The 114,799-nt window shown below is 59.3% G+C and carries 102 protein-coding genes and 1 tRNA gene (1 of these 103 cut by a window edge); 47 read left to right on the top strand and 56 right to left on the bottom strand.

Annotated elements, in window-relative coordinates:
- The 5 genes from NTD87_RS07380 to fdhA form a co-directional block, all read left to right on the top strand.
- A protein-coding gene (locus NTD87_RS07380; protein ID WP_123426519.1) for a sarcosine oxidase subunit delta crosses the window boundary here: on the top strand, positions 1 to 97 show its 3' portion. The gene continues 233 nt to the left of window position 1, outside the view; only the last 97 of its 330 coding nucleotides appear in the window; its start codon lies off the left edge, out of view; it ends in the stop codon at positions 95 to 97.
- Entirely contained in the window at positions 94 to 3,111 is a 3,018-nt protein-coding gene (locus tag NTD87_RS07375; protein WP_262112934.1) for a sarcosine oxidase subunit alpha, read from the top strand. The genes NTD87_RS07380 and NTD87_RS07375 overlap by 4 nt, the downstream gene beginning before the upstream one ends.
- A 166-nt stretch (positions 3,112 to 3,277) precedes the next feature.
- Entirely contained in the window at positions 3,278 to 3,910 is a 633-nt protein-coding gene (locus NTD87_RS07370; RefSeq protein WP_262112932.1) for a sarcosine oxidase subunit gamma, read from the top strand.
- Positions 3,911 to 4,101: 191 nt separating this feature from the next.
- Positions 4,102 to 4,959 (top strand): formyltetrahydrofolate deformylase, encoded by an 858-nt coding sequence (purU, locus tag NTD87_RS07365; RefSeq protein ID WP_262112929.1) that lies wholly within the window; start codon positions 4,102 to 4,104, stop codon positions 4,957 to 4,959.
- A 206-nt stretch (positions 4,960 to 5,165) separates the two neighbouring features.
- Positions 5,166 to 6,365, top strand: coding sequence for a formaldehyde dehydrogenase, glutathione-independent (gene fdhA, locus NTD87_RS07360; protein WP_262112927.1), 1,200 nt, complete (start codon positions 5,166 to 5,168; stop codon positions 6,363 to 6,365).
- Positions 6,366 to 6,474: 109 nt separating this feature from the next.
- Here the strand turns inward: fdhA and NTD87_RS07355 are convergent, their stop codons facing one another.
- The 6 genes from NTD87_RS07355 to NTD87_RS07330 form a co-directional block, all read right to left on the bottom strand.
- Entirely contained in the window at positions 6,475 to 6,699 is a 225-nt protein-coding gene (locus tag NTD87_RS07355) for a hypothetical protein (protein ID WP_123426523.1), read from the bottom strand.
- Positions 6,700 to 6,784: 85 nt separating this feature from the next.
- A complete protein-coding gene (locus NTD87_RS07350) occupies positions 6,785 to 6,997 on the bottom strand; it encodes a cold-shock protein (RefSeq protein WP_123426563.1) in 213 nt (70 codons plus the stop codon).
- A gap of 336 nt (positions 6,998 to 7,333) precedes the next feature.
- Positions 7,334 to 7,606, bottom strand: a complete 273-nt coding sequence (locus NTD87_RS07345; protein ID WP_123426524.1) for a hypothetical protein — start codon at positions 7,604 to 7,606, stop codon at positions 7,334 to 7,336.
- 465 nt (positions 7,607 to 8,071) lie between these two features.
- Positions 8,072 to 8,746, bottom strand: a complete 675-nt coding sequence (locus NTD87_RS07340) for an anti-sigma factor domain-containing protein (protein ID WP_262112926.1) — start codon at positions 8,744 to 8,746, stop codon at positions 8,072 to 8,074.
- Positions 8,743 to 9,375 carry a sigma-70 family RNA polymerase sigma factor gene (locus NTD87_RS07335; protein WP_410017475.1) on the bottom strand — a complete coding sequence of 211 codons (633 nt, stop codon included), beginning with the start codon at positions 9,373 to 9,375 and terminating at the stop codon, positions 8,743 to 8,745. The genes NTD87_RS07340 and NTD87_RS07335 overlap by 4 nt, the downstream gene beginning before the upstream one ends.
- 54 nt (positions 9,376 to 9,429) lie before the next feature.
- Positions 9,430 to 10,023: a fasciclin domain-containing protein gene (locus tag NTD87_RS07330; protein ID WP_262112924.1), complete on the bottom strand. Its 594-nt coding sequence runs from the start codon at positions 10,021 to 10,023 to the stop codon at positions 9,430 to 9,432.
- 224 nt (positions 10,024 to 10,247) lie between these two features.
- Here NTD87_RS07330 and NTD87_RS07325 point away from each other — a divergent pair, with 224 nt between their 5' ends.
- A complete protein-coding gene (locus tag NTD87_RS07325) occupies positions 10,248 to 10,811 on the top strand; it encodes a DUF2780 domain-containing protein (RefSeq protein WP_262112923.1) in 564 nt (187 codons plus the stop codon).
- Here the strand turns inward: NTD87_RS07325 and NTD87_RS07320 are convergent.
- Complete coding sequence (locus NTD87_RS07320) at positions 10,770 to 11,699, bottom strand: acyltransferase (protein ID WP_262112922.1); 930 nt, start codon at positions 11,697 to 11,699, stop codon at positions 10,770 to 10,772. The two genes, NTD87_RS07325 and NTD87_RS07320, sit on opposite strands and share 42 nt — an antisense overlap.
- Positions 11,700 to 12,031: 332 nt before the next feature.
- Between NTD87_RS07320 and NTD87_RS07315 the strand changes: the two genes are divergently transcribed.
- Positions 12,032 to 12,535, top strand: a complete 504-nt coding sequence (locus tag NTD87_RS07315; RefSeq protein ID WP_262112921.1) for an ATP-dependent zinc protease — start codon at positions 12,032 to 12,034, stop codon at positions 12,533 to 12,535.
- A gap of 13 nt (positions 12,536 to 12,548) precedes the next feature.
- On the opposite strand, the gene NTD87_RS07310 is transcribed toward NTD87_RS07315, so the two are convergent.
- From NTD87_RS07310 to NTD87_RS07300, 3 genes are all read right to left on the bottom strand, one after another.
- Positions 12,549 to 13,178 (bottom strand): glutathione S-transferase, encoded by a 630-nt coding sequence (locus NTD87_RS07310; protein WP_262112920.1) that lies wholly within the window; start codon positions 13,176 to 13,178, stop codon positions 12,549 to 12,551.
- An 86-nt stretch (positions 13,179 to 13,264) separates the two neighbouring features.
- A complete protein-coding gene (locus tag NTD87_RS07305; protein WP_262112919.1) occupies positions 13,265 to 13,975 on the bottom strand; it encodes a PolC-type DNA polymerase III in 711 nt (236 codons plus the stop codon).
- On the bottom strand, positions 13,972 to 15,912 hold the full coding sequence (locus NTD87_RS07300; protein WP_262112917.1) for a putative nucleotidyltransferase substrate binding domain-containing protein: 1,941 nt from the start codon (positions 15,910 to 15,912) through the stop codon (positions 13,972 to 13,974). Before NTD87_RS07300 ends, NTD87_RS07305 begins: the two co-directional genes overlap by 4 nt.
- 253 nt (positions 15,913 to 16,165) lie before the next feature.
- Between NTD87_RS07300 and NTD87_RS07295 the strand changes: the two genes are divergently transcribed.
- Entirely contained in the window at positions 16,166 to 16,612 is a 447-nt protein-coding gene (locus tag NTD87_RS07295) for a response regulator (RefSeq protein ID WP_262112915.1), read from the top strand.
- 132 nt (positions 16,613 to 16,744) lie between these two features.
- On the opposite strand, the gene NTD87_RS07290 is transcribed toward NTD87_RS07295, so the two are convergent.
- Positions 16,745 to 18,922: a malate synthase G gene (locus NTD87_RS07290; protein WP_262112913.1), complete on the bottom strand. Its 2,178-nt coding sequence runs from the start codon at positions 18,920 to 18,922 to the stop codon at positions 16,745 to 16,747.
- A gap of 485 nt (positions 18,923 to 19,407) precedes the next feature.
- Between NTD87_RS07290 and NTD87_RS07285 the strand changes: the two genes are divergently transcribed.
- On the top strand, positions 19,408 to 19,926 hold the full coding sequence (locus tag NTD87_RS07285; RefSeq protein WP_019693970.1) for a glycine cleavage system protein R: 519 nt from the start codon (positions 19,408 to 19,410) through the stop codon (positions 19,924 to 19,926).
- Between the two features lie 222 nt (positions 19,927 to 20,148).
- Here NTD87_RS07285 and rarD read toward each other — a convergent pair whose 3' ends face one another.
- The 5 genes from rarD to NTD87_RS07260 form a co-directional block, all read right to left on the bottom strand.
- The gene (rarD, locus tag NTD87_RS07280) at positions 20,149 to 21,036 is read right to left on the bottom strand and encodes an EamA family transporter RarD (protein WP_262112911.1); all 888 of its coding nucleotides are present in this window, start codon (positions 21,034 to 21,036) and stop codon (positions 20,149 to 20,151) included.
- Positions 21,037 to 21,242: 206 nt separating this feature from the next.
- Complete coding sequence (locus NTD87_RS07275) at positions 21,243 to 22,217, bottom strand: serine/threonine protein kinase (protein WP_262112910.1); 975 nt, start codon at positions 22,215 to 22,217, stop codon at positions 21,243 to 21,245.
- Between the two features lie 167 nt (positions 22,218 to 22,384).
- On the bottom strand, positions 22,385 to 24,286 hold the full coding sequence (locus tag NTD87_RS07270) for a PhoX family protein (RefSeq protein WP_262112909.1): 1,902 nt from the start codon (positions 24,284 to 24,286) through the stop codon (positions 22,385 to 22,387).
- A gap of 106 nt (positions 24,287 to 24,392) precedes the next feature.
- On the bottom strand, positions 24,393 to 25,157 hold the full coding sequence (locus NTD87_RS07265) for a TOBE domain-containing protein (protein ID WP_262112908.1): 765 nt from the start codon (positions 25,155 to 25,157) through the stop codon (positions 24,393 to 24,395).
- Positions 25,158 to 25,217: 60 nt separating this feature from the next.
- Positions 25,218 to 25,958 carry a ComF family protein gene (locus tag NTD87_RS07260; RefSeq protein WP_262112906.1) on the bottom strand — a complete coding sequence of 247 codons (741 nt, stop codon included), beginning with the start codon at positions 25,956 to 25,958 and terminating at the stop codon, positions 25,218 to 25,220.
- Between the two features lie 90 nt (positions 25,959 to 26,048).
- On the opposite strand from NTD87_RS07260, the gene bioB reads away from it, so the two are divergent.
- The 10 genes from bioB to NTD87_RS07210 all read left to right on the top strand — a co-directional run bounded on the left by bioB (position 26,049) and on the right by NTD87_RS07210 (position 38,541).
- Positions 26,049 to 27,104, top strand: a complete 1,056-nt coding sequence (gene bioB, locus NTD87_RS07255) for a biotin synthase BioB (RefSeq protein ID WP_262112904.1) — start codon at positions 26,049 to 26,051, stop codon at positions 27,102 to 27,104.
- Between the two features lie 172 nt (positions 27,105 to 27,276).
- A complete protein-coding gene (bioF, locus tag NTD87_RS07250; protein WP_262112903.1) occupies positions 27,277 to 28,455 on the top strand; it encodes an 8-amino-7-oxononanoate synthase in 1,179 nt (392 codons plus the stop codon).
- Positions 28,448 to 29,179: an alpha/beta fold hydrolase gene (locus NTD87_RS07245; RefSeq protein ID WP_262112902.1), complete on the top strand. Its 732-nt coding sequence runs from the start codon at positions 28,448 to 28,450 to the stop codon at positions 29,177 to 29,179. Before bioF ends, NTD87_RS07245 begins: the two co-directional genes overlap by 8 nt.
- On the top strand, positions 29,172 to 29,984 hold the full coding sequence (gene bioC, locus NTD87_RS07240; RefSeq protein WP_262112901.1) for a malonyl-ACP O-methyltransferase BioC: 813 nt from the start codon (positions 29,172 to 29,174) through the stop codon (positions 29,982 to 29,984). The genes NTD87_RS07245 and bioC overlap by 8 nt, the downstream gene beginning before the upstream one ends.
- Positions 29,981 to 30,661, top strand: coding sequence for a dethiobiotin synthase (bioD, locus tag NTD87_RS07235; protein WP_262112900.1), 681 nt, complete (start codon positions 29,981 to 29,983; stop codon positions 30,659 to 30,661). Before bioC ends, bioD begins: the two co-directional genes overlap by 4 nt.
- 107 nt (positions 30,662 to 30,768) lie before the next feature.
- Positions 30,769 to 31,065, top strand: coding sequence for a pyrroloquinoline quinone biosynthesis protein PqqE (locus NTD87_RS07230; RefSeq protein WP_262112899.1), 297 nt, complete (start codon positions 30,769 to 30,771; stop codon positions 31,063 to 31,065).
- Between the two features lie 276 nt (positions 31,066 to 31,341).
- Positions 31,342 to 33,147, top strand: coding sequence for a phenylacyl-CoA dehydrogenase (locus tag NTD87_RS07225; protein ID WP_262112898.1), 1,806 nt, complete (start codon positions 31,342 to 31,344; stop codon positions 33,145 to 33,147).
- Between the two features lie 221 nt (positions 33,148 to 33,368).
- Positions 33,369 to 34,658: a GGDEF domain-containing protein gene (locus NTD87_RS07220; RefSeq protein WP_262112896.1), complete on the top strand. Its 1,290-nt coding sequence runs from the start codon at positions 33,369 to 33,371 to the stop codon at positions 34,656 to 34,658.
- Between the two features lie 90 nt (positions 34,659 to 34,748).
- On the top strand, positions 34,749 to 36,545 hold the full coding sequence (locus NTD87_RS07215) for an acyl-CoA dehydrogenase C-terminal domain-containing protein (RefSeq protein WP_262112895.1): 1,797 nt from the start codon (positions 34,749 to 34,751) through the stop codon (positions 36,543 to 36,545).
- Between the two features lie 217 nt (positions 36,546 to 36,762).
- Complete coding sequence (locus tag NTD87_RS07210; RefSeq protein WP_262112893.1) at positions 36,763 to 38,541, top strand: acyl-CoA dehydrogenase C-terminal domain-containing protein; 1,779 nt, start codon at positions 36,763 to 36,765, stop codon at positions 38,539 to 38,541.
- A 268-nt stretch (positions 38,542 to 38,809) separates the two neighbouring features.
- On the opposite strand, the gene NTD87_RS07205 is transcribed toward NTD87_RS07210, so the two are convergent.
- Positions 38,810 to 39,739: a LysR family transcriptional regulator gene (locus NTD87_RS07205; protein ID WP_262112891.1), complete on the bottom strand. Its 930-nt coding sequence runs from the start codon at positions 39,737 to 39,739 to the stop codon at positions 38,810 to 38,812.
- Positions 39,740 to 39,840: 101 nt separating this feature from the next.
- Here NTD87_RS07205 and NTD87_RS07200 point away from each other — a divergent pair, with 101 nt between their 5' ends.
- Both NTD87_RS07200 and NTD87_RS07195 read left to right on the top strand, forming a co-directional pair.
- Positions 39,841 to 40,539 (top strand): MOSC domain-containing protein, encoded by a 699-nt coding sequence (locus tag NTD87_RS07200; protein WP_262112889.1) that lies wholly within the window; start codon positions 39,841 to 39,843, stop codon positions 40,537 to 40,539.
- Entirely contained in the window at positions 40,536 to 41,813 is a 1,278-nt protein-coding gene (locus NTD87_RS07195; protein WP_262112887.1) for an aspartate aminotransferase family protein, read from the top strand. The genes NTD87_RS07200 and NTD87_RS07195 overlap by 4 nt, the downstream gene beginning before the upstream one ends.
- A gap of 91 nt (positions 41,814 to 41,904) precedes the next feature.
- Here the strand turns inward: NTD87_RS07195 and NTD87_RS07190 are convergent, their stop codons facing one another.
- From NTD87_RS07190 to NTD87_RS07140, 11 genes are all read right to left on the bottom strand, one after another.
- On the bottom strand, positions 41,905 to 43,737 hold the full coding sequence (locus tag NTD87_RS07190; protein WP_262112886.1) for a S9 family peptidase: 1,833 nt from the start codon (positions 43,735 to 43,737) through the stop codon (positions 41,905 to 41,907).
- Positions 43,703 to 44,833, bottom strand: a complete 1,131-nt coding sequence (gene pqqE / locus NTD87_RS07185) for a pyrroloquinoline quinone biosynthesis protein PqqE (RefSeq protein WP_262113015.1) — start codon at positions 44,831 to 44,833, stop codon at positions 43,703 to 43,705. The genes NTD87_RS07190 and pqqE overlap by 35 nt, the downstream gene beginning before the upstream one ends.
- Positions 44,834 to 44,843: 10 nt before the next feature.
- Positions 44,844 to 45,119, bottom strand: a complete 276-nt coding sequence (gene pqqD, locus NTD87_RS07180) for a pyrroloquinoline quinone biosynthesis peptide chaperone PqqD (protein ID WP_262112884.1) — start codon at positions 45,117 to 45,119, stop codon at positions 44,844 to 44,846.
- Positions 45,116 to 45,868, bottom strand: coding sequence for a pyrroloquinoline-quinone synthase PqqC (gene pqqC / locus NTD87_RS07175; protein ID WP_262112883.1), 753 nt, complete (start codon positions 45,866 to 45,868; stop codon positions 45,116 to 45,118). Before pqqC ends, pqqD begins: the two co-directional genes overlap by 4 nt.
- Positions 45,869 to 46,032: 164 nt before the next feature.
- Complete coding sequence (gene pqqB / locus NTD87_RS07170; protein ID WP_262112882.1) at positions 46,033 to 46,944, bottom strand: pyrroloquinoline quinone biosynthesis protein PqqB; 912 nt, start codon at positions 46,942 to 46,944, stop codon at positions 46,033 to 46,035.
- An 85-nt stretch (positions 46,945 to 47,029) separates the two neighbouring features.
- Positions 47,030 to 47,104 carry a pyrroloquinoline quinone precursor peptide PqqA gene (gene pqqA, locus NTD87_RS07165; RefSeq protein WP_003194766.1) on the bottom strand — a complete coding sequence of 25 codons (75 nt, stop codon included), beginning with the start codon at positions 47,102 to 47,104 and terminating at the stop codon, positions 47,030 to 47,032.
- A gap of 126 nt (positions 47,105 to 47,230) precedes the next feature.
- Positions 47,231 to 49,711: a pyrroloquinoline quinone biosynthesis protein PqqF gene (gene pqqF, locus NTD87_RS07160; protein WP_262112880.1), complete on the bottom strand. Its 2,481-nt coding sequence runs from the start codon at positions 49,709 to 49,711 to the stop codon at positions 47,231 to 47,233.
- Positions 49,712 to 49,759: 48 nt separating this feature from the next.
- Positions 49,760 to 50,554, bottom strand: coding sequence for a carbon-nitrogen hydrolase family protein (locus NTD87_RS07155; RefSeq protein WP_262112879.1), 795 nt, complete (start codon positions 50,552 to 50,554; stop codon positions 49,760 to 49,762).
- Positions 50,555 to 50,566: 12 nt separating this feature from the next.
- A complete protein-coding gene (locus NTD87_RS07150) occupies positions 50,567 to 52,249 on the bottom strand; it encodes a flavin monoamine oxidase family protein (protein WP_262112877.1) in 1,683 nt (560 codons plus the stop codon).
- A gap of 140 nt (positions 52,250 to 52,389) precedes the next feature.
- Positions 52,390 to 52,851, bottom strand: coding sequence for an Lrp/AsnC family transcriptional regulator (locus NTD87_RS07145; RefSeq protein WP_262112876.1), 462 nt, complete (start codon positions 52,849 to 52,851; stop codon positions 52,390 to 52,392).
- 108 nt (positions 52,852 to 52,959) lie between these two features.
- Positions 52,960 to 53,730, bottom strand: a complete 771-nt coding sequence (locus NTD87_RS07140) for a lipopolysaccharide biosynthesis protein (RefSeq protein WP_262112875.1) — start codon at positions 53,728 to 53,730, stop codon at positions 52,960 to 52,962.
- A gap of 519 nt (positions 53,731 to 54,249) precedes the next feature.
- On the opposite strand from NTD87_RS07140, the gene NTD87_RS07135 reads away from it, so the two are divergent.
- Positions 54,250 to 54,573, top strand: a complete 324-nt coding sequence (locus NTD87_RS07135; protein WP_262112873.1) for a hypothetical protein — start codon at positions 54,250 to 54,252, stop codon at positions 54,571 to 54,573.
- A 211-nt stretch (positions 54,574 to 54,784) separates the two neighbouring features.
- Here the strand turns inward: NTD87_RS07135 and NTD87_RS07130 are convergent.
- The 5 genes from NTD87_RS07130 to rpsU form a co-directional block, all read right to left on the bottom strand.
- Positions 54,785 to 54,861: transfer RNA gene (locus NTD87_RS07130), tRNA-Ile, on the bottom strand.
- 15 nt (positions 54,862 to 54,876) lie between these two features.
- Positions 54,877 to 58,620 carry a bifunctional diguanylate cyclase/phosphodiesterase gene (locus tag NTD87_RS07125; protein WP_262112871.1) on the bottom strand — a complete coding sequence of 1,248 codons (3,744 nt, stop codon included), beginning with the start codon at positions 58,618 to 58,620 and terminating at the stop codon, positions 54,877 to 54,879.
- A gap of 122 nt (positions 58,621 to 58,742) precedes the next feature.
- Entirely contained in the window at positions 58,743 to 60,590 is a 1,848-nt protein-coding gene (gene rpoD, locus NTD87_RS07120; protein ID WP_262112869.1) for an RNA polymerase sigma factor RpoD, read from the bottom strand.
- A gap of 67 nt (positions 60,591 to 60,657) precedes the next feature.
- Positions 60,658 to 62,619, bottom strand: coding sequence for a DNA primase (dnaG, locus tag NTD87_RS07115; protein ID WP_262112868.1), 1,962 nt, complete (start codon positions 62,617 to 62,619; stop codon positions 60,658 to 60,660).
- Between the two features lie 488 nt (positions 62,620 to 63,107).
- Complete coding sequence (gene rpsU / locus NTD87_RS07110; RefSeq protein ID WP_002551877.1) at positions 63,108 to 63,323, bottom strand: 30S ribosomal protein S21; 216 nt, start codon at positions 63,321 to 63,323, stop codon at positions 63,108 to 63,110.
- Between the two features lie 199 nt (positions 63,324 to 63,522).
- Here rpsU and tsaD point away from each other — a divergent pair, with 199 nt between their 5' ends.
- Positions 63,523 to 64,548: a tRNA (adenosine(37)-N6)-threonylcarbamoyltransferase complex transferase subunit TsaD gene (gene tsaD / locus NTD87_RS07105; RefSeq protein WP_262112867.1), complete on the top strand. Its 1,026-nt coding sequence runs from the start codon at positions 63,523 to 63,525 to the stop codon at positions 64,546 to 64,548.
- 36 nt (positions 64,549 to 64,584) lie between these two features.
- On the opposite strand, the gene plsY is transcribed toward tsaD, so the two are convergent.
- On the bottom strand, positions 64,585 to 65,154 hold the full coding sequence (gene plsY / locus NTD87_RS07100; protein ID WP_262112865.1) for a glycerol-3-phosphate 1-O-acyltransferase PlsY: 570 nt from the start codon (positions 65,152 to 65,154) through the stop codon (positions 64,585 to 64,587).
- A 74-nt stretch (positions 65,155 to 65,228) separates the two neighbouring features.
- Here plsY and folB point away from each other — a divergent pair, with 74 nt between their 5' ends.
- Both folB and folK read left to right on the top strand, forming a co-directional pair.
- Positions 65,229 to 65,582: a dihydroneopterin aldolase gene (gene folB / locus NTD87_RS07095; protein ID WP_123424087.1), complete on the top strand. Its 354-nt coding sequence runs from the start codon at positions 65,229 to 65,231 to the stop codon at positions 65,580 to 65,582.
- Positions 65,573 to 66,091, top strand: a complete 519-nt coding sequence (gene folK, locus NTD87_RS07090; RefSeq protein WP_262112862.1) for a 2-amino-4-hydroxy-6-hydroxymethyldihydropteridine diphosphokinase — start codon at positions 65,573 to 65,575, stop codon at positions 66,089 to 66,091. The genes folB and folK overlap by 10 nt, the downstream gene beginning before the upstream one ends.
- 9 nt (positions 66,092 to 66,100) lie before the next feature.
- Here folK and NTD87_RS07085 read toward each other — a convergent pair whose 3' ends face one another.
- The 11 genes from NTD87_RS07085 to NTD87_RS07035 all read right to left on the bottom strand — a co-directional run bounded on the left by NTD87_RS07085 (position 66,101) and on the right by NTD87_RS07035 (position 80,251).
- Positions 66,101 to 67,330 carry a multifunctional CCA addition/repair protein gene (locus NTD87_RS07085; protein ID WP_262112861.1) on the bottom strand — a complete coding sequence of 410 codons (1,230 nt, stop codon included), beginning with the start codon at positions 67,328 to 67,330 and terminating at the stop codon, positions 66,101 to 66,103.
- 63 nt (positions 67,331 to 67,393) lie between these two features.
- A complete protein-coding gene (locus NTD87_RS07080; protein ID WP_262112859.1) occupies positions 67,394 to 68,956 on the bottom strand; it encodes a SpoVR family protein in 1,563 nt (520 codons plus the stop codon).
- Complete coding sequence (locus NTD87_RS07075; protein WP_262112858.1) at positions 68,953 to 70,224, bottom strand: YeaH/YhbH family protein; 1,272 nt, start codon at positions 70,222 to 70,224, stop codon at positions 68,953 to 68,955. Before NTD87_RS07075 ends, NTD87_RS07080 begins: the two co-directional genes overlap by 4 nt.
- Positions 70,225 to 70,351: 127 nt before the next feature.
- On the bottom strand, positions 70,352 to 72,274 hold the full coding sequence (locus tag NTD87_RS07070) for a PrkA family serine protein kinase (RefSeq protein ID WP_145014440.1): 1,923 nt from the start codon (positions 72,272 to 72,274) through the stop codon (positions 70,352 to 70,354).
- Between the two features lie 287 nt (positions 72,275 to 72,561).
- The gene (gene glpE, locus NTD87_RS07065; protein ID WP_262112857.1) at positions 72,562 to 72,891 is read right to left on the bottom strand and encodes a thiosulfate sulfurtransferase GlpE; all 330 of its coding nucleotides are present in this window, start codon (positions 72,889 to 72,891) and stop codon (positions 72,562 to 72,564) included.
- Positions 72,892 to 72,924: 33 nt separating this feature from the next.
- Complete coding sequence (locus NTD87_RS07060; protein WP_262112855.1) at positions 72,925 to 73,806, bottom strand: symmetrical bis(5'-nucleosyl)-tetraphosphatase; 882 nt, start codon at positions 73,804 to 73,806, stop codon at positions 72,925 to 72,927.
- Entirely contained in the window at positions 73,806 to 74,186 is a 381-nt protein-coding gene (gene apaG, locus NTD87_RS07055) for a Co2+/Mg2+ efflux protein ApaG (RefSeq protein ID WP_262112854.1), read from the bottom strand. Before apaG ends, NTD87_RS07060 begins: the two co-directional genes overlap by 1 nt.
- Positions 74,187 to 74,309: 123 nt before the next feature.
- On the bottom strand, positions 74,310 to 75,128 hold the full coding sequence (gene rsmA, locus NTD87_RS07050) for a 16S rRNA (adenine(1518)-N(6)/adenine(1519)-N(6))-dimethyltransferase RsmA (protein WP_262112852.1): 819 nt from the start codon (positions 75,126 to 75,128) through the stop codon (positions 74,310 to 74,312).
- Positions 75,125 to 76,114, bottom strand: a complete 990-nt coding sequence (gene pdxA / locus NTD87_RS07045) for a 4-hydroxythreonine-4-phosphate dehydrogenase PdxA (RefSeq protein ID WP_262112850.1) — start codon at positions 76,112 to 76,114, stop codon at positions 75,125 to 75,127. Before pdxA ends, rsmA begins: the two co-directional genes overlap by 4 nt.
- The gene (locus NTD87_RS07040) at positions 76,111 to 77,427 is read right to left on the bottom strand and encodes a peptidylprolyl isomerase (protein ID WP_262112848.1); all 1,317 of its coding nucleotides are present in this window, start codon (positions 77,425 to 77,427) and stop codon (positions 76,111 to 76,113) included. Before NTD87_RS07040 ends, pdxA begins: the two co-directional genes overlap by 4 nt.
- Entirely contained in the window at positions 77,408 to 80,251 is a 2,844-nt protein-coding gene (locus tag NTD87_RS07035) for an LPS-assembly protein LptD (protein ID WP_262112847.1), read from the bottom strand. The genes NTD87_RS07040 and NTD87_RS07035 overlap by 20 nt, the downstream gene beginning before the upstream one ends.
- Before the next feature lie 130 nt (positions 80,252 to 80,381).
- On the opposite strand from NTD87_RS07035, the gene NTD87_RS07030 reads away from it, so the two are divergent.
- From NTD87_RS07030 to NTD87_RS07020, 3 genes are read left to right on the top strand one after another with little or no spacing between them, the layout of a single operon-like run.
- Positions 80,382 to 81,407, top strand: coding sequence for an aminoglycoside phosphotransferase family protein (locus NTD87_RS07030; RefSeq protein ID WP_262112846.1), 1,026 nt, complete (start codon positions 80,382 to 80,384; stop codon positions 81,405 to 81,407).
- Positions 81,404 to 82,075, top strand: a complete 672-nt coding sequence (gene murU / locus NTD87_RS07025) for an N-acetylmuramate alpha-1-phosphate uridylyltransferase MurU (protein ID WP_262112844.1) — start codon at positions 81,404 to 81,406, stop codon at positions 82,073 to 82,075. The genes NTD87_RS07030 and murU overlap by 4 nt, the downstream gene beginning before the upstream one ends.
- A 1-nt stretch (position 82,076) precedes the next feature.
- Positions 82,077 to 82,844, top strand: a complete 768-nt coding sequence (locus NTD87_RS07020) for a DnaJ domain-containing protein (RefSeq protein WP_262112843.1) — start codon at positions 82,077 to 82,079, stop codon at positions 82,842 to 82,844.
- A 190-nt stretch (positions 82,845 to 83,034) separates the two neighbouring features.
- Here NTD87_RS07020 and NTD87_RS07015 read toward each other — a convergent pair whose 3' ends face one another.
- Positions 83,035 to 84,027: an alpha/beta hydrolase family protein gene (locus tag NTD87_RS07015; protein WP_262112842.1), complete on the bottom strand. Its 993-nt coding sequence runs from the start codon at positions 84,025 to 84,027 to the stop codon at positions 83,035 to 83,037.
- Positions 84,028 to 84,104: 77 nt separating this feature from the next.
- On the opposite strand from NTD87_RS07015, the gene NTD87_RS07010 reads away from it, so the two are divergent.
- The 10 genes from NTD87_RS07010 to trpE all read left to right on the top strand — a co-directional run bounded on the left by NTD87_RS07010 (position 84,105) and on the right by trpE (position 96,161).
- Positions 84,105 to 86,117, top strand: coding sequence for a transporter substrate-binding domain-containing protein (locus NTD87_RS07010; protein ID WP_410017476.1), 2,013 nt, complete (start codon positions 84,105 to 84,107; stop codon positions 86,115 to 86,117).
- A gap of 33 nt (positions 86,118 to 86,150) precedes the next feature.
- On the top strand, positions 86,151 to 86,780 hold the full coding sequence (locus tag NTD87_RS07005) for a response regulator transcription factor (RefSeq protein WP_123424104.1): 630 nt from the start codon (positions 86,151 to 86,153) through the stop codon (positions 86,778 to 86,780).
- Between the two features lie 414 nt (positions 86,781 to 87,194).
- On the top strand, positions 87,195 to 88,319 hold the full coding sequence (locus NTD87_RS07000; protein WP_262112839.1) for an ABC transporter ATP-binding protein: 1,125 nt from the start codon (positions 87,195 to 87,197) through the stop codon (positions 88,317 to 88,319).
- Positions 88,320 to 88,367: 48 nt separating this feature from the next.
- Positions 88,368 to 89,408: an ABC transporter substrate-binding protein gene (locus NTD87_RS06995; RefSeq protein ID WP_262112838.1), complete on the top strand. Its 1,041-nt coding sequence runs from the start codon at positions 88,368 to 88,370 to the stop codon at positions 89,406 to 89,408.
- 194 nt (positions 89,409 to 89,602) lie between these two features.
- A complete protein-coding gene (locus NTD87_RS06990; protein ID WP_262112836.1) occupies positions 89,603 to 90,850 on the top strand; it encodes an ABC transporter permease in 1,248 nt (415 codons plus the stop codon).
- 13 nt (positions 90,851 to 90,863) lie between these two features.
- The gene (locus tag NTD87_RS06985; protein WP_123424107.1) at positions 90,864 to 91,688 is read left to right on the top strand and encodes an ABC transporter permease; all 825 of its coding nucleotides are present in this window, start codon (positions 90,864 to 90,866) and stop codon (positions 91,686 to 91,688) included.
- Between the two features lie 203 nt (positions 91,689 to 91,891).
- Positions 91,892 to 93,040 (top strand): iron-containing alcohol dehydrogenase, encoded by a 1,149-nt coding sequence (locus NTD87_RS06980; RefSeq protein ID WP_262112833.1) that lies wholly within the window; start codon positions 91,892 to 91,894, stop codon positions 93,038 to 93,040.
- Positions 93,041 to 93,119: 79 nt separating this feature from the next.
- A complete protein-coding gene (rpe, locus tag NTD87_RS06975; protein WP_071553123.1) occupies positions 93,120 to 93,794 on the top strand; it encodes a ribulose-phosphate 3-epimerase in 675 nt (224 codons plus the stop codon).
- Entirely contained in the window at positions 93,791 to 94,609 is an 819-nt protein-coding gene (locus NTD87_RS06970) for a phosphoglycolate phosphatase (RefSeq protein WP_262112830.1), read from the top strand. Before rpe ends, NTD87_RS06970 begins: the two co-directional genes overlap by 4 nt.
- A 70-nt stretch (positions 94,610 to 94,679) precedes the next feature.
- Complete coding sequence (gene trpE, locus NTD87_RS06965) at positions 94,680 to 96,161, top strand: anthranilate synthase component I (RefSeq protein ID WP_262112829.1); 1,482 nt, start codon at positions 94,680 to 94,682, stop codon at positions 96,159 to 96,161.
- Between the two features lie 171 nt (positions 96,162 to 96,332).
- On the opposite strand, the gene estP is transcribed toward trpE, so the two are convergent.
- Positions 96,333 to 98,243, bottom strand: a complete 1,911-nt coding sequence (estP, locus tag NTD87_RS06960; RefSeq protein ID WP_262112828.1) for an esterase EstP — start codon at positions 98,241 to 98,243, stop codon at positions 96,333 to 96,335.
- 400 nt (positions 98,244 to 98,643) lie between these two features.
- On the opposite strand from estP, the gene NTD87_RS06955 reads away from it, so the two are divergent.
- From NTD87_RS06955 to NTD87_RS06940, 4 genes are all read left to right on the top strand, one after another.
- Positions 98,644 to 99,237: an aminodeoxychorismate/anthranilate synthase component II gene (locus tag NTD87_RS06955; protein WP_018928869.1), complete on the top strand. Its 594-nt coding sequence runs from the start codon at positions 98,644 to 98,646 to the stop codon at positions 99,235 to 99,237.
- 9 nt (positions 99,238 to 99,246) lie between these two features.
- Positions 99,247 to 100,296 (top strand): anthranilate phosphoribosyltransferase, encoded by a 1,050-nt coding sequence (gene trpD / locus NTD87_RS06950; RefSeq protein WP_123424112.1) that lies wholly within the window; start codon positions 99,247 to 99,249, stop codon positions 100,294 to 100,296.
- Positions 100,293 to 101,129 (top strand): indole-3-glycerol phosphate synthase TrpC, encoded by an 837-nt coding sequence (gene trpC / locus NTD87_RS06945; RefSeq protein WP_262112825.1) that lies wholly within the window; start codon positions 100,293 to 100,295, stop codon positions 101,127 to 101,129. The genes trpD and trpC overlap by 4 nt, the downstream gene beginning before the upstream one ends.
- A gap of 144 nt (positions 101,130 to 101,273) precedes the next feature.
- Entirely contained in the window at positions 101,274 to 101,972 is a 699-nt protein-coding gene (locus NTD87_RS06940) for a biotin/lipoate A/B protein ligase family protein (RefSeq protein WP_262112824.1), read from the top strand.
- 2 nt (positions 101,973 to 101,974) lie between these two features.
- Here NTD87_RS06940 and crp read toward each other — a convergent pair whose 3' ends face one another.
- A complete protein-coding gene (gene crp, locus NTD87_RS06935) occupies positions 101,975 to 102,619 on the bottom strand; it encodes a cAMP-activated global transcriptional regulator CRP (protein ID WP_262112823.1) in 645 nt (214 codons plus the stop codon).
- Positions 102,620 to 102,869: 250 nt separating this feature from the next.
- On the opposite strand from crp, the gene NTD87_RS06930 reads away from it, so the two are divergent.
- Together NTD87_RS06930 and speD are read left to right on the top strand one after the other, a co-directional pair.
- Positions 102,870 to 103,292 carry an OsmC family protein gene (locus NTD87_RS06930; protein ID WP_056857866.1) on the top strand — a complete coding sequence of 141 codons (423 nt, stop codon included), beginning with the start codon at positions 102,870 to 102,872 and terminating at the stop codon, positions 103,290 to 103,292.
- 238 nt (positions 103,293 to 103,530) lie between these two features.
- Positions 103,531 to 104,325 carry an adenosylmethionine decarboxylase gene (speD, locus tag NTD87_RS06925; protein ID WP_262112822.1) on the top strand — a complete coding sequence of 265 codons (795 nt, stop codon included), beginning with the start codon at positions 103,531 to 103,533 and terminating at the stop codon, positions 104,323 to 104,325.
- Between the two features lie 77 nt (positions 104,326 to 104,402).
- Here speD and coq7 read toward each other — a convergent pair whose 3' ends face one another.
- The 6 genes from coq7 to hemJ all read right to left on the bottom strand — a co-directional run bounded on the left by coq7 (position 104,403) and on the right by hemJ (position 108,986).
- Positions 104,403 to 105,050: a 2-polyprenyl-3-methyl-6-methoxy-1,4-benzoquinone monooxygenase gene (gene coq7, locus NTD87_RS06920; protein WP_262112821.1), complete on the bottom strand. Its 648-nt coding sequence runs from the start codon at positions 105,048 to 105,050 to the stop codon at positions 104,403 to 104,405.
- A gap of 224 nt (positions 105,051 to 105,274) precedes the next feature.
- Positions 105,275 to 105,613 (bottom strand): histidine triad nucleotide-binding protein, encoded by a 339-nt coding sequence (locus NTD87_RS06915; protein WP_007906873.1) that lies wholly within the window; start codon positions 105,611 to 105,613, stop codon positions 105,275 to 105,277.
- A gap of 85 nt (positions 105,614 to 105,698) precedes the next feature.
- The gene (locus tag NTD87_RS06910; protein ID WP_262112819.1) at positions 105,699 to 106,487 is read right to left on the bottom strand and encodes an SDR family NAD(P)-dependent oxidoreductase; all 789 of its coding nucleotides are present in this window, start codon (positions 106,485 to 106,487) and stop codon (positions 105,699 to 105,701) included.
- Positions 106,488 to 106,549: 62 nt separating this feature from the next.
- Entirely contained in the window at positions 106,550 to 107,470 is a 921-nt protein-coding gene (locus NTD87_RS06905; protein WP_262112817.1) for a DUF805 domain-containing protein, read from the bottom strand.
- 81 nt (positions 107,471 to 107,551) lie between these two features.
- Positions 107,552 to 108,520 (bottom strand): NAD(P)H-dependent flavin oxidoreductase, encoded by a 969-nt coding sequence (locus NTD87_RS06900; RefSeq protein ID WP_262112816.1) that lies wholly within the window; start codon positions 108,518 to 108,520, stop codon positions 107,552 to 107,554.
- A 34-nt stretch (positions 108,521 to 108,554) separates the two neighbouring features.
- The gene (gene hemJ, locus NTD87_RS06895; protein WP_262112814.1) at positions 108,555 to 108,986 is read right to left on the bottom strand and encodes a protoporphyrinogen oxidase HemJ; all 432 of its coding nucleotides are present in this window, start codon (positions 108,984 to 108,986) and stop codon (positions 108,555 to 108,557) included.
- A gap of 135 nt (positions 108,987 to 109,121) precedes the next feature.
- On the opposite strand from hemJ, the gene argC reads away from it, so the two are divergent.
- Together argC and erpA are read left to right on the top strand one after the other, a co-directional pair.
- Positions 109,122 to 110,156 carry an N-acetyl-gamma-glutamyl-phosphate reductase gene (gene argC / locus NTD87_RS06890; protein WP_262112812.1) on the top strand — a complete coding sequence of 345 codons (1,035 nt, stop codon included), beginning with the start codon at positions 109,122 to 109,124 and terminating at the stop codon, positions 110,154 to 110,156.
- Positions 110,157 to 110,323: 167 nt separating this feature from the next.
- Complete coding sequence (gene erpA, locus NTD87_RS06885) at positions 110,324 to 110,674, top strand: iron-sulfur cluster insertion protein ErpA (protein ID WP_007906865.1); 351 nt, start codon at positions 110,324 to 110,326, stop codon at positions 110,672 to 110,674.
- Between the two features lie 73 nt (positions 110,675 to 110,747).
- On the opposite strand, the gene NTD87_RS06880 is transcribed toward erpA, so the two are convergent.
- The gene (locus NTD87_RS06880) at positions 110,748 to 111,839 is read right to left on the bottom strand and encodes an anhydro-N-acetylmuramic acid kinase (protein ID WP_262112810.1); all 1,092 of its coding nucleotides are present in this window, start codon (positions 111,837 to 111,839) and stop codon (positions 110,748 to 110,750) included.
- Between the two features lie 3 nt (positions 111,840 to 111,842).
- The gene (locus NTD87_RS06875; RefSeq protein WP_262112808.1) at positions 111,843 to 113,261 is read right to left on the bottom strand and encodes a peptidoglycan DD-metalloendopeptidase family protein; all 1,419 of its coding nucleotides are present in this window, start codon (positions 113,259 to 113,261) and stop codon (positions 111,843 to 111,845) included.
- Between the two features lie 209 nt (positions 113,262 to 113,470).
- Here NTD87_RS06875 and tyrS point away from each other — a divergent pair, with 209 nt between their 5' ends.
- On the top strand, positions 113,471 to 114,670 hold the full coding sequence (gene tyrS / locus NTD87_RS06870; RefSeq protein WP_262112807.1) for a tyrosine--tRNA ligase: 1,200 nt from the start codon (positions 113,471 to 113,473) through the stop codon (positions 114,668 to 114,670).
- The last annotated feature ends 129 nt before the right edge of the window (positions 114,671 to 114,799 follow it).

The following is a 114,799-nucleotide window of genomic DNA, read 5'->3' as shown; positions in this document are numbered from 1 at the left end:
GATTCTCGAAACCTACAAGATCGGCACCAAGCCACAGTTCACCGACAAGACTGAAAGTCCGAAAGCGGCCGCGCAGGCTCTGGGAGCGAAGGTATGAGCCAGATCAATCGCCTGTCCAACGGTGGACGGATCGACCGCAACAAAGTCCTGAGCTTCAGCTTCAACGGCCAGATCTACAAAGGCTTTGAAGGCGACTCCCTGGCCGCTGCATTGCTGGCCAACGGCGTCGACATCATCGGCCGCAGCTTCAAGTATTCGCGTCCTCGCGGGATCTTCGCCGCCGGTGCCGAAGAGCCGAACGCCGTGTTGCAGATCGGTGCCACCGAAGCCACGCAAATTCCTAACGTGCGCGCCACTCAACAGGCGCTGTACCAGGGCCTCGTCGCCACCAGCACCAACGGCTGGCCGAGCGTGAACAACGACATGATGGGGATTCTCGGCAAGGTCGGGGGCAAGCTGATGCCACCGGGTTTCTACTACAAAACCTTCATGTACCCGCAATCGTTCTGGATGACCTACGAGAAGTACATTCGTAAGGCCGCAGGTCTCGGTCGTTCGCCGACCGAAAACGATCCGGACACCTACGACTACATGAACCAGCACTGCGACGTGCTGATCGTCGGCGGTGGCCCGGCCGGTCTGGCGGCTGCCCTGGCGGCTGCGCGCAGCGGTGCCCGAGTGATTCTGGCCGACGAGCAGGAAGAGTTCGGCGGTAGCCTGCTCGACTCCCGTGAAAGCCTCGACGGCAAACCGGCGACCGAATGGGTGGCCAGCGTGATCGCTGAGCTCAAAGGCTTGCCGGACGTGCTGCTGTTGCCACGGGCGACCGTCAACGGTTACCACGACCACAACTTCCTGACCATTCACGAACGCCTCACCGATCACCTCGGCGACCGCGCACCGATTGGCCAGGTTCGTCAGCGTATCCACCGGGTTCGCGCCAAGCGCGTGGTGCTGGCCACCGGCGCATGTGAGCGCCCGCTGGTCTACGGCAACAACGACGTGCCGGGCAACATGCTGGCCGGTGCGATTTCGACCTATGTGCGTCGTTATGGCGTAGCACCGGGCAAAAAACTCGTGCTGTCGACCAACAACGATCACGCCTACCGCGTTGCATTGGACTGGCTCGACGCCGGCCTGCAAGTGGTGGCCGTCGCTGATGCGCGGAGCAATCCTCGCGGTGCACTGGTAGAAGAAGCACGGGCCAAAGGTATCCGTATTCTGACCGGCAGCGCGGTGATCGAAGCACGCGGCAGCAAGCGCGTGACCGCCGCTCGTGTTGCGGCCATCGACGTCAAAGCGCACACCGTTACCAGCCCTGGCGAATGGCTTGAATGCGACCTGGTTGCCAGTTCCGGCGGCTACAGCCCGGTGGTTCACCTGGCGTCGCACTTGGGCGGCAAACCGATCTGGCGTGAAGATATCCTCGGTTTCGTACCGGGCGAAGCACCGCAGAAGCGCGTGTGTGTCGGCGGTATCAACGGTGTCTATGGCCTCGGTGATTCCCTTGCTGATGGTTTTGAAGGCGGCGTGCGCGCCGCCAGCGAAGCCGGCTTCAAAGCGGTCGAAGGCGTCCTGCCAAAAGTCCTGAGCCGTGTGGAAGAGCCGACTCTGGCGCTGTTCCAGGTGCCACACGAAAAGAACACCGCACGTGCGCCGAAGCAATTCGTCGACCTGCAAAACGACGTCACCGCTGCCGCCATCGAACTGGCGACCCGCGAAGGCTTCGAGTCGGTCGAGCACGTCAAACGCTACACCGCGCTGGGCTTCGGCACCGATCAGGGCAAGCTCGGCAACGTCAACGGTCTGGCCATTGCCGCCCGTTCGCTGAACGTGACCATCCCGCAGATGGGCACCACCATGTTCCGCCCGAACTACACGCCGGTGACCTTCGGCGCGGTAGCCGGTCGTCACTGTGGGCATATCTTCGAGCCGGTGCGTTACACCGCGTTGCACGCCTGGCACGTGAAGAACGGCGCCGAGTTTGAAGACGTCGGTCAGTGGAAACGTCCTTGGTACTTCCCGAAAAACGGTGAAGACCTGCATGCCGCGGTGAAACGCGAATGCCTGGCCGTGCGCGAGAGCGTCGGCCTGCTCGATGCCTCCACCCTCGGCAAGATCGACATTCAAGGCCCGGATGCGCGTGAGTTCCTCAACCGCGTCTACACCAACGCCTGGACCAAGCTCGACGTGGGCAAGGCGCGCTACGGCCTGATGTGCAAAGAAGACGGCATGGTTTTCGATGACGGCGTCACTGCATGCCTGGCCGACAACCACTTCGTGATGACCACCACCACCGGCGGCGCTGCACGCGTGCTGCAATGGCTGGAAATCTATCACCAGACCGAATGGCCAGACCTGAAGGTGTACTTCACCTCGGTTACCGACCACTGGGCAACCATGACTCTGTCGGGGCCGAACAGCCGCAAGCTGCTCAGCGAAGTGACCGATATCGACCTGGACAAGGACGGCTTCCCGTTCATGACCTGGAAAGAAGGCCTGGTGGGTGGTGTGCCGGCGCGGGTGTTCCGGATCTCGTTTACCGGTGAGCTGTCGTACGAAGTCAACGTACAGGCCGACTACGCCATGGGCGTACTGGAAAAAATCGTCGAGGCTGGCAAGAAGTACAACCTGACGCCGTACGGCACTGAAACCATGCACGTCCTGCGGGCCGAGAAGGGTTTCATCATCGTCGGCCAGGACACTGACAGCTCGATGACCCCGGACGACCTGAACATGGGCTGGTGCGTGGGTCGCACCAAACCGTTCTCGTGGATCGGCTGGCGTGGCATGAATCGCGAAGACTGCGTGCGTGATCAACGCAAACAGTTGGTCGGCCTCAAGCCGATCGACCCGACCAAATGGCTGCCGGAAGGCGCGCAACTGGTGTTCAACACCAAGCAAGCGATCCCGATGAGCATGGTCGGTCACGTGACCTCCAGTTACGCCCACAACTCCCTCGGCTATTCGTTTGCCATGGGTGTGGTCAAAGGCGGCTTGAAGCGCCTCGGCGAGCGCGTGTTTGCGCCGCTGGCCGACGGCAGCGTGATCGAAGCGGAAATCGTTTCTTCGGTGTTCTTCGATCCGAAAGGCGATCGCCAGAACATTTGATGGCCTCGGGTCCTGTGGGGTGGCAGCTGAACCGCGTTGACTGCATCGCGAGCAAGCTCGCTCCCACAGGAGATCGCGTGACCCTTGTGGGAGCGAGCTTGCTCGCGAAGACGGCAGAACAGTCACTACAAGGGCCGGAACCAACAGAATTCAAGACAGGTGCTTTATGACCACAGCCAACGTTTACCAACAGCGCCCAACCACTGGGGCAAAGGCCGAGTCGTCGCTGCATCACGCCGACCTCGCCAGCCTGGTGGGCAAGGGCCGTAAAAACGCCGGTGTTACCGTGCGTGAGAAAAAACTCCTGGGCCACCTGACCATTCGTGGCGATGCCCACAACCCGGCATTCGCCGCTGGCGTGCACAAGGCCCTGGGCCTGGAACTGCCAGTAGCGCTGACCGTGGTCGCCAAAGGCGAAACCAGCTTGCAATGGATGGGCCCGGACGAGTGGCTGCTGATCGTGCCGAGCGGTGAAGAATTCGCTGCCGAGAAAAAACTGCGTGAGGCCTTGGGTGATCTGCATATCTCCATCGTCAACGTCAGCGGTGGCCAGCAGATTCTTGAACTGAGCGGCCCGAAAGTCCGCGAAGTGCTGATGAAGTCCACCAGCTACGACGTACATCCCAACAATTTCCCGGTGGGCAAAGCGGTCGGCACGGTGTTCGCCAAGTCGCAACTGGTGATCCGTCATACCGCTGAAGACACTTGGGAACTGCTGATCCGCCGCAGCTTCTCGGATTACTGGTGGTTGTGGTTGCAGGATGCGGCGGCGGAATACGGCCTTAGCGTTCAGGCTTGATTTTTTGAGGCTTGCACATGTCCTGTAGCAGCTGCCGAAGGCTGCGTTCGGCGGCGCAGCCGTCGCAATTCGGGCACCCCGGTTTTGATTCGGAATCGGGGATTCAGGCTTTACGACGGCTTCGCCGCCGGACGTAGCCTTCGGCAACTGCTACGAGAGCTGCGTCACTCACGAACAGGAGTCACCGCACTATGAGCCGCGCCCCAGACACATGGATTTTGACCGCCGATTGCCCGAGCGTCTTGGGCACGGTGGATGCGGTGACCCGTTTTCTGTTCGAACAGGGTTGCTACGTCACCGAGCACCACTCTTTCGATGATCGGCTTTCCGGCCGCTTCTTCATTCGGGTGGAGTTCCGTCAGCCCGACGCCTTCGACGAACAGGCGTTCCGCGCAGGTCTGGCCGAACGGACCGACGCGTTCGGCATGATTTTCGAACTGACGCCGCCGCACCACCGGCCAAAAGTGGTGATCATGGTCTCCAAGGCCGATCACTGCCTCAACGACTTGCTCTATCGCCAACGCATTGGCCAATTGTCGATGGACGTGGTTGCCGTGGTGTCCAACCACCCGGACCTCAAACCGCTGGCCGACTGGCATGGGATTCCCTATTACCACTTCCCGCTCGACCCTAACGACAAGCCCGCGCAAGAGCGGCAGGTCTGGCAGGTGATCGAAGAGTCCGGGGCTGAACTGGTGGTGCTTGCGCGCTATATGCAAGTGCTGTCGCCGGAGCTGTGCCGCAAGCTCGATGGCAAAGCGATCAATATCCATCACTCGTTGCTGCCCGGTTTCAAAGGCGCCAAGCCGTATCACCAGGCCTACAACAAAGGCGTGAAACTGGTGGGCGCTACGGCGCATTACATCAACAACGACCTTGATGAAGGCCCGATCATCGCCCAAGGCGTGGAAGCGGTGGATCACAGCCATTACCCCGAAGACCTGATTGCCAAAGGTCGGGATATCGAAGGGCTGACGTTGGCCCGAGCGGTGGGTTATCACATTGAACGACGAGTGTTCCTTAACGCCAATCGCACCGTCGTTCTTTAAATCGTCATCGCGAGCAGGCTCGCTCCCACAGGGATTTGTGTCAGCACACAGATCTCAGTCACACCAAAGATCCAATGTGGGAGCGAGCCTGCTCGCGATGAGGCCCTTACAAACAACACAAGACACAAGCAATAACCCGAGCAATCAACGCGCCGCCGATCCAGGGCGACGCGACCGCTACATAAAAACAACAGCGAGGTGAAAGCATGTCTGGTAATCGTGGTGTGGTGTATCTCGGCAACGGCAAGGTCGAAGTACAGAAAATCGACTATCCCAAAATGCAGGACCCACGCGGCAGGAAGATCGAACACGGTGTCATCCTGCGTGTGGTTTCCACCAACATCTGTGGTTCCGACCAGCACATGGTGCGCGGCCGTACCACCGCCCAGACCGGTCTGGTGCTGGGGCACGAGATCACCGGTGAAGTGATCGAGAAGGGCAGCGATGTCGAGAACCTGAAAATCGGCGACCTGGTATCCGTGCCGTTCAACGTTGCTTGCGGGCGCTGCCGTTCCTGCAAAGAGATGCACACCGGTGTCTGCCTGAGCGTTAACCCGGCCCGTCCGGGTGGTGCCTATGGTTATGTCGACATGGGTGACTGGACCGGCGGCCAGGCCGAATACGCGATGGTGCCGTATGCCGACTTCAACCTGCTGAAACTGCCGGATCGCGACCGGGCCATGGAAAAAATCCGTGACCTGACCTGCCTCTCGGACATTCTGCCGACCGGTTACCACGGCGCTGTCACGGCGGGTGTTGGCCCAGGCAGTACCGTTTACATCGCCGGCGCAGGTCCGGTCGGTCTGGCGGCTGCCGCTTCCGCTCGCCTGTTGGGCGCGGCGGTGGTGATCATCGGCGACGTCAACCCGATCCGTCTGGCTCACGCCAAGGCCCAGGGTTTCGAAATCGCCGACCTGTCGACAGACACCCCACTGCACGAACAGATCGCTGCACTGTTGGGTGAGCCGGAAGTCGACTGTGCCGTCGACGCCGTGGGCTTTGAAGCCCGTGGTCACGGCCATGACGGGGTGAAACACGAAGCACCGGCCACCGTGCTCAACTCGCTGATGGGCGTGGTTCGCGTTGCTGGCAAAATCGGTATCCCTGGCCTGTACGTCACCGAAGATCCGGGCGCAGTCGATGCCGCCGCGAAAATGGGCAGCCTGAGCATCCGCTTCGGTCTGGGCTGGGCCAAATCCCACAGCTTCCACACCGGCCAGACCCCGGTGATGAAGTACAACCGCCAACTGATGCAGGCGATCATGTGGGACCGCATCAAGATTGCCGACATCGTGGGTGTTGAGGTCATCAGCCTCGATGATGCACCACGTGGTTACGGCGAATTCGATGCCGGTGTACCGAAGAAGTTTGTGATTGATCCGCATAAGTTGTTTAGTGCGGCGTAAGTTATTGAGTTGATATAAAAAAGCGATCTTTTCAGGTGTGTAGGTAGCGCTCTGTCAAGGTCGCTTTTTATTGCGGCGGATTATCATCATTCATGATGGGGAATAGCCGCTAATGCCATTGTTCTGGATCATCGACCACTTCAATGTTGACCGCGAAGTACTGGCCGTCCTTTTCTTCGAGGTCATAAGTTACCGTTTGCCCGACTTTTATTACCGGTCCGCCGTCTTCGACTGAGTTGATCCGAAAAAAAATTTCCCGGCCATCCACGTGGGCAGAAATCATGCCGATGCAGCCTTTGGACGAGTCATTGCGCTCTATCGGTTGCTTCTTCATCGCCCATCTCCCATAAAAATGGCCCACGCTCACTATCAGGCAGCGCAGGCCTTGTCGAACATTCAGGAACCCGGAGGGTGCCGTTTCATTCGGGTCGTACCTTTGCTGCCTGCATCCCCTTTTGTCCTTTCTCTGATTCGAAGGACACTTTCTGGCCCTCTTTCAGAGATTTGAAACCATCACCTTCTATCGATTTGAAGTGCACGAAAAGGTCGTCACCTCCACCATTCGGTGTGATGAACCCAAAGCCCTTTTCATCGTTGAACCACTTGACCGTACCGTCCTGTCTATCTGCCATTTTCATACTTCCCACGTGCTCAATAACCGATGGGGTGTGAGCATTTGTTTGCCTGCTCACTCCCCGTTCCCGATGTTACGAAAAACATCGTGAGCGCATCACGGGCGGGCGCCAACTGTCAGATCTGACAGTTGTTTATACGAATTAGAAATGAGTGTTTCATTTGAGCGGATGGAGGGGAATAAAGCCTGAAAGACGACGGATTCATTGGAGTGTTTTATGGCCATGAAAAGATTGCAGGTTACGCCAGCCCGTCGGCGGCGGGATGTGACGCAGAGCGTCACAGGCGGCATTCCCACGCGGGAGCGTGGGAATGATCAGGGTAGGGCGGTGGGTTTAGGGGGTGGGGTTGGCGCGCAAGCGGCGGCCGATCACGTCGAGCAGGTCGCAGCCGTCGCGCAGCGGAATGGCCAGCAGTTGGGCGAAGTCGTGGAGCACCACGGCATCGCTGCTGATCTCATCGCGAAAGGCGATGTTCTCCAGCAACTGGGTGACGGTACGGATGCGGTAGGCGGCAGTTTCGTGGAGCACGTCCAGCGGGGCTTCGGTGTCGATGAGCAGGGATGCGCGATTGCAGTCGACGCCGGTGATGGGCATGTAGCGGTTCATAGGTAAAACTCCATCCAGATTGAAGAGGGCTACCACTCGATCGTCGCCAAACGAACGGGTGACAGCTGTACGCAGGTTGGCGAACCGGGGATGGATACCGGCAGACCCGAAGGTCTCCCGCGCACAGCTGCCATAACGCAGCCTTGCGGGTGCAAAAACGTCTGCAAGCAAGCACAGAGCTTTTGCATCACATCCTCCGGGTCGCCAAACCCGAATCGCCATGTGGGCGACGGGCGGACTATAAGCGCCATTCTCTTGAGCGGCAAGGTTCGGCTTGGCAAGTACTTTCCCAAAGTGGTGTCGGACTAAACTTGGTCGTCCTGCAGCTTGGTGGGGCCTTTCAACTGAACACAGCCCATGTGGGAGCGAGCCTGCTCGCGATGGCTTCCTAACAGCCAACATCAACTTTGAATGTAAGGCTGTCATCGCGAGCAGGCTCGCTCCCACCGGGTTTTGTGTGTTGATTTAGAGCCCCGCCAACGCCCCCTGATACAACACCGGCCCGGTCGGTTGTCCGGTCGGCGAACCGCCTTCGGGTTCAAGGCTGACCGCCAGCGCTATCGGTTTACCCAGCAGCACCTGTTGTTCATCGCTTAGCTCAACCCGACCTTTACCGCCGGCCGGGATCACGCCCAGGGAAATCGGTTTGCCATCTGCTGGAATCGCCCACAATTCGAGGCTGTGTCCGGGGTCGACAGCGGCCAGGGTCAACGGCTCGATTTGCAGGTAGTCGTCATGCGCCTTGATCCGCAACGCAGGCTGCGCGCTGGCGCTGAGCAATGTTGCGCTGTACTGGGCAGTGTCGCGGTTGTAGAGAATGCCCAGCGTCATCGCCACCAGCAGCGAGCAGACCGCCACCGTTACGCGCAGCCAGTTCCAGAAGGGGCGTTTGGCCGGCACATGCAGTTCTTGCGGCTCGATGCGGGCATTGATGGCCGTCCACACCCGATCGGGTACGGGCACTTCGACCAATGGTTCGTTGAGACGGGTCAGGCTTTCCTGCCACTTGGCCAGCTCAAGGCGCAGTTCGGCGTCGTCCAGCAGCAGCTGTTCGAAGCGACGGCGTGCGGCGGCGGGCATCAGGCCAATGGCGTAGTCGGCGGCGAGGGCACGGCGCAGGCGTCTGTTTTGATAGTTCATGATTCAAGGCACCTGCGCAGGCGCTCCATACCGCGGCGGATCCAGGACTTGACCGAGCCCAGGGGCGCAGCCAGATGTTCGGCCAGTTCAGAACAGGACAAGCCCTGAAAGTAGGCCACGGTAATCGATTGGCGCTGCATGCCCTCAAGGGTCTCCAGGCAGCGCTTCAGCGCGCTGGCTTCACGGTCGCTGCTGAGTAACTCATGGGCCGAGGGCGCTTCGTCGACCAGCGACTGTTCTTCCAGTTCGCTGAGGCGCCGGTCGCGGTGTTTGCGCAATTGGTCGATGGCCTGGTTGCGGGTGATATTGATCATCCAGGTCATCGGTGCCGACAAATGCGCCTGGTAGCGCGAGGCGTTGTTCCAGATGCGCACGAAGCTTTCCTGCAGTACTTCTTCGGCCAGGTCGCTGCGCCCCATGAAGCGCAGCGCCACGCCATGCAGTCGCGGTGCAACGCTGCGGTAGAGCGTCTCGAAAGCACGGCGGTCACCCAGTGAACATTGGGCGAGTAGCTGTCTGAGCGGATCGGCGTCGGCGGTGGAAATGACCGTTCTCCAGGCAATCTCGGTTGGCATGCGCTGTCGGTTGCAGCCAGAGGTTAGTTCACAGTGCGCAGTTGTTCCATTCACGGCGACAGGCCTCAAGGTAACGCCGGCCCCGATGCGCAGGGCCGGCGTCAGTGCTTAGCTTTTAGGCATCAGCACTTTGTCGATGACCTGAATCACGCCGTTGGATTGGTACACGTCGTAGGTAGTGATATCGGCAGTGGCGCCTTTTTCGTCCTTGAGGGTGATGTTGTGCGGGCCGTTCATCGTCACCCACAGCTTGCCGCCGCTGACGGTGGTGAGTTCGGCTTTACCGCCGCCGGCCTTGATCTGCTGGGCCAGCGTCGCCATGTCGAGTTTGCCGGCGACCACATGGTAGGTGAGGATGTGGGTCAGCGTAGCCTTGTTGGCGGGTTTGAGCAGGCTATCGACGGTGCCGGCGGGCAAGGCGGCGAACGCCGAGTTGACCGGTGCGAACACGGTGAACGGGCCTTTACCTTTGAGGGTATCGACCAGGCCAGCGGCTTTCACGGCGGCGACCAGGGTGGTGTGATCCGCCGAGTTCACGGCGTTATCGATGATGTCCTTGCTCGGCATCATGGCTTGTCCGCCGACCATCACAGTGTCGTGGCTCATGTCGGCCGCTTGCACGGTATTGAGGGCCAAACCGCAGGTCACGGCCAGGCTCAGCAGGCTGGCGATCAACGGGGCTTTAATCGAAGTGCGCTTCATGGTGATTGTCCTTGGTGAGGAATCGGCCAGGAATGTCTGTCCGTGCTTGATATACGCAGCCGGGCAAACAGTGGATGCAGCGCAGGAAAAATATTTCTGGACTAGATTTCAGGCGGCCCGGTGCGGTGCACAATGACCGGGAACAATTGGTGTCACGACCAGTCCAACGGCTGGTTTCCACCACCTGATTTCGGGTGGCTTTCAGGGTTCAGGAGTTCGTCTCGATGAAAATTTCACGCGGTTTTGCTTTGGCTTCGCTCATGACTCTGGCGACCAGCCCGGTCTTCGCCGCAGGCTTCAGCCTGAACGATGTAGCCGGTGCCGTGTCCAGCATGCAGGGCGGCGATCAGGCGGCTGCCGCAGCGCCGACCCCGCAAGCAGCAGGTCTTTTGAGTGCGCTGAGTTCGCTGAACGTGACCCCGGAGCAGGCGATTGGCGGCACCGGCGCCATGTTGGGGTTGGCAAAGAATCAGCTGGGCTCGGCCGATTATTCGCAGTTGAGCAAGAGCGTGCCGGGTCTGGATCAGCTATCGGGCAGCAATGCATTGGGCAGCCTGGGTGGCTTGAGCGGCCTGCTCGGCAGTTCGCCTGGCCAGGCGGCAGGCCTGAACAGCGCTCTGGGCAATGTCAAGAACACCAGTGACCTGAACAACGCCTTCACCGCGCTTGGCATGGACAGCGGCATGGTCGGCCAGTTTGCCCCGATCCTGCTGCAATACCTCGGTCAGCAGGGGGTTGGCGGTTCGCTACTCAATAGCCTCGGCGGAATCTGGGGTGCCGGCGGCTGATTCAGCCCGCTCGGCGCGCAAGGCGTCGATGCGTGAGTCCTTCTCGGTCCAGAGCTGGTTGACCCAGTTCTGGACGCTCTGGCGAAACGCCGGATCGTTTTCGTAATCGCCCTGCCACAATGTCGGATCCAGCTCACGGGTCTTGATGTCGATGATCACCCGCGGCACCGCGCCGCTGATCAACGCCCAGAAACCCGGAATCTTCGCCTGTGGATAAACCACGCTCACATCGAGCACCGCATCCAGCTGTTCACCCAGCGCTGCCAGGACAAACGCCACGCCGCCCGCCTTGGGCTTGAGCAAATGCTTGAAGGGCGATTGCTGTTCGGTGCGTTTGGCGGGAGTGAAGCGAGTGCCTTCCAGGTAATTGACCACGCTCACCGGTTGGCGCTTGAACAGCTCGCAGGCGGCTTTGGTGATGTCCAGATCCTTGCCTTGCAACTCCGGGTGCCGGGCCAGAAAGGCTTTGCTGTAGCGCTTCATGAACGGGTAATCCAGTGCCCACCAGGCCAGGCCCAGAAACGGCACCCAGATCAGCTCTTTCTTCAGGAAGAACTTGAAGAACGGCGTGCGCCGGTTGAGGGTCTGGATCAGCGCCGGGATATCGACCCAGGACAGATGATTGCTGATCACCAGATAAGAAGTGTCGACCCGCAGGCCTTCGCCGCCGCGAATATCCCATTGTGTGGGGATGCACAGGGCGAAAATCAGCTTGTCGATCTCGGCCCAGGTCTCGGCGATCCACATTACCGCCGTGCTGGCGTAATCACGAAAACGTCCGGGCAAGAGCAGTTTGAGCAGGGCAAACACCATCAGTGGCCCGAACAGGACCAGGGTGTTGAGTAACAGCAGCAAGGTGACAAAACAGCCGGTGAGCAGGCGGCGCATAAATAACTCTTGGAAGCATTTGGGCGCGCAATGATAAGCAGCTTCGGCCCGTAGGCCAAATCGGTGACGACGAATGTTTCACCTTTGCAGCGTTATTCTTCCGGCGTATTGAGGTCACTTGTGGCGAGGGAGCTTGCTCCCGTTGGGCTGCGAAGCGGCCCCAAAACCATGCACCGAGATTTCTCAGGTAGATCGCATTAACCGGTTTTACGACTGCTGCGCAGTCGAACGGGAGCAAGCTCCCTCGCCACAGAGGCAGTGTTCCAACTTACTGTGCTTTTCACGGTCTAGAATTCGGCATCAACGCCTTTTTTCTCAAGGAAATCCATTACGTGAAATCCGTCCTCGCCTTGTTATCCCTTCTGGCCCTGCCGGTCATGGCTGCCGAGCCGACCCTGTATGGCCGTTACGAATACATCAAGCTGCCGGAGATCGGTGGTCAGGTCCTCAAGGCCAAGATGGACACCGGTGCGCTGACCGCGTCGCTGTCGGCCAAGGATATCGAAACCTTCACCCGCGATGGCGAAGACTGGGTGCGCTTCCGTCTGGGTACCAAGGATGCAAGCAACAAGGTCTTCGAGCACAAAGTCTCGCGGATCAGCAAAATCAAAAGCCGCGCCGACGAAGACGATGAGAAGAACGTGGCCGACGTTGCCAAGCGTCCGGTGATTGATCTGGAACTGTGCCTGGGCAGCATCAAGCGCACGGTCGAGGTCAACCTGACCGACCGCAGCAGTTTCAATTACCCGCTGCTGATCGGTGCCAAGGCATTACGTGAATTTGGCGCGGCGGTGAACCCGGCCAGACGCTTTGTCGCGGATAAGCCCGACTGCTGATTTCACCACGGATTCATACCGGCGGCTGAGTCTCGCGCATCGACGGTCGCAGGCTTACCTCGGTAAACCAGGCGCTGAGTTGCGGGTTGGTCTTGCGCCATTCCAGGTCCGGGTGACGGAAATCCAGATAACCCAGGGCGCAGGCAACGCTGATGGCCGCGACGTCGAAATGGCTGCTCAGCTCAGCGATGGCGTCGGCTTCCAGCACCGCCAAGGAACGGCGGATCTTGTCGCGCTGGGCGTCGAGCCACTGATCCCAGTGTTTCTCCGGGGCGCGCAGGGCGAGTTCGTAACGGATCATCACCGAGGCGTCCATGATCCCGTCGGCCAGCGCGGCCAGGGTCAGGCGCCGCCAGCGTGCCGAGCCTTCGCGAGGGATCAGCGGGTTGCCGACGTGCTGCTGATCGAGGTAATCGAGGATCACCCGGCTGTCGTACAACACATTGCCGTCGGCCAGGCGCAGCGCCGGGATCTTGCCCAGTGGGTTGTCCTGGTTCAACGCGGCGTCGGGGCTGATCGGGGTCAGTTGGCTGTGTTGCAGTGCCACGCGGTCCAGTTGACCGGTTTCATGCAGTAGCACCATCACTTTGCGCACGTAAGGCGAGGCAGGGTTGTGGAACAGGATCATGTTGGGGGCGGACATGGACATTCCTCAGCGGTATTCAAGGAGCAGGGGCACAGACTAGCCTAGTAAGTTGTGGCACGGCTGGCGAGGGGTTTGCAGCGCTCTTAAAAGGAATGGCTCTGTTGCCGGCGTTTCCACTGGCTCAACCGCTGTTGCAGATTCAACGGGCTGTGAATCTGCTGTGCCCGCGCACGGTTGAACAGGATCAATGCCAACTCGGCGGTGGCCATGGCGTCGGCACTGGCGTTGTGGCGCTCGAAGACCTGCAACTTGAACCAGTCGATCCAGTCGTCCAGCCCGGCTTCGCGGATGTTCGCCTGTGGACAAAGCAACGGCGCCATGTCGGCAACGTCGAAGAACGGATGGTGCAAGCGATAACCCAGGCTTTCCTTCAGGGCGCGACCGAGCATGTGCTGGTCGAACGGCGCATGAAACGCCAGCAACGGACTGTCACCGACGAACGCCATGAAATCCAGCAACGCCTCCCGGGGATCACAGCCAGCAGCAATCGCACTCGGGGCGAGGCCGTGAAGCAACACGCTCGGCGCAAGTTTACGGTCGCTGCGCTGCAAGGTCCGCTCGAACTGCTGACTGAAGTCGATCGCGCCGTCTTCGATCACCACGGCACCAATCGACAGCACCACGTCCTTGTTCAGGTTCAGCCCGGTGGTTTCCAGATCGACCACCACCCAGCGCTGTTCACGCAGGCTGCATTCGCGCAGCGTCGGGGCACTCGTCGGCAGTTGCTCCAGGCGCTGTTGTTGCTCGGCCGTTAACGTCGGACCTGTGGGGCGCAACCAGGAAAACAGCTTCATAGCTGATACCGCAGGGTCAGGCTGCTTTGCAGGCGTTGGGCCTGGCGCAGGGATTCACGCAGGATTCGCCGGTCCAGTTGATTCAGGCTGTCCGGATCGACCCGGTTGGAGTAGGGCAAGTTCTCGCGGGTCTGTCGCTGATGTTGCTGCATGCGAGTTTGCTGAATGAAGTGATAGGCCTCTTCATAGGCTGCACCGTCCAGCGGTTCAATGACCTTTTTGGCCACCAGTTGGCGAAAGCGCTCCAGGGTATTGTTGGCCCCGATTCCATTGGCCAGCGCCAATAGCCGGGCGCCGTCGACAAAGGGTGCCAGCCCCTGGACTTTCAGGTCGAGGGTGGCTTTCTCACCGTTCTTTTTCGCCAGCACGAACTCGCGCAAGCGCCCAACGGGCGGACGTTGGCGCAGGGCATTGTCGGCCAGCATGCGCTGAAACAGCCGATTGTCCGCCACCTGATCGAGAATCGCGCGGCGCAATTGCTCACAGCCTTGTTCATCGCCCCAGACCACCCGCAGGTCGAAGTAGATGCTCGATCCCAGCAGATTTTGCGGCGTTGCTTCGCGAATAAACGCGGCAAAACGACGCGCCCATTCGGCACGGGACAAACACAGCTCCGGGTTGCCGGCCATTATGTTGCCCTTGCACAACGTAAAGCCGCAGAGCGCCAGGCTCTGGTTAATCTGCTGGGCGATCGGCAGTAACTTGCTGCGAATCTCGGCTGCGTGCGCCGCATCACGCGCTTGGAAGAGAATGCCGTTGTCCTGGTCGGTGTGCAGCGTCTGCTCGCGGCGGCCTTCGCTGCCGAAACACAACCAGCTGAACGGTATGCCGGGATCGCCCTTGTCGGCCAGGGTCAGTTCAATGACCCGGCAAACGGTGTGATCGTTGAGCAAGGTAATGATGTGGGTGATTTGCGTCGAGGACGCACCATGGGCAAGCATGCGTTCGACCAGTTGGCCGATTTCACCGCGCATTGCCACCAGGTTTTCTACCCGTGGCGCATTGCGGATAGTACGTGCCAAGTGCACCAGATCGACGCGTTGCAGGGAAAACAGGTCGCGTTCAGAGACCACGCCGCACAGCCGTTGATCCTTCACCAGGCAGACGTGGGCGATGTGCCGTTCGGTCATGGCGATGGCTGCATCGAACGCGCTGTGGTCCGGCGTCAGGAAAAACGGCGCCTGGATCATGTGCCGCTCGATGGACTGGTTGAAGTCGCTGTTACCGTCGGCGACCACCTGACGCAAGTCGCGCAAGGTAAAGATCCCCAGCGGGGCTTTCTGCTCATCGACCACCACGATGCTGCCGACCTGTTGCTCGTGCATCAGGGTCACGGCTTCGCGCAGCGGGGTTGCCGGACTGCAGGTCACGGGATGGCGCATGGCCAATTCACCGAGGCGGGTATTGAGCGAGTACTGGGTGCCGAGTGTTTGCGCGGCATTTTGCTGGACTTGCTGATTGACCTGATCGAGCAGGCTGCTGACGCCACGCAGGGCAAAGTCGCGAAACGTGTTGGAAAGGGCGAACAGCTTGATGAAGGCCAGCTTGTTCAGCTGCAGGCAAAAGGTGTCTTCGGCGGCCAGGTGTTCGGTGCGGGTCGCACGCTCGCCCAGCAGTGCAGCGAGGGGGAAGCACTCGCCGGTGGTGATTTCGAAGGTGGTTTCGGTACCGCCCTTGGCGGTGTGCGGACGCTCGCCGACCACTCGGCCTTGCTTGACGATGTAAAAGTGCTCAACCGGTCCGTCCGCGGGCTTGATGATGCTGTCGCCGGGGCCGTAGAAGCGCAGTTGGCATTGTTCGACCAGGTAGGCCAGGTGCGCGTGTTCCATCTGATTGAACGGCGGGAAACGCTGAAGGAACTGCAGGGTGCCCTGGATGTTTTGCAACACCGCGGTTTTCCCTGCCTGGGTGAAAGCATCCGCTTTACTCATAACCATGACCGCAGTCTTTTTCGATTTGTTGTTGTCGGAGTGTCTGCCATGGTCGGCTCCTGAGTGCAGAGTGCCCATTGGACGTAAGTCTAGGTAGTCGTGCTCAAGTCGAGGTTTGGGAAATATCCTACGTAGTAAGTGTGCTAAACCTCTGCCTAGGCCCTTGGAAAACTATCCGACGAAGCGCACATTTAAGCTCTGCTTAGCGATTTCCGACTATGGTGCTAGGGGATTGATCTGAACGCGTGTAGAGAGACTTATGCCCGACCACGATATTTTGAGCGACGCCGAGCGTGAAGCGCTGAGTGCGGTCATGCTCGAACCGGATCTGCCAGCGCAGCGTGTGCTGATCGTCGATGATGACAAGGAAGCGCGGGAGCTGCTTTCGAAGATTCTCGCCCTTGATGGCATTCGCAGCATGACGGCAGACAGCGGCGAAAGCGCACTCAAGCTGCTGGACTCGAACAAGTCGATTGGTTTGATGATCACTGATTTGCGGATGCAGCGGCTTGACGGCCTGGAGTTGGTCAGCAAGGTTCGGGAGTCGGAGCGGGCGGCATTGCCAATCATCATCGTTTCCGGTGATGCCCAAGCCCGTGACGTTATCGATGCCATGCATTTGAGTGTGGTGGATTTTTTGCTCAAGCCGTTCGACAACCACGCGCTGTTGGCGCTGGTCAGGCATGAACTGGGAATGGATCTGTAGCACGAACCTCGGGCCTGCGCGGATTCTTGTGGTGAGGGGGCAAGCCCCCTTGCCACAGTGGTTTGCGCGGCCCCATAAAAAAAGCCCTGATCATTCGATCAGGGCTTTTTCGTGTCCGACGCTAACGCTTATTCACAGGCCATTGGCAGCCTTGAACTCGCGACGGCGACGGTGCAGGACCGGCTCGGTGTAGCCATTCGGCTGTTTGGTGCCCTCGATCACCAGTTCGACCGCTGCCTGGAAGGCGATGTTGCTGTCGAAGTTCGGTGCCAGCGGACGGTACAGCGGGTCGTTGGCATTCTGGCGGTCAACCACGGGCGCCATGCGCTTGAGGGTTTCCAGCACCTGGGCCTCGCTGACGATGCCATGGCGCAGCCAGTTGGCGATGTGCTGGCTGGAGATACGCAGCGTCGCACGGTCTTCCATCAGGCCGACATCGTTGATGTCCGGCACTTTCGAACAGCCCACGCCCTGGTCGATCCAGCGCACCACATAACCGAGGATGCCCTGAGCGTTGTTGTCCAGTTCGTTCTGGACCTGTTCCGCTGTCCAGTTGGGGTTGCTGGCCAACGGGATGGTCAGGATATCGTCCACCGACGCGCGCGCGCGCTTGGCCAGTTCGGCCTGGCGGGCGAACACGTCGACCTTGTGGTAATGCAACGCGTGCAACGCCGCGGCGGTTGGCGAAGGCACCCAAGCGGTGTTGGCGCCGGCCAGCGGGTGAGCGATTTTCTGCTCAAGCATGGCGGCCATCAGGTCGGGCATGGCCCACATGCCTTTACCGATTTGCGCGCGACCCTGCAGGCCGGTGCTCAAACCGATGTCGACGTTCCAGTTTTCGTAGGCGCCGATCCACTTCTCAGTCTTCATGTCGGCCTTGCGCACCATCGCGCCGGCTTCCATGGAGGTGTGAATTTCATCGCCGGTACGGTCGAGGAAGCCGGTGTTGATGAACACCACGCGCTCGCTGGCGGCCTTGATGCAGGCCTTGAGGTTGATCGTGGTGCGCCGCTCTTCGTCCATGATGCCGACTTTGAGGGTGTTGCGTGGCAACTCCAGCACGTCTTCGATACGACCGAACAGCTCGTTGGTGAACGCCGCTTCTTCCGGGCCGTGCATTTTCGGTTTAACGATGTAGACCGAACCGGTACGGCTGTTCTTGCGCGTGGTGTTGCCATTGAGGCTGTGCAGCGCCGCGAGGTTGGTGACCAGACCGTCGAGGATACCTTCCGGTACTTCGTTGCCGTTCTTGTCGAGGATCGCGTCGATGGTCATCAAGTGGCCAACGTTGCGCACGAACAACAACGAGCGGCCGTGCAGGCTCAGTTCGCTGCCGTCGAGGGCGGTGTAGGTGCGGTCGGCGTTCATGGTGCGGGTAAAGGTCTTGCCACCCTTGGCGACTTCTTCCGACAGATCGCCTTTCATCAGGCCGAGCCAGTTGCGGTAGATCACCACTTTGTCATCGGCATCGACGGCGGCCACGGAGTCTTCGCAGTCCATGATGGTGGTCAGCGCGGCCTCCATCAGTACGTCCTTGACGCCGGCGGCGTCGGTCTGGCCGACCGGGGTGCTGGCGTCGATCTGGATTTCGAAGTGCAGGCCGTTGTTTTTCAGCAGGATCGCGGTCGGCGCCGCCGCGTCGCCGTGGAAGCCGATCAGTTGGGCGTCGTTACGCAGGCCAGTGTTGCTTCCGCCTTTAAGGGCGACCACCAGTTTGCGCTCAACGATCTTGTAGCCGGTGGAGTCGACGTGAGAGCCGGCAGCCAGTGGCGCGGCTTCGTCGAGGAAGGCGCGGGCGAAGGCGATGACCTTGTCGCCGCGAACCTTGTTGTAGCCTTTGCCCTTTTCCGCACCGCCGGCGGAACTGATGGCATCGGTGCCATACAGCGCGTCGTACAGCGAACCCCAGCGGGCGTTCGAGGCGTTGAGGGCGAAGCGGGCGTTCATCACCGGCACCACCAGTTGCGGGCCGGCCATACGGGCGATTTCGTCGTCGACGTTTTGCGTCGTTGCCTGGAAATCGGCCGCTTCTGGCAGCAAATAACCGATGTCTTGCAGGAAGGCTTTATAGGCCGCAGCGTCGTGCACAAGACCTGCACGGGACTGGTGCCAGGCATCGATTTGCGCCTGGAAGTCGTCGCGTTTGGCGAGTAGGGCTTTGTTCTTCGGCGCCAGGTCGTGAATGACCTTGTCGGCACCGGCCCAGAACTTATCGGCGGTGAGGCCGGTACCGGGAATGGCTTCGTTGTTCACGAAGTCGAACAGGACTTTGGCGACCTGCAGGCCACCGACTTGAACGTGTTCAGTCATTGCTTGCCTCACTCTGCTCAGCTATTTCGCTTTTCAGCTCTTCAATTTGACAATGAAGCCTCTGGCCATTTAAACCACAAACCCCTCTACCAGTACATGCCATTGCGGGCGGCTGGGTGGTTCCAATCAACGGCGTGAAGCCTTGCTGACGGGGCTTTGAGGGTTGCGATGGCGCCTGGGCAGACATCGATCCAACGTTATGTAGTGCGCGCTGCGGCATACTACATGATGAATTGCGGTTGTGAAAATTAGACTAATTACGTCGTTCTGCGACCCCATGACGCATTGCGGTCACGCCGGGGAACGGGATGTTCTCAAAAAACTATTAGATTGTTCCAGATAAATCTAAAAACTTGTACACATAATCTTCAATGCACTGCTATGGGGCTCTGGTTCCCACGCCACAAAAGCAGCGCCGCGCTGAATCGGGTCCCTTGCCTATACTTGCCTTTCTATAACAAAAGTCATGACAAGAGGGCTGCGCCATGGACCACCTCGTACTCACCGTATTTGCCCCGGACAAGCCCGGCCAGGTCGAGCGCATTGCCCAATGCATCGCCGAGCATGGCGGTAACTGGCTGGAGAGCCGCATGTCGCGGATGGCCGGGCAGTTTGCCGGGATCCTTCGGGTTGGCGTGCCGGCCGAGGGCTATGACGAACTGGTCGATGCACTTCAGGCCTTGTCCGCTCAAGGGATTCGGGTGCTGATCGCCGAAAGCAGTATCGAGCAATCCTGTACCTGGAAGCCGATTGCCATGGAGCTGGTGGGTAACGACCGGCCGGGGATTGTGCGTGACATCACTCGTTTGCTGAGTGAGCAGGGGGTCAACCTTGAACGCTTGGTGACCGATGTACGGCCGGCGCCGATGAGCAGCGAGCCGTTGTTCCACGCCGAAGCGATTCTCGCGGTCCCGCTGACCCTTTCTCTGGACGTGCTGCAGTCGCGACTGGAAACCCTGGCCGATGACTTGATGGTGGAATTGGTGCTGCGTAGCGAGCCATAAGGCGGGGGCAGGTTATCCAAGTAAAACGTGCACCCGCCTGTGGATAACCTGTAGAGACACGTCGCCAGCCCACGGGGCCCGGGGCTCTTCAGGAGTTGTTCAAAAAACCAGCAGTTTCAAGGGCTTGTGCACAAACCACGGGGATCACGCTGTGGATAACCTTGGGAAGGATGCTTGCAGGCCATGGTGGCCGTGGCCTGCAAGGCTTTGTGCGTTTTTTGATCAGCTGCGCCGGCGCAAACTCATCCAGGCATCGACGCTGTACACCGCCAGACCGGCCCAGATAAACATGAAGGCCGCGAGCGTGCTGGACGACAGGTGTTCACCGAACAGCAGTACGGCTTGCAGCAGCACCAGCGTCGGCGCCAGGTATTGCAGGAAGCCGAGGGTGGTGTAGGGCAGATGCCGTGCAGCGGCGTTGAAACAGACCAACGGCACCAGCGTTACCGGACCGGCGGCGACCAGCCACCAGGCTTCGGAAGTGCTCCAGAATGCTGTTTGTGCGCTGGTGGCTGTCGGGTTGAAGAGCAACCAGGCGATGGCGATCGGCACCAGCATCCAGGTTTCCACCACCAGCCCGGGCAGGGCTTTGACCGGAGCCTGTTTACGGATCAATCCGTAGAAACCGAAGGTCAGCGCCAGTACCAGCGAGACCCACGGCAGACTGCCGACTTGCCAGACCTGCTGCGCGACACCCACGGTGGCCAGTCCGACAGCGAACCACTGCAAGCGTCGCAGCCGTTCGCCAAGGATCAGCATGCCCAGCAGCACGTTCACCAGCGGGTTGATGTAGTAACCGAGGCTGGCTTCGAGCATGCGCCCGTTGTTCACCGACCAGACGTAGGTCAGCCAGTTGGCCGCGATCAGTGTGCCGCTCAGCGCGAGAACTGCCAGCCGTCGCGGGTTTTCACGCAGTTCACGGAACCAGCCCGGGTGCTTCCAGACCGTCAGCAGCAAGGCACCGAACAGCGCCGACCAGAGGACCCGGTGGATGATGATTTCCACTGCTGGCACGTCGGCGATGGCTTTGAAGTAGAGCGGGAACAGTCCCCAGATGATGTAGGCACTCAGGCCCAATATGTACCCGCGACGCAGGTTGGCGGCTTGCATGCAGAATCCTTGCTTAGGCAGCTAACAAAGCGGTGATTGTAAGGAGATTTGTCAGCGGATGTCGTACCTGAATTGGTAGGGCATTTGTGAACACTAAATCCTGTGGGAGCGAGCCTGCTCGCGATAGCGGTTTGTCAGCAACTGATGTGCTGAATGCGCAGCCGCCATCGCGAGCAGGCTCGCTCCCACAAGGGGATAGTGGTGAATCAAAAAAGTTTCAACGGTTCTTCGTTGAGCGCCGCCAGTTGTTCACGCAGCGCCAGCACCTGGTCGCCCCAATAACGTTCGGTGCCAAACCACGGAAAGCTGTGGGGGAACGCCGGGTCATCCCAGCGCCGCGCCAGCCAGGCGCTGTAGTGCATCAGGCGCAAGGCGCGCAGTGGTTCGATCAGCGCCAGTTCGCGTGGGTTGAAGTCGTGGAACTCGCTGTAGCCGTCCATCAATTCGGACAACTGGCCGAGACATTCCTGACGATCGCCGGCGAGCATCATCCACAGGTCTTGCACGGCCGGCCCCATGCGACAGTCGTCGAGGTCGACGATATGGAACATCTCGTCACGGCACATCATGTTGCCGGGATGGCAATCGCCGTGCATGCGGATGTTCTGGTGCGGCGTGTCTTTGTAGACCTCTTCCACGCGCTTGAGCAGGTCGCGGGCGACCGATTCGTAGGCTGGCAGCAAACTGCGCGGTATGAAATTGCCTTCGAGCAGGGTGGTCAGCGAATCGTGGCCGAAGTTTTTGACCCCCAGCGCTTCACGGTGATCGAAGGGACGAGTGGCGCCAACCGCGTGCAAGCGGCCAAGCAATTGACCCAAACGATAGAGCTGATCGAGATTCCCCGGTTCTGGCGCACGGCCGCCACGGCGCGGGAACAGGGTGAAACGGAAACCGGCGTGTTCATGCAGGCTTTCACCGTTGTGAATCATCGGCGCGACCACCGGTACCTCGCACTCGGCGAGTTCGAAGGTGAAGCGGTGTTCTTCGAGGATCGCCGCGTTGGTCCAGCGTTGCGGACGGTAGAACTTGGCGATCAGCGGCTCGCTGTCTTCGATGCCAACCTGATAGACACGGTTTTCATAGCTGTTGAGCGCCAGAATGCGGGCGTCGCTGAGAAAACCGATGCTTTCTACGGCATCGAGCACCAGATCGGGGGTAAGAGTTTCAAACGGGTGAGACATGCTGACTCCTGCGCGCAGCAGGCTGCCGCGTCCGGCCAAGCATGGTAGCGCAGACTGGCACAGATAGGTGGTGACTGTGCTGACGCCATCGCGAGCAAGCTCGCTCCCACAGGGTTATGGGTTCACAGACCCCATGTGGGAGCGAGCCCGCTCGCGATGAGGGCCTATCAGGCGCCGACGATCCCGCCATCTTCCCGGGTAATCGCCATCACCGAGGAACGCGGCTTACCGTTGGGCAAGTGCTCGGGGAAGGTCGACCCACCGTTTTCACCCGGATGCTGAATGCCGACAAACAAGGTCTTCTGGTCCGGCGAAAAGCTGATACCGGTTACTTCGCAGCCCACCGGACCGACCATGAAGCGGCGGATTTCACCGGTTGCAGGGTCGGCGCAGAGCATCTGGTTGTTGCCCATGCCGGCGAAGTCTGCGGCGTTGCTGTAGTCCCCGTCGCTGAGGATCCAGAGCCGGCCAGCCTCGTCGAAACCCAAACCGTCCGGGCTGTTGAACATGTTGTGTGGCGTGATGTTCGACGAACCGGCTTTCGGTGTCCCGGGGTGCACGGTCGGGTTGCCCGCCACCACGAACAGATCCCAGGCGAATGTCAGCGACGCGTGGTCGTCATGATCGGTCCGCCAGCGCAGAATCTGCCCGTAGACGTTTTTCTCCCGTGGATTCGGCCCACCCACCGGTTGCCCGTCTTCGCCGCGCTTGGCGTTGTTGGTCAGGGTGCAATAGACCTGACCGTCTTGTGGGCTGACAACGATCCACTCCGGGCGGTCCATGCGTGTGGCGCCGACAACGCTGGCGGCCAGACGTGCGTGGATCAGCACCTCGGCCTGATCGGCAAAACCGCTGCTGGCATCGATACCGTTCTTGCCGTGGGTCAGTTCAATCCACTGGCCCTGGCCTTTTGGACGGTCGGGGTTGTTATCACCGGCATCAAACCGTGCGACGTACAACGTGCCGTGGTCCAGCAGGTCACGGTTATCCTTGGGGGTTGTGTGATTGATCGTGTCGCGGCTGACGAATTTGTAGATGAATTCACCGCGCTCATCGTCGCCCATGTACACCACCGCACGACCGTCGTGAGTCTCGGCCAGGGCTGCGTTTTCATGTTTGAAACGACCCAGGGCCGTGCGTTTGACCGGGGTCGATTGCGGGTCGAACGGGTCGATTTCCACCACCCAGCCATGGCGATTGAGTTCATTGGGATTTTTCGCCAGGTCAAAACGCGGGTCGTGCTGATGCCAGTTGATCTCTTTGCTGGCGAGCGATGCGCCGTAGCGTTTTTGCACGGCGTCGAATTTTTGCTCCGGATTGCTGCTGCCGAAGCAGTCGGTGAAGTTCTCTTCGCAGGTCAGATAAGTGCCCCACGGTGTCTTGCCGTTGGCGCAGTTCTGGAATGTCCCGAGTACTTGCTGACCGGCCTTGTCGGCGGCGGTTTTCATCCGTTCGTGGCCAGCGGCCGGGCCGCTCAAAAGCAGTGGCGAATTGCCGTGGATGCGGCGGTTGTAGCGCGAGCCCTGAACGAAATGCCATTGGCCGTTTTTGCGCTGCACTTCGATCACCGACACGCCTTCGCTGGCCAGCGCTTTGCGCACTTCTTCGGCCGACTGCGGCATGCCGCCGTGGGGGTAGAGGTAGCGATAGTTGGTGTATTCGTTGTTGATCGCCATCAGCGCGCGGTCTTGATCATCGGGGAAAGCGAACAGGCTCATGCCGTCGTTGTTGTCGCCGAACTGGACTTCCTGGGCCAGGGCGCTGCCATTGCCGCTCGGGTCGAAGGCCGGGCCGTCCTTGTGCAGCGGCTGGCCCCAACTGATCAGCACCGAAGAGGTGTAACCCGGCGGCAGGGTGATGGTGTCGCTGGTGGCGGCCGCAATGCTGTCGAAGCCCAGCAATTTGCTCGAAGCAGCGCTGACACTGGCGGCCAGCACGCTGCGGCTCAGCAGGTTGCCACCGAGGAACATCGCTGCCCCGCAAAGGGCGCCGGCACTGATGAAACCACGGCGACTGAGGCCGACGATTTTTTCGAGGTCGGTGGTTTGGTTTTCTTCCAATAGGCTCACATCAGGCTCCCTGCAGGTTTTTGCAGCCACCTTAGGGAGCCTCTATGACACAAATGTTGCAGTTTTGATTGGTGGGAGAGCACAGACTTGTAGCCGCAGGCTTGAGTCAGAGCGGTGTGCCGAGCAAAACATTGGAGGGCGAGAACTGCACCTGAACGGCTTTTTCGACGCTCAAACCGCGGGTTCTGAGGTGCAGCGGCTCGGCCAGGGCGCATAACGTCTGACCGTTGGGCAGGGCGATTCGCACTTCACTGGGGCCATCTTCGGCGTCGAGAATCTCCTCGATGGTGCCCTTCAAACAATTGTGTCCGGGTGTTGCGGGTTGCTCGGCACCGAGTAAATCGAGCCAGCCGGCCTTGATCAGCGCCACCACTTCAGTGCCTGTTTCCAGCTCCAGTCGCCGCGTGCTGTCGTGGGTGATTTGTGCCTGAATGGTCAACCCGGCGGCGAGTTCCAGGCTGATCAGATCGTTGCGCCCCTGTGAATCTATGGTCACCACCGTGCCGTGCAGCTGATTGCGCGCGCTGGTCCTGAGCATCAGGCGCCCGAGCAAATCGAGGTCACTGGCATCCTCGGCGGCTTCCAGCACCTGTGCCTGCAAGACTTGCAGACGCTGATAGAGCCGCAGCACCCGTTCACCTTCACTGGAAAGCTTTGCGCCACCGCCGCCCTTGCCACCGACACTGCGTTCCACCAGCGGTTTTTGCGCCAGGTTGTTCAACTCGTCGATGGCGTCCCACGCCGCTTTGTAGCTCAGCCCGGCGCTTTTCGCGGCACGAGTGATTGAGCCTTGTTCGGCGATGTGTTGCAGCAGAGCGATGCGCTGCGGGCGGCGGACGATGTGCTGGGACAACAAAGTGGGCAAGGACATGGTGAGGGGCTGCGAGCTGGTGGTCATGGATTTTGACGTTGGCGGCTTGGCGCGTGAGAGTCAAGCCAGCTCCGCGGATTTTGGTGTGCGCGCCAGGCAATAAACGTCGACCCGCGCCGCGCCCGCCAGGATCAGCAAGCGGGCCAGGCTTTGCGCGGTGGCGCCGGTGGTCAGCACATCGTCGATCAGCGCCAGGTGGCGACCCTTGATCTGTGCACCGGGCGTCAGTGAGAAGGCTTTGAGCAGGTTCTGTTTGCGCGCCTTTGCGTCCAGATTCTGTTGCGCGGTGGTGTCCTGGGTTCGTCGCAGCAGGTTTTCATCGCAGCGGATCTTCAAGCCGTCGCTGAGCCAGCGGGCGAGCATCGCGGCCTGGTTATAACCACGCTCGCGCAGTCGTTTACGGGCCAAGGGCACCGGCACCAATACGTCGGGGCGCTTGAGGCCTTCATCGAAGCGATGTTGCAAGGATTGAGCAAGAAGTTCGGCAAGCAGGCGGCCATAGGGCCACTTTGCCGCGTGCTTGAAACGAGTGATCAAACTGTCGACCGGGAAGCTGTAGGTCCAGGGCGCGATGACCTGCTCGAAGGCCGGTGGCGCCTTCAAACACTGGCCGCAGGTGAGGCCGGCCACGGGCAAGGGCAGGGCGCAGACCTGACAATGATCGCCGAGCCAGGGCAACTCGGCTTCACAGGCCATACAGATTGGCGTGGAGCCATCGGCCGACTCTGAGCACAGCAAACAGAGTTGTTTATTGTTTAACCAGATGTAGACCGGTCCTACGTATCGTGGTTGACAGCGCATAACTCTTCCTTAAATATGCCGAACATCCGTGTCGCGTCTGTGGATATTCCGTTCCGTAGCCGCTTGCCAAGCATAAACAAGGAAACGCCCATGAGCGCCAGCACCACTGCAACCCAGCGTCATGACTGGTCTTTGGCCGAAGTCAAAGCACTCTTCGTTCAGCCATTCAACGACCTGTTGTTCCAGGCGCAGACGGTGCACCGTGCGCATTTCGACGCCAACCGCGTCCAGGTGTCGACCCTGCTGTCGATCAAAACCGGCGCTTGCCCGGAAGATTGCAAATATTGTCCACAGTCCGGTCACTACAACACCGGCCTGGAAAAAGAAAAGCTGATGGAAGTGCAGAAGGTCCTCGAAGAGGCTGCTCGCGCCAAGGCTATCGGTTCGACCCGTTTCTGCATGGGCGCGGCCTGGAAGCATCCATCGGCCAAAGACATGCCGTACGTGCTGGAGATGGTCAAAGGCGTGAAGGCCATGGGCCTGGAAACCTGCATGACCCTCGGCCGTCTTGACCAGGACCAGACCGTTGCACTGGCGGACGCCGGCCTCGACTACTACAACCACAACCTTGATACCTCGCCGGAGTTCTACGGCAGCATCATCACCACCCGTACCTACAGCGAGCGTCTGCAAACCCTGGCGTACGTGCGTGAATCGGGGATGAAGATCTGTTCGGGTGGCATTCTGGGCATGGGCGAATCCCTCGACGACCGCGCCAACCTGCTGATCCAGCTGGCCAACCTGCCGGAGCACCCGGAGTCGGTGCCAATCAACATGCTGGTGAAAGTCGCCGGTACGCCGCTGGAAAATGCCGACGATATCGATCCGTTCGACTTCATCCGCATGCTCGCCGTCGCCCGTATCCTGATGCCGCAATCCCACGTGCGCCTGTCCGCTGGCCGCGAAGCGATGAACGAACAGATGCAGGCCCTGGCGTTCTTCGCCGGTGCCAACTCGATTTTCTACGGTGACAAACTGCTGACCACCGCCAACCCACAGGCTGACAAGGACATGCAGCTGTTCTCGCGCCTGGGCATCCTGCCGGAAGCCCGCGAAGAACACGCCGACGAAGTGCATCAGGCGGCTATCGAGCAGGCGCTGGTCGAACAGAAAAGCAGCGAGCAGTTCTATAACGCCGCTGTTTGACGTCTCCACCGATCCTTCTGAAGGAATGCAAAAACACTGTGGGAGCAAGCCTGCTCGCGATATCGATGTAACAGCCAGCATCAATGTTGAATGTTATGACCTCATCGCGAGCAGGCTCGCTCCCACAAGGTAATGCGACGTCGCTTCTGAATTCTGACCCCGCGAGGCCTGCATGTCTTTCGATCTCGCCGCACGCCTTGCTGCTCGTCGTGCCGAAAACCTCTATCGCCAGCGTCCATTGCTTGAGACCCCACAAGGTCCGCAAGTGGTGGTCGACGGCCAGGCGTTGCTGGCGTTCTGTAACAACGACTACCTGGGCCTGGCCAATCACCCACAAGTGATCGAAGCCTGGCGTGCCGGTGCCGCCCGTTGGGGTGTCGGTGGTGGCGCTTCGCACCTGGTGATCGGTCACAGCAGCCCACATCACGCGCTCGAAGAAGCCTTGGCCGACCTCACGGGGCGCCCGCGCGCGCTGCTGTTTACCACCGGTTACATGGCCAACCTCGGGGCGGTCACGGCGCTGGTCGGGCAGGGTGATACGGTGCTCGAGGACCGGCTCAATCATGCGTCGTTGCTGGATGCGGGTCTGTTGTCCGGGGCACGCTTCAATCGCTATCTGCACAACGACGCGGTCAGCCTGGCCAAGCGTCTGGAGAAGGCCACCGGCAATACACTGGTGGTGACCGATGGCGTATTCAGCATGGACGGCGATATTGCCGACCTGCCAGCGCTGGCCCGCGAAGCGAAAGCCAAAGGCGCGTGGCTGATGGTTGATGATGCCCACGGCTTCGGTCCGCTGGGCGCCAATGGCGGCGGGATTGTCGAGCACTTCGGTTTGAGTCTGGAGGATGTGCCGGTACTGGTCGGTACCTTGGGCAAAGCATTCGGCACCGCGGGAGCGTTTGTCGCTGGCAGTGATGACCTGATCGAAAGCCTGATCCAGTTTGCCCGGCCGTACATCTACACCACCAGCCAACCTCCGGCCCTGGCCTGCGCGACCCTGAAAAGTCTTGAGTTGCTGCGCAGCGAACAGTGGCGCCGTGAGCATTTGAACGTACTGATCCGCCAGTTCCGAAAAGGCGCCGAGCAGATTGGCCTTGAGCTGATGGACAGCGTCACGCCGATCCAGCCGATCATGATTGGCGACGCCGGGCGCGCTGTGCGTTTTTCACAGATGCTGCGTGAACGCGGTCTGATGGTGACTGCCATCCGCCCACCGACCGTACCGGCTGGCAGTGCGCGTTTGCGCGTGACCCTGACGGCGGCGCACAGCGAGGCACAGGTGCAGCTATTGTTAGAAGGTCTGGCCGATTGTTTTCAGCAGTTGGGAGCGGAGCCGAACCATGCGTGATCGTCTGATTCTGTTGCCCGGATGGGGACTCGGCATTTCGCCGCTGGAGCCACTGGCGGCGGCTTTGCAGGGGCTGGACGAACACCTGCGGGTCGAAATCGAGCCGCTACCGGAGCTGGAATCGAGCGACCTCAACGAGTGGCTCGACGAGCTGGACTCAACCCTGCCAAAAGATACCTGGCTTGGCGGCTGGTCGCTCGGCGGGATGCTCGCCTCAGAGCTGGCGGCTCGCCGTGGCGATCGCTGCTGCGGCTTGCTAACGCTGGCGAGTAACCCTTCTTTTGTGGCTCACGCCGAGTGGTCGAGTGCCATGCCGGGCGAGACCTTTGATGCGTTTTTGGCCGGGTGCAGCGCTGACCCGCGCATGACCCTCAAGCGCTTTAGCCTGCTCTGCGCCCAAGGTGCCGAAGACCCGCGCGGGCTCTCGCGTCAGTTGCTCGCGGGTGCGCCGAATACCCCGCAGGCGCTGTTGATGAGCGGCTTGGAAGTACTCGCGCAACTGGACAACCGACACGCCTTGCAGGCGTTTCGAGGTCCGCAGTTGCACCTGTTCGCCGGGCTCGACGGGTTGGTCCCGGCCGAAGCCGCCGCTGAGTTGCTGGCGTTACTCCCTGATGTCGAAATTGGTCTGATTGAACAGGCCAGTCACGCGTTTCTTCTGGAAGACCCCCACGGTGTGGCGGGGGCCATTCAGGCCTTTTTGCATGAGTCCGGTGATGACTGATTTGTCCTTTCCCAAACTGCCCGGTGGCTTGCCCGACAAGCGTCAGGTCGCAGTATCCTTTTCCCGCGCAGCGGCCAGCTATGACAGCGTTGCCGAATTGCAACGCGCGGTCGGCAATGAGTTGCTGGGGCGTTTGCCGGCAGATCGAGTGCCTGCTCGCTGGCTGGATCTGGGCTGTGGCACCGGGTATTTCAGCCGTGTGCTGGGTGAGCGATTCAACGTCAGCGAAGGGCTCGCGCTGGATATCGCTGAAGGTATGCTTAATCACGCACGGCCCTTGGGCGGTGCGACATATTTCATTGCCGGCGATGCCGAGCGCTTGCCATTGCAGGGCGCGAGTTGCGACCTGGTGTTTTCCAGCCTTGCAGTGCAATGGTGCGCCGATTTCAGTTCGGTGCTGAGCGAGGCTTATCGGGTTCTGAAACCTGGCGGTGTGTTGGCGTTTGCCAGCCTCTGCGTAGGTACGTTGTATGAATTGCGTGACAGCTGGCGTCAGGTCGATGGCCTAGTGCACGTCAACCGTTTCCGCGAGTTCAGCACGTATCAGCAGCTGTGTGCAGACAGTGGCTTGAACGTGATCAGTCTGCAAAGTCGCCCGCATGTGCTGCATTATCCGGATGTGCGTAGCCTGACTCACGAACTCAAGGCCTTGGGCGCGCATAATCTCAATCCTGGTCGGCCGGGCGGGCTGACAGGGCGGGCGCGGATCATGGGGCTGATCGACGCCTATGAGCAGTTTCGTCAGGTGCAAGGGCTGCCCGCGACTTATCAAGTGGTCTACGCCGTGTTGGAGAAACCCCTATGAGCGCAGCCTATTTCATTACCGGCACCGATACTGACGTCGGCAAAACCACCATCGCCGCCGGCCTTTTGCACGCCGCGCGGTCGGCGGGGTTGAGCACGGCGGCCGGTAAGCCCGTGGCATCTGGCTGCGAGGTGACGCCCAAAGGTTTGCGCAACGCCGACGCGCTGGCGCTGTTGGCGCAATGCTCGTTGCCGCTGACCTATGCCGAGGTCAACCCCGTGGCTTTCGAACCAGCCATCGCACCGCATCTGGCTGCACGTGAGGCGGGTGTCGCGCTGACGGTTCAGTCGTTGCTGACGCCGATGCGGCACATAGTGGACAAGCAGGCCGATTTCACCCTGATCGAAGGCGCGGGTGGCTGGCGGGTGCCGCTGGCCGATCAGGACAATCTTTCGGACCTGGCAATGGCGCTGGGCCTGCCGGTGATTCTGGTGGTGGGCGTACGGCTGGGGTGCATCAATCACGCGTTGCTGACGGCCGAGGCGATTGCCCGGGACGGTTTGCAACTGGCAGGCTGGGTGGCCAACATCATTGAGCCCAAGACGTCGCGATTGGAAGAGAACCTGGCGACGTTGGCCGAGCGTCTGCCTGCGCCGTGCTTGGGGCGAGTGCCGAAACTCAAGCTGGTCACGGCAGAAGCGGTGGCCGAGTATCTTCAGCTGGACTTGCTTGACTAGATTTTGCCTATGACAAGGCATTATGCCATTAGTGTTTTTGTCGGGCCTTTTGCCGGTGTCTCTGGTTCAATGAGCGCTGTTTATCCTTTGCAGGATGGAGTTGACCCATGGAAATCTCGGGAAGCAGCGCTTTCTATGCCGGTCTGAGTACTATTCAGAGCGGGCAGAACCGTGTCGATCAGGCGGCTAGCCAGATCGCCAACACGACTGTCGAACGTTCGGCCACCAGCCAGTCCTCCGTAGCCCAAGTCGACCGACTGCGCTCGGTTGATCGCAGCCAGCAAACAGACCTGGCCAGTAATATGGTCGACATGTCCCAAGGCAAGATTCAAGTGGAGCTGGGCGCGAAAGTCGCCAAGGCTTCCGACCAGATGCTCGGTACGTTGATCGATACTTACGCTTGATCCCTCGCTGAACCTTTTGCCCGAACGCCGCCCCTGGGGCGGCGTTCTGTCGGGCATGTCCTTCTCGTTCAACTAATCTTTCCTGGACGGTTTGTTGCCTCGCGCATCGGCTGTGAGCCTTTGTGCGCGCGCTATTCATGGGGGTGATGACGAACGGCAAAGGATCGACGCTTGACAAGATTTCGGCGTAAACGTATGTTTCAAACAACTGTTTGACCGTCACAACAAATCATTGCGGTCGTTCATTCCCGGTTACATCAGCAGAGGTTTATCGCTATGCCTGACTACAAGGCCCCCTTGCGTGATATTCGCTTCGTTCGTGACGAACTGCTCGGTTACGAAGCGCACTATCAGAGCCTTCCGGCTTGCCAGGACGCTACTCCAGATATGGTTGACGCCATTCTCGAGGAAGGCGCCAAGTTTTGTGAGCAGGTGCTGGCTCCGCTGAACCGCGTGGGTGACATCGAAGGTTGCACCTGGAGCGAATCCGGCGTTAAGACCCCGACTGGCTTCAAAGAAGCCTACAAACAATTCGTTGAAGGCGGCTGGCCAAGCCTGGCTCACGACGTAGAACACGGTGGCCAAGGTCTGCCGGAGTCTCTGGGTCTGGCCGTGAGCGAAATGGTCGGCGAAGCCAACTGGTCGTGGGGCATGTACCCAGGTCTGTCTCATGGCGCGATGAACACCATTTCCGAGCACGGTACGCCTGAGCAGCAAGACGCTTACCTGACCAAACTGGTTTCCGGCGAATGGACCGGCACCATGTGCCTGACCGAACCGCACTGCGGCACCGACCTGGGCATGCTGCGTACCAAGGCCGAGCCACAGGCTGATGGTTCCTACAAAGTTTCCGGCACCAAGATCTTCATCTCGGCCGGTGAACACGACATGGCCGACAACATCGTCCACATCGTTCTGGCCCGCCTGCCGGATGCGCCGGCTGGCACCAAAGGCATTTCGCTGTTCATCGTTCCAAAGTTCATGCCGAACGCTGACGGCAGCATCGGTGTGCGCAACGCCGTGACCTGTGGCTCCCTGGAACACAAAATGGGTATCCACGGTAACGCCACGTGTGTGATGAACTTCGACGCGGCCACCGGTTTTCTGATCGGCCCGGCGAACAAAGGCCTGAACTGCATGTTCACCTTTATGAACACCGCGCGTCTGGGTACGGCTCTGCAAGGTCTGGCTCACGCCGAGATCGGCTTCCAGGGTGGTCTGAAATACGCTCGCGATCGTCTGCAAATGCGTTCCCTGACTGGCCCGAAAGCGCCGGACAAGGCTGCGGACCCGATCATCGTTCACCCTGACGTCCGTCGTATGCTGTTGACCATGAAGGCGTTCGCCGAAGGCAACCGTGCGATGGTTTACTTCACGGCCAAGCAGGTCGACATCGTCAAGTACGGCGTGGACGAGGAAGAGAAGAAGAAAGCCGACGCGCTGCTGGCGTTCATGACGCCGATCGCCAAAGCCTTCATGACGGAAGTCGGCTTCGAGTCCGCTAACCACGGCGTGCAAATCTACGGCGGCCACGGCTTCATCGCCGAGTGGGGCATGGAGCAGAACGTTCGCGACAGCCGCATTTCCATGCTGTACGAAGGCACCACCGGTATCCAGGCACTCGACTTGCTGGGCCGTAAAGTGCTGATGACTCAAGGCGAGGCTTTGAAAGGCTTCACCAAGATCGTCCACAAGTTCTGCCAGACCAACGAAGGCAACGAAGCGGTCAAAGAGTTCGTCGCACCGTTGGCTGCATTGAACAAGGAATGGGGCGAGCTGACCATGAAGGTCGGTATGGCCGCGATGAAAGATCGCGAAGAAGTGGGTGCTGCGTCGGTGGACTACCTGATGTACTCCGGTTACGCCTGCCTGGCCTACTTCTGGGCGGACATGGCGCGTCTGGCTGCCGAGAAACTGGCTGCCGGCACCACCGAAGAGGCGTTCTACACCGCCAAGCTGCAGACTGCGCGTTTCTACTTCCAGCGCATCCTGCCACGTACCCGCACTCACGTTGCAACCATGCTGTCGGGCGCTAACAACCTGATGGACATGAAAGAAGAAGACTTCGCACTGGGCTACTAAGTCCCACGCAGTTCTTCAAAAAGCCGCTGTTCCTTCGGGAACAGCGGCTTTTTTGTGTCCGGTGCAAGCGGGTGTAAATATTCCCGACTAAAACGCTAAGTAGAACGCTTTTGCTGCCGTTAAAGAGTGTGCAATGTGATGGGCGTCACATTGCATGTGCTTAACTGCCAGGAATGCAGGCACAATGCCATCCATTGATTTGCCGGGCCGGAGCTCTACCCTTGCCGCGTTCTTCCGCTGTACGTCTCAGTCACTTTTTGCCCTCATTACTGTTGTTGCTTGCGGGGCTTGCGGCTGCCTACGTCAAGGATCTCAACGTCTTCTTCACCTCACTGTTCAACGTGCTGCCGACCCTGGTGCTGTTGCTCGGCGGTTCGTATTGCGCGGTTTACCGACGTCAACGTGAACTGTTTCTGATGGTCACGGTGTATATCGCCTACTTCCTGCTCGTCACCCAAACTGATTACTACCGTGATTACAGCAAGGTGCGTGATGACGCGGCGGTGGTTTTCCATCTTTGTTGTTTGCTGCTGCCCTTGCTGTACGGGGTGTTTGCCGCTTGGCAGGAACGCACCCACCTGTTTCAGGACATGGTCGCGCGCTTCGCTGTATTGCTGGCATTCGGCAGCGTTGCACTGGGCCTTGAGCAAAGTTACCCACAGGCGTTGTTGATATGGCTGTCGGAAATACGCTGGCCTGCGCTGCACGGTGCGTGGATGAGTTTGATCCAGTTGTCCTATCCGGTGTTCTTCGCGTCTTTTCTGCTGTTGGCGTATCAGTATTTTCGCAACCCTCGGCCCTTACATGCGGCGCAATTGGTGGGCTTGCTCGGGTTGTTCTGGATGCTGCCCAAGACCTTCATTCTGCCGTTCACCCTGAACATCATGTGCAGCCAGGTGATGTTGATGATTGCAGCGGCGGTCGCCCATGAAGCCTATCAAATGGCCTTTCGTGATGAGCTGACCGGCCTGCCGGGGCGTCGCGCCTTGAACGAGCGCATGCAGCGGCTGGGCCGCAACTACGTTTTGGCCATGAGCGACGTCGACCACTTCAAGAAATTCAACGACACCCACGGTCACGACGTCGGCGACCAGGTGCTGCGGCTGGTGGCCAGCAAGCTGTCGAAGATCGGCGGTGGTGGCCGGGCGTATCGTTACGGGGGTGAAGAGTTCGCGCTGGTGTTCGCCGCCAAGACCCTCGAAGAGTGCATGCCGCACCTGGAAGTCATCCGCGAGTCGATTGCCACCTACAACATTCAGCTGCGCAATCAGGACAGCCGCCCGCAAGACGACCAGCAAGGTCGGCAGCGCCGTGCGGGTCCCGGCGCTACAAGTGTTTCGGTCACGGTGAGTATTGGCGTCGCCGAGCGACTGGAACAGCGAACCCCGGAAGAAGTCCTGAAATCCGCAGACCAGGCGCTCTACAGCGCCAAGGGCGCAGGGCGAAACTGCGTGATGGCGTTCGGCCAAAGCCGCCGTGGCGCGGTGCGCATGGACGGCGCTGCGGGTTGAGTGATGATGGCGCATTCAGCGTCTGGACTGTGATTGTTCGGGGCGATTCGCGGCAGTAGGTTTGGATGATCTGCTGACGGAGAACCGACCATGCCCGAGTACAAAGCTCCCCTGCGCGACATGCGCTTTCTGATCGACCACGTCTTCGACTTTCATGCCAATTACGCGGCCCTCGGTGCCACCGACGCCAGCCCGGATATGGTCAATGCGATCCTCGAAGAGGGGGCGAAATTCTGTGAGAACGTTCTCGCACCGCTGAACCGCAGCGGTGACGAAGAGGGCTGCCATTTCGACAACGGTGTGGTGACTACACCCAAAGGCTTCAAGCAGGCGTTTGCGCAATACGTTGAAGGCGGCTGGCATGGTCTGGCGGCGGACCCGACTTATGGCGGTCAGGGCTTGCCCATCTCACTGGGGCTGGTGATCAGTGAAATGGTCGGCTCCAGCAACACCTCCTGGGGCATGTACCCAGGCTTGACCCACGGCGCGATGTCGGCGATTCATGCCCACGGTACCGAGGCGCAAAAGCAGACTTACTTGACCAAGCTAACGGCCGGGCAGTGGACCGGCACCATGTGCCTGACCGAGGCTCATTGCGGCACGGACCTGGGGATCATCAAGACCCGCGCGGTGCCGCAAGCCGATGGCAGTTATGCGGTCACTGGCAGCAAGATTTTCATCTCTGCCGGTGAGCACGACATGAGTGACAACATCATCCACCTGGTACTGGCCAAACTGCCGGACGCGTCAGCCGGGACCAAAGGCATCTCGCTGTTCATCGTGCCCAAGTTCCTGCCTGATGCCCAAGGCGAGGCGGGTGAGCGCAACGGAGTTTCCTGCGGTTCGATCGAACACAAGATGGGCATCAAGGCGTCGGCTACTTGCGTGCTGAACTTCGAGGGTGCCAAGGGCTTCCTGATTGGCGAGGCGAACAAGGGCCTGAACTGCATGTTCACCATGATGAACCATGCCCGGCTCGGCACCGGGATGCAGGGGTTATGTCTGGGCGAAGCGAGCTTTCAGGGGGCGATCAAATACGCCAACGATCGTCTGCAGATGCGCTCGCTGACCGGACCCAAAGCGCCGGAGAAGGCCGCCGATCCGATCATTGTTCACCCGGACGTGCGTCGTATGCTGCTGACCATGAAAGCCTTCAACGAAGGCAACCGCGCATTGACCTATTTCACCGCGCAGTTGCTGGATGTTGCACACATGTCGGCGGATGAAACCCAGCGTCAGGATGCCGAGAACCTGTTGGCGTTCCTGACGCCGATCTGCAAAGCCTTCATGACCGAAACCGGCCTGGAGGTGACCAACCATGGCATGCAAGTATTCGGCGGCCACGGATTCATCCGCGAGTGGGGCATGGAGCAATTGGTGCGTGACTGCCGTATTGCGCCCATTTACGAAGGCACCAACGGCATTCAGGCGCTGGACCTGTTGGGGCGCAAGGTGCTTGGCAGCCAAGGCAAACTGCTGCGCGGGTTCACCAGAATTGTTCACAAATTCTGTGAAGCCAATGCCGCTCATCCGCAGCTCGAGGCGTATGTGGCGCAACTCAACGGGTTGAACCAGCAGTGGGGCGAGTTGACCACCAAGGTCGGTATGGCCGCGATGAAAAATCCGGACGAAGTCGGCGCTGCCGCGCTGGATTACTTGATGTACAGCGGCTACATCATCCTGGCCTACCTGTGGCTGCGCATGGCGCTGGTGGCTCAGGCAGAGCTTGCGGCGGGTAGCGGCGATGCCGACTACTGTCAGGGCAAACTGGCCACTTGCGAGTTCTACTTCAAGCGTCTGTTGCCGCGTACGGCCGCTCATCAGGCGGCGGTGGAGGCGGGCAGTGATTGCCTGATGAAACTGCCAGCGGAGCTGTTTGCGCTCTGACACACGCGCTGCCTCTGAAAGATCGCAGCCTGCGGCAGCTCCACTACAGGTGAACCTGTAGGAGTCTGCCGTAGGCTGCGATCTTTTTTCTGGTGACTAAAAATTACAAATAGGTCACGAGCTGACCCTATGTGTCGTAAAAGTTGTTCGGGTACACTCAAGGGCTTGCTGAAACCCGATCCTACGAATCACTTTTCAAGTTCTCACGAGGTTTGCCATGGCTGACTACAAAGCGCCCCTGCGCGATATGCGCTTCGTCCTCAATGAAGTTTTCGAGGTTGCCAAACTGTGGGCACAATTACCCGCCCTGGCCGACACCGTCGATGCTGAGACCGTCGAGGCAATCCTTGAGGAAGCCGGCAAAGTCACCAGCAAAAGCATCGCCCCGCTGAGCCGTGCCGCCGACGAAGAAGGTTGCCACTGGAGCGACGGCACCGTCACCACGCCAGCAGGCTTCCCACAGGCTTATCAGACTTACTCTGAAGGCGGTTGGGTCGGCGTTGGTGGTGATCCAGTCTACGGTGGCATGGGCATGCCTAAAGCGGTGTCGGCTCAGGTCGAAGAAATGGTCAACTCCGCGAGCCTGTCGTTCGGTCTGTACCCGATGCTCACCGCCGGGGCTTGCCTGTCAATCAATGCTCACGCCAGCGATGAACTGAAAGCTGCTTACCTGCCCAACATGTACGCCGGTGTCTGGGCAGGCTCCATGTGCCTGACCGAACCGCACGCGGGTACTGACTTGGGGATCATCCGTACCAAAGCCGAACCGCAAGCAGACGGTTCCTACAAGGTCAGCGGAACCAAGATCTTCATCACCGGCGGTGAACACGACCTGACCGAAAACATCATTCACCTGGTGCTGGCCAAACTGCCGGATGCTCCAGCAGGGCCGAAGGGCATCTCGCTGTTCCTGGTGCCGAAGTTCATGGTCAACGCCGATGGCAGCCTGGGTGCGCGTAACCCTGCGAACTGCGGCTCGATCGAACACAAAATGGGCATCCAGGCCTCCGCTACCTGTGTGATGAACTTCGACGAAGCCGTGGGTTACCTCGTCGGCGAGCCGAACAAAGGCTTGGCGGCCATGTTCACCATGATGAACTACGAACGTCTGGGCGTCGGCATTCAGGGTCTGGCCACTGGCGAGCGCTCTTACCAGAACGCGGTTGAATACGCCCGTGATCGCCTGCAAAGCCGTTCGCCGACTGGCGCACAGAACAAAGACAAAGTGGCCGACCCGATCATCGTTCACCCGGACGTGCGGCGCATGCTGCTGACCATGAAAGCCTCGAACGAAGGCGGTCGTGCATTTTCAACCTACGTGGCTATGCAGTTGGACACCGCCAAGTTCAGCGAAGACGCGACCACTCGCAAACGCGCTGAAGACCTGGTGGCCTTGCTGACTCCGGTCGCCAAAGCGTTCCTCACCGATCTGGGCCTGGAAACCACGATTCACGGCCAGCAGGTTTTCGGCGGTCATGGCTATATCCGCGAGTGGGGCCAGGAGCAACTGGTTCGTGACGTGCGGATCACCCAGATCTACGAAGGCACCAACGGCATTCAGGCGCTGGACCTGGTCGGGCGCAAAATCGTCGGTAGCGGCGGCGCGTACTACAAGCTGTTCGCCGACGAGATTCGTCATTTCACCGCCACCGCGAGCGCCGATCTGACCGAGTTCACCAAGCCGTTGAACGACGCTGTAAGCACGCTGGACGACCTGACCGCCTGGTTGCTGGACCGCGTAAAAAACAACCCGAATGAAATCGGCGCGGCTTCGGTCGAGTATCTGCAAGTGTTCGGCTATGTGTCCTACGCCTACATGTGGGCATTGATGGCCAAGGCGGCCTTCGGTAAAGAGGCGCAGGACGACTTCTACGCCAGCAAACTGGGCACCGCGCGTTTTTACTTCGCTCGCCTGCTGCCGCGGATTCATTCGCTGGGTGCTTCGGTCAAGGCCGGTAGCGAGTCGCTGTTCCTGTTGGACGCGGCGCAGTTCTGAGACATGTAACTCCATGTAAGCATTTGCTTACGTGACGTGCTGCTGTTTTCCCCTGTTCTAAGATTGGATCCAGAGCTAATCTACTTCACATGGACGTCGCGCAGGAAGCGCAAAGCAATAACACGGACACGTAGGATTCTGCCAGGACGGCGGAGTGAAATGGATGTCAGGGAAACAGTCTGCAAAGCCCCGCCTCGGCGGGGTTTTCTTTTTGTGGCGAGGGAGCTTGCTCCCGTTCGAGTGCGCAGCACTCGCCAGGTCTATATATTCAGCCCTGTATATCCAATACCGTCGGGCTCGCCATCCGCCCGTCCGGGCTATTCATCACGTCTTCCAGCAGATGGCGCAGCAACTCCAGCGTAGCTTGCTGACGTTGCACGTCGCGACAGACCAGTCCTACTTTCAGAGGGACCCTCGGCTCACTCAAGGGTTTCCACAAGAGTGCCTTGTTTCCGTGTTCCTGCTGCGAGCGGCCGGGTAGGACAGTGGCCAGTCTGGTGTGGGGCAGACTGTCGAGAATCCCCGCCATGTTGTTCAGTTCCGCCTGCACTTGCGGGCGGCGTCCGAGATTGGCCAGTTGTCCCTGCCAGATCTGCCGGACCTGAAACTCTTCCCCCAGCAACAGCATCGGCAACTCCGCGGCCTGGCTCATGGAGACTTTCTTGAATTCGCGCAACGGATGATCGGCGGGGATGACCAGGGTCAGTTCATCTTCATACAGTAGAACACCGTGCAGTCCGGGTTGGCGTGGCGGTAGGTAGCTGATGCCGATATCGAGTGAGCCATTGAGCAATCGGCGTTCGATTTCCAGCCCCGTGAGCTCGTAGATCTGGACCACCAGGTGCGGTTGCGCCGTGCGTACACGCTCCAGCATTTTCGGCACCAGGCTGGTGTGAACGGTCTGCAGCACACCGATGGCCAGGGTACGCAGTGCCTGGCCTTTGAAATTGCCCAAGGCTTCGCGCGCCCGTTGCATGCCGTCGAGCAACGGCAGGGCGTGGTTGTACAAAGTATGCGCGGCCAGGGTGGGCAGCAGGCGTTTGCTGCTGCGTTCGAACAGGCTTACATCGAGGTTTTGTTCCAATTGGCGGATCTGTTGCGACAGCGCCGGCTGGGAGATCGACAGGCGTTCGGCAGCCCGTCCGACATGGCCTTCTTCATACACCGCGACGAAATAACGCAGTTGCTTAAAATCCATAAGTAATTCTTATCGAAAAAGCTGGAAAATCGAAATGGCTCAGTGCCTGTCAGAAGCCTAGTCTAACCGTATTCACAAGGCTTACAGGGCCAGAAAACGCGATGAATACCGTTTACGTTGATGGTGTTTACATAGGCAAGGCAAAAAATCTCGGGCAGGGTTTAATCAGCGATACCGACAAACAGCGGATTGCCAATCGACTCTGGTTGTGGCCGCAAGGCCTGGGTAGCGATGAACACGGCGATCCGCGTTTTCACACCGGCCCCGAACGCGCCCTGCATCACTACCCGGCTGAGCACTACGCCTACTGGCGCAAACGTTATCCACAGATCGACTGGAGCGCCCCGGCTTTCGGGGAAAACCTTTCAACCCACGGTCTGAGCGAAGAGCACGTCTGCCTCGGCGATATGTTCCGTTGGGGTGGCGCGCTGTTGCAGGTCAGCCAACCGCGCTCGCCGTGCTATCGGTTGAGCCATCGCTGGGGCGTGCCGATCTTGCCGCAACTGGCCCAGGATACGGGGCGCTGCGGCTGGTTCTACCGCGTTCTCAAGCCCGGTTTTGTCAGTGCCGATCAGCCGTTCGAGCTGATCCAGCGCAGCTACCCCGGCCTGACCGTGGCCTGGGCCTTGCGTTGTTTTTATCGGGAGCCGCTTGAGCACGCCGGTTTGAAAAAGCTCGTCGATTGCCCGGCTTTGTCTTCGCGCTGGCGTGATATTGCGCTCAAACGTATGCGCACCGGGCGTGTCGAGGATTGGTCGTCACGTCTGCTGGGGTTGCCGCTAGAGGGGCTGAGCGCATGAACCTGTTCAACCTGCGTCACCATCAGCCAAGCCTGGATGATCTGGCTGCGGAGCATTTTCAGCCTTCAAGGTACGACAACCTTTCCAGCGAGTACCTGATGCCGAGTGTCGAACGACCCCAACCAGTTTTCGTTCGCGGCCAGGGTTCCTGGCTCTGGGACAGTGATGAGCGTGCGTATCTGGATTTCACTCAAGGTGGTGCGGCCAACAGCCTCGGCCATAGCCCGTCGGTGTTGACCAAAGCCATCGCCGCTCAGGCGCAAGCGCTGATCAATCCGGGGTCGGGTCTGTTGAACCGTGGTCAGCTCAACCTGGCCGAGCGGCTGTGCATCAGTACCGGCAGCGATCAGGCTTACTTGCTCAACAGCGGCAGTGAGGCCTGCGATGCGGCGATCAAGTTGGCGCGCAAATGGGGGCAACTGTATCGCGGCGGCGCTTCGCGAATCCTCACCGCCAGCGGTAGCTGCCATGGTCACGGTTTTGCGGCAATGTCCGCGTCGGACTGCCGGAACAATCGTTTTGAACCACAGCTTCCGGGCTTCAGTCATGTTCCATTCAATGACCTGCCGGCGTTGCACGCGGCAGTGGACGCGCAGACCGTTGCCATCATGCTTGAACCCATCCAGAGTTCAGCCGGGGTCGTTCCGGCGACCGAACATTACCTCAAAGGTGTCGAACGCCTGTGCCGTGATTTGGGGATTCTGCTGATTCTCGACGAAGTGCAAACGGGGATTGGCCGTTGCGGCAGACTGCTCGCCGAACAGGGTTACGGCGTGCGTGCCGACATTGTTGTGTTGGGCAAAGGGCTGGGCGGCGGGGTGCCTGTGGCGGCGCTTCTGGCGCGCGGCAAGGCCTGCTGTTTTGAGCTGGGCGAGCTGGATGGCACTCATCATGGCAACGCGTTGATGGCCTCCGCAGGGCTGGCAGTGCTGGACAGCGTGCTGGATCACGACTTCCTCGAACAGGTGCGGGAAAGCGCTCAACACCTGCGTGAAGGTTTGAGCCGATTGGCCAACCGTTACGGACACGCTGAACTGCGCGGCCACGGGCTGCTCTGCGGCCTGACCCTGAGTGACGATTCGGCTGACGCAGTGGTTAAAGCCGCGCTGTACGAAGGTTTACTGCTGAGCGCCCCAAAGCCCGATTGCCTGCGGTTTACGCCGGCGCTGACCGTCAGCAAGGCCAATATCGACGAAATGCTCCTGCGCCTGGCCCGAGCCTTTTCCCGGGTGCGCACGGCCCAACTCCAATGCCGCAAAGGCATCGCGGTCTGAACAGGCCGCCACTTCTCTCATTCCCGAACCGTCTCGCGGTATAACGCGTCGCCCCATGCCTGATCTTTTTGGCATGGGGCGTTTTTTTGTCTCAGCCGTTCTTCTGATCCATCACCCCGCGATAAAACAACCATTCCTGCTCCAGTGCATGGGCCTGATTGTTCGCCTTGCGAAAGCCGTGGCGTTCATCCGGGTAGTAATGGGCCTGGGCGGGAATGCCGTTGTCTTGCAGGGCCTTGAGCATGTCGCGGGTTTGTTGCGGCACCACCACAGCGTCGAGTTCGCCCTGAAAGAAGATCACCGGCACGCGGATGTTGCCCGCGTGCAGCAACGGCGTGCGGGCGGCGTAACGCTTGGCATCCCGCTGTGGATCGCCAATCAACCAATCCATATAGTCGCCTTCGAATTTGTGCGTGGTGCGGCCCAGTGCTGCCGGATCGCTGACCCCATACATACTGGCACCGGCGCTGAAGACGTCGTGAAACGCCAGCGCGCAGAGCGTGGTGTAACCACCAGCACTGCCGCCGCGAATGAATGCGTGATCGCCGTCGATCAAACCTTGCCCGGCGAGGTAGGCGACCACGGCGCAGGCGTCTTCGACATCCACCTCGCCCCAGCTCAAATACAAGGCCTGCCGATAGGCCCGACCGTAACCGCTGCTACCGCGATAGTTGAGGTCGGCGACCGCAAAGCCCCGTTGTGCCCAGTACTGGACACGAGGATCGAGCATCGGGTAGCAGGCCGATGTTGGCCCGCCATGAATGAACACCACCAACGGCGGTTTGGCGACATCGGTCATGGCCGGATAAAAGAAACCATGGGCCTCACCGGCACCGCTTGGGTAGCGCAACGTCTGCGGTTGGCTGATCTGTTCGGCGGGCAACAGCGCAACGCCACCGGCCAGTACCTGAACCTGATGGCTTTTGCGGTTGATGGCAATCACCGCTGAAGGACTGACCGGCGATGCCGCGATGCAGTACACAAACTGCTGATCCAGCGCCAGGTTACGAAAGCGACTGTAGTCGCCAGTGAGATCCTGAACGCAATCGTTGGAACGCAAACCCAGACGTCCGAAACCCTCCACAGTCCAGCTCGCCAAATAACGCTGTTCGCCCAGCGGTAACCAGGTGCAGCCACCCAGTTGCCACGGCGCTGGCGCATGATCGGCTTCCGCGCCAGGCAATGGCTGCAAGCCTGATCCGGTTTCGACCCACGGCTGCCAGAACCCGGCACGGTCGGTCAGGCAATACAGGCGACCGGCATCATCGAAGCGCGGTTGTTGCAGGGACTCTTCAAAGGCGTCACCGGCCACACAGCGCGGCTGGTCGAAACCGCCGTTGGCATCGCGCTCGGCAACCATCAAGCGTGTTGCGGTCCAGGGTTGATGCGGCCGGCTCCATTCGATCCAGGCCAATCGCCGCGCATCCGGACTCAAGGTCGGTGCCGAATAAAAGTCCGCGCCTTCAACCAACAGGTGACGTTTACCGTCTGCCAGATCGATGGCAACCAGGCGATGCTGATCGCCTTGCTCTTCGACGGCGAGCACCTGCCCACCGGCGAATTGCAGATCGCCGTAACGGCATTCACCCGAGGTCAGCGCCTGAGGTATTTCACCTGCCAGCGATTGCCGATACAGCTGTTGGTCTGACTCGTTGACGAAGACCACGCCGTCATCGCTCAGGCAAAACGATCCGCCGCCATATTCATAGACCCGACTGCGCGCACTGAACCCCGGCGGTGTCAGGCAATGGGCGGCGTTGTCGCGCCAGTGCCAGATTCGGCAGGCGGCATCTTCGGGGCGGTACTCATTCCAGAACAAGCCATGAGCGCCGACGCGCAAGTCAGTGAAATCGACGCCAGCCGCTACGGCTTTGAGGGCGCTCAAGGGTTCAGCATTTAGCGATGAGGCGTGAGTTTCGTTCATTGCGAAAGGCCAACTGTTTGATGGTTTGGGTGGCGTGCTCGGCTTCTTCGCGGGCCTTGAGGATCACGCCGTGATGTTGCGACTTGCTGCACACCGGGTCGGCGTTGCTCGCGTCACCGGTGAGCATGAACGCCTGGCAACGGCAGCCGCCGAAGTCCTTTTCTTTCTCGTCGCAGGAGCGACACGGTTCGGGCATCCAGTCGTAACCGCGAAAGCGGTTGAAGCCGAACGAGTCATACCAGATGTGCTGCATGCTGTGATCGCGTACGTTTGGAAATTGCACCGGCATCTGCCGTGCGCCGTGGCACGGAAGGGCGGTGCCGTCCGGGGTCACGGTGAGGAAGATGCTGCCCCAGCCGTTCATGCAGGCTTTGGGGCGTTCTTCGTAGTAATCCGGGGTGACGAAGATCAGCTTGCATGGGTGACCTTCGGCTTCGAGCTTGGCGCGGTATTCGTTGGTGATGCGCTCGGCGCGCACCAATTGTTCCTGGGTCGGTAGCAAACCGACGCGGTTGAGCTGGGCCCAGCCGTAGAACTGACAAGTGGCAAGCTCGACGAAGTCGGCTTCCAGGGCGATACACAGCTCGATGATGCGGTCGATCTTGTCGATATTGTGCCGATGGGTGACGAAGTTCAGCACCATCGGGTAGCCGTGGGCTTTCACCGCGCGGGCCATTTCCAGCTTCTGGGCGAAGGCTTTTTTTGAGCCGGCCAGCAGGTTGTTCACCTGTTCGTCGCTGGCCTGAAAACTGATTTGGATGTGATCGAGCCCGGCCTTCTTGAAGTCGCTGATTTTTTGCTCGGTTAGGCCAATCCCCGAGGTAATCAGGTTGGTATAGAACCCCAGCTTGCGGGCCTCGGCGATCAGCTCTGCGAGATCCTGACGCACTAACGGCTCGCCGCCGGAGAAGCCCAGTTGCGCCGCTCCCATCTCCCGCGCCTCGCGAAACACCTTGAGCCACTGCTCGGTGCTGAGCTCTTTGCCTTGTTCGGCAAAGTCCAGCGGGTTCGAGCAGTAAGGGCATTGCAGCGGGCAGCGATAGGTCAGCTCGGCGAGCAGCCACAGCGGCAGGCCGACTTCCGGTTTGGGCGGCAGGCTGGGCGAGTCAACCCAGTTCGATCCAGTGCTGAGCACGGGCGACCTCCATGAATTGCTCGATGTCGTCACCGAGCTCGGGCACACCGGGGAACTTCGCGTCGAGCGCTTCGATGATCGCCGCGACGTTACGTTCACCGTCGATCAGTCCACCAATCAGCGCAGCACTTTCGTTGAGCTTGATCATGCCTTCCGGGTACAGCAGCACATGACCTTTTTGCGCCGGTTCGTACTGAAAGCGGTAGCCGGGACGCCAGGTCGGGGTCTTGCTGCGGTCGAAACTCATAAGGCGATCCCTTTATGCCAGACCCGTTGTTCGGTCACGCTGTGATAAGGCGGGCGGTTCAGTTCATAGGCCATGCTCATGGCATCGAGCATGCTCCAAAGGATGTCCAGTTTGAACTGGAGAATTTCCAGCATGCGCTGCTGGCCTTCATACGTGGTGTAGTGCTGCAAGGTGATCGCCAGACCGTGCTCGACATCGCGCCGCGCCTGGCCCAGACGAGTGCGGAAATACTCGTAACCGGTCGGGTCGATCCACGGGTAGTGCTGCGGCCAGCTGTCGAGGCGCGACTGGTGGATTTGCGGCGCGAACAGTTCGGTCAGCGAACTGCTGGCGGCTTCCTGCCAGTTGGCCCGGCGGGCGAAGTTGACGTAGGCATCCACGGCGAAGCGCACGCCGGGCAACACCAGTTCCTGGGAGCGTAGTTGATCCGGGTCCAGGCCAACGGCTTGGCCGAGACGCAACCAGGCTTCGATACCGCCGTCCTCACCGGGGGCGCCGTCGTGGTCGAGCAGGCGCTGAATCCACTCGCGGCGAATTTCCCGGTCCGGGCAGTTGGCCAGAATCGCAGCGTCCTTGAGCGGGATGTTCACCTGATAGTAGAAGCGGTTGGCGACCCAGCCCTGGATCTGCTCGCGGGTCGCCCGGCCTTCGTACATCGCCACGTGATAGGGATGATAGATGTGGTAGTAGGTGCCCTTGGCCCTGAGTGCGGCTTCGAACTCGGCGGGGGACAGTGGTGTGTCAGTCATTTCGGTTCTCCGGGGAATAACCGTAGATATATGGTGCTGTTGCCGGCTTCATCGCGAGCAGGCTCGCTCCCACAGTAGACCTGCTGTGCCACAGAAAATCGGGTCCGACTCGGACCCCGTGGGAGCGAGCCTGCTCGCGATAGACCGCGCAGCGGTCTCGGCTGTTACAGCTCGATACTCATGCCGTCGTAGGCCACTTCAACGTTGCGCCGAACCAGCTCGGCGCGCTCGGCTGAGTCCTCATCGAGGATCGGGTTGGTGTTGTTGATGTGGATCAGCACCTTGCGCTGCCTGGGCAACTGCTCCAGCACTTCGAGCATGCCGCCGGGGCCGCTCTGTGCCAGATGGCCCATTTCCCGGCCGGTGCGGGTGCCGACTCCGCGACGCTGCATTTCGTCGTCGTCCCACATCGTGCCGTCCACCAGCAGGCAATCGCTGCCCGCCATGATCTCCAGCAGCGGCGCATCGACCTTGCCCAGACCCGGCGCGTAGAACAATTTGCCGCCAGTACGCAGGTCCTCGACGATCAACCCGATGTTATCGCCCGGATGCGGGTCGAAGCGGTGTGGCGAATAGGGCGGTGCCGCGCTGCGCAATGGCAATGGCGTAAAGCGCAGATTCGGGCAGGCCGGGACGCTGAAGCTCTGGTCGAGCTCGATGCGGTTCCAGTTCAATCCGCCGTTCCAGTGGGTGAGCATGGTGAATAGCGGGAAGCCGGTGCTCAGGTCTTCATGAACCATGTCGGTGCACCAGACCTGATGCGGGCAACCTTCGCGCAGGCTCAGCAGGCCGGTGGTGTGGTCGATCTGGCTGTCCATCAGGATGATCGCGCTGATGCCGGTATCACGCAGAGCGCGTCCCGGCTGCATCGGGGCGAAGTTCTGGAGCTGAGCACGAATGTCCGGCGAGGCGTTGCACAGCACCCAGCTCACGCCGTCATCGGAAATCGCGATAGATGACTGGGTCCGCGCCTCGGCCCGCAGACTGCCGTCGCGAAAACCTGCGCAGTTCACGCAGTTGCAGTTCCACTGCGGAAAACCACCGCCGGCGGCGGAACCTAGAATCTGGACAAACATGGCTGCTCCATCACTTCAACGCTAAAAATAAAAACGCCCCGGACAGGCCGAGGCGTTGTACTGCAGGTTCTACCCAAAGGCAGAATCAACGGCTGGCGAAGTACATGGTGACTTCAAAGCCGATACGCAGGTCGGTGTAAGCAGGTTTGGACCAGGTCATAAAAATGCTCCTTCAGATTGGGCGCTATACACATAGTCCACCTCCAGCAGGAGATGTTCAGATGCTTGGCGGGCTATGTTACTGAAACGTTTCCGCAAATTGGAGACATCTATTGAAGAAAGCCCATTACAGCCCCGGTAATGATCGGGTGGTTGGTTGCCAGGTGCCATCCGGGCAGGCAGCGCTTGCCAGACATCTGCGGCCGCCTTCTGCATGAATCAACCGTCTTGCCGCGTCGAGCAAAGCGGTGCGGTCCAGTTGCAACACGGCCTGTTGCAACTGAAGCAGGTAGTCCGACGAACGGCCGCCCAGTTTGCCCTGCCACAGCAGTTCAAAGGCCTGGGCAAGTGGTAGTGCATTGCCGTCGAGTTGTTCGGCCAGGACCTGTTGCTGATTGATCAACGCTTCATCATCGAGCTTCGATATCAGCTCAGGCAGTTGCTTGAGGAAGCATTCCACGTGATCGAGCAGTTCTTTCTCCGACGTCTTCGGCGATTGCACGCCGAACAGCAAGCCGGTTTGCCCGTTGATTTGTCGGACGCCACTGAACACCGCGTAGCCCAATTGCAGTTCGACCCGCAGGCGTTGGTAGAAGGGGGTTTGGCTGACATGGGCGAGCATTCGCCATGCGGCCTCGTCAGCCAGTTCTTGAGTGGATGTAGGGCAAAACAGCAGCAATGCGTGTTCGTTGCCTGCGCCGGGCAGCTCAGACCAGAGACGTTGACCGGCAATAGACAGCGGCGCTGTCATCTCGCTGTCGGGGATGCCGGGCGCTCGGCTCAAGGCACGGGTGATTGCGGTTTGAGCGGTTGCCGGCAGACCTGCGGCCAGCCCATCCCAGCGCGTGCCGGCCCAGGTTTGTTGCAGGTCATCAGCGCTGCTCGGCGGCGATGGCGAGTACGAATCCTGTCCCAGGCAATGTACCGGCAACGCCTTGAGCAATTGCCGAATCGCAATCAGGGCCTCAGGTGAATCGGTGTTGAGCCAGGCATCGGCGGTGGGGCTCGTCAGGCACTGCAGCGCCTGTTCGAGAATCGCCGGCATCGGCTCATGCCATCCGCTCATCTTAAGCAGCCATTGGTTGCCCGTTTCGCTGAAGGACAGCTCGACACCGGCCTGACGCGCGTCGTCGCACAGGCTTTGCAGGCTGCGGGCGAGTGTCGGCTGGACGTTGGTCGACGCAGTCGAGTTGAGGCGCCAGCGCAGGCACATCATCGCTTCGCCACTGGTATCCGCCAGTGCGGGGCTGAACTGCATGGATGAACGTTCACGGCGACCGCGTGTGCGATCCTGGGCGAACGTGCGCAAGCCACGGTGAGCGCTGGTTTGCCCGCGAATCAGCCCGGCTGGCGCTGGTTCGTCAGCACTGCGCAGGAATGGATTGGTCGGTGGCAGCTGCCAGTCAATGGTAAGGTTGTCCACAGGCGTTGGGTTCATGTGCTGCAAGATCGTCTTGAGGGCAGTAGCGCCCGAGTCTGACAACCTTGCTTCCAACTGTTCATTGTCCAGTTGCGCCAGGGCCAGTGCGTTGCTGGTCTGACGTTTTCGCTGCTGCAACAGGGCATGTTCTTCGCGTAATTCAGACCAATCGGCCTGTTGGGCGAAGAAGTGCAGCCAGTCGTTGAGCAATCCGCGTATAGCCTCGGGCTGCGTGTCCCCGGCGCTCAGTTTGAATTCGACCTGCAACAGCGCTTGCCCGGCGAATTGGTACAACGGCGCAGCAATCAGGCTATCGATCAATTGGCGCTGGCGTAACTCGGCAAACAAGCCTCCGGGCTTCGAAGCATTCAGCCAGGTGCAGAGAAAATCCAGCGCTTCGCGGGACGAGTCCGGCAAATCTTCAAACGTAAACAGCAGGTTCAGCCGGCGTTCGTCAGCCTGTTGATAACTGCCGTTTGCGGTCGCCATCAATGCGGGCGGGGCGCTTTGCGCGTGCGGCTCACCGACCCTGAAGTCGTTGCTAAAGTGCTGCGCCATGCTCCGCAGCTCATCCACCGACTGCGGGCCGGCAAGGCTCAAGGTCATTTGGCCAGTCTGGTAGAAGTGCTGATAGAAGGTGTTCAGCGCCTGTTGAAACTCAGGCTGCTGCACGGCCAGGCTGTCGCGATTGCCGGCGTGGAAACCGCGCAAAGGATGATCTGGTGAGAGCCCGTTGAATGATGCGACGTGTCGCTGCGCCTCAGCATCCTGAGACCAGGCAATAAACTCCGCTTCCAGTACTTCGCGTTCGCGCAACTGATCGTCCGGACTCAGATACGGGTGGCCGAGCATGTCGCACAAGCGCTCAAGCCCGCCGGCGAAAGCCTGAGGCGGTAACTCAAAGAAGAAGTCAGTGGTGCGCTCGCGGGTACTCGCGTTCAGTTGCCCGCCATGACGTTGCACGTAGGCCATCAACCCATCGTCTGCAGGAAAGCGTTCGGTGCCGAGAAACAACAGATGCTCAAGAAAATGCGCCAACCCAGGCCAGGCTAACGGTGCGTCATGGCTGCCGGCGGCAACCCGTAAAGCAGCGGCGCAGCGTTTCAAACCGGGCGCATGACGAAGCGAAATCCGCAGGCCGTTGGCCAGGGTTTCGGTATGAGGGAGAAGATGGGTCGGCGCAGGCATGAGCACTTCCGCTACTTGAGAAGCGCTCATGCTAGCGAAAACGGTGGGTCAGCGCTTGTTCAGCTCGCCGTAGAGCTCTGGCCGACGATCGAGAAAGTAGCGATTGGCCGCACGTGAATCGAGCATCAACTGCCGATCCAGCGTGCCAATGATCAGCGCTTCATCCAGACCGGCCTGGGCGATGCGACTGCCATCCGGCGCGGCGATGCTGCTCTGACCACAGTAATGGATCTCACCCTCGTGTCCGCAGTAGTTGGCGTAAGCCACATAACATTGGTTCTCGAAGGCCCGCGAGCGCACGGTGACATCGGCAATGAAGTCGTAGGGAATCATGTTCGCCGTCGGCACCAGAATCAGCTCGGCACCGGCCAGCGCCAAGCGTCGAGCGTTTTCCGGGAACTCCAGGTCGTAGCAGATCAAAAAGCCGAGCTTCCAGCCGTTCAGCTCCACCAGCGGAAACTCATCCGGGCCGACGCTGAACATCGAATGATCGAGTTCGCCGAACAAGTGAGTCTTGCGGTAGTTGGCCAGGCGCTGGCCATGGCTGTCGATCAACTGCACGGCGTTGTAGATCTGCCCGTCCTCGGCGCGTTCCGGGTAGCCATACACAATGGCAATGCCGCAGGACTTGGCGATGCTCGCGATGTACTGCGCCGATGCGCCGTCTTGTGCCTCCGCCAATGCCCCAACCGCCTCGGCACCGATGTTGTAGCCAGTCAGGAACATCTCCGGGAACACCAACAAGTTGGCGTCCTTGGCTTCTGTTGCAAGCTTTTGCAGGCGTTGCAGGTTGCCAGCAACGTCGAGCGGCAGCGGCGGGCATTGGTAGAGGGCTACGCGCATTTCAGACTCCTCTTACTCGGGCAGGGCAATCGGGCCGATTTCATGGAACACATCGCCCGGGCCAGGGTTTTCGGCGTGGGTTTCGCCGCCGAAGTGATTCATGATGCCCCATACGGCGTTGAGCGAGGTCTGTACCGCGCCTTCGACCCAGGCCGGCGTCCACGAAACGTCGTCGCCAGCGATAAAAATCCCACGCTGTTCAGCGGGCATGTCTTGCTGCATGAAGTGCGCATACATCCGCTGGTTGTAGCGATAGTGGCCGGGCAGCGCGCCCTTGAACGCACCGAGGAAATGCGGGTCGGCTTCCCAGGAAACGGTGATCGGATCGCCGATGATGCGTGCGGCGATGTCGACTTTCGGATAGATCTTTTTCAGGGCATCCAGCGCCAGCTTCACGCGCTTTTCGATCGGTTGCGGAAGCATTTTCAGCGCATCGCTCATCCACGAGTACGACAGGCAAATCACTCCTGGCTTGTCGTCGCCGTTATCAAAAAGGTACGTGCCACGCGTCAGGCGATCGGTGAGGGTCATGCTCATCAGGTCGCGACCGGTTTCCGGGTCTTTGTCCTTCCAGAACGGCCGGTCGACCATCACGAAGGTTTTCGACGATTGCATGTAGCGGGTGCGGTCCAGGGCCATCCACATTTTTTGCGAGAACAGCGATTCTTCGCACTCGATCTGCGTGGTCAGCAGCCAGCTCTGGCAGGTGGTCAGCACGGCGGCGTATTCGCGAGTGTCACCCCAGTTATCGGTCACGCTGAAGCGGCCATCGGCGGCGTGCGAGATGCGTTTGACCCCGGTGCGCGGCGCACCGTTGTGCAGCGAGCTCAGGCTGGTGCCTTGCGGCCAGTGAGCGCAGCGCTCCGGCACATGGCGCCAGATGCCCAGAGGCACCTGTTCCACGCCACCGACCACCAGGTGCTGGTGATCGTCGCAGTTGGTCATCACCACTCGGAAGATTTCCAGCATCGAGTTCGGGAAGTCCGAATCCCAGCCACCGGTGCCGAAACCGACCTGACCAAACACTTCGCGGTGATGGAACGACAGCTTGGCAAAGGCTTTGGAGGTGGCGACAAAGTCGTAGAACGTCCGGTCATCCCACAGCGGAACGAGGGTGTTCCACAGCTCTTTGAGACGCTGCACGTCGCGATCTCGGATCGCTTGCTGGATCTCGCCAAAGCGCGAGCCGTCTTCGAGCGCATCCGCCCAGGCGTCGGCGACTTCCTGGAACAGTGCAGGAAGGTCGGCGAGTTTCTGTGCGTAATGGGTCTGGCCTTCCAGATCAATGACCGTGCTGCCGGAAGCAGGGGTCAGCGGGTTGGGGAAGGGCTTGGTCTCAAGGCCGAGCTTGTCGACATAGTGATAGAAGGCGGTGGACGATACCGGGAAGCGCATGCCACCCAACTCGGCGATGATCCCTTCGGCGCCTTCGAAGGCCTGGGAGCGCAAGCGGCCGCCCATTTTCGAGGCTTCGTAGACAACTGGTTTCAGGCCCAGCTTCATCAGTTCGTAAGCGGCCACCAGGCCTGCGATACCGGCGCCGACAATCGCCACTTCCGCACCGTGGTTGTGCGCAGGAATGCTGCCCAGGCCGGCCGGGTGTTCGATCCAGTCGTCAAAGGCGAATGGGAAGTCCGGGCCGAAGATGGTGACTGGTTTTTTACCGTCTGCAGGATGGCGATTGTTCTTGTTCATGGCTGACCTTGCTGGCGACTCGCACTCGGTGCTGAGTATAGGAAAAGACTGCCGCCATTCTAGGGAGCGTAGCGCACGTTAATAAGACGCAATGTGTCGTCGTTTTGCATGTTATTGATGCGATATGACGAGGGAGTTGATCAAACTGGCTGGCCGCGATCAATCTTGCTGCTGAGGATGATCGAGGTGGTGGTCTTTTCTACGCCGTCGACGCTGCCGATCTGGTCGAGCAACTGGTCGAGCTGTTCCGGTGAATCGGTACGCAGCCACGCCACGTAATCGAATTCGCCACTGACCGCACACAACTGCTGGACCTGCGCCATGGCGCTGAGCCGACGCAGTACTTCCTTGCCGGAACGCGGTTGCACGGTGATCCCGACATACGCCTGCAAACCACCATCGACCACCCGTTGCCCGAGCCTTACTCCATAACCGGTAATCACCCGTGCCTTTTCCAGCCGCGCCAGGCGTGAGGTCACCGTGGTGCGCGCAATCCCCAATTGTCGGGCGAGCATGGCCACGCTTTCACGGGCATTGATTTGCAAGGCTGCGATCAGTTGACGATCGATTTCGTCGAGGGCGGGAGGGCGGGTGTCAGGCAAGGTTATCTCCGGCGGCACGTTGCGGTGGGCGAGCATGTTACCGATTAGTGCGCCGCAGCGGGGGGCGTGAATGCTCGGTTTGCACTCGAGTCGCCTGTATGGGGTGGATCATGTGAGCTGGGCTCTGACTTCCTGAATGCTGATAGTGGGTATCACGCTGTCGGGGATTCTGGAATTTTTAGAAAGGTTATAGACCGAGAAATTCTTGTTCATGACCTTTTCCGCCATCAACTTCAATGATGGGAGAATTCTGGTGTGGAAGTGTTGGTCGAGTGCGCACGGGGATTTGTTGGATGTTTCTGTTTCATAAAAGCGGCCACTTGATTGGTTTAAATCAACCCCGACCATGATGACTTTGGTGAAGCCGGCATGGTAGGCAAGCTGCAGTGCGAGATAAGCAACTGTACGGGCATCGAAAAAGCCATCGCTGAGATTCTTGCTGAATCCGATGCTCTTTCTTCGATGTCCGAAAAGAGAAGTGCTTCGCACCAGGTCCTTGTTTCTTTTGAAAGTTGAGTCGAACCAGGATTGCTTGATCGCTGGTTTTAAAGCGAATAATTGACCTTGAGGCCGGATGTCACTTCGACGGATGTACTCTTCCCACAATGCAACTCTCTGGCTGATCTGCATTGCGTGCGAAAATAACTCGGGTTGCTGGGTGGGGAAACTCATATCAGTACAAACGTAGAAAAAAGGCTTGATCGCGGTACCCTCGAAAAGCGCGACCGCCCCGTTCATTGTGATCATTGGGACATGAGCGAACTCATCAATGGGGAAGTCTTTGGCGGAACTTCCAGACGCAATTATAAAAACAGTTCCTGTTTCAATGTTGTGGCACTCATTGAATTCGCTCACATGACTAAACTTGGTATCGATCATGAAATATTTTTCACTTGCATTCATAAGGTGTCTGATAAATATGCCAATTACATTGTTTGTTGTTGTCTGCGGTTGGAGCTGAGCTTCAAGATATCTGATAGATAGTATTTCGTCATGGGGCGTCGATGGTTGATCCCGTGAGTGCCCGATATCGAATTGGGTTAGTAAAAGGTGTTGAATATTATTCTCAACACGATCATGCGACTCGAGCTCCGTATCGCATCACCCCGTACCCTGCCGTTTTCGCCAGAAGGTGAACACTCAAAAATGCACAAGGCATTGCATTGGGTAGGTTGGGGTCGTTCAAGCTTGAACTGTAGACGCATTTTTCGCCAAGTGCATCGTCAAAACCCGGCGCAGCACAAAGTCGAGTTTGCTGGTGGCGGATGCGCTCATGATTCGCTCCTGAAAAGCAACTATTCCAGCAGCGCAGCACTCTGAGCCTCATAAGCTATCCTTGAGGCGGCACCAGAGTCCGGCCCTGTGCCGGGCTTTCTATTCAGGCAAAGGAGAAGGCGAATGGAAGGACGAGAAAGAGCCTTGATGCGAGCGAACATTTCGCTGGGACTGTTGATCAGTACGTTGAAGAAGCACGATCTTGACGCACCGCTGTCGCTGGATGATCCGCACTTGAAGGAGCTGATCGTCCAGGTGTGGGACAGCTTGCAGGAGGCGCACGCCACCGAGGCGCTAAGCAGCGTCACGACTTTTATCGACAGAACGGCCACGGAAGGCATCATGCTCAACCCTGGAAGCGTGCGGGGGTTATTGACGGCCTTGAGGACCATCGAAGGCAAACTGCACGACGTCGGGGCAAAGCATGCCCAACTACCCTTGGTGTAAGTCACTCTGATCTCCTCCCTGGCCCCGTCCCTGCGGGGCTTTTGCTATCCCTTCCATGCGTTTCCAATATTCGTCGCCCAGCCATTTGGTGGCGCCCAGGTAGTGGGCGGTGGCTTCGGCACCAGACAGCCCGATGTTTTGAAAGAAAAACACTCTGCCAAAACGTAATTGCCAGAAACACGAAAGCCGCGCAATGCGCGGCTTTTGTATTTGGTGGGCCCACACGGACTTGAACCGTGGACCAAAGGATTATGAGTCCTCTGCTCTAACCAACTGAGCTATAGGCCCTCAGTAGGCCGCAGATTATAGCGACGGTTTCCCGGCTGTGCTATCCGAAAAGTCCGAAACTGCGATGCGAAGAAAGGTTGCGGCGAATTCGTCGGCGGGCAGGGGCAGGCTGACGATGTAGCCCTGGATCTGTTCGCAGCCTTCGGCAGCCAGGAATTGCTGCTGCGCCTGGGTTTCAACGCCTTCGGCAATGATCGTGAATTGCATGCTGCGGCCCAGGGCAATAATTGCACGGACGATGGCGACATCGTGTGGGTCATCCGGCAGGCCGCGGACAAACGATTGGTCGATTTTCAGGAAGTCCAACGGCAGGCGTTTGAGGTAGCTCAGTGAGGAATAGCCGGTGCCGAAGTCGTCGATGGCCAGTTGCACGCCCAGACGTTTGAGCAGGTGCAGGACTTCAAGCGCTTCTTCGGCCTGGCTCATGATGAAGTTTTCGGTGATTTCCAGTTGCAGAAAGCCGGGTTTGAGATGGTTCTCCTTGAGCAGTTGTTCGATGCGACCCAGCAGGTTCGGCTGGCGTAGCTGTGCTCCGGCGAGGTTGACTGACAGCGGGCCGAAACTTTCATAGCGTTTGTTCCATTCGTGCATCTGCAGGCAGGCCTGTTCCAGCACCCAGTCACCGATTTGCAGGATCATGCCGTTTTCTTCGGCCAAGGGAATGAAATGTTCGGGCGGCACGTCGCCGAAGACTGGATGACGCCAGCGGATCAGGGCTTCGGCGCCTACCAGACGCGGATGGTTGAGGCTGATTTTGGGTTGATAGAACAGTGTCAGTTCATTGCGCTCGATGGCGCGGCGCAGCTCATGTTCCAGTGCCACGCGTTCGCTGGCCTGAGCGGTCAGGTCGCGGGTATAGCTTTCAACCCGGTTGCGACCTTTGGCTTTGGAGCGGTACATCGCCGCATCGGCATTCTTGACCAGCGTGGCGACGTCGCTGCCGTCCCTGGGGTAGAGACTCGTGCCAATGCTGGCACTGATGAAGAACTCGTGCTCGCCGGCCTGGAAGGGCGCTGTGAAGCCGTTCAGCAGCTTGTTGGCGATATGGTCGGCGTCGCTGGCTTGCTGCAAGCCTGGCAGCAGGATGATGAACTCGTCACCCCCCAGCCGCGCCACGGTATCGATGTCCCGAAGTTGCTCTTTGAGGCGCACTGCAATGCCTTTGAGCAGCAGGTCGCCGACCGGATGACCCAGGCTGTCGTTGATATGCTTGAAGCGGTCGAGATCCAGAAACAGCACTGCGCCCTGGCCACCGTTTTCTTGCTGGCTGTTGAGTGCTGTCTGCAGCCGGCTTTCGAACAACGTCCGGTTCGGCAGCCCTGTCAACGGGTCGTGGTGTGCCTGATAGTCGAGTTTGGCCTGGGCGTGCTTGAGGCTCGAGATATCGGCAAATACCGCAACGAAGTGGGTGATGAACCGGTCCTTGTTGCGTACTGCGCTGATGGTCAGCCAGCTGGGGTACAGCTCGCCATTCTTGCGCCGGTTGGAAATCTCGCCCTGCCAATGTCCTTCAGCGGTCAATTGATGCCACATCGCTGCGTAGAAGGCGCTGTCATGCAGGCCGGAGGCAAGTAGCCGAGGCGTGCAGCCCAGGGCTTCGGTTTCGCTGTAACCGGTGATTTCGGTGAACGCGCGGTTGACGGCGCTGATGTGCTGTTGGGTGTCGGTGATCAACACGCCTTCTGCGGTGCTCTCGAACACCGTGGCGGCCTGTTGCAGTTTTTCTTGCATCAGATGTCGTTCGGTGATGTCCCGGGCGATGGTCAGCATGCAATCGTCATCGCCGATCGGCAGCGGTCGGCTGGACATTTCACAGAGGCGAATCTGCCCGTCGTTGCGGCGGATATGGCAGCTGAAGTCACGCACGAAACCATCGCGTTTGAGCAGGTCGAGCATCTGCCTGCGTTCGTTCAGGTTGACCCATATACCAAGGTCGAGGGTCGAGCGATCCAGCGACATCGCGCTGTTGAAGCCGGTGATGCGACTGAAGCCCTCGTTGACCTCGATCAGCACACCGTCACTCACGCGTGACAGCAATAAACCGTCAGGGGAGGCATGGAAGGCCTTGGCAAATTTCTCTTCAGAGGTTTGCAGTTGCTGCTGGGTTTCTTTGAGTTGGCTGATGTCACGCACCACCACGACCAGCGCCGGGGTGGTGTCGAGCTCGAAGGGTTCGGCGGAGATCAGGCCGGTGAACACCTGGCCATTGCTGCGACGAAAGGGCATTTCCAGGTTGCGAATACTGCCCGCCTGCAAGCGCTGCAAGAGGCCGGGGCCGACGCCTGGTATGCCCCAGATGTTCAGCTCGGTGGCGGTCTGCCCGATCACTTGTTCGGCGTTGAGGCCGATTTGCTCTTCGAACGCTTCGTTGACTTCCAGCAGGCAGCCGTCAGACAGGCGTGCAATCACCAGAATGTCCGGACACTGCTGGAATACCGAGGCAAATTTCTGCTCGGAGAGGCGCAAGGCTTCTTCGGTTCTTTTGGCTTCGCTGATGTCGATCATCAGCCCACGCAGTATTGGTTCATGGCCGTGTTCGATCAGGCTGACAATGTCGCGTACCCAGAGGCAGCGCCCATCTGCGGTGATTACCCGGTAGTCGAGGCTGTGATCGCGCCCGACCAGCACTTCGTGATCGCAAAATGCCTGGGCGCGTGTGAGGTCGGCGGGATGGATGATGTTGCGCCAGAAACCAGGAATCAACCAATGGGACAGGGGGTAGCCGAGCAGGTCTTCGGCGTGGGGTGACACGTAGCTGTACGTAAAATCGCTGATTCGTGCTTCCCAGGCGATCGCCGAAAGGCTCTCCACCAGCCCGCGATAATGGTATTCGCTGGTACGCAGTTCCTGTTCCAGCGCGACCCGGCGGGAAATTTCCGAACTCAAGCGGCGATTGATGCGGATCACCACGGCCAGTACGGTGATCAGTAGCAGCGCGCCGGGCAGGCCATACGTCACCAGCTCGGACCATAAGGTGCGGTGGTCGAGGACGTTTCCGACCCAATGTTCCTGGATGGCGCTGATTTCGCCTGGGCTCATGTCCGCCAGCACTTTATCCAGAATGCCGACCAGTATTTTGTTGTCTCGGGGAACGCCCATTGCCAATTGGTAGCGATAGGGCGTTTCACCACTGACGTATAGCCCGTCGAGCTTGAGCTGGCGAAGGCTCCAGACGCTTGAGGCCAGATCGCCAACTACCGCATCAACCTCACCAGTGGCCAGTGCCTGCAAGGTTGAGCTGACATTGGACATGGGGACCAGATTGAGGTCGGGATGCTGCGTACGCAGCAGTTCATGGGGGGCATAGTTTTCCACAACGGCGATTTTCAAACCGTAGAGGTCTTCCAGTTTATGCGGTTGCGCCCCCCCTACATGGGCCAGGATGACGATTGGGAAGTCCAGGTAGGGTCGAGTGAACGAGAGGTAGTTCTGCCGTTCGGGCGTCGACATGACACCGGGCAGCAGGTCCAGTTTGCCGTGTTTGGCCTGTTGCAGGACTTCGGTCCAGCTGACAGGCTCAATGGGCCTGACCTTGATCGCCAGGCGTTCACGCACGATGTTGATGTAGTCAGCCGCCAGGCCCTGATAGCGGCCGTGCTCATCACGAAACTCAAACGGTGGCCAAGACGCGTCGACACCCAGGCGCAGTTCCGGGTGAGCCGCAAGCCAGCCACGTTCTTCGTCGGTCAGAGTCAGCGCGCCAGCCGCTGCGGTCCAGGTCATCAGCAATAGCAAAAGCATGGCCGGCAGTCTGGGCATAACGGTCTCGTTATGGCTCGGGGGGAATGTTTCGAGTGTAGACGGGCTATGGGTTGGGGGCGAAGCGAGGGGGATTTAATCTACAGAAAGCAAAACCCCCGGCAGGGCCGGGGGTTTTGTGATCACTCGTCGAGGAAGGAGCGCAAATGCTCGCTTCTCGTCGGGTGGCGCAGCTTGCGCAACGCCTTGGCTTCGATCTGGCGAATCCGCTCACGGGTAACGTCGAACTGCTTACCAACTTCCTCAAGGGTGTGGTCGGTATTCATGTCGATACCGAAGCGCATGCGCAGAACCTTGGCTTCACGGGCAGTGAGGCCGGAGAGAACTTCGCGAGTCGCTTCTTTAAGGCTCTCAACGGTAGCAACATCGATTGGCGACTGCATGGTCGAGTCTTCGATGAAGTCACCCAGATGGGAGTCTTCGTCATCACCGATCGGGGTTTCCATGGAGATCGGCTCTTTAGCGATCTTCAATACCTTGCGGATTTTGTCCTCAGGCATTTCCATGCGTTCACCCAGCTCTTCCGGGGTCGGTTCGCGACCCATTTCCTGCAGCATCTGGCGGGAAATACGGTTGAGCTTGTTGATCGTCTCGATCATGTGCACCGGAATACGGATGGTGCGGGCCTGGTCGGCGATCGAGCGAGTGATCGCCTGACGGATCCACCAGGTGGCATAAGTCGAGAATTTGTAGCCGCGGCGGTATTCAAACTTGTCTACCGCTTTCATCAAACCAATGTTGCCTTCCTGGATCAGATCGAGGAATTGCAGGCCACGGTTGGTGTACTTCTTGGCGATGGAGATCACCAGACGCAAGTTCGCTTCGACCATCTCTTTCTTCGCGCGGCGGGCCTTGGCCTCACCGATCGACATGCGACGGTTGATGTCCTTGATCTCGGCAATCTTCAAGCCGGTTTCGGCTTCAAGTGCGGTCAGCTTCTGCTGGCAACGAACGATGTCGGCCTGCAGGCGACCAATGGCTTCAGCGTATTTGCTTTTGCCTTTGGCCAATGCTTCGGTCCAGCTTTCGTCAACTTCGTTGCCCGGGAACTGGCGCAGGAAGTCGGCACGCGGCATGCGTGCATCACGAACGCAAAGCTGCATGATCGCGCGCTCTTGCTGACGCAGACGATCCAGGGCGCTACGAACACGCTCAACCAGGCCTTCGAATTGCTTCGGAACCAGTTTGATCGGCATGAACAGCTCAGCCAGCGCCAACATCTCGGCAATCGCCTGCTTGTTTTCGCGACCGTGCTTTTTCAGCGCCTTGCGGGTGATTTCCATCTGATCGGCCACAGCGCCAAAACGCTGTGCTGCGATGACCGGATCCGGACCGCTTTCGGCTTCTTCTTCGTCGTCACTGGCTTCAGCGTCGTCGTCTTCGGCATCGTCGTCCGCTTTCACGGCTTTCGGGTCGACAGGCGGCGGTACTTCTGCAGCAGGCGGCGCAATGCCGTCGTCCGGGTCGATATAACCGCTCAGGACGTCGGACAGGCGGCCACCTTCGGTGGTGACGCGAGTGTACTCGGAGAGAATGTGGTCAACCGTGCCAGGGAAGTGCGCAATTGCGCCCATCACTTCACGGATACCCTCTTCAATACGTTTGGCGATTTCAATTTCGCCTTCACGTGTGAGGAGTTCTACCGTACCCATTTCACGCATGTACATGCGCACAGGGTCGGTAGTGCGACCAATGTCGGTCTCAACCGCTGCCAACGCTGCAGCCGCTTCTTCCGCGGCAGCCTCGTCGGTATCGGCGTCGGCCAGCATAAGGGCGTCCGCATCCGGAGCACTCTCGTGTACGGGGATCCCCATGTCATTAATCATGCGGATGATGTCTTCCACCTGTTCCGGATCTGAAATATCCTCCGGCAGGTGGTCGTTGACCTCTGCGTAAGTCAGATACTTCTGCTCACGACCAAGGGTGATCAACTCTTTGATACGAGACTGCTGTTGCGCTTTTCCGGACATAACACCCTATCCACTGAAGGTCTTGGCGGGCAAAAAACAAGCCGAGGATTATACCTTAGCTATGACCTCACGCGCCACTTGAGGTCGGGTTTGATGCGGAAACATTGCGACTCAGGAGGTCGCGCAGTTGGTTTTTCTCGTCGCTACTCAATTCGCTTTGACGTGCTTTCCTGAGAAGTTGTTCCAGATTTCGCTCGCGTTGGCGGGCTGACAAGCTAGTAATGGTGTCGAAAAACTGTTGTTCAAGGTTATCTCCCTCAATCAGCCACTCCTTTTCCGCCAATGCCTTGAGCAGGCGCCCTTGTTCCGTGCCATGCCAACGTGCAATCAACTGAAATGAGTTTAGCTTAGGATTCTTCTGTACGGCTTCGAGCAGTGCCACCAGCAATTGCGTGTTGGAGTGGTCCTCGGCGGCGAAGTGCCCGGCGTCTTCAACTTTTTCGGCCAGTTGCGGGTGATGCAGCAGGGTACGCAGGGCCGCCAGTGTTGGCGGCTCGACCGCGGCCGGGATGCGTGGGGCGCGAGGTTGGTCGCGATCACCGCCACGTTTGCCTTTCTTGTCCCAGGGTTTGTTATCCCACTTCTTGCCGCCGCTGCCGGGTTTTTTCGGTGTCCACTCTTGCTGGGGCGTGTAGGCCTCCTGCGGTTGGTGGTAGTCGGAATAGTCCGGCATGGCGTCGTAATCGATGCCTGGATCGTAGGCGGGCGGCGCGTCCTGCGGGGCGCTGTGCACCAACTGACTGACGGCTTCGCTGTTGAGGCCGGTAATTTCGGTCAGGCGCTGGCGCATCAGGGTACGCAGATTGGCACCCGGTACTTTGTCGATCAACGGTGCGGCGAGGGTGGCCATGTGGGCCTTGCCCTCGAGCGAGCGCGGGTCGGATTCCTCGGTCAGTTGCTGGAAGAAATAATCTGCCAATGGCTGGGCGTGCTGATTGATCCGTGCGCGGAAGGCGTCGGTGCCTTCGGAGCGGACCAGTGTGTCCGGGTCTTCGCCTTCGGGCAGGAACAGGAAGCGCGCACGCCGTCCGTCTTGCAGGCTCGAAAGCGTTGATTCCAGGGCGCGCCAGGCGGCGTTACGGCCGGCCTGGTCGCCGTCGAAACAAAACAGCACGTTGGGCACGACGCGAAACAGTCGTTTCAGGTGTTCTTCGCTGGTGGCGGTGCCGAGCGTGGCGACGGCATTGCGCAAGCCTTGCTGGGCCAGGGCGATGACGTCCATGTAGCCTTCGACGACGATGATCTCGTCGAGATTGCGGTTGTTCTTGCGCGCTTCATACAAGCCATAGAGTTCCTGGCCTTTATGAAAGACCGGGGTTTCCGGCGAGTTCAGGTATTTCGGTTTGTCGTCGCCCAGTACTCGGCCACCAAACGCGATGATGCGCCCGCGACTGTCGCGAATCGGGAACATCACGCGGTCGCGAAAGCGATCGTAGCGTTTGCCGGTTTCGGCGTTCTCGATCAGCAGGCCGGCGTCGATCATGGCTTTTTGTTGCAGGGTGTCGCTGCTCAGGTGCTTGAACAGATTGTCCCAGCCCGGTGGCGCGAAGCCGAGACCGAAATCGCGAGCGATCTCACCGGTCAGGCCGCGACCCTTCAAGTAGTCGACAGCCGCTTTGCGCGCCGGATGGCTTTTCAGCGCCTGGCGGTAAAAGTCAGCAGCGGCGGTCAGCAGTGGGTAAAGCGGCGAGTCGGTCGGTTGTCGCGGTTTGTGCGGGCGACCGCTTTCCTCGCGAGGTATTTCCATGCCGGCGGCTTTGGCCAGTTCTTCGACGGCCTGGGGGAAATCCAGGTTGTCGTGGTCCATGATAAAGCCGAGGGCATTGCCGCCAGCGCCGCAGCCAAAGCAGTAATAGAACTGTTTGTCCGGGCTGACGCTGAAGGAGGGGGTTTTTTCTTTGTGAAATGGGCAGCAGGCGGTGTAGTTCTTGCCGGCTTTTTTCATTTGCAGGCGCGAGCTGACCACATCGACGATGTCGGTGCGGTTCAGAAGGTCGTCAATAAAGCTCTGGGGAATTAGCCCGGCCATGGCGTTCTCGTCATCACTGCGCTGAAAATTTAACCCGCGCGAAGGGCGGCCTGATGCTGGTCATTGTTTTGAGGCGCGGCAGATGTGCGGCTCGACCAGGTATCGTCTGCGTATTCGCTGTCGGGAAGTGTATCTGCCGAAAATCCGCTGACGTGAGTGCTCATCGGTATTCGACTGTTTGAAAGTATTGCGCTGAGTCCGCAATGGCCAATGAAAGGCCTCGGATAGCTCATAAGTGGGCACGCAATATCGTGCCTTGGGCTGATCGTCGTGAGAGGAATCAGTAATAGGTGTGCTCGTCAGTAGCCTTGGAAGGCTCGTCAGAAGAGACGTGCACCGCTGGCAAAAGAGCCAGGTCTGACGTGTGAAGCAGATTTGTCTCGGTCGCGTCTGCGGCTTTGACGGTGAAGCATCAAGCGATATCCGCAAATGCCATAAGCCCGGCTGAGGGCCGGGCTTGGCAGAAGCTTGCTACGAACGTCTGTGTATTAGTACAGACGAACGGCGCGGCGCTGTTCGCGCTGAACTTTCTTGGCGTGACGCTTAACAGCGGCTGCTGCTTTACGCTTACGCTCAGAAGTTGGCTTCTCGTAGAATTCGCGGCTACGAACTTCAGCCAGTACACCGGCTTTTTCGCAGGAGCGCTTGAAACGACGCAGAGCTACGTCGAAGGGTTCGTTCTCTTTTACTTTGACGGCTGGCATCCAGAGCTACCTTCATTCATTACCGGGGTCAACATCCTCGCGGCAAAAGTGCACTTGAAGACGTCGGTTTTTAAGGGTTGCGGATGTTAACTCCTCATCGCTCGGAATGCAAAGCCTCTGATCGAAAACCGCTAGTCGGGGCATCGCATGGCGACTATTATGCGCGCCTTCGAATTTAGCCTAAACAAGGCGCAAACCCATGCTAGTACTGGGATTAGAAACCTCCTGCGACGAAACCGGCGTCGCACTTTACGACAGTGAAAGAGGTCTGCTGGCCGACGCGCTGTTCAGTCAGATCGACCTGCATCGCGCCTATGGTGGCGTGGTGCCGGAGCTGGCCTCGCGTGACCATGTCAAACGCATGCTGCCCTTGATTCGTCAGGTGTTGGCCGAAGCTGACTGCGTACCGACCGAGATCGATGCGATCGCCTATACCGCGGGTCCTGGCCTGGTGGGTGCCTTGCTGGTGGGGGCTTCCTGCGCGCAGGCGCTGGCGTTTGCCTGGGGCATTCCGGCCTTGGGTGTGCACCACATGGAAGGCCACTTGCTGGCACCGATGCTGGAGCCGCAACCGCCCGAATTCCCGTTCGTCGCTTTGTTGGTGTCCGGTGGTCATACGCAGTTGGTTCGGGTCGATGGAATCGGCCAATACGAGTTATTGGGCGAGACGCTCGATGACGCTGCCGGTGAGGCGTTCGACAAGACCGCGAAGATGATGGGGCTCAATTACCCTGGCGGTCCGGAAATCGCACGACTGGCTGCGCAGGGCGTTGCCGGACGTTTCGTCTTCCCGCGTCCGATGTGTGATCGGCCGGGTCTGGATTTCAGCTTCAGCGGCTTGAAAACCTTTGCCTTGAACACCTGGCAGCAGCGCGTCAGCGCCGGGGACGACGGCGAGCAAACCCGCAGCGACATCTCGCTGGCCTTCCAGCAGGCGGTGGTGGAGACTTTGACCATCAAGTGCAAGCGCGCCCTTAAGCAGGCGGGTCTCAAGCGTCTGGTGATCGCGGGTGGCGTCAGTGCCAACAAGGCATTGCGCGCTTCCCTGGAGAAAATGCTCGGCGACATGAAGGGCGACGTTTACTACGCACGGCCGGAGTTCTGCACCGATAACGGCGCGATGATCGCTTTTGCCGGATGTCAGCGGCTACAGGCCGGTCAGCAGGAAAGCCTGGCGATCAGCGTGCAGGCGCGCTGGCCGATGGAGCAGTTGTCGCCGCTGTAAAGGTCGATGAACCTGAGTTGCATTCATCGGCAATATTTAAAAATGCCGTTCGCGCCCGGCAAACAGGTCGCGTAGATTGCCGCGATGGCGCCAGACGATCAGCGCCGTCAGCGCGCTCATGGGCAGCAGTGCTCCCGGTTCTTGCCAGGCCAGCAGTGGCAGGGTCAGGGGTGTGGCGATCAGGGCGGCCAGCGAGCTGGTGCGGGTGAGGTAGAAGGTCAGTAGCCAGGCGCCAAGAGCCAGAAGCGCTGCCGGAGGATAAAGCCCCAGCAGCATGCCGGCGGCCGTTGCAACACCTTTGCCGCCGCGAAAGCGGAAGTACAGCGGAAACAGATGGCCGATGACAGCATAGACGCCGATCCAGGCCTGTTGCTGTACCGAGAGGCCTGCAAGCCCTGCGATCAACACGGGTAGCAGGCCTTTGCAGAGGTCGCCGAACAAGGTCAGGACCGCGAGTTTTTTACCGGCCAGGCGTAACATGTTGGTGGCGCCGGCATTGCCCGAGCCACTCATTCGCGGATCGGGGTTTCCGGTCAGGCGGCTGAGCAAAATGGCAAAGGACAGAGAGCCAAGCAGGTAGGCGAGGATCGCCAGTAACCAAAACATGCTAACTATTCCGGGCGAGGACGCCCTGATTCTAACGGCGCATTGCGCCCTTGTCGTGCTGCGGAGAAGAGTGCTTGGACAGAGTGTTTATCGAGGGCCTGGAAGTCGACACGGTGATCGGTGCCTACGACTGGGAGCGTGGCATCCGTCAGTGCCTGCGTCTTGATCTGAGCTTCGCCTGGGACAATCGCCCGGCAGCGGCCGGTGATGACCTGACCCTGGCGCTCGACTACGCCAGCGTGACGGCACGTATTCAAGCGTTTGCCGAGCAGGCGCAGTACCAGTTGGTTGAAACTTTTGCCGAGCGTCTGGCGGAAGTCTTGATGAGCGAATTCAAGATTACCTGGCTGCGCCTCAAGCTGACCAAACCGGGGGCTATCCCGGCTGCAACGGGCGTGGGCGTGGAGATCGAGCGCGGATGTCGCTAACTCAGGTATTTCTTGGGCTCGGCAGCAATGTCGAGCGCGAAGCTCATCTGCAAGCGGGATTGGAGGCGCTTGCCGGTTTTCTGGTGGATATGCGCTGCTCGGCGGTGTTCGAAAGCCAGCCGGTCGGGATCAAGAGCGGGCCGTTTTTCAATTTTGTGGTGTCGGCGTTTACCGACCTACCGTTGATGGAACTGGACCGTCGGTTGAAGTTTATCGAAGCCGACAACGGTCGTTATGCTCCCGATCGCAAAGGCTTGCCGTTGGATATCGACGTGCTGCTGTATGGCGATCTGGTGGGCAATTTCGACGGATTGATCCTGCCGCGAGCGGAAATCCTGAAAAATGCCTTTGTGCTGTGGCCGTTGTCGCTGATTGCGCCGGATAGACTGCACCCAGGCGTAGGTAAAAGCTTTGCGACACTGTGGAGCGAAGCGCAGATCGATCAGGTCCTGGCACCGGTGGCGTTCGAGTGGCGTGGCGAGCAATTGACCCCTACAGCGATGCTGTAGGGGGCGTTTCTACGTAAGGGTTTGTGCCTTGTACGACTTCAGCGCCTTGAGCCGTTCGCGCTTGAGCGCTTCGCCCAGCTCAGGGCCTTTGAACCCCTGCTCCAGCAATGGTTGAACCGCCACGGTGCGTGCGGCTGTTGCCGCGCCTCGCAAGTAGTCCGCTTGTGGATAACTTCTCTGCTCGAGGCCTTTGCGGCCCCGTGCGTCCATTTCGCAGGCTTTGATGAACTCTTCGAAGCGCTGTGGCCGTCGGTAAACGTCGAAGCTTTGCAGCAACTCCAGCAATGTCGACGGTTTCAGCTCCAGTGCGCGATGACCATGGGTGTGGTACTCGCCCACGAGTAGTGCCAGCTCCTGGCAGTCGCGCGGGGCCTTGAAGCGTTCGTTGACCGCTTTGATCAGCTTCAGGCCCTTGTGCTCGTGGGCGATGTGCTTGGGCCACTGGCTCTCGGGTGTCAGGCCTTTGCCCAGATCGTGCAGCAAGCAGGCCCAGCGCACGGTTAGCGGCTGTTTGTGCAAGGCAGTTTGTTCAAGAACGCTCAGGGTGTGCACGCCGCTGTCGATTTCCGGGTGGTGGACTTCGGGCTGTGGCACGCCGAACAGCGCGTCAATCTCGGGGATCAAGACCTTCAGGGCGCCGCAATCGCGCAGGACCTGGATGAATACTTGTGGCTGATCTTCCATCAAGGCGCGGGATATTTCTTTCCAGCTGCGTTCTGCGGTCAGAGCCTCAAGCTCACCTGATTCACTGAGCTGACGCATCAGTTCCAGGGTCTCTGGGGCTACCGTGAAGCCGAGTCCGGCATAGCGCGCGGCGAAACGGGCAACGCGCAGGACTCGGAGTGGATCTTCGGCGAACGCGGGGGAAACGTGGCGAAGCAAGCGTGCCTCAAGATCGCGCTGGCCGTGATACGGATCGGTCAATTGACCGTGATCGTCTTCGGCCATGGCATTGATTGTCAGGTCGCGACGAATCAGGTCTTCTTCCAGGGTGACTTCGGGGCTGGCGTGGAAGGTGAAGCCGCCGTAGCCGCGTCCGCTTTTGCGTTCGGTGCGGGCAAGCGCGTATTCCTCACCGCTCTTGGGGTGCAGGAACACCGGAAAGTCGGCGCCTACCGGGCGATAGCCCTTGGCGAGCATTTCTTCGGTACTGGCGCCCACCACCACCCAGTCGATATCGGTAACAGGCTTGCCGAGCAGGCGATCACGGACCGCGCCGCCGACTTTATAAATCTGCATAAAAAACCTCCGTTAGCTCGACAGGATAACCTTTGCGTCGAACTTCCGGAGGTTCGGGTGGCATCAAAGATGAATGACGGCCAGGTCCAGTCGACCGTATTCGCCTTCGCTATGCTCGCCTCTGGGCGGGACATGATGGGTTTTCATTATCTGGTCGCCTTGCAGCGTTTCCAGGTGAATATCGAAGCCCCAGAGGCGGTGCAGGTGCTTCAGCACTTCCTCGGTGGAGTCCCCGAGTGGTTTGCGGTCGTGTTGCTGGTGACGAAGCGTCAGCGAGCGGTCGCCACGGCGGTCGATGCTGTAGATCTGTATGTTCGGCTCGCGGTTACCCAGGTTGTACTGCGCTGCCAGGGTTTCACGAATGGTTCGATAACCTTCCTCGTCATGAATGGCTGGCACCAGCAGGTCGTCCTTCTGGTCGTCATCGAGAATGCTGAACAGTTTCAGGTCACGAATCACTTTGGGTGACAGGTACTGTAGGATGAAGCTTTCGTCCTTGAAGCTGCTCATGGCGAACTTGATGGTCGACAACCAGTCGGTCCCGGCGATTTCCGGGAACCAGCGGTAATCCTCTTCAGTGGGTGCTTCGCACATGCGGCGAATGTCGCGGTACATGGAAAAACCCAGGGTATAGGGGTTGATACCGTTGTAGTAAGGGCTGTCGAACCCAGGCTGGAAGACCACGCTGGTGTGGGAGGCCAGAAACTCGATCATGAAACCTTCGGTCACCAGGCCCTCGTCGTACAGGTCGTTCATCAGGGTGTAATGCCAGAACGTCGCCCAACCCTCGTTCATGACCTGAGTCTGACGCTGTGGGTAAAAGTACTGTGCGATCTTGCGCACGATCCGCACGACTTCCCGTTGCCATGGCTCCAGCAGCGGGGCGTGTTTTTCGATGAAGTAGAGAATGTTCTCCTGCGGTTCTGCCGGAAAACGTGCGTTGTCCTTCTCGTTGTACTTGTCTGCACCTTTGGGGATGGTGCGCCACAGGTCGTTGATCTGCTTTTGCAGGTGTTCTTCGCGATCCTTTTGCCGGCGCCGTTCTTCTTCCGCGGAAATCGGGTAAGGGCGTTTGTAGCGGTCGACGCCGTAGTTCATCAGGGCGTGGCAGGAGTCCAGCAGGTCTTCCACGGCGTCGATGCCGTGGCGCTCTTCGCATTGCATGATGTACTGCTTGGCAAACACCAGGTAATCGATGATCGAGCTGGCGTCGGTCCAGGTGCGGAACAGGTAATTGCCTTTGAAAAAGCTGTTGTGGCCGTAGCAGGCGTGCGCCACTACCAGTGCCTGCATGCAGATGGTGTTTTCTTCCATCAGGTAGGCGATGCAGGGGTCCGAGTTGATCACGATTTCGTAGGCCAGCCCCATCTGACCGCGGCTGTAGGACTTCTCGGTGCTGAGGAAGTGCTTGCCATAGGACCAATGGTGATAGCCCAGCGGCATGCCGACGGAAGCGTAGGCGTCCATCATCTGCTCGGCGGTAATCACCTCGATCTGGTTGGGGTAGGTATCCAGCGCGTAGCGGGCCGCAATACGGCTGATTTCTCGGTCGTAGGCCTGGATCAGCTCGAACGTCCATTCCGAGCCAGTAGATATAGGTTGGCGCTTCTGCTCTTTGGCGGTCATGTCACTAACCTGCGCTGGAAGAGTTCACGGAAGACCGGATAGATATCCCCGGCCGAAACCAGCTGCTGCTGGGCGAACGTGTCGGAAAAGGCTTCGCTGATACGCTCGTATTCGTACCACAAGGCCTGGTGTTCGCGAGGGGTAATCTCCACATAAGTGTAGTACTGCACGAACGGCATGATCTGGTTGATCAGGATGTCGCGGCAGATCGGCGAGTCATCGTTCCAGTTATCGCCGTCGGAAGCCTGCGCGGCGTAAATATTCCAGTCGTTGCTCGGATAACGCTCGGCCATGATTTCCTGCATCAGTTTCAGGGCACTGGAGACGATGGTGCCGCCGGTTTCACGAGAGTAAAAGAACTCTTCCTCGTCGACTTCCCGGGCGCTGGTGTGGTGACGGATGAACACCACATCGATCTTCTCGTAGTTACGCTTGAGAAACAGGTACAGCAGGATGAAGAATCGCTTGGCGATGTCCTTGGTCGCCTGGGTCATGGAGCCGGAAACGTCCATCAGGCAGAACATGACAGCTTTTGAGCTGGGGTTGGGCTGCTTGATCAGCAGGTTGTACTTGAGGTCGAAGGTGTCGAGAAATGGGACACGATTGATGCGCGCGCTCAAACGCTCGATTTCTGCCTCGATTTCCTGGATATCGCCGAAGTTGTCCGGTTCCTCCTGTTTAAGTCGTGCCAGTTCCTCTTTGGCTACCCGCAATTTCTCCCGACTGCTGCCCGACAGTGCGATTCGCCGAGCATGGGCCGAACGCAGGGTACGGATGATGTTGATCCGTGAAGGGTTGCCTTCATTACTGATGCCGGCGCGCACGGTTTTGAAGGTGTCGGTGCCGCTCAGGTTGCGTTTGACCAGGTTCGGCAGTTCCAGGTCTTCGAACATGAACTCGAGAAACTCTTCCTGGGTGATCTGGAAGACAAATTCGTCCATGCCCTCGCCAGAGTTGCCGGCCTTGCCAGGGCCTTTGCCACCACCACCTCCCGGCGGACGAGCAATATGCTCACCGCTGGTGAACTCCTTGTTTCCGGGATGCACGATGGTCTGCTTGCCACCGCGACCATGGTGAAGCACTGGCTCATCGATATCGCGGCCGGGAATGCTGATTTGCTCGCCGTGTTCCATATCGGTAATGGAGCGCCGGCTCACTGCCTCTTCGACGGCCTTCTTGATGTGGTCACGGTAACGCCGCAGAAACCGCTGGCGGTTTACCGTGCTCTTGTTCTTGCCATTGAGACGTCGGTCGATCACATAGCTCATGGGCCCCTCCGGGGAGCTTCAAGTCGTAAGCTTCAAGCTGCAAGCGAAAGCGAAAGCCCATCAATCCCGGCAACGTGGACTCAAGAGCTTTTCCCTTGCAGCTTATAGCTAGAAGCTTGCCGCTGCTTCACTGCGATTTCCTGACTCGCAGGTACCACTCGGAGAGCAGTCGTACCTGTTTGTCGGTGTAGCCGCGCTCGACCATCCGCGTAACGAAGTCGTTGTGTTTCTGTTGGTCTTCTTTGCTGGCCTTGGCGTTGAAGCTGATGACCGGCAGCAGATCCTCGGTGTTCGAGAACATTTTCTTCTCGATGACCACCCGCAGCTTCTCGTAGCTGAGCCAGGTTGGATTCTTGCCGTTGTTGTTGGCCCGGGCACGAAGGACAAAGTTGACGATTTCGTTGCGAAAATCCTTCGGATTGCTGATGCCCGCCGGTTTTTCGATTTTCTCCAGCTCTTCGTTGAGGGCTACGCGGTTGAGGATCTCGCCGGTTTCCGGATCGCGGTATTCCTGATCCTGAATCCAGAAGTCCGCATAGAGCACATAGCGGTCGAAGATGTTTTGCCCGTATTCGCTGTAAGACTCCAGGTAGGCGGTCTGGATCTCCTTGCCGATGAACTCGATATAGCGCGGTGCCAGGTACTCTTTCAGGAAGCGCAGATAGCGCTCGCGGGTTTCCGCCTGGAACTGTTCCTGCTCGATCTGTTGTTCCAGCACATACAGCAGATGCACCGGGTTGGCGGCGATCTCGTGCGGGTCGAAGTTGAAGACTTTCGACAGGATCTTGAAGGCAAAGCGGGTCGAAAGACCGTTCATGCCTTCGTCGACGCCCGCGGTGTCGCGGTATTCCTGGATCGACTTGGCCTTCGGATCGGTGTCCTTGAGGTTTTCCCCGTCATACACCCGCATTTTCGAGTAGATGTTCGAGTTTTCCGGCTCTTTGAGGCGCGAGAGCACGGTGAACTGAGCGAGCATCTTCAGGGTGTCGGGTGCGCAGTGAGCCTTGGCCAGGGAGCTGTTGAACAGCAGCTTGTCGTAGATCTTCACTTCGTCGCTGACCCGCAGGCAGTACGGCACTTTGACGATGTAGATCCGGTCGATGAACGCTTCGTTGTTCTTGTTGTTGCGGAAGGTGTGCCACTCCGATTCGTTGGAGTGCGCCAGCAGGATCCCGGTGAACGGAATCGCGCCCAGGCCCTCGGTACTGTTGTAGTTGCCTTCCTGGGTGGCGGTCAGTAATGGGTGCAGCACCTTGATCGGCGCCTTGAACATTTCGACGAATTCCATCAGACCCTGGTTGGAGCGGCAGAGCGCCCCGGAGTAGCTGTAGGCATCGGCGTCGTTCTGCGGGAATTCTTCCAGCTTGCGGATATCGACTTTACCCACCAGCGCCGAAATGTCCTGGTTGTTTTCGTCACCGGGTTCGGTCTTGGCCACGGCGATCTGGTTGAGGATCGACGGGTAGAGTTTGACCACCCGGAACTGGCTGATATCGCCACCGAATTCGGCCAGGCGTTTGGTTGCCCAGGGCGACATGATGGTGTTGAGGTAGCGCCGCGGTATGCCGAAATCCTCTTCGAGGATCGCGCCATCTTCCGTGGCGTTGAAAAGCCCCAGCGGGGACTCGAACACCGGAGAGCCCTTGATGGCGTAGAAGGGCACTTTTTCGATCAGTTGCTTGAGCTTCTCGGCCAGGGACGATTTACCGCCACCCACGGGGCCGAGCAGATAGAGGATCTGTTTCTTCTCTTCCAGGCCCTGAGCCGCATGGCGGAAGTAGGAGACGATCTGGTCGATGCATTCTTCCATCCCGTGGAAGTCTTCAAAGGCCGGATATCGACGGATCACCTTGTTGGAAAAGATGCGCGACAGTCTCGAATTGGTCGAGGTGTCCAGCAGTTCGGGTTCGCCGATTGCCAGCAGTAGACGCTCGGCGGAGGACGCGTAAGCGCTGCGGTCCTTTTTGCACAGCTCGAGATACTCCTGCAGAGTGAGCTCTTCCTGGCGGGTGGACTCGAAGCGTTGTTGGAAGTGGCTAAAGATACTCATGACGTCACCTCGCTCGATACGTGGAGCCGACGTCGGATCAGTCAGTCGATGCTGGTAAGCAACTGAAAGTGCAGCTGCCTTTTACCCCCCAGAACACCTTCAAAGCTATCAACCCTGAAAGCTACTCCCGATGACCCGTGCGCCGGTGTACCGGCTCTCCCCTGTTTTGGATGGCCTGAGGCTAAGGATAGTTCGGAATCCGCAAGGTAAAGGTGCAATGCACAAGTTTGTGATGACTGACCGTTCGTCAGCCCACGGCGGGCATGGGCTTGAGCGTCTGAAAAAAATTATTCGGCAGTGCCTTGCGCCGTTTCTGAAGGATAAGTTGTACGCCACAGCTCGAAACCGCCATCCATGCTATAGACGTCGGAAAAGCCCTGGCTGATCAGGTAGGCCGCAGCGCTCTGGCTGGAATTGCCGTGATAGCAGACCACTACAGTCGGCGCGTCGAGGTCGGCAGCGCGGATGAAGTCGGAGATGGAGTGGTTGTCGAGGTGCTTCGAACCGCTGATGTGGTTCAAGGCAAACGTCTGTGGGTCGCGCACGTCGACCACCACGGCGCCTTGTTCGCGCAGGGCTTGGGCCTGTTCTGGGGGGATGCGTTTGAATTCGCTCATGGCGGGCTCCTGTGGCCTGGCTGAAAACGCAGCCTAGCGCTTGGCGCTGGCCGACAATAGTTCTGAGGTGGTTGGGGTGACGTGCGGCCTGGTGTGGCCCTGTGCATCGCATTTGCAATGCAGGCGCTCGCCGGTGTCGACGTTCATTAAGGTCATCGAGCCGCCCCAGACGCAACCGGTGTCGAGGGCGAAGAGGCCAGGTTCGTCACATTTACCTTCAAGGGCTGCCCAGTGGCCGAAAATGATTTTCTGGCCGCGGGTCTTGCGTTCCTGGTGTGAAAACCATGGCGCGTAGCCCGGTTGCGCGGTGTCGAGGCCTTCCTTGCTCTTGAGATCAAGCTTGCCGTCGCTGGTACAGAAACGCATGCGGGTGAAGTAGTTGGTGATCACCCGCAGACGGGTTACGCCTTTGAGATCACCGTCCCAATTCACCGGTTCATTGCCGTACATGCCATCGAGGTAGGGCGCGATGCAGTTGTCGTCACGCAATGCTTCTTCGACTTCCGCGGCCAACTTCAAGGCTTTGCGCAGGGACCACTGCGGCGGTATACCGGCATGGACCAGTGCAATGTCGCGCTGTTCGTCGTAGTGCATGAGCTTTTGCTGGCGCAGCCACTCAAGCAGTTCTTTGCAATCCGGCGCTTCGAGGATCTCACGCAGGGTGTCGGCTTTCTTCAGGCGTTCGATGTTGTGGCCGACGGCCAGCAGGTGCAGGTCGTGGTTGCCCAGGACGCACACCAGCGATTCGCGGATGCTATAGAGAAAGCGCAGGGTTTCCAGCGATTGCGGACCACGGTTGACCAGATCGCCAACCAGCCACAAATGATCCTTTGCAGGGTCGAAGGCTACCCGCTTGAGCAGGCATTGCAGTGGCTCGAGACAGCCCTGCAGGTCGCCGACGGCGTACGTCGCCATCAGTGCAGGGCTCCGGGCACCGCCAGGCGAAATGGCGCGATGATGGCGTCGAAATGTTTACCGTCTTCGGCGAGCATTTGATACGTCCCCTGCATGTTGCCAACGCGGGTGGTCATCACGGTGCCGCTGCTGTAGGTGTGGCTCTGACCGACGCCGATCAGCGGTTGCTGGCCAACCACGCCGGCACCGCGAACCTCTTCGACATGCCCGTCGCCATCGGTAATCACCCAGTGTCGCGAGAGCAACTTGGCCGGTAGCAGGCCATTGTTCTGTACGGTAATGGTGTAGGCAAAGGCAAAGCGGTCTTGCTCGGGTTGCGACTGTTCCGCCAGATAGCGGGTGACGACGCTGACGTCGACCTGATAACGAGGATCGGACATGCAAAAGGCCTTAAAAACAAAGCGGGACGCGGGGCGTAACTGATGGAGATCAGTCTAGGCCAAGTATCGGGTAGTAAACCAGACATGAGGGCTGGTGTCCTACCCGATAACGCTTCTGGCCTGTCAGATGTCGGCAGGCTGCTCGGCGACTTGTTCGCTGAGCTTGTCAGCCAGACGGACGAAGGCAGCCAGATCGAGCTGTTCCGGGCGCAGGCTGCCATCGACGCCGGCGGCTTCGATTTCGGCGTTGCTGAGCAGGGCCTTGAGGGTGTTGCGCAGGGTCTTGCGGCGCTGATTGAAGGCTTCGCGCACGACGCGCTCCAGCAAGCGATGGTCTTTGGCCGGATGCGGCAGCACGGCGTGCGGCACCAGGCGGACAATCGCCGAGTCGACTTTTGGTGGCGGATTGAACGCACCGGGGCCGACGTTGAACAGGTGTTCGACCCGGCAGTGGTACTGAACCATGATCGACAGACGGCCCCAATCGCCACCACCAGGACCTGCCGCCAGACGCTCGACCACTTCCTTTTGCAGCATGAAGTGCATGTCGCGGATCAGACCGGAGTTGTTCAGCAGGTGGAAGATCAGCGGCGTCGAGATGTTGTACGGCAGGTTGCCGACGACACGCAGGCTGTTGGGTGCGGCATTCAGGCTGTTGAAGTCGAACTTCAGTGCATCGCCCTGGTGCAGGTTGAAATTGCTCTTGCCGGCGAATTGCTGGTTGAGGATCGGGATCAGGTCCTTGTCCAGTTCAACCACGTCCAGTTGGGCGCCGCTGTTGAGCAGGCCTTTGGTGAGCGCGCCCTGGCCCGGGCCGATTTCCAGCAGGCGGTCTTCTGCTTTGGCGTGTATGGAGCGCAGGATGCGGTCGATAACGCCGGCATCGTGCAGGAAGTTCTGGCCGAAACGCTTGCGCGCCCGGTGTTGGTAATGCTCGGTCATAAACGGGTCTCGGCCATCTGGTAGGCGGTTTCCAGGGCGACTTGCAGGCTGCCGGTGTCGATTTTTCCGCTGCCAGCCAAATCCAGGGCGGTGCCGTGGTCGACTGAGGTGCGGATGATCGGCAAGCCGAGGGTCACGTTGACTGCCGCGCCGAAGCCTTTGTATTTCAGCACCGGCAGGCCCTGGTCGTGGTACATCGCCAGCACCGCGTCGCAGTGCTCCAGATATTTGGGGGTAAACAGAGTGTCGGCGGGCAGGGGACCACGCAGGTCCATGCCTTCCGCGCGCAGACGCTCCAGGGTTGGTTCAATGATGTCGATTTCTTCGCGTCCCAGGTGTCCGCCTTCGCCGGCATGCGGGTTGAGTCCGCAGACGAGGATGCGTGGCTGGGCGATGCCGAATTTTTGTTGCAGGTCGGCGTGCAGAATCCGCGTGACCCGCTCCAGGCGCTCAGGCGTGATTGCATCGGCAATCTCCCGCAGCGGCAGGTGCGTGGTGACCAGCGCGACCCGCAAGCCGTGCGTGGCGAGCATCATCACCACTTGAGGGGTGTGGGTCAGGTCTGCGAGAAACTCGGTATGGCCGGAGAAGGCAATGCCCGACTCATTGATCACGCCCTTGTGCACCGGGGCGGTGATCATGCCGGCGAAATGCCCGTTCAGGCAGCCAGCACCTGCGCGGGTCAGGGTTTCCAGGACGAAGGCGGCATTGGCCTTATCCAGTTGCCCGGCGGTAACCGGCGCACTGAGCGGTGTATCCCAGACGTACAGACTGTTGGCCGGCGCAGGAACGTCCGGCCAGCTGTCCGGCGTGACCGGCAGCAAATCGACGACCACACCCAGCTGCGCGGCCCGCTCAAGGAGCAGGTCGCGGCTGGTAATGGCAATCAGGGGGTGTGGCTGGGCTTGCGAGGCGAGTAGCAGGCACAGGTCAGGACCTATGCCGGCCGGCTCGCCGGGTGTCAGCGCAAAACGCTTGGGGTTCACTTCGCCGCCTGGTCGACGCCAGGGAGCTTGATTTCAACGTAGGCTTCGTCACGGATCTGACGCAGCCAGGTTTGCAGCTCTTCGTCGTATTTACGGTTACGCAGTACGGTCATCGCCTGTTGTTCACGGGCCTGGGTGGTGCTGTCGGTGGCGCGGCGGCCAAGGACTTCCAGAACGTGCCAGCCATATTGAGTCTTGAACGGCTTGGACAGCTGACCTTGCGGGGTCTTGGCCATCACTTCGCGGAATTCCGGCACCAGCGCGTTCGGGTCGATCCAGTTGAGGTCGCCGCCGTTAAGGGCAGAACCCGGGTCTTCCGAATAGCTTTTCGCAAGCTCGCCAAAGTCTTCGCCCGCTTCGATACGGGTGTAGAGCGATTGAGCCAGAGCCTTGGTTTTTTCTTCGTCGCGGATCGGACTCGGTTTGACCAGGATGTGACGCACATGCACTTCATCGCGCATCTGAGTACCGCCACCGCGTTTTTCCAGCACTTTCAGGATGATGAAGCCGCCCGGCGTACGTGCCGGTTGAGTGATCTCACCGACTGACATGGCGCTCAGCTCACGGTCGAACGGTGGTGGCAGTTGAGCGGCTTTACGCCAGCCCATGTCGCCGCCTTCCAGTGCGTTGTCGCTGGCAGATTTTGCGATGGCCAGTTGAGAGAAGTCAGCACCCTGCTTGAGTTGCTGATAAATCTCGGAGGCTTGGCGCGCTGCGTTTTGAATCGCTTCAGCGTTGGCGCTTTCCGGCGTCCCGATCAGGATGTTGGCCAGGTGCAGCTCTTCGGAGAGTTGCATCTTGCCAAGGTCCGAGGCGAGGAAGTTTTTCACTTCCTGCTCGGACACCTGGATTCGCTCGGCCACGCGACGCTGACGAACACGGCTGATGATCATCTCGCGACGGATCTGGTCACGGGCGTCGTCGTAAGACAGGCCATCGTGAGTCAGAGCGGCGCGGAATTGATCCACGGTCATGTTGTTTCGTTGTGCAATGGTGCCAACAGCCTGGTTCAGTTCTTCATCGGTAATACGGATGCCGGAGCGCTCGCCGATCTGCAGTTGCAGGTTTTCGACGATCAGGCGTTCGAGCACCTGTTGGTCCAGTACGCCGGGCGGCGGAGTGCCGCCGCCGCGCTTGGCGATGGTTTGCTGAACTTCATGAACACGTTGGTCCAACTGGCTCTGCATGACCACGTCGTTGTCGACGATGGCCACCACTTTGTCGATGGACTGTACCCCGGCGTTAGCCGCGGTACCCAGGAACAGCGCGCCCAGCATCAGCGGGCGCAGACAATCAGAAAGCTTGGTCTTCACGTTGACGATAACCTTGAATGCCTTTGTCGAGGAAGCTCTCTACCTTGGCGCCAGTAACGCCGCCGAGACCCTTCAGAACAATTTGGAGGAAGATGCCGTGGTCGCCTTTTTCGTTTTGAGAGACGTCTTGACTGAATTCGTCATAGGCCACCCAGTAACGGTTGATCAGGCGCAGTTTCCAGCAGCAGTTGTCGTACTCGAAACCACCGAAGGCTTCCAGGGTACGGTTGCGGTTGTAGTCGTACTGCCAGCGGCTGATGGCGTTCCATTGCGGCACGACGGGCCAGATGACCGAGAAGTCGTGCTGTGCGATCTTGTAGTAGTCCTTTATGTAGCCAGGTTGGCCAGGGGCGCCTAAGTCACCACCGAACTGCCATTGGCCGGTGTTCTGGTTGTAGATCACCTGGTCATTGCGATAACGATAACCGGCGTTGATGACCTTGTTCGGGTTGTCTTCCGGCTGGTAGTGGAACATCGCACTACCCGAGCGAGTCTTGCGGCTGTCCGGGTCCCAGTTGAAGTCGGCCGTGGTGCGCCAGTCGCGGTTCCAGCGATATTCGTAATCCAGTGCGTACGGCGAGACATTGGAGTGCGCGTCCGCCCGGGTTTTTGGGTCAACGCCCGGCAGCTGGACTTCGCGATCCTTGAAGTAAAGCGCCTGGCCGACGCTGATGCGTTGACGTTCAAAGCCATTGTCTTCAATCCAGCGGTTGGTCACGCCCAGCGACAGCTTGTTTTCGTCGCCGACGCGGTCGGATCCCGCGAAGCGGTTGTCACGGAACAACGACGCGTAATTGAAGGTGTACTCGCCGGAGTCGAATACCGGAATGTCTTCCTGGTTTTTCTCTGGGACATAGAGGTAGTACAGGCGCGGTTCAAGGGTTTGACGGTAGTTTTTACCAAACCATTGAGTATTGCGGTCGAAGTACAGGCCGCTGTCGATGCTGGCGATCGGCACGCCGCGACTCTGATTGCGACCATATGTGCCACCAATGTAGTTGGTGCCAGCTGCAGCTGCAGCTGCTTGGTTAGCGATGATCTGCTGCTTGCCGGTCCCGTCAAGATCAAGATCGTACTGGGTGTACTGATACTTGAGCGATGGTTTCAGGAAGCCATAAGTCCAGTCGAGCGGGAGACTGACGGTTGGTGCCAGATTCAGGCGGTCGCCATTGGCACGTGCCAGACCGTTGACGTTGGTGTCCAGGCGCGGGGTGCCTACAGCGTTGCCATTTGCGTCAAACGGTCCGCCAGTTTCGTCGAAGTAGTTACCTGTTTGCAGGTTCCGATCAAACCGCACGAGCTCGGTGTTATACGAGAAGTTCAGCCCGCCTGGCTGCTGCGGCAAGGCACCATTGAAGGTGATCTGCGGCAGACTATTATAGGGCGTGATATTCGAAACCGACGCCAGCTGGTAGGCCTGTACGTTAAGACGCGCGAGGAAGGTGTCGCCACGGTATGTGACGGCGCCTTGCTGATTCACGTAGTTGGAAACGCTTTTCACGCCCAACTGATCGGTTTGCAGATCCTGGAAGTAATATGGATCGCTGATCTTGGTGTAGTCGACTTCAGTGAATACCCGCGAATCAAGCCCGCCCTTGTGCTGCCAGTTGTACATGTAGCGGGTTTTTTCGTAGTCGGACTGCAGCTTGCGCTCGTTGTCCTCGTCGTTGAGATACGCGGCGCCGACCTGACCTTCGCTGGATTCGGTCAGGTAGCGGAACTCGCCTTCCATCAACAGGCCACGCTTGCTCATATAGCGTGGATACAACGTGGCGTCGTAGTTCGGTGCCAGGTTGAAGTAGTACGGTGTGACCAGCATGAAACCGGTTTTGCTGCCGCTGCTGCTGAAGCTTGGCGGCAGGAAACCGGATTGACGACGGTTATCGATCGGGAAGTAGATATACGGTGTGTAGAACACCGGAATGTCCTTGACCCGCAGCGTCACGTTGGTCCCGGTACCGAAACCGGTCGCCGGGTTCAAGGTGATGTTGTTGCCCTTGAGTTGCCAGGCGTTGCTGTTCGGTTCGCACGTGGTGTAGGTACCATCCTTGAGGCGGATGATCGCGTTCTCGGCGCGTTTGGCATACAGCGCGCTACCGCGGACACGGGATTTGTGCATCACGTATTCGGCGTTATCGACCTGGGCTTCGCCGGTGTCGAGTTGCACCTCGGCGTGGTCGCCGACGATCAGTGCGCCGTTGTCGCGCACACGAACGTTACCGGTCAGCTCGCCACGGTTTTCGGCTTGATACAGGCTGGCCTCATCGGCCTCGACCTGCATGCTGCCCTGACGCATGACCACGTCACCGGCGAGGGTCGCGACCTGTTCTTCCTGCTGGTAGCGGGAAGCTTTGGCACCAATGAAGGTCGGCGCGTCACTTTTATTCGTCGTGTCATTCATGCCAGGACGAATCGGTTCGATATAGGAACCAGAGCAGTAAGGACCTGTTTCGGCCAATTGCGCAGCGGTGAGCTTCTCACGCGGCACCCAGTCGAGGTGACTGTAGTCGGCACTGCGCGACTTCAGGGCGCGGCCCTTGGCTTCGGTGACCAGCATAGGCTTTTCGGCGGTTTCGCCAGCGGCAGTGTTGTCTGGCGCCGACTCGTTGCCAGAACTGACGGCGCTGGCATCATGCACAGGGCGCGGTGGCAGTTGGGCTGCGTTGGCTTTCGGCGCGCAGTCCCAGGCACCCGAAGCAGAGACTGAGCAGTCATACTGTTCCGCGGCGACCACGAACGAAGTGGCTAGAGGTTGCAGGGCCAGCAAACTGCCGGTCACCAACAACGGAAATTTTTTACGAAACGCGGGGGATTTCAATGCCATCTTATTAGTCCGGGCTTCCTGCGTGCCATCTGCCCGCGGTGTGGGCCGCACGCCTCTCGATGGTCTGAAAAAGATGCTGGATAATAAAGCATGACCCGCTTGACGGCTAGCGCCGTCGGAGACCCTTGTAATGCCTGACCAAGATGTACGCTTGCAACACCTGAAAGTTTGGCTCGATGAGCAATTGGCAACACTGTTCGCCGCGCAAGGATGGGGTGCCGTACCCCCGGCCACGTTGACCGCGGCCAGCAGCGACGCAAGTTTCCGCCGTTATTTTCGTTGGGAGGGCGAAGGCCGAAGTTTCGTCGTGATGGACGCTCCGCCCCCCCAGGAAAACTGTAAACTCTTCGTGGATATCGCCTTTTTGCTGGCGAAATCCGGAATTAACGTGCCAAAAATCTACGCAGAAGATCTTGAGCGCGGCTTTCTTTTGCTCAATGACCTGGGTAACCAGACCTACCTGGACGTGATCGACAGCGAAAATGCTGACGATTTGTTCAAGGATGCCCTGCAAGCATTGCTGGCTTTTCAGCAGTTGCCGATGGTTGCACCGCTGCCGAGTTATGACGTGGCGCTGTTGCGCCGCGAGCTGGAACTGTTCCCCGAGTGGTACGTGAAGCGCGAGTTGGGCATCGAGTTCGATTCGGCGCAGCAAATGCTCTGGCAGCAAGTCAGCGAGCGGTTGATCGACAGCGCCCTGGCCCAGCCCAAAGTACTGGTGCATCGCGACTACATGCCGCGCAACCTGATGCTCAGCGAGCCGAATCCCGGCGTGCTGGATTTCCAGGACGCGGTGTACGGTCCCGTGACCTATGACGTGACCTGCCTGTTCAAGGACGCCTTCCTCAGCTGGCCCGAGGAGCGCGTGCGCGCCTGGCTGGCGGACTACTGGCAGCAAGCAGGCGCTCTCGGCATTCCGGTTCAGCCTGATTTCGAAGACTTCCTGCGTGCCAGCGACTTGATGGGTGTGCAGCGGCACCTGAAAGTCATCGGTATTTTTGCCCGCATCTGTCACCGCGACGGTAAACCGCGCTACCTCGGTGATGTGCCGCGCTTCTTTGCCTATATAGAAGCCGTGGTCGCTCGTCGTCCTGAGCTGGTGGAGTTGGACGTGTTGCTGGCCAGTCTGCGCCAGTCGGTCGGAGTCTCTGCATGAAGGCAATGATTCTGGCGGCCGGTAAAGGTGAGCGCATGCGCCCACTGACCCTGACCACACCCAAGCCACTGGTGCGTGTTGGCGGGGTGCCGCTGATCGAGTATCACCTGCGGGCGCTGGCGGCGGCAGGTTTCACTGAGGTGGTGATCAATCACGCCTGGCTGGGGCAACAGATCGAAGAGTACCTGGGTGACGGTTCACGCTATGGCTTGAGTATCCAGTACTCGCCGGAAGGTGAGCCGCTGGAAACGGGGGGCGGGATATTCCGCGCCTTGCCGCTCTTGGGTGATGAAGCGTTTGTGGTGGTCAACGGTGATATCTGGACCGATTACGACTTCACCGCACTGCGTCAACCGATGACGGGTCTCGCCCACCTGGTGCTTGCCGACAACCCGGCGCATCACCCGACTGGCGATTTCAATCTGGTCGATGGCCAGGTGCATGACGGCCAGCCGGGAACCGACACGCTGACGTACAGCGGCATCGCCGTGTTGCATCCGAAACTCTTCGCAGCGTGCGCGGCCGGTGCCTTCAAGCTGGCCCCGTTGTTGCGCGATGCCATGGCGCAAGGGCTGGTGAGCGGCGAGCGACTGCGCGGGCACTGGGTCGATGTCGGCACGCATGAGCGGCTGGCTGAAGTCGAACAATTGATAGAAGCGAGCTACTGACATGTTGTGGCCAGGGACTCTGATCGGAGCCGGGGCGGGCTTTGCCATAGCCAGCATTCCGGGGGCCATGCTCGGCGCATTGTTAGGGCAGGCGCTGGATCGGCGCTTGCAGTTGCAAAGCCTGGGGCATTTGCGTGAGCGACTCGGCGGTCGGCCGATGTTGCGTAACGACGAATTGTTGTTTGTCTTGCTGGGGCGTTTGGCCAAGAGCGATGGCCGGGTGGTGGACGGTCATATCTATCAGGCGCGCCAGGAAATGCGTTCGCTGGAGATGAGCGAACCGGCGCAAAAGCGTGCGATCGCGGCGTTCAATCGTGGCAAGACTGGCCATGATCGCTTGCGGGGTTACCTGCGCCGTTTAAGCGCGCAACCGCATGCCGCCGAAGGCGTCTTGCGTGCCTGCTGGCGGATGGTCTGGGCCGACGGCCGTGCCGGAAGCAGTGAGCGTGAGCTGATTGCGCAGTGGGGTAAGTGGCTGGGGTGGACACCGGAACAGGTGCAGGCCCTGGCCAGTGATTACGAGCCACACAAAAGAATATTGCCCAACAGTGCGGCGGCCTATCAGGAGGCGCTGCGGGTACTGGGTGTATCCGCCACCAGCGAGCCGTCGCAAATCAAGCGTGCGTATCGACGCCTGCTCAGTCGCCATCACCCGGACAAGGTCGCCGGCACTGGGGCAACACCGTCCCAGGTGCGCGAAGCGACTGACAAAACCCGCGAGTTGCACAACGCCTATACGTTGATTCGCGAGCGGCGGGATTTTCGTTAACAGTGAATTGGAAAGGAAACCCTGTGGCGAGGGAGCTTGCTCCCGCTCGGCTGCGCAGCAGGCGCAGATTCTGCACCTGGGGTATCCCTGACGGAACCTCGGCGGTCGATTTGGGGCTGCTTCGCGACCCAGCGGGAGCAAGCTCCCTCGCCACAGAGATTGTGTCAGGCGATAGGTCTGCGTCCGCCGATCACTTCCCGGTGTTCTGCGGATTCAACCAGCCGCGCACACGGCGGAATAACTGCTCCTGTTCGGCAGCGCTGTTGCCGGGCAAGGTCTTGAGTGCCAGCTGGCTGAATGTCGAAGCCTTCAGGCGTTTGCTGGCCTGCAAGCGTTCCAGGGCAGCGCTCTGCACCAGTGCCTTGTCCTTGTAGTAGATGTCGAAGGTGGCCAGCTTCAAGGTGGTGGTCAGTTCGGCCAGTCCGGGTTTCGCGGCCACGGGTGTCTGTGCGGCGACCATCACGAACTTTTCGACGTGCGCCGGTTGTTTCTCGCTCAGGTAGCGTGCGGCCCAATAAGCCCCTGTACCGTGACCGAGCAAGACGATGCGGCGAGCGCTTTGTTGTTCGGCGAAAGCAATGGCGGCGTCGATTCGTGCGTAGATGCGCTCGGCGTCGGCTTTGGCTTGCTCTTCGCTGGTCTCGGCGATCGCGCGGTCGGCGACGTCCCCTTCGCCTCCGGCCACTTGTTCAATGGGCGCAGCGGTGCTGGCGTCTTTACTGCCGGTTGCGGCTTTGGCCGGCACGGGGGCGACTTCTACGACGCGCGCTTGCGGGGCATTGCTTTGCAGGTCCGGCAAGGTAAGACTCAGGCTGCTCCAGTCGGCATCGGGCAATTTTTGCCGCAATGGACTGATTGCTTGAGGCCAGTCAGCGGTTTCACCCGCACCGGGGATGATAATCACCGCACCCTTGGGATTGCTGGTGTTGGCCGGTTTCCACAGTGCGAGAAAACTATCACTGCCGGCCTGCAATTGCTGTTGCTCTTGCGCGGGGACTGTCCGTTCAAGGGCCGCGGCTTCTTCCTGACTACGCTCTGGCAGAGGCTGGCGTTCGAGCGGTTTTTCTGCGGCGGACTTTTCCGCGGTGGCGGGTGCCGGGTCGGCGGCCTGAGCTGAAAAGGCACAAGGCAGGATCAGCGACAGGCACAATGCTGGCAGTGCCAAGCGGTAGACAGGGGGCATCGGATATTCCAGGCCAGAAGTAATCCCGGCAGCCTAATAGGTTGGTCAGTATTTGTCAGTGTGTGAGACTTCGGATGATGCGTTTTCGCTGCCTGTTGGTTATCGGCTGTTGTTGGCTTCCCTTGATGGCATGGGCGGCGCCCCCGTCGGCTGCGCATGGCGCGCCGTTGAACGCCGAGCAGCGCCAGTGGCTCGCGCAACACAACGATCTGCGCGTTGGTGTGGTGCTGCAAGCGCCTTACGCACAATACGACCGGCGCTTGCAGCGGTTATCCGGGGCCAATGTCGAATTGATGCAGCGGCTCGCCAGTGAGCTGAATATCGAGCTGACGTGGCGCAACTTTCCCGATGTGGCGCAGCTGGAAGAAGCATTGCGCGAGGGTGAAGTCGACATCGCTCCGGGCCTGACCCAAACCCCCGCCGGCCTGCGTCTGTGGCAATTCACCGACCCCTACATGCGAGTGCCGCAACTGGTGGTCGGTGAACAGAAAGGGGCGGGCGTCGTCGAGCTGGAAAAACTCGACAGCCAGTCGCGGGTCGCGGTGCGGATGCCCAGCGCGATCGCCGATTATCTGCGCAGCAACTACGGCAATCTCAATTTGCAGGGCGTGCCCATGGAGCGTGAGGCCCTGCAATTGCTGCTGACTCAACAGGCCCGGTACGCGGTCGTCGATGAAGCCCAGCTCAGCCGTTTATCGTCCGAGCCCGAATTCGCCAATTTGGTGGTGGTCGGGGATATTGGCCTGCCGCAGTTGCTACGGGTGGCGACTCGCCGCGACTGGCCAGAGTTGGCCGGCATTGTCGAAAGCGCCTTGCATGCCATCCCGGCCAAGGACCTTGAGCAGTTGCACGCACGCTGGCTGCAACCCAAATACCCGCGTCTGGCCGAGTCGCCGGGTTTCTGGCAAAACCTCTGCCTGCTGTTTGCGGTGTTGTTCCTCAGCAGCATGGCCATTGTGCTGTGGCAGCGCCGTCAGCAACGTACGCTTGAGCTGCGCCTGCTGGCGGCCCGCGAAGACATTGCGCTGCGCGAGGCGAGCGAAGAAGCGTTGCGCCTGACGCAGTTTTCCATTGATCAAAGTACGGTCGGGATCCTCTGGGTCAATTGGGACAGCCATGTGCGGTACGCCAACCGCGCAGCCGAGGACATGCTCGGTTACGCGCCGGACGGTGTCATTGATCGGCCACTGATCGACTTTGAACCCGGTCTGCACATGGACCGTTGGTTGAGCCTGTGGAAACGCGCCCGGGCCAGCGAGGACGGGCCACAAAGCTTTGAGACCAACTGTGTGCGTGCCGATGGCAGCATTCTGCCGGCCGATGTGTCGTTGAGTTTTCTGCGGTTTCGCGACGGTGAATACCTCGTGGTTTACCTCAATGACGTCACTGAGCGTCGTCGGGCATTGGCCGCCTTGCAGGAAAGCGAGGCGCGGTTGCAGGGACTTACCGAGCAATTGCGTGAACTGTCTGCGCACCTGGAAAGCGTGCGCGAAGAAGAAAAGGCCCGGATTGCCCGGGAAGTGCACGATGAATTGGGCCAGATGCTGACCGTGCTCAAGCTGGAAACCTCGATGTGCGAACTGGCCTACGCCGAGCTTGATCCAGGCTTGAGCGAGCGTCTGAACAGCATGAAACGCTTGATCTCCCAACTGTTCCAATTGGTGCGGGATGTGGCCACGGCCTTGCGCCCACCGATTCTCGACGCCGGGATCGCATCAGCCATCGAGTGGCAGGCCCGGCGATTCGAGGCGCGTACGCAGATTCCGTGCCTGGTGCAAGTGCCAGACAACCTGCCGGTCCTTAGCGATGCCAAGGCCATTGGTCTATTCCGGATTCTTCAGGAGGCGCTGACCAATGTCATGCGCCATGCGCAGGCGCATACTGTCGAACTGACACTGGTGCTGGAAGGCGACGAGTTGCGCCTGACCGTCAGCGATGATGGCGTAGGCTTTGTCGATCCCACCGGCAGGCCGACATCCTTTGGCGTGGTCGGTATGCGCGAGCGGGTGTTGATCATGGGCGGCCAGTTGTCGTTGGACAGTGAACCGGGTGAAGGCACGACCTTGAGCGTGCGTGTGCCGCTGGATTGAAAACTCGTTCCACCCTTTGCTGAGGAAGACTGCGTGATCCGTGTACTGGTAGCCGAAGACCACACCATCGTCCGTGAAGGCATCAAGCAGTTGATCGGCCTTGCCAAGGATTTGCTGGTGGTGGGGGAGGCGAGCAATGGCGAACAACTGCTCGAGCAACTGCGCCATATTCCCTGCGAGGTGGTGTTGCTGGATATCTCCATGCCCGGGGTTAATGGGCTGGAGGCAATCCCACGGATTCGTGCACTGAACAATCCGCCGGCGATTCTGGTGCTGTCGATGCACGACGAGGCGCAAATGGCAGCGCGTGCGCTGAAGGTCGGCGCAGCCGGTTATGCGACCAAGGACAGCGACCCGGCGCTGCTGCTGACGGCAATTCGCAAAGTCGCGGCGGGCGGGCGTTACATCGATCCGGAGCTGGCGGACCGAATGGTTTTTGAAGTCGGCCTGACGGACTCGCGACCGCTGCATTCGTTGCTCTCGGAGCGCGAATTTTCTGTGTTCGAGCGCCTGGCCCAAGGCGCCAACGTCAACGACATCGCCCAGCAACTGGCGTTGAGCAGCAAAACCATCAGCACCCACAAGGCCCGGCTGATGCAGAAACTCAACATCACCTCACTGGCTGAGCTGGTGAAGTACGCGATGGAGCACAAACTGCTCTGATACCACCACGGATCTGTGTCCACCACACACCCGTAGCAGCTGGCGAGCCCGCGAGCCTGCGTTCGGCGGCGAAGCCGTCGCAAAACCTGCAACCGCTTTCTTTCAGGCATACCGCGTCAACCAGATTACGACTGCTGCGCAGCCGAACGCAGGCTTCGCCAGCTGCTACGAGATCGTGTGTACATGTCCATTTACGACATCCTCACAGAACTGCTTTTGCCGGTTCTTGTGGCTTGCAGCTTGATGCTTGCCGCTATCTTTCATTGACATATCCAATCCCGCCATCCTTGTAGGGCAATCCCTACCCACAACCTTCCATCCGGCTGAGGCGATTCTCTCCTGCACCCCGATTTGCGCGGTCCCCAGTGTCCACTAGGCTTAGTCCACAGCCGTCAAAACAACAAAGGTGTGGGTATGAGCGAGGTCGATTCAAGCGCTGGGGCGAGTGATGTTCTGGTCAGCTTTCGTGGAGTGCAAAAGAGCTACGACGGCGAGAACCTGATCGTCAAAGACCTCAACCTGGAGATTCGCAAAGGCGAATTCCTCACCTTGCTCGGGCCGTCCGGCTCCGGCAAGACCACCAGTCTGATGATGCTCGCCGGTTTCGAAACGCCGACCGCTGGCGAAATCCAGCTGGCGGGACGCGCGATCAACAACGTGCCGCCGCACAAGCGCGACATCGGCATGGTGTTCCAGAACTACGCATTGTTCCCGCACATGACGGTGGCCGAGAACCTGGCGTTCCCGCTGACCGTGCGTGGTCTGAACAAAAGCGACGTCAGTGACCGGGTCAAGCGCGTGCTGAGCATGGTTCAGCTCGACGCGTTCGCCCAGCGCTACCCGGCGCAGCTTTCCGGTGGTCAGCAACAGCGTGTGGCGCTGGCCCGGGCGCTGGTGTTCGAACCGCAACTGGTACTGATGGACGAACCGCTGGGCGCACTGGACAAACAGCTGCGTGAACACATGCAGATGGAAATCAAACACCTGCACCAGCGCCTCGGCGTGACCGTGGTCTACGTGACCCACGACCAGGGCGAAGCCCTGACCATGTCTGACCGCGTGGCGGTATTCCATCAAGGCGAAATCCAGCAGATCGCGCCACCGCGCGAGCTCTATGAAAAGCCGAAGAACACCTTCGTTGCCAACTTCATCGGCGAGAACAACCGTCTCAACGGCCGTTTGCACAGCCACACCGGCGACCGCTGCGTGGTTGAGCTGGGGCGCGGTGAAAAGGTCGAAGCGCTGGCGGTGAATGTCGGCAAGACCGGCGAGCCAGTGACGCTGTCCATTCGTCCGGAGCGTGTGAGCCTCAACGGTTCCAGCGAGTCGTGCGTCAACCGCTTCTCAGGGAGGGTGGCGGAATTCATCTATCTGGGCGACCACGTCCGTGTTCGCCTGGAAGTCTGTGGCAAGACCGACTTCTTCGTGAAACAGCCCATCGCCGAGCTCGATCCGGCGCTGGCGGTCGGAGACGTGGTACCGCTTGGCTGGCAGGTCGAACACGTTCGCGCGCTCGACCCACTTCTAGAGGCGAACTGATCGCCCCCGCTTCACCAACACCAACCCTGCACGTGGAGAGAACAATAAATGTTGAGATCCCTGAAATTCACAGCGCTGACTCTGGGCCTGATGGGTGCTGCCCATGCAATGGCCGGCCCTGACCTGACCGTGGTGTCGTTTGGCGGCGCGAACAAGGCGGCGCAGGTCAAGGCTTTCTACGCACCGTGGGAAGCTGCGGGCAACGGCAAGATCGTCGCCGGTGAATACAACGGTGAAATGGCCAAGGTCAAAGCCATGGTCGACACCAAGAGCGTGTCCTGGGATCTGGTAGAAGTTGAGTCGCCAGAACTGTCCCGTGGTTGCGATGAAGACATGTTCGAGCCGCTCGACCCGGCACTGTTCGGCAAGTCCGAAGACTATGTGAAGGGTGCCATTCAGCCATGCGGCGTGGGCTTCTTCGTGTGGTCGACCGTGTTGGCCTACAACGCCGACAAGCTGGCAAGCGCGCCGACCAGTTGGGTGGATTTCTGGGATACCAAGAAATTCCCGGGCAAACGTGGCCTGCGTAAAGGCGCCAAGTACACCCTGGAGTTCGCGTTGATGGCCGACGGGGTCGCGCCGAAAGACGTCTACAAAGTGCTGGCCAGCAAGGATGGTCAGGACCGCGCGTTCAAGAAGCTCGATGAGCTCAAGCCAAGCATTCAGTGGTGGGAAGCAGGCGCTCAGCCACCGCAGTATCTGGCTTCCGGCGACGTCGTCATGAGCTCGGCCTACAACGGCCGGATCGCTGCCGTGCAGAAAGAAAGCAACCTGAAAGTGGTGTGGAACGGCGGCATCTACGACTTCGACGCCTGGGCGATTCCAAAAGGCCTGGATAAGGCCCGCGCCGCAGCCGCGAAGAAATTCATCGCGTACTCGGTCATGCCGCAACAGCAGAAAACCTACTCGGAAAACATCGCCTACGGCCCGGCCAATACCCAAGCCGTACCGCTGTTGTCCAAAGATATTCTGAAAGACATGCCAACCACCCCGGAAAACATCGCCAACCAGGTGCAGATCGACGTCAGCTTCTGGGCTGACAACGGTGAGCAACTGGAGCAGCGTTTCAACTCGTGGGCTGCGAAGTAACCACAACCCTTTGTTGATGGGCTCGCCCACCAAATGTGGGAGCGAGCCTGCTCGCGATAGCGGTGGGGCAGTCAACTTGATGTTGAATGTAATACCGCCATCGCGAGCAGGCTCGCTCCCACAGTGGATGTGTGTATTAAACGATCGAGGTGGTACTCCACCTCTGTAACGATCAAAGATTTTCGGAGTTCGCCATGGCCATCGCCGTTCCCCTGAACGAGGGCACCAATCGCACCTTGAAGCAGCGCCTTGCGCGTGCCGAGCGGGTCAACCGCTGGAAGGCCCAAGCCCTGATCGCGCCGTTGGTGCTGTTTCTGTTGTTGGTGTTTCTGGTGCCGATCGTGGCGCTGCTCTACAAAAGTGTCGGTAACCCGGAAGTGGTCGGCGGTATGCCGCGCACCGTGGCAGCCATTGCCACCTGGGATGGCCGAGGCTTGCCGGCGGACCCGGTCTTCAAGGCGGCCAGCGAGGACCTCGCCGATGCCCGCAAGAATCAAACCTTGGGCGATCTGTCCAAGCGACTGAACATGGAGTTGGCCGGCTATCGCAGCCTGCTGACCAAAACCGCGCGAGCGCTGCCGTTCACGACTGAACCGGCCTCTTATAAGGACGCGCTTGAAGCGCTGGATGAGCGCTGGGGCGACCCGGCCTATTGGCAAGCGGTGCGTCGCAACACCAGCAGCCTGACGCCTTATTACCTGTTGGCGGCGGTCGACCACCGGATCGACGACCTCGGCGAAATCGCCCCGGCGACCCCTGACCAGGCGATTTACCTCGACATCTTTGCCCGGACCTTCTGGATGGGCCTGATCATCACCGTGATCTGCCTGGTGCTGGCCTATCCGTTGGCGTACCTGCTGGCGAACCTGCCGTCGCGCCAAAGCAACCTGTTGATGATTCTGGTGCTATTGCCGTTCTGGACCTCGATTCTGGTGCGGGTGGCGGCGTGGATTGTCTTGCTGCAATCGGGCGGGCTGATCAACAGCGCGCTGCTGGCCATGGGCATCATCGATAAGCCACTGGAACTGGTGTTCAACCGCACCGGGGTTTACATCTCGATGGTGCACATCCTGCTGCCGTTCATGATTCTGCCGATCTACAGCGTGATGAAAGGCATCTCGCCGACCTACATGCGTGCGGCGATTTCCCTGGGTTGCCATCCGTTTAGCAGTTTCTGGCGGGTGTACTTCCCGCAGACCTATGCCGGTGTCGGCGCCGGTTGCCTGTTGGTGTTCATCCTGGCGATTGGTTACTACATCACCCCGGCGCTGCTCGGCAGCCCGAACGATCAGATGGTCAGCTACTTCGTCGCCTTCTACACCAACACCAGCATCAACTGGGGCATGGCGACCGCGCTCGGTGGGCTGCTGCTGATGGCGACCATCGTGCTCTATCTGATTTACAGCTGGCTGGTAGGCGCAAGCCGCCTGCGCTTGAGCTAAGGGGAGAATCGAAATGCTCAGTCCTTATATGTCGCCCGTTGAGCGGGTGTGGTTCTACAGCTTGCGCATTCTCTGCGGGCTGATCCTGTTGTTCCTGATTTTGCCGGTGCTGGTGATCATCCCGCTGTCGTTCAACTCCGGGAGTTTTCTGGTCTACCCGCTGCAAGGGTTTTCGTTGCACTGGTATCAGGACTTCTTCGCTTCGGCCGAATGGATGCGTTCGCTGAAGAACAGCATGATTGTCGCCCCGGCGGCGACAGTGCTGGCGATGGTGTTCGGTACATTGGCGGCGATTGGCCTGACCCGTGGCGACTTCCCCGGCAAGGCGCTGGTGATGGCGTTGGTGATTTCGCCGATGGTGGTGCCGGTGGTGATCATCGGGGTAGCGAGTTACCTGGCCTTCGCTCCGCTGGGGTTCGGCAACAGCTTTGTCTCGCTGATTGTCGTGCATGCGGTGCTGGGCGTGCCGTTCGTGATCATTACTGTGTCGGCGACGTTGCAAGGTTTTAACCAGAACCTGGTGCGTGCCGCCGCCAGCCTGGGGGCTTCACCACTGACTGCATTCCGCCGCGTGACCTTGCCGTTGATCGCGCCAGGGGTCATTTCAGGGGCGCTGTTTGCCTTCGCGACGTCGTTCGATGAGGTGGTGGTCACGCTGTTCCTTGCCGGCCCCCAACAGGCGACCTTGCCTCGGCAGATGTTCAGCGGTATCCGCGAAAACCTCAGCCCGACCATTGCCGCCGCTGCGACGCTGCTGATTGCCTTCTCGGTGTTCCTGCTGCTGACCCTGGAATGGTTGCGTGGCCGTAGCGAGAAACTGCGTACCGCGCAGGTTTAACGCTACGCCTCGATCAACTGTGGGAGCGAGCCTGCTCGCGATAGCGGACTGTCAGTCGACATCAATAGTGAATGTCAGACCGTCATCGCGAGCAGGCTCGCTCCCACATTGGATCTTTTGTCATTCGCCAGCTGAATAACAGACAAACCCCAATCCCCAGCTACTATTGTGCTCAGCTCCCCTATTCATAAGAGGCTGCGCACATGAGTATTTCCTCTTTCAAAATCGCTCACAAATTGCTCACCGGCGCTGGCGCCATTGAGCAACTGGCCGCCGAGTTGACCCGTCTGGATGTTGATTACCCACTGATTGTCACCGATGCCGCGCTGGTCAAGTCCGGAACAGTGGAGCTGGCGCTGGCGCAACTGGGTGGGCGCACGTACGAGATTTTCGATCGGGTGTTGCCCGATCCGGAAATCGCCATCGTTGAAGACTGCATGCGTGTTTACCGCGACGGTGGGCATGACGGTCTGATCGGCCTTGGCGGCGGCAGCGCCATCGACATCGCTAAAAGTGTTGCAGCCTATGCCGGTTACCACGGCGCGCTTGAGGATTTGTTTGGTGTCGATCAGGTACCGCGCAAAGGTCCGCCGCTGATTGCGATCCCGACCACTGCCGGCACCGGTTCGGAAGTCACCAACGTGGCGATTCTTTCCGACAAGGTCGCGCAGCTGAAAAAAGGCATTGTCAGTGATTACCTGTTGCCGGACGTGGCGCTGGTCAGCCCGCACATGACCCTGACCTGCCCGCGCAGCGTGACGGCCGCCAGTGGCGTCGATGCGCTGGTGCACGCGGTTGAATCCTACCTGTCGCTGAACGCTTCGCCGATCACCGACGCGCTGGCCATTGGCGCCATCAAGCTGATCGCCACCGCATTGCCCAAGGCCTACGCCAATCCTTCGAACCTGCAGGCCCGTGAAGACATGGCCACCGCCAGCCTGATGGCCGGCATGGCGTTCGGCAACGCCGGGGTCGGCGCGGTGCATGCCTTGGCCTATCCGTTGGGCGGGCGTTTCAACATTGCTCACGGCGTGAGTAATGCCTTGCTGCTGCCTTATGTCATGAGCTGGAACAAGATGGCGTGCATCGAGCGCATGCAGGATATCGCCGAGGCCTTTGGGGTGAAGACGGCGCGGTTGAGCGCTGACGAGGCGGCGGACAAAGCGGTCGAGGCCATGGCGCGACTCTGTGCCGCAGTGGAAATTCCCCAGGGCCTGCGCAGCGTTGGCGTGCCGGAAGACGCGATCCCGGCGATGGCCGTGGAAGCCGCGGGAATCGAGCGGTTGATGCGCAACAACCCGCGCAAATTGAGCGCCATCGATATCGAGAAGATTTATCGTGCGGCCTACTGATCATCGCGGTTACGGTGCGCGCGTCAAAGCATGAGGTATACAATGCGCGCCATCGTGATTCTGCTCAAAAAGGTGCGTCATGCAGCCCTTCGCTATTGCTCCGTCGATTCTCTCCGCTGATTTTGCTCGCCTGGGCGAGGAAGTGGACAACGTTCTGGCCGCTGGCGCCGACATCGTTCACTTCGATGTCATGGACAACCACTACGTGCCAAACCTGACCATCGGGCCGATGGTCTGCTCGGCATTGCGCAAGTACGGCATCACCGCGCCTATCGACGCGCACCTGATGGTCAGCCCGGTAGACCGCATCATTGGTGACTTCATCGATGCCGGTGCGACCTACATCACCTTCCACCCGGAAGCCACGCTGCACGTCGACCGTTCCCTGCAAATGATCCGCGAAGGCGGTTGCAAGGCCGGCCTGGTGTTCAACCCGGCGACCCCGCTGGACGTACTCAAGTACGTGATGGACAAGGTCGACATGATCTTGCTGATGAGCGTCAACCCGGGCTTCGGCGGGCAGAAATTCATTCCCGGCACCCTCGACAAGCTGCGTGAAGTGCGCGCGATGATCGATGCCTCGGGCCGCGACATTCGTCTGGAAATCGACGGTGGCGTGAACGTGAACAACATCCGCGAAATCGCCGCGGCTGGCGCTGACACCTTCGTTGCCGGCTCGGCCATCTTCAACGCCCCGAATTACCAGGAAGTGATTGAAAAGATGCGTTCAGAACTGGCACTGGCTCGCCCATGAGTGGTTTTGAGCAGCTGTTCCCGGGGCGTCTGCCGCGGCTGGTGATGTTCGATCTGGATGGCACGTTGATCGATTCGGTCCCGGACCTGGCAGTAGCTGTGGATAACATGCTGCTCAAACTCGGGCGTGCCCCGGCAGGTCTTGACGCGGTGCGCGAGTGGGTGGGCAACGGTGCGCCGGTGCTGGTCCGTCGCGCACTGGCGGGCAATATCGATCACGCGAGTGTCGATGATGGCGAGGCCGAGCACGCTCTGGGGATTTTCATGGAGGCCTACGCAGGCGGCCATGGATTGACGGTGGTCTACCCCGGCGTACGCGAGACCCTGAAGTGGCTGCACAAGCAGCGTGTCGAAATGGCACTGATCACCAACAAGCCGGAGCGTTTTGTCGCGCCGTTGCTGGATGAAATGAAGATCGGCCGCTACTTCCGCTGGATCATCGGTGGCGACACCCTGCCGCAGAAGAAACCGGACCCGGCGGCGCTGTTTTTCGTGATGAAAATGGCCAACATACCGGCCTCGCAATCGCTGTTCATCGGTGACTCGCGCAGCGACGTGCTGGCGGCCAGGGCGGCGGGTGTGAAGTGCGTAGCCCTGAGCTATGGCTATAACCATGGCCGGCCGATTGCCGAAGAGTCGCCGGCGCTGGTGATCGACGATCTGCGCAAACTAATTCCCGGTTGCCTGGATCCGGCTGCTGAGATAACGTTGGCCGACGCTGTCCCATCCCCTCCTGGAAATTCCATCGTGGTGGTCACTCGCAAACTCTGGATGAAAGTCATCAAGGCCCTGGCCCGCTGGCGTTGGCGCGCCTGACTCGATCCTGGCCGGTTATCCGGCGCGTTTGCACACCTGACCGTTAGACCCTCACGCCACGAGGCACCTCATGATCCGCGAAGAATTCCTGCGTTTGGCCGCTGCCGGCTACAACCGCATCCCGCTTGCCTGCGAAACCCTTGCCGACTTCGACACACCGCTGTCGATCTACCTGAAACTGGCCGACGAGCCCAACTCCTATCTGCTGGAGTCGGTGCAGGGCGGTGAGAAATGGGGCCGTTATTCGATCATCGGGCTGCCGTGCCGCACCGTGTTGCGGGTACATGATCACCACGTCAGCGTGACCGTCGATGGTGCCGAGGTAGAAAGCCACGATGTCGAAGACCCGCTGGCCTTCGTTGAAGCGTTCAAGGCGCGCTACAACGTGCCGATCATCGCCGGTCTGCCGCGTTTCAACGGTGGCCTGGTCGGTTATTTCGGTTATGACTGCGTGCGCTATGTGGAGAAGCGTCTGGGCAAGTGCCCGAACCCGGACCCGCTGGGCGTGCCGGACATTCTGCTGATGGTTTCCGATGCGGTGGTGGTGTTCGACAACCTGGCCGGCAAGATGCACGCCATCGTGCTGGCCGACCCGTCGCAGGACAACGCCTTTGAGCAAGGTCAGGCGCGTCTCGAAGAGCTGCTCGAAAAACTCCGTCAGCCGATCACCCCGCGTCGCGGTCTGGACTTCAGCAAGCAACAAGCGGCTGATCCGGTGTTCCGTTCCAGTTTCACCCAGGACGATTACGAGCGGGCGGTGGACACCATCAAGGAGTACATCCTCGCCGGTGACTGCATGCAGGTGGTGCCGTCGCAACGTATGTCCATCGACTTCAAGGCTGCGCCGATCGATCTGTACCGCGCGTTGCGCTGTTTCAACCCGACGCCGTATATGTACTTCTTCAACTTCGGCGACTTCCACGTTGTTGGCAGTTCGCCAGAAGTGCTGGTGCGGGTCGAAGACAACCTGATCACCGTGCGCCCCATCGCCGGCACCCGCCCGCGCGGTGCCACCGAGGAAGCTGACCGGGCGCTTGAAGAAGACCTGTTGTCGGATGCCAAGGAAATCGCCGAGCACCTGATGCTGATCGATCTTGGCCGTAACGACACCGGTAGGGTCTCGGAAATCGGTTCGGTGAAACTCACCGAGAAAATGGTCATCGAGCGCTATTCCAACGTGATGCACATCGTCTCCAACGTCACTGGCCAGTTGAAAGCCGGCCTGACGGCGATGGACGCGCTGCGGGCGATTCTGCCGGCCGGTACGTTGTCGGGCGCACCGAAGATTCGCGCAATGGAGATCATCGACGAACTGGAGCCGGTCAAACGTGGCGTCTACGGCGGGGCGGTGGGTTATTTTGCCTGGAACGGCAACATGGACACTGCCATTGCGATCCGCACGGCAGTGATCAAGAACGGCGAACTGCATGTGCAGGCCGGCGGCGGCATTGTTGCTGACTCGGTGCCTGCGCTGGAATGGGAAGAAACCCTGAACAAGCGCCGCGCCATGTTCCGCGCCGTGGCCCTGGCTGAGCAAACCCCGGACGCCTGAGGTCACGCAAAACCTGTGGGAGCGAGCCTGCTCGCGAAGGGGGCATCACAGCCAGCATTGATGTTGCCTGACCCACCGCTTTCGCGAGCAGGCTCGCTCCCACAAGGAGTTCACCACCATAAAAAAAACGCTGCCCCCGTGAGAAAGGCAGCGTTTTTTATTGCCTGCGATTTAGAAGTCCAGGCTGACACCCACGTTGATGCCCTGTTGGGTGAAGTCGTCATCCTTGCGAATGTTGTAGCTGGCCCGTAGCGCCAGGTCTGCGGTCAGCTTCTGGCTGACACCCAGGTTCAGGCGGTTCAGGTTGGTTTGCGGGGTGTAGCCTTGCAGGGTGAAGCTGTTGCTGGGCAGGCTGTTGAGGTTGATGGTCAGGTCCTGAGTATCGTCCTTGTATTCGCGTTCATGAGCGAACTCGCCGAATATCTGTGTCTGTGGGGTGATTTGGTACTTGCCCTGTAAGCCGACGCCAAGGCGTTTCGACGTGCGCTTCTGGTCAGCGAACGTCAGTGCCGTGGAGTCGTTGCCGTTCTCCGAGTAACCATCGACTTGCACCTTGGCGTAGTCGGCGCTGATGAAGGGCGACAAGTGCCAAGGGCTGCTCGCCTGTTGGGCGATGTCATAGCCCAAGCGGCCGGTGACGGCCAACACAGTGCCGTTGGTGTCGCCGCTCTCACTGCGTTCGTTGACGCCCAGGTCGAATTTACGCTTGAGGTTGTCGTAGTCCAGGTGCCCGGCGGTCATTGCGGCGTCAGCCCACCAGCGATTTTGCTGGTACTGGGCGAACGCCGTGCCCATGTACGTGTTGAGTTTGTACTGCGAGTTGTCGTTGCCCGCTTCCAGCTTCTGGCGATAGAAACCGGCGGCAACGCCGACGCGCCAGGCCTCGTTGAGGCGGTAGCTGCCACCGATGTTCAGGTTGTAGCCGTTGCCATCGGCACTGGCTGCACTGCTCTGATCGTCAAAGTTCAGGTGCTGACCGCCACCGGCGACAATCGCCCGCCACTGACCGACGTTTTGCCAGTTTTCCCAATCGGATTGCCATTGGTTGCGCAGTTCATCCTGGTGCGCGCGCAGAGTGGCGTGGGCCATTTCTGGTAACAGCGTCAACTCCCAAGGCGCCGCCAGTATGGAATACGCGTAATCGGCGATCAGGCGTTGCCCGGTTTCGGTCGGGTGTACGTCGTCGTTGTAGATCAGCTTGGTCGGGTCTGGCGTCGCGCTGTTGATCCCGTACTTGGCGTTTTCGGTACAGCTGTCACCGCTGAAGCAGGTTGCGGTGAGGTTCTGGTCGGCGGCCAGGCCAAATTGCGCCGGATTGGCAAAGACCTCTTTGAGCAGCACCGGAATATTGAGCGGGATGACCTCGGCGTCGACATGCTGCAACTGGCTGACCAGTTCGGTATTGAACTGGGCACTGAGTTGGGAGGTAAAAGCCTGGAACGGGCTGCCATTGATCGCCGGGGTGAGGCCGATATCCGGGAGCAGCCAGACCATGATGTACTTGGCGCCGGCCTGTTGCAGCACTTGCACGCTGCTGACCAGGCGATCGGCTGCGGCGCTGGCCTGGTCGAGGCTGGTTACCCGGCCCTGAAGGAAGTCGTTGCCGCCGCCGGAGAGGTAGTAGAGCGCGTTCGGGTCGGCGCGAAAGTTGTTGCTCGGCAGATAACCGGGCCGACTGCGTTCACCGGTGTCCGATACAGTGGTGATCGAGTCGAGGATCTGATCGGTACGGTAGCCGCCCGTGGCCCAGTTGTTGCCATCTGGCAGGCCTTGGCTGGCGCGAACCGCCGACGTCGAAGCGGCCGTTTGATCGGGTGAAAACCCCAGTTTCCCCCCCAGCAACTGCGTCGAGTTGGCGGCTTTTACCTCGCCGCTGCCATCCTTGTAGGTCGGGCCGACACGGTTGGTGAAGCGCAATGTTGAGCCAGCAGGGCCACCCGGGTCAGTGAACTGTCCGGCGTCGTTCAGGCTGTCGCCAAAGACAATGAATTTCGAATAGGGGGCGGGTGCCGCAATGGCCTGGGCGCAGGCCAGTGCAAGAACACAACCGGCGAGCGGTACAAACATCGTCTGTTTGATCATGAGCAAGTCCGTTTATTTATTGTTGTAGTAAACGAAACGACAGTACCAAAAACTTTTACGGTTTAGCTATGGCCAAAGGCCGCATCGATTGCGTGTGCTGCGCCATATTGCACCCTCTGCTCAGCTAAGTTACTGTGCGGGAACGTATGAATGAGACCTTCCCCGTGTTGATCGTCAGCAAACTCTTGGATCAAGTCGTCAAGGCCCACGCCCGTTGGCGTTGGCGCGCCTGAACTTTCTCTGCCGGCCCGGCCGGACCTGTACCTGTTTGCCTTCTTTACCCGTATGACATGCCGCTGTAGCTGGCTCGATTCAGCTGCTGACAGAGCACCGCAACGCTGCGGGTAAATCATTCGAAGGCCGTCCTAAAAGTCAGTGAATTCAAAAGGTTATAAACGCCATGTTGCTGATGATCGATAACTACGACTCTTTTACCTACAACGTTGTGCAGTACCTCGGCGAGCTGGGCTCCGAGGTCAAGGTGGTGCGCAACGATGAGCTCACCATCGCCGAAATCGAAGCCCTCAAGCCTGAGCGCATCGTCGTTTCCCCTGGCCCGTGCACCCCGACCGAAGCCGGCATCTCCATCGAAGCCATCAAATATTTCGCCGGCAAATTGCCGATTCTCGGCGTCTGCCTCGGCCATCAGTCCATCGGCCAGGCGTTTGGCGGCGATGTAGTGCGTGCCCGCCAAGTCATGCACGGTAAGACTAGCCCGGTATTCCACGAGGACAAGGGCGTGTTTGAAGGTCTTAACCGTCCGCTGACGGTCACCCGCTATCATTCGTTGATCGTTAAGCGCGAAACCTTGCCTGATTGCCTGGAATTGACCGCCTGGACTCAGCTCGAAGACGGTTCGGTCGATGAAATCATGGGCCTGCGTCACAAGACATTGAACATTGAAGGGGTGCAGTTTCACCCTGAGTCGATCCTGACCGAGCAGGGCCACGAGCTGTTCGCCAACTTCCTCAAACAAACCGGCGGCACGCGCTAAGGACTTTCCATGGATATCAAGACTGCCCTGAGCCGTATCGTCGGCCACCTGGACCTGAGCACTGATGAAATGCGCGATGTGATGCGCGAAATCATGACCGGGCAATGCACTGACGCGCAGATTGGCGCGTTCATGATGGCCATGCGCATGAAGAGTGAGAGCATCGACGAGATCGTCGGTGCGGTCTCGGTCATGCGTGAGCTGGCGGACAAGGTCGAGTTGAAAACCCTCGACGGCGTTGTTGATGTGGTCGGCACCGGCGGTGACGGTGCAAACATCTTCAACGTTTCGACGGCTTCTTCGTTTGTGGTGGCGGCGGCCGGTTGCACGGTGGCCAAGCACGGTAACCGTGCGGTCTCGGGCAAGAGCGGCAGCGCCGACTTGCTGGAGGCGGCCGGGATCTACCTGAACCTGACGCCGGTTCAAGTGGCGCGCTGCATCGACAACGTCGGCATCGGCTTCATGTTCGCCCAGGCCCATCATGGTGCGATGAAATACGCCGCCGGCCCGCGCCGTGATCTCGGCCTGCGTACGCTGTTCAACATGCTCGGCCCGCTTACGAATCCGGCCGGCGTGAAGCATCAGGTGGTGGGCGTGTTCAGTCAGGCATTGTGCCGCCCGTTGGCCGAAGTCTTGCAGCGTATGGGCAGCAAGCACGTGCTGGTGGTGCATTCGAAGGATGGCCTGGACGAGTTCAGTCTGGCGGCGCCAACCTTTGTGGCGGAATTGAAAGATGACCAGATCAGCGAATATTGGGTCGAGCCTGAAGACCTCGGCATGAAGAGCCAGAGCCTGCACGGTCTGGCGGTGGAAAGCCCGGCGGCCTCGCTCGAACTGATTCGCGATGCCTTGGGGCGACGCAAAACCGAGAACGGTCAGAAAGCCGCAGAAATGATTGTGCTCAATGCCGGTGCCGCGCTGTACGCTGCTGATCATGCGAGCAGCCTGAGAGAGGGCGTTGCCCTGGCCCATGACGCGCTGCACACCGGCCTTGCGCGTGAAAAACTTGAAGAGTTGGGTGCATTTACCGCGGTATTCAGAGTGGAGAATGAGGCATGAGTGTACCGACGGTTCTGGAAAAAATTATCGCCCGCAAAGTCGAGGAAGTGGCCGAGCGCAGCGCTCGCGTGACGCTTGCCGAGCTGGAAGCGCTGGCCAAGGTGGCCGATGCACCGCGTGGATTTGCCAGGGCGCTGCTCGCCCAGGCCAAGCTGAAACAGCCGGCGGTGATTGCTGAAATCAAGAAGGCTTCGCCGAGCAAAGGCGTGATTCGCGAGAACTTCGTGCCGGCCGACATCGCCAAGAGCTACGAGAAGGGCGGGGCGACGTGCCTCTCGGTGCTGACCGACATCGATTTCTTCCAGGGCGCCGACATCTACCTGCAACAGGGGCGTGCCGCGTGCAAGCTGCCGGTGATTCGCAAGGACTTCATGATCGATCCTTATCAGATCGTCGAAGCCCGTGCGCTGGGTGCCGATTGCGTGCTGTTGATCGTTGCCGCGCTGGATGATGTGAAAATGGCCGAGCTGGCAGCTGTCGCCAAAAGTGTTGGCCTCGACGTGCTGGTGGAAGTCCACGACGGTGACGAGCTGGAGCGGGCCTTGAAAACCCTCGACACTCCGTTGGTTGGCGTGAATAACCGCAACCTGCACACCTTCGAAGTCAGCCTGGAAACCACTCTCGATCTGCTGCCGCGCATCCCACGCGATCGCCTGGTTATCACTGAAAGTGGCATCCTTAATCGCGCCGACGTCGAGCTGATGGAAATCAGCGAGGTGTATTCGTTCCTGGTCGGCGAGGCGTTCATGCGCGCCGAGAGCCCGGGTGCTGAACTGCAACGCTTGTTCTTTCCAGAACGTGGCGTAGCGGTCAGCGGTTCGACCCTCGACTGAATATTCGCAGACCGCGTCGCCCCCTTCGCGAGCAGGCTCGCTCCCACAGAAGATTTGTGACCGCCACAGATCCAATGTGGGAGCGAGCCTGCTCGCGAAGGGGCATAAGAAGCAGCATAGGCTGAACGTCTTACGGATTACCTTATGACTCCAACCTCACTGACCGTCGAAGCCGGTCTACATGCCGAACAGGATTTGTTGGCGACGGTGTGTGCCGGCGACCAGGAGTTTGGTTTGTTGTTCTGGCAGCCGAGCGATCGGGCGCTGGTCATGCCCCGGCGTTTGAGCCGTTTGCCAGGGTTCGAGGCGGCTTGCGAGGTGTCGGCGGCGAACGGTTGGCCGGTGTTGCTGCGTGAAACCGGTGGTGAGCCGGTGCCGCAGTCTGCAGCGACGATCAATATCGCGTTGGTGTATGCACCGCCGCGCAGTGAAGGTGATCACGGTCGTATCGAAACCGCCTATCGGCGTCTGTGCGATCCGATTTGCGCGCTACTGACAGAGCTTGGCGGCAATCCTTCGTTGGGTGAAGTCGAAGGCGCTTTCTGTGATGGGCGTTTCAACGTCAATCTCGACGGCCGAAAAATGGTCGGCACCGCTCAGCGCTGGCGCCAGAGCAAGGGTGGCCAGCGTCCGGTGGGATTGGTGCACGGTGCGCTGTTGCTGGACGACGAGCGAGAATCGATGGTTGCTGCGGTGAACCGGTTTAACGAGGCGTGTGGTCTGGAGCAGCGGGTTCGTGCGCAAAGCCACATCGCTCTGCATGAACAATTTGCCGCCCCGGACGCCATCGAGCGGCTGGACACGTTGTATCGGCAAATGCTGGCCGAGGTGATGTCGGCTTAGCGTTAGCGGGTGCCGAACACCACCATGGTTTTGCCTTTGACGTCGACCAGGTTGCGTTCTTCCAGATCTTTGAGCACGCGCCCGACCATTTCCCGCGAGCAACCGACGATCCGGCCGATTTCCTGGCGAGTGACTTTGATCTGCATGCCGTCCGGGTGCGTCATGGCGTCGGGCTGTTTGCACAGCTCCAGCAAGCAGCGCGCAACCCGGCCGGTGACGTCGAAGAACGCCAGGTCGCCGACCTTGCGTGTGGTATTGCGCAGGCGCTGGGCAATCTGGCCGCTGAGCACGTAAAGAATGTCTGGATCCTGCTGGGACAGCTCGCGGAATTTGCAGTAGCTGATTTCGGCTACTTCGCACTCGACCTTGGCGCGAACCCAGGCACTGCGCTCCTGTTCCATCCCGGCTTGTTCGAACAGGCCCAACTCGCCGAAGAAGTCCCCGGCATTGAGGTAGGCGATGATCATTTCGCGGCCATCGTCGTCCTCGATGAGGATGGTGACCGAACCTTTGATGATGAAAAACAGCGTGTCCGAACGATCGCCTGCGCAAATGATGTTGCTCTTGGCCTGATAACGACGGCGCTGGCAATGCATCAACAACTTGTCGAGGTTCTTGATTCTGGGTGTTGGGGTAACAGCAACCATGGTTGTATCCCGAAAAGACTGCACGGTGTGATGTAGTTTTTTTGTAGGAACTGGCGAAGCCTGCGATCTTTGTCTTCGCTACAAAGCTGGCCAAGCGCCATTGAATTGGCGCCAGCTTAACAGACACATTCCCTCGTTATTCGAGAATTTATCGATACTGTCAGTGCGTGACGGGTGCTGTTGCCAGGCGCTGTCATTGCAAGGCCCTGTGCTAAGCTGGCGACCCTTTTTTAACAGTGGAGTCTTGGCGATGAAGGCACGCATCCAATGGGCTGGCGAAGCCATGTTCCTCGGTGAATCCGGCAGCGGTCACGTGGTGGTCATGGACGGTCCGCCTGATGCCGGCGGTCGGAACCTGGGTGTACGCCCGATGGAAATGCTCCTGCTCGGTGTGGGCGGTTGCAGCAATTTCGACGTGGTCAGCATCCTGAAGAAGTCCCGCCAGGCCGTGGAAAGCTGCGAAGCCTTCCTTGAAGCTGAGCGCGCGACTGAAGATCCCAAGGTCTTCACCAGGATTCACATGCATTTCGTGGTCAAGGGCCGGGCGCTGAAAGAAGCCCAGGTTAAACGGGCCATCGAGCTGTCGGCCGAGAAGTATTGCTCGGCGTCGATCATGCTTGGGGCGGCCGGTGTAGCCATCACCCATGACTATGAAATCATTGAACTCGGTTGAATCGACATTCAACTATCATAAATGCGGTGCAGACTCTGGCGATCACTGGCCCAGGTCTGCATAATGCGCCACTTTTTTCAGGGCAGTGATCGGTCAGCCGACAGGTCACCCACCCGAACAGACAACCAAAATCGCCATCGCGAAGAGGTGTTAACCGTCCTACGCAAGTGCGTTGTTCGCATTTGACGGGCATGCTTGATCACGCGGCCGGGCCGCATACATAGAGAGTTCTTAAACGGTGAAAAGCAAACTCAAGCTCCATGGGTTCAATAACCTGACAAAGACCTTGAGCTTCAACATCTATGACATCTGCTACGCGGAAACCCCGCAAGACCAGCAGGCTTACGTTGAGTACATCAATAAAGAGTACAACGCCAAGCGCCTGACGCAGATCCTCACAGAAGTTGTCGATATCATTGGTGCCAATATCCTGAACATTGCCAGTCAGGACTATGAACCCCAGGGCGCCAGCGTGACCATTCTGATCTCCGAGGAACCGGTGACCCCCACCGATAGCCAGATCGAAGAGTCTCCGGGTCCGATACCCGAAATCATCCTGGCCCACCTCGACAAGAGCCACATCACGGTGCACACCTACCCGGAAATTCATCCGGTGGACGGTATTGCAACCTTCCGTGTGGACATTGACGTGTCGACGTGCGGAGTCATTTCACCGCTTAAGGCGCTCAACTTTCTGATTCACCAGTTCGATTCGGATATCGTGACCGTGGATTATCGCGTGCGCGGCTTCACCCGTGACGTTGCAGGCAAAAAGCACTTCATCGACCACGAAATCAACTCGATCCAGAATTACCTGTCTGAAGACACCCGCGACGGTTACCAGTTGACCGACGTGAACGTGTACCAGGAAAACCTGTTCCACACCAAAATGCTGCTGAAGAACTTCGAACTGGACAACTACCTGTTCGGTGACGCCACCAGCAACCTGTCGAGGGAACAACGCGCTCACGTTACTGAGCGCGTGAAGCACGAAATGCTTGAGATCTTCTACGCGCGCAACATGTCGAACTGATCTTTGAAGTAAAGAACGCAGGCAAAAAGAAAGGGCGCTGAGATAGCGCCCTTTTTTGTGCTCGCGAGTTTTGTGGATCAAATGCGGTAAGTACTCTTGGTCATGACCTTGGCCATCAGGCTCATGCCGAACTTCACCGGCGCCGGGAAGCGAAAACCTCCAGCATCCAGTGCACTTTCAGCGTGCTGTTCTTCGTCGATGCGCATCTGCTCAAGAATGGCCCGGGACTTCTCGTCCTCTGCCGGCAGTTGCTCAAGGTGTTCGTTCAAGTGTTTGCAGACTTGATCTTCAGTTGCCGCGACGAAACCCAGGCTGACTTTGTCGCTGATCAGCCCGGCGACGGCGCCGATGCCGAACGACATGCCGTAGAACAGCGGATTGAGGATGCTGGTGTGGCTGCCCAGTTGGCGGATGCGCTGTTCGCACCAGACCAGGTGATCGATCTCTTCTTCGGCCGCATGTTCCATGGCTTCCCGCACTTGCGGCAGCTTGGCGGTCAGGGCCTGGCCCTGGTACAGCGCCTGGGCGCAGACTTCACCGGTATGGTTGATACGCATCAGGCCGGCGACGTGCCGGGTGTCTTCGTCGCTCATTTTCGCTTCTGGCTGCACGATGGCCGGCGACGGGCGATAAGGCTGGCCACTGAAGGGCAGCAAAGTGCGCATCGCGGTATCGGCCTGCAACAGAAGGCGGTCAATCGGCGAGTAGTGACGTTGGGTAGTCATGCTGACCTCCGGGAAGAATCTCGGCGGCCAGTTTACCGCAATCGGTCGGGGAAGGTTTGCGCTGGGTCATTTCGGCGTAGTGGGTTTGCTCTGCGCAGTCATGTTCTTTGTGGGAGCGAGCCTGCTCGCGATAGCGGCGGGGCAGTCAACATTGATGCTGGATGTACTACCGTCATCGTCGGAACGCCGCCCGGAGCCGGCTCGCTCCCACCGGGTTATCGCAATCAGCCCGGCGGCCAGTGCATCTGACGCTGACCCAGCACGTGCATATGAATGTGGTAAACGGTCTGGCCACCTAATTCATTGCAGTTCATGACCACGCGAAAGCCTTCTTCGCAGCCTAGCTCCAGTGCCAGGCGTTGGGCGGTGAACAGGATGTGCCCGGCCAGTGCCTTGTCGTCCTCGGTGAGGTCGTTAAGGGTGCGCACCGGTTTTTTCGGGACTACCAGAAAATGCACCGGTGCCTGCGGGGCGATGTCGTGGAAGGCCAGGACCTGGTCATCCTCGTAAATGATCTTGGCGGGTATTTCTCTGTTGATGATTTTGGTGAACAGAGTATCCACAGCTGTTTCTCCATTGTGTTGGTCCGGGCTGAGTGTACTGAAGGGGATAGGCCCAAGCCCAGACTTTTACGTGGTTGACGACCGCTCAGCGCGGGCAGTATGCCTTGTTGACCATGCCCACGATGGTTCGGGTCAGCCAGCGCGAACCGAAGCGCGGCAACAGCGCGAACCAGCGATTGCGACGCCCGGGAATAATGATTGCGCGGTTCTTCTCCAGCGCACGCACGGTGTACAGGGCCACTTCCTCGGGACTCATCAGCAGTTTGCTGTTGGCCAGTTTGTCGGCGTCCAGTTGTGCTGTACGGAAAAATGCCGTGCGCGTCGGGCCGGGGCAAAGGACCGAGACCTTGACTGCGCATTTTTTCAGCTCTACCCGCAAGCCTTCGGAGAAGTGCAGCACGTACGCTTTGCTGGCGTAGTAGGTGCTCATCCACGGACCTGGATTGAAGGCAGCCATCGACGCGACGTTCAGTATCTGCCCGCCGCCCTGCAGGGCCATACTGTTGCCAATGGCGTGACACAGGCGAGTCAGGGCCAGGATGTTCACTTCGATCAAGTCTTGTTCGGTCATCCAGTCCTGAGCCAGAAACGGGCCGCAGGTGCCGATGCCGGCACAATTGACCAGCAGGTCGATCTGGCGGTCACCCTCTTCGAGTTCCAGGAGAAAACCGGACAGGCGCAGCGGCTCGCCCAAATCGCAGGCACGAAACAGCACCTCGACGCCAAAGCGTTGGGTCAGTTCGATGGCGATGCTTTCCAACTGATCACGTTGGCGGGCTACCAGAATCAGGCTGCGGCCGCGTCGCGCCAGTGCTTCGGCCATGGCCAGGCCGATGCCGCTGGAAGCGCCAGTGATCAGAGCGTAACGGGTCATGCAGTTCTCCATCGCAACGGCTCGCGGCCTGTGGACACAGATGTCACAGGTACCAAGCGCGTTTATTCTTTCTCATAGTCTACAGGGGGCTGAGCGGCTTTCGCCGCATCGTCTGCTTCAACGGCGTCAGCCGACTGACTGCTGTCATAACTGCTGGCCGAAGCGCTTTCGTATTCTTCGGTCAGGGTGCTGAGGCCACCGGCAAGCGCACCGACAAAGACCACCGCGATCACCACTAGCCACAGCCCGCAAAGGACTTTAACGGCTGTGCTGTTAGGTGGCTGCGGCGCACCATAGCGATTTGCTCCGACGTTTCCTGGCAGCACCGCCAGCGCAATCGGAAACAGGCTGCCGACAAAGGGCACCAGGTTCAGAAACCACAGCCAGCCAGACCAGCCAAGATCGTGCAGGCGTTGCACGCTAATAGTGATGTTTACGTAGAGGTACGCTGCGAACGCAACGACACAAACAATCGCGCTCAGCACCATTTGATTGCCGGCCAACAGGCTGAATCCAAAAATGCCAGCGATCGCACCAATGACCAGCAGTGCCGCCAATGACCACGCGAGGTAACGCAGGCGGCCGATTCGACCCTGCACACCGAACACCTTGAGTTCGGAAAACTCTGGCAAGGCCTCGCCAACGGGCGCGCGAGGAGGGCTGTAGGGTGATTCGTTGTCGCTGAGTGTGGGGGGCGTGTAAGGGGGAGGTGGGGATTCGTGAACGTCGGTCAGATTCAACTCGATCGTCGGCTCGGCTTCGATGCGTGCATCGATGCCGGTTTTCGACAGGGCATTCAAATAAGTTTGAGCGTCTGTGTGGGACAGGTCACGCTTGAGTGCGACAGGCTTTCCGCTGAACAGGCGTTCGATGGCCGAGACGTCGCTTTTGAACAGCTGGGCGAGATTGAGTTTCGCGGTGGCGATGTCTACACCCGGAAGCAGGGCTCCGTCGAAGACGATCTTGAAACGGTTTTCGCTCATGCCGGGGCATCCTTGTCGCGAGTCTATGTTCGGTACCCGCCAGTTTAAGCCAGCCAGAATCGGCTGGCCAAACCTTGTGCGTTATCGCGGCCAGCGTTTGGGCAGTTGGGCGGCGAGTTCCTGCGCCTTGCGGTATTCGGCGTCCAGCCGTGCGACCAGTTGATCGACACTCGGCAGGTCGTCGATTTCACCCACACCCTGGCCCGCGGACCAGACGGTTTTCCAGGCTTTGGCTTCATCGCTCAGGGGTTTGAGTTTGGAGCCGAAGTTGACTTCCCCCTTGCCCTGCAGCGCGTCCACGTCAAATCCGGCATTCAGCAGGCTTTGGCGCATGAAGCTCGCCGGAACGCCGGACACCGCTGGCGTGTGGACGATGTCGGCAGCTCGGGAGGTCAGCAGCATCTCCTTATACGCTTCAGGGGCATGACTTTCGGTGGTGCCGATAAAGCGTGTGCCGAAGTAGGCCAGATCCGCACCGAGCAGTTGCGCCGCGAGAATCTCATGGCCGTGGTTCAGGCAGCCGGCCAGCAGTAGGGTTTTGTCGAAGAACTGACGAATTTCGGCAATCAGCGAAAACGGGCTCCAGGTCCCGGCGTGGCCACCGGCGCCTGCGGCTACCGCGATCAAGCCATCGACGCCGGCCTCGGCGGCTTTTTCCGCATGACGACGGGTCGTCACGTCATGGAATACCAGACCGCCGTAGCTGTGCACCGCGTCGACCAGCTCCTTCACGGCGCCAAGGCTGGTGATCACGATCGGCACTTTATGCTCGATGCAGATCTCCAGATCCGCTTGCAGGCGCGGATTGCTGTTGTGAACGATCAGGTTCACCGCATACGGCGCCGGGTTCTCCAGTAGCGCCAGACCCGCTTCGATCTCCTCAAGCCAGGCTTTGAAGCCGCTGCTTTCACGCTGGTTCAGCGCCGGGAAGCTGCCGACCACGCCATTGCGGCAGCAGGCAAGCACCAACTCTGGATTGGAAATCAGGAACATCGGCGCTGCCACGACAGGCAGACGCAAACGTTGTTCGAGCAAAGCGGGCAGCGACATTGGTAGTACCCCGATAAGTTGCAGCCAATTAGGATTAGAACGGCCGTACGACGACCAAAATTACAATAGCCAGCAATATCAGAACTGGCACTTCATTGAACCAGCGATAAAAGACATGGCTGCGGGTGTTTTCGCCACGGGCAAAACGTTTTACCTGCGCACCGCACATATGGTGGTAACCGATCAGGATCACCACCAGGGTCAACTTGGCATGCATCCAGACACCCTGGCCGAAGTAGGCGCTGGGGTTGAGGCTGATCAGCCAGATGCCGAAGGCCAGTGTGGCGATCATCGCCGGGCCCATGATCCCGCGGTACAGTTTGCGCTCCATGATGCTGAAGCGTTCCTTGCTGATGTTGTCTTCACTTTGCGCGTGGTAGACGAACAGGCGCGGCAGGTAAAACAGGCCGGCAAACCAGCAGACCATGCTGATGATGTGAAGCGCTTTGAGCCACAGATAAAGCATTTTTGGTTATTCCCAGGTTCACAGTAGCCCGAATAGTAGAGGCTTGAGCCTCCGTACGTCACCTTGACGGTTGTCGCAGGGCGATGCGCGTCCTATTATCGACGGCTTTCCAGTGGGTTCGTTGAGGGCAGGTTTATGGTCAAGGTCGGTATCGTCGGCGGCACGGGTTACACCGGTGTCGAATTGCTGCGTCTGTTGGCACAGCATCCGCAAGCTGAAGTGGTAGTGATCACTTCCCGATCCGAGGCAGGCCTGGCTGTTGCCGACATGTATCCGAACCTGCGAGGTCACTACGACGGCCTGGCATTCAGCGTTCCGGACATCAAAACCCTTGGTGCCTGCGACGTGGTGTTCTTCGCCACTCCGCACGGTGTCGCCCATGCGCTGGCCGGTGAATTGCTGGCGGCCGGGACCAAGGTCATCGACCTGTCGGCAGACTTCCGTCTGCAGGACGCTGACGAATGGGCCAAGTGGTACAACCAGCCGCACGGTGCGCCAGAACTCCTGGAGGAGGCTGTGTACGGCTTGCCTGAAGTCAATCGTGAGCAGATCAAGCAAGCCCGCCTGATTGCGGTTCCGGGTTGCTACCCAACCGCCACGCAATTGGGCTTCCTGCCGTTGCTCGAAGCAGGTATTGCCGATACTTCGCGCCTGATCGCTGACTGCAAGTCGGGTGTCAGCGGTGCTGGTCGTGGTGCAAGCGTCGGTTCGCTGTATTCCGAAACCTCCGAGAGCATGAAGGCTTACGCCGTTAAAGGGCATCGCCACTTGCCTGAGATTCGCCAAGGGCTGCGTCGAGCAGCGGGCAAGGACGTCGGTCTGACCTTCGTTCCGCACCTGACACCGATGATTCGTGGTATTCACTCCACGCTCTATGCAACCGTGGTCGACCGCTCGTTAGACTTGCAGGCACTGTTTGAAAAGCGCTACGCCAACGAACCGTTCGTCGATGTCATGCCTGCCGGCAGTCATCCGGAAACCCGCAGCGTGCGCGGCGCCAACGTTTGCCGCATCGCGGTTCATCGTCCGCAGGACGGCGATCTGGTGGTGGTGCTGTCGGTGATCGACAACCTGGTCAAGGGGGCGTCGGGTCAGGCGGTGCAGAACCTGAACATTTTGTTTGGTCTGGACGAGCGCCTGGGCCTGTCCCACGCCGGGATGTTGCCGTAAACGTTATCCCGCTCAGCAAAAAGGCCCGTTAATCGGGCCTTTTTGCTTTCTGTGGGAGTGATTCTGCTGATTGCTATACCGTAACAATAGTTGACCGATTTTCTGGGAGAAGCGGATAATGCGCGTCATCACGCATTATGGCGGCGTAACGCCGGGAGATAGTCAGCATGAGCGTCGAATCCTTCACCCCCACGGCTTTGCAATTCACCCACGGTGCCGCGCACAAGGTGAAGAGCCTGGTCGATGAAGAGGGTAATGATCGCTTGAAGCTGCGCGTATTCGTTACGGGCGGCGGTTGTTCAGGGTTTCAGTACGGCTTTACGTTCGATGAGGAAGTGGCCGATGACGACACCATCGTCGAGCGCGAAGGCGTCAGCCTGGTCGTCGATCCGATGAGCTTCCAGTACCTGGCAGGTGCCGAGGTGGATTATCAGGAAGGTCTGGAAGGTTCGCGTTTCGTGATCAAGAATCCGAATGCCACCACGACCTGTGGTTGCGGTTCTTCATTCTCGATCTGATCGAATAACGCCGTATCAGCTGTACTCAACGCCGCATGGCTTCACGGTCCTGCGGCGTTTTGCTGTCTGGCGTTCAGGCGGGATAGATGGCCCCGAGGACACGCAAACCTCGAGCGCCAGTGACGCTTGGGCGATTGGCCGGAATGCCTTCGAGGCAGCAATGGGCCAGCCAGGCGAAGGCCATGGCTTCGACCCAGTCCGGATCTACGCCGTAAGCCGCAGTGCTGCTGACCTTGGCGTTTGGCAGCAGGCTGGCCAGGCGGGTCATCAGCGTTGCGTTATGGGCGCCACCGCCACAGACCAGCAACTCTTGCGTATCGGTTTGTGCGGCTTGCAGCGACTCGACGATGGTCAACGCCGTCAGCTCAAGCAACGTGGCTTGCACATCTTGCGCAGTAAATGCGGGCAGGCGCGCCAGGTGGTGTGTCAGCCAGTGCAGGTTGAACACTTCGCGGCCGGTGCTTTTGGGGCCTTTGGTCAGGAAGAAGGGGTCGCTGAGCAGGGCTTTCAGCAAAACGGGCTCTACGGTGCCGCTTGCAGCCCACTGGCCGTCACGGTCGAAGGTTTCACCGCGTTGCTGGTGAATCCAGGCGTCCAGCAGGACATTGCCTGGGCCACAGTCAAAGCCTGAGACGGGCTTGCTGGTCTCGATCAGGCTGAGATTGCTGAAACCGCCGACGTTCAAGACCGCGCGGTTGCCGCTGCGTTGTTCAAACAAGGCTTCATGAAAGGCTGGGACCAGCGGCGCGCCTTGCCCGCCGGAAGCTACGTCGCGGCTACGGAAGTCACTGACGACGGTGATTCCGGTCAGCTCGGTCAGCAGGGCAGGGTTGCCAATTTGCACGGTAAAGCCGCGTGCAGGCTCGTGCCGAATGGTTTGGCCGTGGCTGCCAATCGCTCGTACGTCATCAGGTTTCAGATGTTGGTCTGCGAGAAGGGTGTTGATGCCCTGGGCGGCCAGTTTCACCCAGTGTTGCTGGGCGATGGCGCTGCGGGCTATCTCGTCAGGCCCACTGGCGCACAAGCCAAGCAGCTCGGCGCGCAGGGATTCGGGCATGGGGATGTAATGCGTGGCGATCAGCTTGATCGCCGGTGTTTGCTCGATCAGCGCAATGTCCAGGCCATCAAGGCTGGTACCGGACATCACACCTATATAGCGCGCCATGGCTTAGCGTTTGCTCGAAGCCAGCAGGGTGGCTTTCTCTTGCTCCATGCGCGCCATCAGAGGCTGGCTCTGTTGCAGGAAGCGTGCGCGCTCAGCCTTGGCGATTGGATCAGCCATCGGCAGCTTCTGGCCCAGCGGGTCGACGTGAACGCCGTTGACCTGGAACTCGTAATGCAAGTGCGGACCCGTGGAGAGGCCGGTGGTGCCGATATAACCAATCACCTGGCCCTGCTTGACGTTGCCGCCAGTCTTGATGCCTTTGGCGAAGCCCTGCATGTGGCCGTACAGCGTGCGGTAGGTGTTGCCGTGTTGAATGATCACGGTGTTGCCATAACCGCCGCGGCGGCCGGCCAACAGTACTTTGCCGTCACCGGCAGCCTTGATCGGCGTACCACGGGGCGCTGCGTAGTCGACGCCTTTGTGCGCGCGAATTTTGTTCAGAATTGGATGCTTGCGGCCCATTGAGAAACGCGAGCTAATACGGGCGAAGTCCACTGGCGTACGAATGAACGCCTTGCGCATGCTGTTGCCGTCGGCCGTGTAGTAGCTGCTGTTACCTTGCTTGTTGGTGTAACGCACGGCGGTGTAGGTCTTGCCGCGGTTGGTGAAGCGGGCGGAAAGGATGGGGCCGTTGCCGACGGCTTTGCCGTTGACGACTTTCTGTTCGTAGATCACATCGAATTCGTCACCCTGGCGAATATCCTGGGCGAAGTCGACGTCGTAGCCAAACACGCTGGCCATGTCCATGGTGAGGCTGTGGGACAGGCCGGCACGCGCTGCGGATTGCGAAAGCGAGCTGTTGATCACGCCGTGAACATAGGCAGAGCGCACGGTTGGCTTGGCTGTAATGCGGTTAAAGGTATAGCCCTTGGCGTTTTTGCTCAGGCTGATGCTTTCAACGTCGCTGATCTTGCTGTGAAGGTTGGTCAACTGGCCGTCGTGGCCCAGTTCGAACTCGAGTTTCTGACCGTGTTTAAGCTGGGTGAACTGTTTGGCTTGCTTGTCGCTGGCCAATACGTCATGCACCGACGCGGCCGGGAGCCCGACCTTCTCGAACAGTGTGGAGAGGGTGTCGCCTTTGGCAACGATCACTTCTCGGTGACCTGGAGCTTTCTTTTCTTCAACGACCGGTGCAGGAGCTGCTTTAGCTGTTTCCTTGGTGTCGTCGGTGCTGTTCTCGATCTGGGCGAATGGAGACTCGACTGGCTCGTTTGTGGCTTGAACGGCGTTGGCAGCGTCTTGATCTTGTGTCAGTTGTTCTGCAGGGCGTTCCAGTTCAAGGCTCAGGGTTGTCTTTTTGGCTTCAACGTCGCTGGAAGGGAATACCAGGAGCGCCAGGCTCAGGAGGGCGGCGATGCCACTTGCCGCGAGCAGATGAGTCTTCGGATAAAGCGGCGGCGCTTTAGACGGTTCTGTGGTCATAGGTAATTTGACTTTGGAAAAGATGAATTGGAAAAGATGAATGACATGATGAAGATGAAATAACTGTATAAAATATAACCAAATCATCTCTTAAGCAAGTCGCGAATGTTCTGTTCGCGGATTGGTGTCCGTGCGCCGGGCAAAACTTGTATTTGGTGCACGATCTTGTATGGTTGGTTCCCTTTGAATCTGAGCCTTGCGGGTCTGTTATGAAGTCGGTTGAAGAGCAGCTAGCGCTGATCAAGCGTGGTGCGGAAGAACTGTTGGTCGAGTCCGAACTGGTCGAGAAGCTCAAGCGCGGCCAGCCGCTGCGTATTAAGGCTGGCTTCGATCCGACTGCGCCGGATTTGCACCTGGGTCACACGGTGCTTATTAACAAGTTGCGCCAGTTCCAGGATCTGGGTCACCAGGTGATCTTCCTTATAGGTGACTTCACCGGGATTATCGGTGATCCGAGCGGCAAGAGTGCTACCCGTCCTCCGTTGACGCGTGAGCAGGTTCTGGAGAATGCCGAGACCTACAAGACTCAGGTGTTCAAGATTCTTGATCCGGCGAAAACCGAGGTGGCTTTCAACTCCACCTGGATGGATCAAATGGGGCCTGCGGATTTCATTCGTCTGACCTCGCAGTACACCGTGGCGCGCATGCTTGAGCGCGACGACTTCAATAAGCGTTATTCGACCAATCAGCCAATCGCTATTCACGAGTTCCTGTATCCGCTGGTTCAGGGGTATGACTCGGTTGCATTGCGCGCGGATGTCGAGTTGGGCGGTACTGATCAGAAGTTCAACCTGTTGATGGGGCGCGAGCTGCAGCGCAGTTATGGTCAGGAGGCTCAGTGCATTCTGACTATGCCATTGCTCGAAGGGCTGGATGGCGTGAAGAAGATGTCCAAATCGTTGGGCAACTACGTCGGCATTCAGGAGGCGCCGGGTGTCATGTACGGCAAGCTGGTTTCGATTCCTGATGTGCTGATGTGGCGTTATTTCGAATTGCTCAGCTTCCGCTCCATGGATGAGATCGATGCCTTGCGTGCAGATGTCGAGGCTGGCGCCAATCCGCGGGATATCAAGATCAAGCTGGCTGAAGAGATTGTTGCGCGCTTCCATGGTGAAGAGGCGGCTGCGAACGCTCACCGTGCTGCGGGTAATCGTATGAAGGAAGGCGAGTTGCCAGATGATCTGCCAGAGATCGAGCTGACTGCGACTGAGGATATGCCGATTGCGGCTGTGCTTAATAAGGCGGGGCTGGTGAAGAACTCGGCGGTCGCGCGCGACCTGCTCGGTTCTGGTGGTGTGCGTATAGATGGTGAGGTGGTTGATCGCACCTTTATATATGCACTGGGTGCGACCCATGTTTGTCAGGCAGGAAAGAAGGCATTTGCGCGTATTACGCTTAAATCCGAGTAATGCTGAAATTAGGGGTTGACGGCAGATTCTGGAAGTCTATAATTCGCCCCACTTCCGGCGCAGTCGAAACGGAAAACTCCTTGGTAAACAAAGAGTTACGCAGTTTTCGGCAGCGGGTTGCTTCAGTTT

The organism is Pseudomonas sp. 6D_7.1_Bac1 (assembly GCF_025465945.1).
Classification (GTDB): domain Bacteria; phylum Pseudomonadota; class Gammaproteobacteria; order Pseudomonadales; family Pseudomonadaceae; genus Aquipseudomonas.
This window is presented reverse-complemented; position numbering and strand designations above follow the sequence as displayed.

Bases quoted from the DNA above. Each gene is read 5' to 3' on its own strand.
- NTD87_RS07375 (WP_262112934.1), top strand. From the start codon at position 94: ATGAGCCAGATCAATCGCCTGTCCAACGGTGGACGGATCGACCGCAAC.
- NTD87_RS07370 (WP_262112932.1), top strand. From the start codon at position 3,278: ATGACCACAGCCAACGTTTACCAACAGCGCCCAACCACTGGGGCAAAG.
- purU (WP_262112929.1), top strand. From the start codon at position 4,102: ATGAGCCGCGCCCCAGACACATGGATTTTGACCGCCGATTGCCCGAGC.
- fdhA (WP_262112927.1), top strand. From the start codon at position 5,166: ATGTCTGGTAATCGTGGTGTGGTGTATCTCGGCAACGGCAAGGTCGAA.
- NTD87_RS07355 (WP_123426523.1), bottom strand. From the start codon at position 6,699: ATGAAGAAGCAACCGATAGAGCGCAATGACTCGTCCAAAGGCTGCATC.
- NTD87_RS07350 (WP_123426563.1), bottom strand. From the start codon at position 6,997: ATGGCAGATAGACAGGACGGTACGGTCAAGTGGTTCAACGATGAAAAG.
- NTD87_RS07345 (WP_123426524.1), bottom strand. From the start codon at position 7,606: ATGAACCGCTACATGCCCATCACCGGCGTCGACTGCAATCGCGCATCC.
- NTD87_RS07340 (WP_262112926.1), bottom strand. From the start codon at position 8,746: ATGAACTATCAAAACAGACGCCTGCGCCGTGCCCTCGCCGCCGACTAC.
- NTD87_RS07330 (WP_262112924.1), bottom strand. From the start codon at position 10,023: ATGAAGCGCACTTCGATTAAAGCCCCGTTGATCGCCAGCCTGCTGAGC.
- NTD87_RS07325 (WP_262112923.1), top strand. From the start codon at position 10,248: ATGAAAATTTCACGCGGTTTTGCTTTGGCTTCGCTCATGACTCTGGCG.
- NTD87_RS07320 (WP_262112922.1), bottom strand. From the start codon at position 11,699: ATGCGCCGCCTGCTCACCGGCTGTTTTGTCACCTTGCTGCTGTTACTC.
- NTD87_RS07310 (WP_262112920.1), bottom strand. From the start codon at position 13,178: ATGTCCGCCCCCAACATGATCCTGTTCCACAACCCTGCCTCGCCTTAC.
- NTD87_RS07305 (WP_262112919.1), bottom strand. From the start codon at position 13,975: ATGAAGCTGTTTTCCTGGTTGCGCCCCACAGGTCCGACGTTAACGGCC.
- NTD87_RS07300 (WP_262112917.1), bottom strand. From the start codon at position 15,912: ATGGTTATGAGTAAAGCGGATGCTTTCACCCAGGCAGGGAAAACCGCG.
- NTD87_RS07295 (WP_262112915.1), top strand. From the start codon at position 16,166: ATGCCCGACCACGATATTTTGAGCGACGCCGAGCGTGAAGCGCTGAGT.
- NTD87_RS07290 (WP_262112913.1), bottom strand. From the start codon at position 18,922: ATGACTGAACACGTTCAAGTCGGTGGCCTGCAGGTCGCCAAAGTCCTG.
- NTD87_RS07285 (WP_019693970.1), top strand. From the start codon at position 19,408: ATGGACCACCTCGTACTCACCGTATTTGCCCCGGACAAGCCCGGCCAG.
- rarD (WP_262112911.1), bottom strand. From the start codon at position 21,036: ATGCAAGCCGCCAACCTGCGTCGCGGGTACATATTGGGCCTGAGTGCC.
- NTD87_RS07275 (WP_262112910.1), bottom strand. From the start codon at position 22,217: ATGTCTCACCCGTTTGAAACTCTTACCCCCGATCTGGTGCTCGATGCC.
- NTD87_RS07265 (WP_262112908.1), bottom strand. From the start codon at position 25,157: ATGTCCTTGCCCACTTTGTTGTCCCAGCACATCGTCCGCCGCCCGCAG.
- NTD87_RS07260 (WP_262112906.1), bottom strand. From the start codon at position 25,958: ATGCGCTGTCAACCACGATACGTAGGACCGGTCTACATCTGGTTAAAC.
- bioB (WP_262112904.1), top strand. From the start codon at position 26,049: ATGAGCGCCAGCACCACTGCAACCCAGCGTCATGACTGGTCTTTGGCC.
- bioF (WP_262112903.1), top strand. From the start codon at position 27,277: ATGTCTTTCGATCTCGCCGCACGCCTTGCTGCTCGTCGTGCCGAAAAC.
- NTD87_RS07245 (WP_262112902.1), top strand. From the start codon at position 28,448: ATGCGTGATCGTCTGATTCTGTTGCCCGGATGGGGACTCGGCATTTCG.
- bioC (WP_262112901.1), top strand. From the start codon at position 29,172: ATGACTGATTTGTCCTTTCCCAAACTGCCCGGTGGCTTGCCCGACAAG.
- bioD (WP_262112900.1), top strand. From the start codon at position 29,981: ATGAGCGCAGCCTATTTCATTACCGGCACCGATACTGACGTCGGCAAA.
- NTD87_RS07230 (WP_262112899.1), top strand. From the start codon at position 30,769: ATGGAAATCTCGGGAAGCAGCGCTTTCTATGCCGGTCTGAGTACTATT.
- NTD87_RS07225 (WP_262112898.1), top strand. From the start codon at position 31,342: ATGCCTGACTACAAGGCCCCCTTGCGTGATATTCGCTTCGTTCGTGAC.
- NTD87_RS07215 (WP_262112895.1), top strand. From the start codon at position 34,749: ATGCCCGAGTACAAAGCTCCCCTGCGCGACATGCGCTTTCTGATCGAC.
- NTD87_RS07210 (WP_262112893.1), top strand. From the start codon at position 36,763: ATGGCTGACTACAAAGCGCCCCTGCGCGATATGCGCTTCGTCCTCAAT.
- NTD87_RS07205 (WP_262112891.1), bottom strand. From the start codon at position 39,739: ATGGATTTTAAGCAACTGCGTTATTTCGTCGCGGTGTATGAAGAAGGC.
- NTD87_RS07200 (WP_262112889.1), top strand. From the start codon at position 39,841: ATGAATACCGTTTACGTTGATGGTGTTTACATAGGCAAGGCAAAAAAT.
- NTD87_RS07195 (WP_262112887.1), top strand. From the start codon at position 40,536: ATGAACCTGTTCAACCTGCGTCACCATCAGCCAAGCCTGGATGATCTG.
- NTD87_RS07190 (WP_262112886.1), bottom strand. From the start codon at position 43,737: ATGAACGAAACTCACGCCTCATCGCTAAATGCTGAACCCTTGAGCGCC.
- pqqD (WP_262112884.1), bottom strand. From the start codon at position 45,119: ATGAGTTTCGACCGCAGCAAGACCCCGACCTGGCGTCCCGGCTACCGC.
- pqqC (WP_262112883.1), bottom strand. From the start codon at position 45,868: ATGACTGACACACCACTGTCCCCCGCCGAGTTCGAAGCCGCACTCAGG.
- pqqB (WP_262112882.1), bottom strand. From the start codon at position 46,944: ATGTTTGTCCAGATTCTAGGTTCCGCCGCCGGCGGTGGTTTTCCGCAG.
- pqqF (WP_262112880.1), bottom strand. From the start codon at position 49,711: ATGCCTGCGCCGACCCATCTTCTCCCTCATACCGAAACCCTGGCCAAC.
- NTD87_RS07155 (WP_262112879.1), bottom strand. From the start codon at position 50,554: ATGCGCGTAGCCCTCTACCAATGCCCGCCGCTGCCGCTCGACGTTGCT.
- NTD87_RS07150 (WP_262112877.1), bottom strand. From the start codon at position 52,249: ATGAACAAGAACAATCGCCATCCTGCAGACGGTAAAAAACCAGTCACC.
- NTD87_RS07140 (WP_262112875.1), bottom strand. From the start codon at position 53,730: ATGATCGATACCAAGTTTAGTCATGTGAGCGAATTCAATGAGTGCCAC.
- NTD87_RS07135 (WP_262112873.1), top strand. From the start codon at position 54,250: ATGGAAGGACGAGAAAGAGCCTTGATGCGAGCGAACATTTCGCTGGGA.
- NTD87_RS07125 (WP_262112871.1), bottom strand. From the start codon at position 58,620: ATGCCCAGACTGCCGGCCATGCTTTTGCTATTGCTGATGACCTGGACC.
- rpoD (WP_262112869.1), bottom strand. From the start codon at position 60,590: ATGTCCGGAAAAGCGCAACAGCAGTCTCGTATCAAAGAGTTGATCACC.
- dnaG (WP_262112868.1), bottom strand. From the start codon at position 62,619: ATGGCCGGGCTAATTCCCCAGAGCTTTATTGACGACCTTCTGAACCGC.
- rpsU (WP_002551877.1), bottom strand. From the start codon at position 63,323: ATGCCAGCCGTCAAAGTAAAAGAGAACGAACCCTTCGACGTAGCTCTG.
- tsaD (WP_262112867.1), top strand. From the start codon at position 63,523: ATGCTAGTACTGGGATTAGAAACCTCCTGCGACGAAACCGGCGTCGCA.
- plsY (WP_262112865.1), bottom strand. From the start codon at position 65,154: ATGTTTTGGTTACTGGCGATCCTCGCCTACCTGCTTGGCTCTCTGTCC.
- folK (WP_262112862.1), top strand. From the start codon at position 65,573: ATGTCGCTAACTCAGGTATTTCTTGGGCTCGGCAGCAATGTCGAGCGC.
- NTD87_RS07085 (WP_262112861.1), bottom strand. From the start codon at position 67,330: ATGCAGATTTATAAAGTCGGCGGCGCGGTCCGTGATCGCCTGCTCGGC.
- NTD87_RS07080 (WP_262112859.1), bottom strand. From the start codon at position 68,956: ATGACCGCCAAAGAGCAGAAGCGCCAACCTATATCTACTGGCTCGGAA.
- NTD87_RS07075 (WP_262112858.1), bottom strand. From the start codon at position 70,224: ATGAGCTATGTGATCGACCGACGTCTCAATGGCAAGAACAAGAGCACG.
- NTD87_RS07070 (WP_145014440.1), bottom strand. From the start codon at position 72,274: ATGAGTATCTTTAGCCACTTCCAACAACGCTTCGAGTCCACCCGCCAG.
- glpE (WP_262112857.1), bottom strand. From the start codon at position 72,891: ATGAGCGAATTCAAACGCATCCCCCCAGAACAGGCCCAAGCCCTGCGC.
- NTD87_RS07060 (WP_262112855.1), bottom strand. From the start codon at position 73,806: ATGGCGACGTACGCCGTCGGCGACCTGCAGGGCTGTCTCGAGCCACTG.
- apaG (WP_262112854.1), bottom strand. From the start codon at position 74,186: ATGTCCGATCCTCGTTATCAGGTCGACGTCAGCGTCGTCACCCGCTAT.
- rsmA (WP_262112852.1), bottom strand. From the start codon at position 75,128: ATGACCGAGCATTACCAACACCGGGCGCGCAAGCGTTTCGGCCAGAAC.
- NTD87_RS07035 (WP_262112847.1), bottom strand. From the start codon at position 80,251: ATGGCATTGAAATCCCCCGCGTTTCGTAAAAAATTTCCGTTGTTGGTG.
- NTD87_RS07030 (WP_262112846.1), top strand. From the start codon at position 80,382: ATGCCTGACCAAGATGTACGCTTGCAACACCTGAAAGTTTGGCTCGAT.
- murU (WP_262112844.1), top strand. From the start codon at position 81,404: ATGAAGGCAATGATTCTGGCGGCCGGTAAAGGTGAGCGCATGCGCCCA.
- NTD87_RS07020 (WP_262112843.1), top strand. From the start codon at position 82,077: ATGTTGTGGCCAGGGACTCTGATCGGAGCCGGGGCGGGCTTTGCCATA.
- NTD87_RS07015 (WP_262112842.1), bottom strand. From the start codon at position 84,027: ATGCCCCCTGTCTACCGCTTGGCACTGCCAGCATTGTGCCTGTCGCTG.
- NTD87_RS07010 (WP_410017476.1), top strand. From the start codon at position 84,105: ATGCGTTTTCGCTGCCTGTTGGTTATCGGCTGTTGTTGGCTTCCCTTG.
- NTD87_RS07000 (WP_262112839.1), top strand. From the start codon at position 87,195: ATGAGCGAGGTCGATTCAAGCGCTGGGGCGAGTGATGTTCTGGTCAGC.
- NTD87_RS06995 (WP_262112838.1), top strand. From the start codon at position 88,368: ATGTTGAGATCCCTGAAATTCACAGCGCTGACTCTGGGCCTGATGGGT.
- NTD87_RS06990 (WP_262112836.1), top strand. From the start codon at position 89,603: ATGGCCATCGCCGTTCCCCTGAACGAGGGCACCAATCGCACCTTGAAG.
- NTD87_RS06985 (WP_123424107.1), top strand. From the start codon at position 90,864: ATGCTCAGTCCTTATATGTCGCCCGTTGAGCGGGTGTGGTTCTACAGC.
- NTD87_RS06980 (WP_262112833.1), top strand. From the start codon at position 91,892: ATGAGTATTTCCTCTTTCAAAATCGCTCACAAATTGCTCACCGGCGCT.
- rpe (WP_071553123.1), top strand. From the start codon at position 93,120: ATGCAGCCCTTCGCTATTGCTCCGTCGATTCTCTCCGCTGATTTTGCT.
- NTD87_RS06970 (WP_262112830.1), top strand. From the start codon at position 93,791: ATGAGTGGTTTTGAGCAGCTGTTCCCGGGGCGTCTGCCGCGGCTGGTG.
- trpE (WP_262112829.1), top strand. From the start codon at position 94,680: ATGATCCGCGAAGAATTCCTGCGTTTGGCCGCTGCCGGCTACAACCGC.
- estP (WP_262112828.1), bottom strand. From the start codon at position 98,243: ATGATCAAACAGACGATGTTTGTACCGCTCGCCGGTTGTGTTCTTGCA.
- NTD87_RS06955 (WP_018928869.1), top strand. From the start codon at position 98,644: ATGTTGCTGATGATCGATAACTACGACTCTTTTACCTACAACGTTGTG.
- trpD (WP_123424112.1), top strand. From the start codon at position 99,247: ATGGATATCAAGACTGCCCTGAGCCGTATCGTCGGCCACCTGGACCTG.
- trpC (WP_262112825.1), top strand. From the start codon at position 100,293: ATGAGTGTACCGACGGTTCTGGAAAAAATTATCGCCCGCAAAGTCGAG.
- NTD87_RS06940 (WP_262112824.1), top strand. From the start codon at position 101,274: ATGACTCCAACCTCACTGACCGTCGAAGCCGGTCTACATGCCGAACAG.
- crp (WP_262112823.1), bottom strand. From the start codon at position 102,619: ATGGTTGCTGTTACCCCAACACCCAGAATCAAGAACCTCGACAAGTTG.
- NTD87_RS06930 (WP_056857866.1), top strand. From the start codon at position 102,870: ATGAAGGCACGCATCCAATGGGCTGGCGAAGCCATGTTCCTCGGTGAA.
- coq7 (WP_262112821.1), bottom strand. From the start codon at position 105,050: ATGACTACCCAACGTCACTACTCGCCGATTGACCGCCTTCTGTTGCAG.
- NTD87_RS06910 (WP_262112819.1), bottom strand. From the start codon at position 106,487: ATGACCCGTTACGCTCTGATCACTGGCGCTTCCAGCGGCATCGGCCTG.
- NTD87_RS06905 (WP_262112817.1), bottom strand. From the start codon at position 107,470: ATGAGCGAAAACCGTTTCAAGATCGTCTTCGACGGAGCCCTGCTTCCG.
- NTD87_RS06900 (WP_262112816.1), bottom strand. From the start codon at position 108,520: ATGTCGCTGCCCGCTTTGCTCGAACAACGTTTGCGTCTGCCTGTCGTG.
- hemJ (WP_262112814.1), bottom strand. From the start codon at position 108,986: ATGCTTTATCTGTGGCTCAAAGCGCTTCACATCATCAGCATGGTCTGC.
- argC (WP_262112812.1), top strand. From the start codon at position 109,122: ATGGTCAAGGTCGGTATCGTCGGCGGCACGGGTTACACCGGTGTCGAA.
- erpA (WP_007906865.1), top strand. From the start codon at position 110,324: ATGAGCGTCGAATCCTTCACCCCCACGGCTTTGCAATTCACCCACGGT.
- NTD87_RS06880 (WP_262112810.1), bottom strand. From the start codon at position 111,839: ATGGCGCGCTATATAGGTGTGATGTCCGGTACCAGCCTTGATGGCCTG.
- NTD87_RS06875 (WP_262112808.1), bottom strand. From the start codon at position 113,261: ATGACCACAGAACCGTCTAAAGCGCCGCCGCTTTATCCGAAGACTCAT.
- tyrS (WP_262112807.1), top strand. From the start codon at position 113,471: ATGAAGTCGGTTGAAGAGCAGCTAGCGCTGATCAAGCGTGGTGCGGAA.